Origin of the sequence: Parabacteroides sp. PH5-46 (assembly GCF_029892785.1) — a bacterium.
Classification (GTDB): domain Bacteria; phylum Bacteroidota; class Bacteroidia; order Bacteroidales; family Tannerellaceae; genus DFXE01.
In genome coordinates, this window is sequence record NZ_JARXXA010000010.1 from 57,672 (window position 1) to 171,863 (window position 114,192).

The window sequence follows — 114,192 nt, forward strand, 5'->3', positions numbered from 1 at the left end:
AAACTTCAGCAAATAGTTCACTGCATCCGTTAATAATATAAGGGTGACGTTCAAATTCGGAGGTACAGTTCACCATCCCTAAGACCTTGATTACCCTTTTTACCTTATTCAGGCTACCTAAATTTTCCTTGATTGTTGACAACATCGTCAAGCCCACCTGACGCGCAGCCAGCTTACCTTCCTCTGCAGCAATATCCCGCCCGATCCGGCCTATTATTAATGTTTTATCATCTTGTACCGGCCCATGTCCTGATAGGTATAAATACTTTCCATCTATCAAACAAGGTTTATATACCCCTTTGGGCTCCGGAGCCGGAGGCAAACTCAATCCCAACTTCTCAAATCGTTCATCTGCATTCAACTTATCCATAAAATTATCTATTTTGTTTATATAAAAACACTTAACAATAACACACCTATTAATCCGACAACAGAAACGATTGTTTCCATCACCGACCATGACCTGAACGTATCTTTCAGGCTCAAATTAAAGTATTCCTTAAAGAGCCAAAAGCCCGAATCGTTGACATGGGAGAAAAACAAACTTCCTGCACCTAATGAAAGAACCATCAAATTAGGATTTACACCCGTTTGTGCTACCAAAGGCATAATCACACCGGCAGCTGTAAGCGCAGCTACCGTAGCAGAGCCAATACAAACACGTATGATAGCTGTAATCAGCCATCCCAGGATAAGCGGATGTATCGGTAACTGCTTGAATACCTCAGCCAACTGCGTACTAACCCCGCTTTCTTCCATTACTTGTTTGAAAATACCCGAACCGGCTATAATCAGCAATATCATAGCTATATCCTTTACGGCATCTACATATACAGCCATTATGTCTTTCATGCTCCTACCCTGCTTAAGCCCTAAGGTATAAGTGGCAACAATCAAAGATATTAACATCACTATTGAAGGTGCGCCAACCAGCGAAAGCATAGCAGATGCCGATTTACCCAAATTGGTAAAAACGAGAGGAATAATTGTTACTATAATAAGTAAGAAAACCGGCAGTGTGGCACTTATCAAGCTATTAGCTTTCCCCGGCGAACCATAAGCCGTATTTTCTTCTTTCTGTTCAAATAAGGTAACAGGCCCCGACCTTACATTCTTCAATGTTTTGGCAAATAAAGGCCCGGCAATAATGATAGCAGGAATCGCAATACATAAGCCCAGTATCAACGTCATCCCCAGATTTGCATCAAACAAAGAAACCAATGCTACCGGCGAAGGGTGCGGCGGCAGGAAACCATGTGTTACCGACAAGGCAGCCAACATGGGGAGTCCGATATAAACAGCCGGTAATTTATATTGATTGACAACCGAAAAAATCAAGGGAACGAGTAATACAAAGCCTATACCATAAAACAGCGGAATACCTACTATAAAACCTGTAATCATCAACCCCCACTGGATATATTTTGTGCCGAATAAATCGACCATAACAGATGCTATTTTCTTAGCAGCCCCGCTTTCGGCCACTAATTTTCCCAGCATGGCGCCTAATACGATAATCAATGTCAGGCTACCTAGAATATTACCAATTCCTTCGTCTACCAATCCGGGCAAACGCTCCAAGGGTATGCCTAAAGCTATTCCGGCTCCTACAGAAACCAACAGAAAAGACAAAAAAGCATCAACCTTAAAATAAGAAATCAGCAATATTAATATTGCCAGGCTAACAATTACTATTATAAACGTCATTATCTTTTAGGTATTATATTGGGTTTATGATTGTTCTATCTTTGCAAAGAAAAAGATTTATTTTTACCCACCAACAATGTTATAACTAACAAAAATAAAAAAAGCCTTCAAAATCCCTTTTTACAGAATTGAAGACTTTCTATGTTGTGTTGCGGAGACAAGACTCGAACTTGTGACCTTTGGGTTATGAGCCCAACGAGCTACCACTGCTCCACTCCGCGATATAGCACAATCATTTCCCTGATTGCGAATGCAAAGGTAGAGTTTATTTTCTATTTATCCAAACAAATACAGCATTCTTTTACTTTTTATTCGTCCGCAAGGTGTTAAAAAATTGCAGCCATGCGTTTTACAAATTGTAGCCATGCGTTTTTGAAATCGCATGGCAGCGATTTTTCAAGTGCATGGCTGCAATAAAAAACTCAATTAGTTTTGTATATTTGTAAGATTATGAAAGAAGAGTTAATCCATTCAGGGAAAGAGAAAATCAAGGCTTACATAGAGACTTGGTTGCCCCTGCAGAAAGATGAAAAAATAACCCTTGGACTGAAAAGATTGCAAACAGCGTACCGGGAGTTTGACAGTAAGCAATTCATTGTACTGGTAGTAGGAGCCGTTAAGTCGGGAAAGTCTACATTGGTCAACCTGTTTGCGCATGAATACGTAAGTCCTACTCATTTTCTGGAATGTACGGTACGTCCTTCTATCATATCCAAAGATGCGGAAGAGAAAATCTACCAATACACCCTCAAACAGGGTAAAGATAAAGTCGAGGCATTTACCACCATCCTCGATTATATACGGGGACTACGTGAAAAAAGTGAAACGGAACTTCTGTCAGACTGTAAAGTCTATGAGCTGAACCGGCACAATCTAGACTTGTACGTTCGCCTCAACATGAACGAAGAGAACATTCGCCTCGACAATACCCTGATTACCAATATCACCACTCCGGGAGGAAACCTGATCAACGGAGAGACAATTATTATTGACATGCCTGGCCTGGATGGTGGCTATGCCAATTTCGACGATCCCATCTATAAGGAAATAGCCGAACATGCCGACTTTATCATTTTTGTACAGAGCTCTAACTCAGCTGTTAATAAGATATCCAAAGAGTTCCTTAATCTGCTTCTCGAGAAAAATAGAGAAGTGCCGGTTTCGTTGATCCATAACGTGTTTGATGCCTCTTATTGGGAGCCGGAAAAAGATAAGCAACAGCAAATAAATGAGCAAATTGACTTTGCTACTAATATCATTAAAGAGAAGAAATTTGAGATATTGAACTCTTTCTCTGTCAATCTGGGAAAAGTAAACGATGCAAAAAACTATCCTTATATAGATGACTTACAGGCTGAAAAGGAAAAGTTTGACAAGATGGAGGAGGAGTTATTTCTGACTATTAAAGAAAAGCGGAATCTGATACATGAAAAAAACTGCGTTTTCAAAGTAGAACATGCTATCGACAAACTACTTACCACCATAGCCGAACGGGAAAAGGACCTGACGATGGATAAAGACAAAATGGAATGGCTTAATAATAAGCTGGATGGGTTTATTCAACGCTTCAGGAATGTGGAAATAAGAAAAGATGAAATAGAAACGGCCATTAAGAACCTGTTTGAAAATAAGCGGGGGGACTGGGAACGGGAAATAGAGAGCCTGGCTGCTATACGGGCTAAAAACGTGATGAGCAATGGAGAACGTACTTCGGCTACCCGGAAGCAGATTGATGAATTTGCTGCTGATTCGACACAAGTGATAAAGAACTATCTTGAGTCGGAAGAGTTCAAGAATAATGTTGCCATGAAGTTTAACGACAAAATGAAGATGGCTTATAATGAGATCTATACCGAATTGATCAAATTTATGCAAGAAAACAAAATACCGATTTTCTTCCTTCCTTCAGTTACCATGGATGAAGTCTTTGATTTTCATTTTGATGGAGAAAGCGGCAAAATCAACCGGGTATTCCGCCCGGGCGGACGAAATAAAAAAGATGTTTGCGCCATCATAAACGGACGGAAAGCCATGTTTATAGGATATAGCGAGCAAGATATGAAACATCTCGGCAAGCTTCAACTGTCTATTATCCCGGAAATGAGCAAATTCTATATGGAAACGTTCAGCAAAAACCAGCAACTATTTATCGATAAACTGTGTGAGTTGATAAAAGAACGGAAAAAAGAAAAAGCGCCTCATTATGAGGAAACAGTAAACGAAATGAAGGACGAATTGTCTCAATTTCAAGAGATGGCAAAAAAACTAAGCGAAATCAAGGGCCTTTTTAACACGATTAACTCTAATTTTTATCAGTCATGAAAAAGAATCTGATCCTGGCACTTGTTGTTATCCTGGTACTTAGTGGCGTTTTATTACTGGGGAATATCATCATTATCGGCGAAAAAGTAGCAACCTTATTCCCTTATGCCGACTATGTTTTTTATGGGATTATCGTAGCTCTGATATTCTTTTTCCTGATCTTGCCTTTTCTGAAAGTATTCTTTGCCCCTCAAATGCCGGCCTTGAACGAAGAAGAGGTAAACCAACTATCGGAAAAAGAAATCTATAATCTAGGAATCACCTTAGCCAGAAATAATTACTACATAGCCAATCCGGAGAAAAGAAAAGAGCATACGAATGAGTTGAAGGATTTCTTCGATCGCCATTACGGAGAGAAAGATGCCTCTATCCAACAAGTTGCTAGCGAATTAGAAAAAAGATATCATTCGCTGAATGAGCAGATACACACAGAGGCTTTGACGGCTTTTGTCATTACAGGTTTGTCTCAAAATGGGAAGTTGGACTTTATCACACTTTTGATTATCAACTTCCGCTTGGTGAAAAAGGTAGTGTATGCCTCCGGCTTTCGTCCTACCCATAAGCAACTGATCTGGATATACTACAACGTGCTTGGATCGGCCTTACTGACAAGCTTATCGGATGATATGCTGGAAGACATCGACCTGACACCTCTAACGCAAAACATTAAAGTGCCGGGCTTTGTCATTACTTCCTTTTTTGACGGACTGATCTCTGCCCTCCTCACACTACGTATCGGATACATTACTAAGTATTACATCCTCAAAGGAAGCAAAGGTTACAATCGGACAACTGCCAGACGTTACGGTTTGAAAAATGCACGAAAAGAAATCCTTAGCATTGCCAAACAAGGCAAAGACATTCTAAAAGAAAAGATGACAGGTTTGATGGTCAACACAACTGAATAACAAGATAGTATAAAACAAAAAGGGGGATACCATATCAGGCATCCCCCTTTTTCATATAACACATTTCTTTACTTCGCGTAGCTTACAGCACGAGTCTCACGGATAACTGTGATTTTCACCTGTCCCGGATAAGTCATTTCGTCCTGGATCTTTTTAGCTATTTCGTTTGACAAGTTTTCGGTGTCTTTATCATCTATCTTGTCTGCTCCAACAATTACACGCAACTCACGTCCAGCCTGTATGGCATAAGTTTTCACAACTCCGGGATACCCCAAGGCCAGTTGTTCCAGATCGTTCAAACGTTTGATGTAGGCTTCTACTATTTCGCGACGTGCACCCGGACGTGCGCCCGAGATAGCATCACATACCTGTACAATCGGAGCCAGCAATGATTGCATTTCTACCTCATCATGGTGAGCTCCTACGGCATTGCAGATATCTGGTTTTTCTTTGTATTTCTCACATAACTTCATCCCCAAAATAGCGTGTGGCAATTCCGGTTCATCATCAGGAACTTTACCTATATCGTGTAACAATCCGGCTCTTTTTGCTTTCTTGGGATTCAATCCCAGCTCTGAAGCCATAACAGCGCAAAGATTAGCTGTTTCGCGAGCATGCTGCAACAAGTTTTGTCCATAGGAGGAACGATATTTCATCTTACCGATCAAACGTACCAGTTCAGGATGAAGTCCATGCACTCCCAAGTCGATAGTTGTACGTTTACCGGTTTCGATAACCTCTTCCTCTACCTGTTTACGCACTTTAGCCACAACTTCTTCAATACGTGCCGGGTGAATACGTCCGTCCTGCACCAACTGATGAAGAGCTAAACGTGCTACTTCTCTGCGCACAGGATCAAATCCTGAAAGCACAATCGCCTCCGGGGTGTCATCTACAATGATCTCAATCCCGGTAGCAGCTTCCAAAGCCCGGATATTTCGTCCTTCACGTCCGATAATACGTCCTTTTATTTCGTCTGACTCTATATGGAATACTGTAATAGAATTCTCTATGGCTGTTTCTGTAGCTACTCGCTGAATAGACTGAATAACAATCTTCTTAGCTTCTTTATTGGCCGTCATCTTAGCTTCTTCCACTATTTCATTAATATAAGAAGTAGCTTGCGATTTTGCTTCATCTTTCAGTGATTCGATCAAGCGTTCTTTTGCTTCATCAGCCGATAACCCCGAGAGGATTTCCAATTGTTCAACTTCTTTTTGATGGAGTTTATCCAATTCTTGTTTCTTTTTCTCCACCAAATCAAGTTGCGTATTCAAATTCTCTTTTATAGAGTCTATTTCTGCATTTCTGCGTTGAAGGTCTTCCTGACGTTGATTAACCGATAGCTCTTTCTGTTTTAAACGGGCTTCTACTGATTGTATTTTAGAGTTACGAGCCGAAACTTGCTTCTCCAGATCAGCTTTCAAATGAAGGAATTTTTCTTTGACCTCCAATAGCTTGTTCTTCTTTATTACTTCCGCTTCCTTTTCTGCTTCCCTAAGCATAGAGTCATGCTTGGATTTAAAAAGGAAACGCATAATGAACCAGACTAGCAAACCTCCTACTATGAAGGCTACTATTGATATGATTATTGTTATTTCCATTATTACAATTATTTAATAAACTATATTTTAGATATAAAAAAAGCACTCACATTACACGAAAATTCGTGTATGCCAGTGCGGAAACCATAGATTTATATCAATATATTACAAGCTGTCTTTCAAATATGACTCTAACTCATCCGTCAATTGCTGGATTTTATCCGCAAAAGGAGAGGTATCATTTTTTCTTTCCAGTCTTAAATTCTCTATTGAAAGCTGAAGAGTAACCATGGCCAACAAATCCTTTACATCCACTTCGGAAGTTGAAAAAACCCTTCGGTACTGAGTCATCTTACTCTCGATCTGTCTGGCCGCATGGCGAACCAACTGTTCGTCTTTACGTTCGATCCTCAACCCGTAAGGCTTTTCAGCTATTTTTACATGTATAAGAAATTTATTATCGTCCATTACGTCTATTCATTTAATAGTGCAATGCACCTATCTACTTCCCGCACCAACTTCGACAATCGTTCTTTTGCATGCTTCATTTCCGCTTTATCTTCAGAAATCTTTCGTGCAATTAACAAAAAGTCGTATTTAGCCTCTAGTTTCGAGATCTCTTGTTTTGCAAGCTGCAATTCTTTATTTTTTATTTCCAAATCATCATTGAGTCTTTCTATCTCACGTTCTTGCTCATTATATTTTGCCAGCAACTCGTGAAACTTATCCTCAAAACCAGCTAACAATTTTTCTTGATCATCGGTCATTTTAAGCCAAATTCTTGACAAAAATAATTGAATGATTTCAATTTAACAACTGTCTTTCTAATTATTTTAATTTATCAATGAATAGATACAAAAAAGGCTGTCCGGTTATTTAACGAACAGCCTTCTTAATTTCTTTCGTTTTTGACTCTCTTAAACAAGACTAACGAATACGTCCCCTTCTTTTTCCTCAAAAGCAAGCTTACCTTCTTTAGCCAACCAACCTAACGCAGCATACACATCTTTTTCTGCCTTAATTTTGGTTACTTTCTTCAAATCTTTTACACTTTGTTTGCCGCCTTCATGCAACGCATTCCAAACAAGGCCGGCATTTGTTCCAATTAATTCAATCATGTTTGATTATTTTTTTGTCAATCGAGACAAAAGTATGGATTTATCTATTAACCAAGAAATAATACATGTTTTTTAGCATGTTTTTAGTTGTTTTTTAACTATTAGAGACAATTAACAGTCTTATAACATTCTTTTTGCTTTTCCTTTTAACACTTAATTAAGCTTATTCCCAGATTTGCAGCTGTTACATATTTCTTTAACAAATCTTCTGCATACTCGCCTGTTTTCTGTAGACCATCCTCACCCGAGTATGCATTAACAATCATTAGCAAGCGAGTTGTTTGAAGGTCTATCTTCGTTCGCTCTTCATCACTTGTGGGTGTACCGATGCCTCCGGACTTATCTCGATACACCGGCAAGCCGCAGATGTTTAATTCGCCACGACCGATTCCGTGATACAGTTCTCCTTCTCTTCCGACGCCCAACACCAAGCTTTCGCCATCTATTTTGTCTACATCAAAGGCTCCTATGGAGTAACCGCTTTTAAGGGATACCAGGTTTACGATATCTACCAATGTATCTATTTTATATAATGGTAAATCACGTAAGATGCGGCGATAAAGGGCTTCGGCAGACGGGCGATAGCGGTTGGGGTCTTTCCCCAGCGTCTTATATGCTTGTCGCGTTGCTCTGATTGGCAGCCATTTGTTTACTTCTTCCAATTTAAAGGTATTCCGGATTTCCTCTTCTATCAGGGCGATCTCCCCCCATAGTTTGGGGTCCGAGGGCGTATTCTTTACATCACAAGAAAGCGCCAGGACATGCAGGTCCGGACAAGCTTTCCTAATCTCTTCCGATATTTGTATTTGTATCATCTTTAATGCTGAATGAAAATTCCTGTAAGCATGCGTCCACTGGCGATTCCCAAACGTCGAGCCGAAAAGAAATCCTCCTGGTTAGTATAGGTGCAAATGCCTGCTGTTTCTATATTTTCAGAAAGAACACCTGCTGTCTGCATTTGCCACTGATTAGCATGCCACAGGTCAATATGGGCTTTTCCGGTTTGAGTGTTTCTTTTCATAATAGAATGGAGGGGCAAACCTGATGCTGCGAAAGCTTCTACCACTTCTTCTCCCACTTCAAAGGCCTCAAGTCCAATAGAGGGTCCGATGCCAGCTTTCATATGAGCAATCTCACAACCGAATGTTTCTTTCATGTACTGAAGCGTTTTTGAGACGATCTGCAAAACGGTTCCGCGCCAGCCGGCATGAACAGCTGCCACGACCTTCTTATCGGGAGCATATAGCAGCACTGGCACACAATCTGCTGTAGATACAGCGACACATACATTTGCCTCAGCTGTTATCAACGCATCTACACCATGCAGCATCTCCCGTTGCTGTTCACAAGAAAGAGCAAGATAGGCCTTATCTAATACAGCTATTTTATCTCCATGTAGTTGATGAGCAGCAAACAGCCTGTCTTCTGACAGTCCTAATGCCGAGGATAATAAAGTACGATTTTCAGACACACATTCCGGATTGTCCCCACAATACTCCCCTAAGTTAAATGAAGCATAATTACCAGTACTTACACCACCCCGGCGAGTTGATATAAAATGAGAAATGTTGCATTCCTCAGCTAAATGAGTGAATTGCAACATTTCCAATTCTTTATTATTCAGGATCTTCATCCTCCCAGTCATACTCTTCATATTCGTCATCCCATTCTTCGTCGTCATCAACAGGAAAGACATAATCGTCGTCATCCTCGAAGGATAGTGTACTCAAGTCTAAGTTTTTATGAATAATCCGCTCGGCTTCGTGGAATGTTTCCTTGTTTAATTCCTTCCACAAAAGATCTTTCAACTCCATGATACCAAAGCCACTGACAGAAGATATAAAAACAGCCGGAACATCTTCCGGTAGCTCTTCCGACAAGGCTTCTATCAGTTCGTCATCCAGCATATCGCTTTTGGTAATCGCCAGCACCCTGCTTTTAGTCAGCAACTCGGGATTATACTTCACCAGTTCGTTATGCAGAATTTCATACTCTTTCTTTATATCATCCGAATCGGCAGGGATCATAAAAAGCAACAGGGAGTTACGCTCAATATGTCTGAGAAAGCGCAAGCCAAGTCCTTTCCCTTCACTCGCTCCTTCTATAATTCCCGGGATATCAGCCATTACAAAGGAACGATTGTCCCGATAACTAACGATTCCCAGATTAGGCTCCAGGGTAGTAAACGGATAATTGGCAATCTTTGGTTTAGCAGCCGAAACAACCGACAGCAAAGTGGATTTTCCTGCATTGGGGAAGCCTACCAAACCGACATCGGCAAGGAGTTTTAACTGAAGAATGATTTTACGTTCCTGTGCCGGTTCGCCAGGTTGAGCATAGCGTGGTGCCTGATTGGTAGACGTTTTAAAGTTCCAGTTGCCTAGTCCTCCGCGTCCTCCGCTTAGCAAGAGCACTTCCTGTCCGTCATCCGTAACGTCGCACAGGTATTCACCGGTATCGGCATCGTAGACTACTGTTCCGCAGGGTACTTCTATCACGCGGTCTTCACCATCTTTCCCAGAGCTTCGTTTTGCACTGCCGCCTTCACCATTTGTCGCAAAGATATGGCGCTCAAATTTCAGGTGAAGCAATGTCCAGTAATTTCGGTTTCCACGCAGATAAACACTGCCACCTTTCCCTCCGTTACCGCCATCCGGTCCGCCTTTGGGGATATACTTCTCCCGACGGAAATGGGTAGACCCTCTTCCGCCCTTACCCGAGCGACAATATATCTTCACATAATCTACAAAATTTGATTCTGCCATTTTCTTTTATTTAGGCAGAACGAAACAGGGAACACGCAGAACGGAGAATCTATTGAAAAAGCCGTGCTGCGTGCTGCGTGCTGCGTGCTGCTTATATCAATTCGTTTATTTTTTCTCTTATCAGGTCGAATATACCTTCGATCGTGCCAACACCTTTTACGGCATGGTGCTTACCTTCTTTTATGTAGTAATCGGCCAAAGGAGCTGTTTGCGTATGGTATACATCCAGGCGCGATTTGATTGTATCTATGTTATCGTCCGAACGGCCTGATTTCTTGCCACGTTCCAGCAGGCGATCTACTAACTCATCCTCGTCTACGTGCAAATTAATCATTACCGTAACGTCTGTGCCACGCTCATTGAGCATCTTTTTCAAAGCTTCAGCCTGTGGAATGGTACGGGGAAAGCCATCAAAGATAACTCCCTTTGATTCTTTCTTACTATCCAACACCTTGGCCAGTATATCGATAATAAGCTTGTCGGGAACCAGTTGCCCTTTCTCTATATACCCACTGGCAATCTTCCCAAGTTCCGTTTCATTCTTGATTTCCGCCCGCAAAACATCTCCGGTAGAGATATGATCCAGGCCAAATTCTTTGATAATCAATTCACTTTGCGTTCCTTTCCCTGATCCGGGAGCGCCGAAAATTACTACATTTAGCATATCTTGTATTATTTATGGTTATCTTCTTTGATCTTATAGATATCGCGATACGCGCGTCCCAGCTCATCATAATCAAGTCCATAGCCAACAATGAAATCATTCGAGATCTCCAGTCCCACATAATCCGGTTTAATATCATACTGCATGGCATCCGGTTTCCACAACATCGTTGCCAGCTTTATATCTGCAACACCTTCGTTTTTCAACTTCTGCATGACACATTTCATAGTAAACCCGCTATCGATAATATCTTCGAGTAAGATCAGAGAACGTCCTTTTATGTCCGACTTTATTGGCATAATTTCCTTCAGTTCGCCAGTAGAACCCGTTCCGTGATAAGACGCATACCGGGCAAAAGTTAGTTCGTACGGACCATTCAGATAGTACATTAAATCGGCTATGAACATAAAAGCTCCATTCAATATCCCCACAAACAACGGATTCGTGCCCGCTACATCTCTTTCTATTTCCCGGGCAACCCTTTCTATCGCTCCTTTGATCTCCCTCTCAGGGATATACAATTCAAATTCTTTATCTTTCAGCTGAATGCTGTTCATGCTCTTCTTTCCTAAATAATATAAATTAAGGTGCAAATTTAGCACTTTTTCAAGGAAGCACAAAGACCAGACTCTATTAAAGATAAATAATATATACCTTTGTCTGTTGATTTATTAAAACACATAGCCAGATGATTAAAATATTCACGACAGAAAAGGTAAAAGAACTGGATCAATATACAATACAGCATGAACCGATCCTCTCTATTGATTTAGTAGAACGCGCCGCAACGGCATTTGTACACGAATTTATCCGGCGATATTCTAGACAGAAACGTGTTGTGGTATTTGCAGGACAGGGGAATAATGGAGCCGATGCCCTGGCGATTGCCCGCTTACTGAAGGATGAATCATATAACGTTGTTACCTACCTCTTCAACCCTACGAATCAACTTTCTCCGGAATGTGAAGAGAACAGACAACAACTCCGAGAAATGATCAAGGACGACTCCTTTCATGATGTTACTACCCAATTCAAAGCCCCCGATCTGAGCCATCATGATGTAGTGATAGATGGTTTATTCGGCTCAGGTTTAAACCGTCCGCTCTCCGGAGGCTTTGCCGCTGTAGTTGATCATATAAATGATTCCGATGCTTCTGTGGTGGCTATAGATATTCCTTCGGGCTTGATGGGAGAAGATAATCGTGAAAACAATCCGGAAGCTATTATACGTGCGGAACTGACCTTGTCATTCGGTTTTCCTAAGCTGGCTTTCCTTTTTCCTGAGAATGCTCCTTATGTTGGCGAATGGAAGATACTGGACATCGGGATACATCCTGCTATTATAGAAAGGACTCCAAGTCCTTACCGGCTGATAACCGAAGAAGATATCAGCATGGTACTGGCTCTGCGTGATAAGTTTGCCCACAAAGGCATATTCGGTCATGCATTGATGATTGCCGGAAGCCGGGGGAAGATGGGAGCCTCTGTGCTGGCATCGAAAGCCTGTCTGCGAAGCGGTGCAGGATTAGTAACTGCTCATATCCCGCAATGTGGCGAACAGATCCTGCAAACATCCTTTCCGGAAGCCATGGTGAGTCTTGATACACATCACGAATATATTACATCTCTGCCGAACTTGACTGCCTATTCGGCTATTGGAGTTGGCCCCGGTTTAGGTAAACAGCCTGATACGGCAGAGGTATTGCAACAGCTATTTTCGGGAACAGACGCCCGGATGGTAATAGATGCCGACGCCATCAACCTGATTGCTATGGACGACAACCTGCTGAAGGCTATCCCCCGGCGCAGTATCCTTACACCCCACCCCAAAGAATTCGACCGCTTAGCAGGCGAAAGCAACTGCGGCTACGAACGCCTGATGAAAGCACAGGAATTTGCGAAAAAACACGAATTTTTCATCATTCTGAAAGGTGCTCACACTGCTATTTGTACGCCTAATGGAAATATCTATTTCAACAACAGCGGCAATCCGGGTATGGCAACAGCCGGAAGTGGCGACGTATTGACAGGCATCCTCACCGGTTTGCTGGCACAAGGATACAAGCCTGATACAGCTGCTGCCTTAGGAGTATTCATTCATAGTACAGCAGGCGATCTGGCCGTAACGACCAATCCTCACTGTTCTGAAGAAAGTCTGATAGCCGGAGACATCATAGAAATGCTTGGAAAAGCCTTTAAACAAGCTAAATAAACCAGATATTTCGTACTTTCATACCGATTTATTGATCGGTTCACAAAGGTGAGCGACATGGCTCACAAAGGTGAACCGGGCGGATCACGGGGGTGACCAGCTCGGCTCACCTTTGTGAGCCGCTGAAAAATATACTACTAAATCAGAAATCCGACTTCTTAAAATACTTATAATAAACGGATTTACAGAATTCTTTTCCCAGCAATCTTACAATCATCCATTTATTTGCATTTATAATTATCCGGAACAAAGACATTTGAGACAAATCGTTTTTTATCATCTTGAGGTATCGTACATGATCTACCATGGGTATTGGGGCGTAATCTATGCAGAAATCACCTTCCGGAGCTTTTATTTCCTCTTTTTTATCCTTGCGGACATACAACAGGATGTTTTGCCGGTGAAAATCCAACACATCCATCTTATCCCACAAATATTTCCTCAGGCAATCTACTGCTATAAAGCCATTTTCATTAAATAGCTTGTTCCAGTACGCAGGCCATTGCTCATTTACGTGATTGTCTCCTCCCTGAAACGGTATAGCAGCCGAAAACAAAATAATATCCGACGCATCCGTAAGTGCCTTAACAAATCCTTTTGCTGATTTTTCCAACAAATGTTCAGCCACTTCAATCGAAATAGCTAAATCATATTTCTTATCAAGTACTATTTCTTTATCAAAATCTGCTTCAACAAAACATTCGGGAGGAATAACTAACAGATCCTTTTTTACCCATGAGCCATCTAAGCCTTTAATCTCTTTCACGCCATATTTCTGTAAGGATGCAAGCCATGTTCCGGTAGCACAACCGAAATCAACGACCGAATTTATTTGGGGTAATACTTTAAAGGCTTCAGTTAAGACAATATCTACGCTATCAGTCTTTTTCTTACATCTGTTCCCTTCGTAAAAGAAGTTGTCGTACTGCTTTTTATTTGTTTCCATAATAGATTTTACACTGGTGTTAGTATGGAAAACGTTACGATAAGGGTATTTATTGTTTTTTTATAAGGATTGCGTATCTTTGTAGTGAAATTAATTCCGTGTGCTTGTACAACCACGTAAAAAACAAGAAAATATGCAAAAAACAGTAAGTATTCCTTTTATGCTGCTCGGCATTTTGTTTAATGTATGCCTCATAGCAGCCAATCTTTTAGAAACGAAAGTCATCCAGGTATTTGGCATCACCGTAGCTGCCGGATTGATTGTTTTTCCCATCTCGTATATTATAAACGATTGCATTGCAGAAGTGTATGGCTATAAGAAAGCCCGGTTGATCATCTGGAGCGGCTTTGCGTCCAACTTCCTCGTCGTTTTCTTTTCCCAACTGGCCATATTGCTTCCCGGAGCTCCCTTTTGGGAAGGAGAAGCAGGATTTAACTTTGTATTCGGACTGGCGCCCCGTATCGTGGCCGGAAGCTTTATCGCTTTCCTTACAGGCTCATTCCTCAATGCCTATATCATGAGCAAGATGAAGATCGCTTCCAAAGGGAAAAACTTCTCTTTACGCGCCATTGTCTCTACGGTTGTAGGCGAAAGTGCCGACTCGCTTATCTTCTTCCCTATTGCCTTCTGGGGGCTGATGCCCACGCGAGAGTTGATCGTCATGATCATTGCACAAACCGTTTTGAAATCCTTGTACGAAATTTTTGTATTACCTGTTACGATCCGGGTTGTAAAATATATCAAGAAAATAGAAGGTGCGGATGTATATGACACACATACCTCCTTTAACCCTTTAAAGATAAAAGATATTTGAAACATGCTAAACAGCTATGTTCTGTAACAGGCTGTCTTTAATTGCTTTTCTCATCCACATTCCATAATTTGCGAACTTTTGAAAAACAGGAATAATCCTTATTTATAAACACATTAAAAATCCTGATATCATGAAGGTTTATCAAGCAAATGAAATTAAGAACATCGCCATCTTGGGTAGTTCGGGCTCTGGGAAAACCACTCTCGCTGAAGCTATGCTTTACGAGGGTGGAGTTATAAAACGTCGCGGCACTGTTGACGGAGGAAATACGGTGAGCGACTATTTCCCGGTTGAGAAAGAGTATGGATACTCAGTGTTCTCAACCGTTTTTAGTGTGGAATGGCAGAATAGAAAATTGAATTTTATTGACTGTCCGGGATCCGACGACTTTATCGGCGGAGCTGTATCTGCACTGAATGTTACAGACACAGCCCTGATGGTAATCAATGCACAGTACGGAGTAGAGGTTGGAACGATCAACCAGTTCCGCTACACAGAGCAGTTCAACAAACCAGTTATTTTCATCATCAATCAGTTAGACCAGGATAAAGCAGATTATGACGGAACTATTACCCAGTTGAAAGAAAGCTATGGTAGCAAAGCGGTTCAGATTCAATATCCAATCAGCACAGGAGCAGGCTTTAATGCCGTAGTTGATGTATTGAAAATGAAGATGTATCGCTGGAAACCCGAAGGTGGCGTTCCTGAAGTACTGGACATCCCGGCTGAGGAAATAGATAAAGCAACCGAGCTACATGCCACATTGGTAGAAGCTGCTGCTGAGAATGATGACGCACTGATGGAAAAGTTCTTTGAAGAAGGAACCCTGAGTGAAGACGATATGCGTACCGGAATCAGTGCCGGATTGATACAACGTAGTATGTTTCCGGTATTCTGTGTGTGTGCAGAAAAGGATATGTGCGTACGCCGTACCTTGGAATTCCTTGGCAATGTAGTTCCTACTGTTGATAAAATGCCTCATGTAAAAACTATAGACGGACAAGATATTGCTCCGGATCCTAACGGACCAACCAGTCTGTTCTTCTTCAAAACGACGATTGAATCTCATATCGGACAGGTTTCCTATTTTAAAGTGATATCAGGAAAAGTAAAAGAAGGTGACGACTTGCTGAATGCAGACCGTGGTTCTAAAGAACGTATCGCTCAGCTATTTTCCGTTTCCGGACAGAATCGGAACCAGGTACCCGAAATGGTAGCCGGCGACATCGGTGCTACGGTAAAGCTGAAAGATTTACGCCGGGGTAATACCCTCAACGGCAAAGGAGCCGACTATAAGTTCGACTTTATCAAATACCCGAATCCTAAATACCGCCGGGCCATCAAACCGGTGAACGAGTCTGACGCTGAAAAGTTGGGAGAATTATTAAACCGCATGCGCGAAGAAGACCCAACCTGGCTTGTTGAACAATCAAAAGAACTGAAGCAAACCATCGTTTCAGGACAAGGAGAGTTTCACCTCCGCACCTTGAAATGGAGATTGGAGAATAACGAAAAGTTAGCAATCGAGTTCCTGGAGCCGAAGATACCTTATCGTGAAACCATCACCAAAGCTTCACGTGCCGACTATCGCCACAAGAAACAATCCGGAGGTGCCGGCCAGTTTGGTGAGGTACACATGATTGTAGAGCCCTATCACGAAGGCGTTCCTACCCCTGAAGTATATAAATTCGGTGGACAGGAATATAAGATATCTGTACGTGACACGCAGACCATTGACTTGGAATGGGGAGGTAAGTTGGTATTTATCAACTCTATCGTGGGAGGTTCTATCGACACCCGCTTCCTTCCGGCCATCTTGAAAGGTATCATGGCACGTATGGAGCAAGGTCCGTTGACCGGTTCATATGCCCGTGACGTACGCGTAATCGTATATGACGGTAAGATGCACCCGGTAGACAGTAATGAAATTTCCTTTATGCTTGCCGGACGTAATGCGTTCAGTACGGCATTTAAAGAAGCTGGTCCTAAGATTCTGGAACCAATCTACGATGTAGAAGTATCCGTTCCTGCCGACTATCTGGGAGATGTAATGAGTGATCTGCAAGGACGTCGCGCCGTTATCATGGGTATGAACAGTGAAAAGGGATATGAAAAACTATCGGCCAAAGTTCCTTTGAAAGAGATGTCTTCCTATTCTACTTCATTAAGTTCTATTACCGGAGGACGCGCTTCTTTCACCATGAAGTTTGCTGCTTACGAACTTGTGCCTACCGATGTACAGGACAAGCTGCTCAAAGCATACGCAGAAAGCCAGGAAGAAGATTAATCATATTACCTTCATACATTTTTATGATAGAGACAGGGCATTGCCTTGTCTCTATTTTTTTAACACAAATGTTCTCGAATTGTAAGATTATATTGATAGCTTTGTGTCATATCTGTGTATTATCATATAAATGCTTACATATGAAAATACTCTTTATCATCCAGGGAGAAGGGAGAGGACACCTGACTCAGGCCTTGTCTCTTCACCAGAAACTCACCAGTGATGGACATCAAGTTGTAGGTGCAATGGTAGGTAAGAGCCCTGCACGCAACCTTCCGGATTTCTTTACCGAAAAGATAAACATTCCGGTCTATACATTTGAAAGTCCTAATTTTCTCCCTACGGCTAAGAACAAACAGATTAACATATACAAATCCGTTGCCTATAACCTGGCGCTTGCCTATAAATACATAGGTAGCCTACACTATATCAACCGGATGATTAAAGAAACGGAAGCGGAAGTTGTAGTCAATTTTTACGAAATGCTTACCGGTCTGACCTACCTGCTTTTCCGTCCGAAAGCAGTTATGATTTGTGTAGCACACCAGTACCTGTTCCTTCACCCTGAATTTACGTTCCCGAAAGCCAACCCGGTATCCTTAGCCATGATGATGTTCTATACCCGGATCACCACTTGGGGATCCAGTAAAAAGCTGGCTTTATCGTTCCGGAAAATGGATGAAGTTCCTCAAAAGAAGATCGTAGTTGTACCTCCTTTGATCAGGCGAGAGGTGATAGATGCCGAAATTTCAACAGGAGACTACCTGCACGGCTACATGCTAAATAGCGGTTTTAGCGAAGAAGTAAAAGCCTGGCACAAAGAGCATCCGGATGTGAAGATGCACTTTTTTTGGGATAAAAAGGACGTGAATAAAGAAACAAAGATAAACGACAAGCTGACATTCCACTTGCTGGATGACAGTTTGTTCGTAAAGTATATGTCCGGAGCTAAAGCCTATGCTACAACGGCAGGTTTTGAATCGGTTTGCGAAGCCATGTATATGAACAAGCCTGTCCTAATGGTTCCTACCCATATAGAACAGGCTTGCAATGCGCATGATGCGTCTTTGTCGGGAGCCGGTATGGTGGCCGACTATTTCAATCTAGACAAATTACTGGAATTATCCGAGAAACATACACCAAACCTTCATTTCCGGCATTGGGTAAGCCAAGCCGACTGGCTGATTCTGCGTGAATTCCGTCAGGATTTGCTAACCGATGAGCCTCTGGTTTCCAGATCTTTTCGTCATTTATTCTCAAAAATCATCTATAAACTCTCTAAATTATCTCCCTGATAAAACGACATCTGTAATCCAGGCCCACAGGTTACCCATTAAATAGTCCTGATCTTTGCTCAAGTTTCCGGCACCCGTTAAATAATTCGCTCCGGTAGTGGTAAACAGGTTACAATCACCTATATAAACAATCCGTCTTTTCTTATTTACGCCTAATACCATTCCTCCGTCATACGAACTGGTAAGCAAAGGAATAACATACTCAGAATAGTTCAATGTTCGTCCCCAATAGGCATCCGTCCGTCCAAATACAGAGGAAGAAGATACGCCGCCGAAAGGACCTGTCTGGGTAAATATGCTGTTCGCTTCTGTTGGTTCTACAAATTTGAAGTTTCCTCCATCATCTTTATAGATCCAGTCCCAGGTATCCCCTAAGGCTGATAAGAGGTTGATATTGGTACCGGTCCAGTCTGCCGCAACGATCAACACTCTGTTTTTCTTGTTGTTTAACCATTGAAGCGTATTGACTATCGTTCCAGTACTCGGTTTGCTGTCATAGGTATAGAACATCACATCATAATCCGCCATAATATTAGCTGCTAATGTATTTGAGCCGCTAATCACAGTTTGAGCCATCTCATTGAAACTATATCCACCCATATCTATAAGGCTTGCAGGGTAAAAGTAATAATTCAAGATCTGTCGCATAGCCGCGCCACTTGCATTCAATGTACCATCCGAAGAATACCCGGTACCTAAATCACCTACATTGGTGAAAGACAATACCCTCACAACCTCTTCCAGAGTCGCAGCATAGCCAAGTTGTGCAATCTTGATTACAACTTTCCATTGCCCGGCCTGAATGGTAAAATAATCATTCCTCTCCCCATGATTGCCATTACGGGTTAGGGCCTCCACATGTATAAGTGTCTTATTTTCTCTTAGTTGAACAAGATAATTGGTATTCTGAATAGACGTCTCCGATGCAACTCCAAGTAAATTCCCATTCTCATCAGACCACTGTATGGTATAATCACTGACATCTGTGTTTACGGAGATTTCACTAGTTGAACCGGCCCATGACTTGAGTAACACCGTGCGTGCGGAAACCCCAATGTAGTGTTCCCCGTCAAAATACATGTCGGTAGAGTTCTCATCCCAGGTCTGAACTTCGGAAATGATACCTACAGAAGGTGCTTTGGCTGCTTCTTCAGGCGTTTTTTTACCCGGCATCCCCACCTTTAATATATTGAAAATATATTTATGATTCCTCAATATCTGTCCGAACGGATGTCCGGACATCCCTAAATTGAAATCTATCCGATAGTACGTAACCTCTCCGTTTGCATACTTTCCGCCAACAATAATACATGTTGCCTTTGAATCCTTCTCACTTTCATCCGGAGCGCTCGACTCCGGAACATAAAGCTGTGACTGAGAGACATTACCGCTTACCGATATTTCGGAAGTAATGATACTCCCACTGCTATTGCCTGGTATGGAGGGTGAGGTTACAGCCGCATCTGTCATGTTATTCGGAATAATTTGCATCTTATTATTCGCACGATAAAGCTGTACACTTACCATTTCAAAATTCGTGACATCATCCGCAACAAGAATATCCGCCCGGGCTACGGAGCGAAGCATCTTAATTCCGCTTATCTCGTTGTTATTGAATGTATCTAACGATGGCAATTCATATTCGCCAAACATGGGAAACGGAGAAGATATTCCGCTTACCGTAAAGGCATGTTGTATTTTGGCTTTTACCTCACTTTTGCTATCACCTGCTGCTATATTGGCGGCATCTATAGCCTGATTACTGTTTGCTAACAGAAAAAGTACAATAGGCGACGACGAGGTTTTCAACTCCGCATCAAAAGTGGTAGATGTTGCCGTGTGGTCTAGAATAGACCCCTCTGCCGAATAGATATAGGTATCGTTCCGAAACACCAAAATCCGGATTTCATTGATACTTGCTTCTTCGGCTGTTTGTGATTTGGTAGCCCCCTTAGGCAGAACCGTTGGAGGAGTATTGATTGTCAGCTTTAAGGACATATTTTCACCATCTCCTGCTACTACTGAAGGCGGATTAAGCATTTCTTCAGTCGAGCAGGATATGGCAAACACACACAATATAAACCAAAGGAATATATTGTGTGCTGAATATGTTTGGAAAATAGTCTTTTTTACCATTTTACGCCTTGTTCAGGAACTGTTTCCCAGTCCTGAGGTTCAATTGTTACTGTTAAGGTAGCCGGATCTACAAATTCTTCAGGGTGCGTAGCACCAGCTGCCGGTTTATTAATCACAACATTCACCTTATGGAAGGTGTTACGAACGATATACGTACCATCACCTGTATGGCTGTCATTGATTACAAAGGGGAAATACACGGTTTCACCATTATATGTTCCTTCTAATGTCATCAATGTAGCATCTGTTCCAGTCGCATCATTCGGAAATACGTAGAAATAAGCCGTATTATTATCACTAACTGAAGCACTTTTTGTAAGGTAATCCCGGTATATACTAACGATATTTTTTCCGTCTACAGAAGTAAGATTAACCCCTCCATAGAGGTCTCCGGAAGTTAAAATACTTGGTACACCTACTGTAGCTGTACTCTTTGCTTTCATTATATGAACAGACGTTAATGTAAACGTTCCGGTCTGACCTGTAACAGGAGCAACAGTTACACTTCCCAACTGGATTTTAGCAACTACCCGATAAACAGGAATGTTCAAAGTATTCGCACCGGTAGTCAGCGTATGCGTAGTTTCACCACTCATTAGAAGCCCGTTAGTACCTATAGTTGAGGTTGTTTGAGTATCTAAGTCAATTAATTCACCTTCCAAATCCGAATATTCCAATATAGGAGAAGTAGGGAAACCGGCAGGAGCATTCACTACTACCGCAATTTTCTTACCTCCGGTAGTCAGATCATCAACTGCTATTTCATTATTAGCAGGAATCGTTGATGTCGTCACCGAAGACTCAAGCAGTCCATTGCTGAAAAACACATAAACAGAGACATTCTTCACAGCATTTTCTTCAGGCAAAGCGGCTGTTGTAGCACGCGTACCTAAGTCTTGACCTTCCAGTTTAATAGAAATAGATGCTTTTTCTTCTGTTTGGATTATTTCATTCTCACTGCTACTGCATGAAACGGCAAATAGCAAAACATTTGCTAAAAGAGCAAAAAATAAAAAGTTTTTTCTCATTGATTTAATTAATTTGTAAATTAGCGTTTTGTACAATTCGTGTTTATATAAATTTATATTCGACGCAAAAATAGATACAAAATATGACATATTTCCACTTTTTGTGTATATTTTTTCATTTTTTAAATCATTATAGGCGATTCTATACAATATTTAAGGCGTTTATCGAAACAATTATGCAATATCTCAGGGAAACATTTGCTCTTTCCGGTCAAATAGAAAAAGGGTTTTATTTACCCTTTACAGCAATTTAATTACTTTTATCCTACATTTTTCACTAAAACCTTCAGTTTTTCCATATCATATTATTCTGTTGAGAAAAAAATTTCATGCCGATAAGAAAAAATTCTCATGCGGGTGAGAAAAAATTCTCAACGGCATGAGAATTTTTTCTCATCCAGATGAAACTTTTAGTTTCACTACAAAAAAAGAATAAAACTTTTGCGTGAAAAAGTATGCAAATAGCTTATTTACAGGGCTTGATCCAAATCGGCAAGAAGGTCGTCTACATGCTCAATTCCGACAGACAGGCGGATCAGGTCAGGAGCCACTCCTGCTTCTAATAACTGCTCGTCTGTTAGTTGCCGGTGTGTATGGCTGGCGGGATGCAGTACCGAAGAACGGGCGTCTGCAACATGCGTTACAATCGCTATCAGCTTGAGGTTATCCATAAAACGGATAGACTCTTCGCGTCCGCCTTTCAGCCCGAAGGATAATACACCGCAAGAGCCTTGGGGGAGATATTTCTTTGCCAAATCGTAGTACTTATTCCCTTCCAACTCGGGGTAATTAACCCAGGCTACTTTATCGTTCTTCTGCAACCATTGAGCTACAGTCAGTGCATTTTTGCAATGCTGCGGCATACGCAGATGTAGGGTTTCGAGCCCCAGATTGAGCAAGAAGGCATTTTGCGGAGACTGTATAGAGCCTAAGTCACGCATCAACTGGGCGGTTGCTTTTGTGATGAACGCTCCCTTGCCAAAGGCTTTTGTATAGGTTAATCCGTGATACGAGTCGTCTGGCTCGCAGAGTCCGGGATACTTGTCGGCATAGGCGTCCCAGTTGAAGTTTCCGCTATCAACGATACAACCACCTACGGCTGTGGCGTGCCCGTCCATGTATTTAGTAGTAGAATGTGTTACGATATCGGCTCCCCATTCAAAGGGGCGGCAATTAATCGGAGTAGCAAAGGTATTGTCTATAATCAGTGGAACCCCGTTTGCATGGGCTATTCGTGCAAATTTTTCCAGATCGAGAACCGTTACACCCGGATTGGAAATAGTTTCTCCGAACAATAGTTTGGTGTTCGGGTGGAAAGCCTTGCTGATTTCTTCTTCTGAGGCATCCTGGTCTACAAACGTACATTCGATCCCCAGCTTCTTCAGGGTAACGGAAAATAGGTTATAGGTTCCTCCGTAAATGCTGGTGGCGCTAACAAAATGATCTCCGGCTCCGCAAATATTGAAAATGGCAAAGAAGTTCGCTGCCTGTCCGGAAGACGTAAGCATACCGGCTACCCCACCCTCCAGGGCGGCAATCTTAGCTGCTACGGCATCGTTCGTTGGGTTCTGCAAGCGTGTGTAGAAGTATCCACTCTCTTCCAGGTCGAAAAGTTTCGCCATCTGCTCACTTGTTTCATACTTAAATGTAGTACTCTGGTAAATAGGAAGTACACGCGGCTCTCCTTTCTTTGGGTTCCATCCCCCCTGAACACAAAGGGTTTCAGGCTTCAATTGCTTGCTCATCTCTGATTGTATTTAATATCATTCGTTTACTGAAATGCAAAAGTAAAAAATATAATGAACAGAGAAACATGCGCATGATAACTTTTATACTGTTCCCACAGTAATAAACCATTCCAGGATTTTACCTGACTTTTCGGCAGGAAGCAGGCTGCGAAGCACAAAACAAGCGCTCTGGTCTTCATTCCGGCCGTCGTAGAGTAGTAGGTCTTGCTCGGTACTGCTCACCGTAATATGTCTTTTGGCATCATCGGGGGCGATGTCAAATTTCTTTCCGACAACGATAGGGCTTGGTTCTAACTCGTCTGTTTTCATAACGATCGTCTTATCGTCCGAATATTGTGAATAGAGTGTAGACGTAAATTCAATATTCAAACCTGCTACTCCCACCAGATCATCGGGAACGGGCTGGTCTGTCCATACGCTGACATAGATGCCGCCATCACCCAATCGTACTTGAATCTGGTAGATGAAATGCGGGGTGTCGTATTTTAGTTGTGCTATGATAAGGTTATTCTCCCGCTCCACTTTCCTTTCAATTAATGTGGAGTGCAAATCCCATTGCCCGGGTATCGGATTCAGTCGTACATCTCCATTCGTAACCGTACGCAGGCCATGATGCACAATTTCAATACCTACCATTTGGGAATCATCAGACATCGCATCATACGAATGGCTGAACACCATTACGTTTAGTCCGGGCGCTTCGAAATAAGAGGAATCATTCAACACAAGCTGTGCCGAACCTCCTTTTGTCATTTTACCTGAACAAGCGGACAGGAGCAGGCAAAACGCCACTCCCATCACGCTTGATACAATACGTTGTAATGACAGACATTTAATGGTCACGGAAGTTCCATTTGGAATTGTCACTGTTCATATCGAATTTACCGAGTGAAGGAGTGCTGTCTCCTGTGGATACCAGAACCAGTTCTTTATCTGTTCCAGGCACTTCTTTGGGCATAATCCGGTAGGTACCGTCCGTCAACTGATCGATTCTCCACAACTGCTCGGGCGCTCCCGTAAACGCAGGAACTGTCACCACTTCCGCATCCGTTGTGGCAGCTAATGCACGATTGGTTCCTTCAATCACAATCTTGTAATAATGTCCGCCCAGATATCCGCCGGCATTAGACACAGCAGTAATGGTCCACTTCTGATGGGGGCGGAACATGTAGTCACCGATTCTTACATTGATATCTCCCTGCGGCCAGGTTCCGATCACATCATCCAGTGTTTGCGACTTCAGAGGCACAAGAGGTTTGTCATCTTTCTCCCAGAAGCGATGCATGCTACCCTGCATGCGCACGAAGTCGACAGCCAGTTCGAGGGCATAGCCTCTGCGTTCAGACTCAATCTCGTACGTTCCTTCCTTAAAAGCTTCTCCAGCTACGGGCCATCCGTTTTTCCACACAAGCGGGCGTATGGCCAATACACTGCGTCCACCCTGATCGAAATCGGCTTCATAATGATAGGACATCTTCTCCACACCATCTTCTACAATGAAACGTCCGAAGTGTCCGGGACCGGTTTTGCGGTCTGATGCGGCAATCACCATCTTGCCGCCACCCTCCAGCATATCTCGTCCTACATTGTCAATGTATGGTCCCGTTACTTTACGCGAGCGGCCTACTACAATATTATAGGTAGAGTTCGGGCCGTCACAGCAAGTGCCGTGTGTACCCAGAAGATAGTACCATCCGTCGCGATAAGCCAAAGTGGTGGCTTCGCAATCAATGGCGATATCTATCGCTTCGTTGCCTTCCACGCGTTTGCCTGTCTTGGGATCAAGTTCCACCAGCCGGATAAAGCCGAAATAGGTACCATAAGAACACCACAGCCGACCATCCGTCGGATCAAGCAGCAGCCCGGCATCAATAGCATCACAGTCTTCATCATCAAGCGAATGCGCCACTTCGATAGGTTCGGTGTAGGCGAAATCGGGAGAATTAGGATCCAAGGTTTTGTTCCACATGGTAAGCACTTTGCCGGCATGTCCGCCGCCCAAGCCGCCGCCGGTGGAACTGTAAGCAATCAGGTAACGATCACCGATTTTTATGGCATCCGGTGCAGCACCTCCGCCGGGACGTACTCCTCCGCCGTGCCATTCCCAGCCGTCTTCGGAAATCAATCCGCCTCCGCCCGTTCCGAAAGTATAGTACTTACCCTCGCACTCCATGATGGTGGAGGGGTCGTGGATATAAGGAGTGCCAATTTGTGCAGACGCTTCTTCGGATGTCAAAACAGACATCAGGGCTACTGTGCCCAATAGTATAGCTTTTGTTTTCATACTCATTGATAACTGATTGTAATGTTCGTAACTGGCATTCCATTCTCATCCATAAAGCGGACGCAGAAGTCACTCATACCCGGGCCATTGATAATGGCTCCGCGCAAGATGTTCCGCCCCTTCTTCAGCGTCAGCCGACGCGACAGGCCGTCATCCACCACCATGCGACGGTCGCCCGAAAGCAGAAGGACTTCCTCGCCATTCAACCACCACATAGAGGCAGAGTTGGAACCAGCCGAGAAGCGGACGTTCTCCATATCTTCCGGGCAATCAATAACGGTAACAGCCCAGAATAATACGCCGTACACTTGCTTCTTCAGACCAGCCGCCAAACGATACAGCTTCACGTTATATAGTTTACTGTCCAGCGCATGCCAAGCCAACTTCTGCTTGCCTACTTTCACTTTGTCTCCATCTTTGGGTAAGATAGAGAACTGATTCTTGAAGTACAGCGTATCAAATGTCTGGCGCAAATAGCTGTCGGTAAAGACTGTGTTGGAGCGATTGGGCTTATCGATAGGCTCCAGCAGCAGCCAGCGGCGGATAAAACCGTTTTCATCCGGTGACACAACGCCCGGGGTTGCTTCCGTGAAATAGTCGGCAAGGTACGTGGGTGTTTGAATCTTGTACGCTTGTCTTGGAGGTGGAAAATCTCCCGCCGGCGGGTTCTGTGCAAAAGCGGGCAGAGCCAGTAGTGCCGCGAGACACATAGCCAATCCTGTTTTTCGATGGATAATGTTCATTGTCATAATATGTTTTTGTGAATTATACATTATTTCTTTTTAAACAACAGAGGTGCAAATTCTTTCAGACATCTGCGCCAGGTCAGGAACTCGTGGGCGGTACCCGGAGACTCGTAATAGATCGTATTAATTCCCGCTGCTCTCAAGCCATCGCTAAGGCTCTTTGTTCTTTCGGGATGCTCTTCCGAACCGATACCGAGGAAGAAGGCGTGTACCTTGTCGTTAAATGCCTTGCGGTCTTTGAACACACCGCCATATGCCTCATCAAGGTTCTCAAGATCGATTCTGCCCGCTCCGCTGAATCCGCCGATATAGGCGAATTTGTCGAGATTGTTCAGTGTAGTTTGGAAAGTGAGAAGCCCACCCCACGAAAGCCCTGCCATAGCACGGTTTTCTCTATCGGTCAGTGCACGGAAGTTTGATTCGATGTGGGGAATGATTTCATTCACCAGGATAGAAGGGAACTCGGCGCCGAACCTCTTTCTTGCCTCGTCAGGAGTTTCGCCCGGATTGGTCTTGAAAGACTCTATATTCCCGTTGTCCATCACCACGATCATCGGATGGGCGCTACCTTCGGCAATCAGGTTATCCATAATGAAATTCATCTTACCTTGGCTTGCCCAGCTGGTCTCGTTTTCACCCATGCCATGTTGCAAGTAAAGCACCGGATACTTCTTGCCGGGATTCTTATCGTATTCCGCCGGAGTATAAACCATACACCTGCGCCATTCCTTGCGAATATCGGAGTAGTACCAGCTTTGGCTGACCAATCCGTGAGGCACATTCTTTATAGAATAGTAATCCACGCCCTTTTCCGGGATTTCAATACCACTCACCCATTTGCCCATACCGAAGAACGGTTTGCCGTTGGGATCAGCCGCACTCACACCATCCACGATAATCTGATAGTAGTGGAAACCCACCACCTCGGGTTCTTTCGATACGAGCGACCAGTATCCATCGGCCTCCTGAGTCATTTCGCCTCGGAAACTGATTTCCACTTTTTTGGCATTAGGAGCATGTATCCGGAAATGCACGCGGTTGTCTTTGTCTATACGCGGATAATCTGCTCCATTAATGTTATGTTCGTTAGGAATACTTCCTGCAGGAAAATTTTGTTCTTGCCCATTCATTGTTAATGGTAGTACCAGCAAGAAAGAAAAAACTAATTTCAATGCATTTTTCATAAGTCAAATAATAAGAGTTAATAGTTATCATTTATTATCGACAAATGTAACGGCGAAAAACGATGACGTGATTTAAAAATAAATATTTGTTTTCCATTATTAGATACAAGGGCACATATATAGAGAAATGCTTCACTATATTCCAATATTAACAAAATGAGGAGTATAATAACAATCATTGAAAAATAGTATCTACAATTTGAAATAATACCCATTATTTTTATCTATTATTGTAGATTAATCTAGATTAATTCATGTTCCATTGAAGAAATATGAAGCAATATTTTTTATTTATCGTCTTTTTGCTTCTGTCGTTTGAGGATATTCGTGCGGATGACCTGAACTTCTATGATATTAATGATATTTATGGAGTGTCTATTCGTGAAACCACTTCAATATGTAAAGATACTGACGGATTCATCTGGATCGCCGCCCGGACGGGGATTATCAGGTTAACAAACAGTGATTGCCGGGTTTACAGTTTGCCTTATAAATCGGCAGCTGTGGTTTCTGTCGAAGTCACATGGCAGCAAGAACAGTTGTTTGCCTTTACCAATCAGGGCGAAATATTCCGATACAATCCGCGCAGCGACAAATTTGAACGGTATATAGACTTTCCCACTCAGGTAAATATTGCCAACTTATGGCTTTCCGATTTGGAGGTAGACCAAGACGGTGGTTTGTGGCTAGCCTCCTCCATAGGCCTGTATTACTTCAAAGACAATCAATGCTCAAAAATCGGACAAATAGCGGCCTCTGTCGGTGATATGACCCGCTATGACGATAATCATTTGATTGCCGCCAGCATTGAAGGAATTTACCTCATTGATACGGAACGAAAGCAAGTGGAGCTGTGGAGCGAGGACATAGGCGTCGCACCGGCATCGCTATTGCTCGACCCGGCTATGAACCGTCTGTGGATCGGTACGTTATCCAGCGGGCTTTATTACTTCGACTACGCCGCAAAAAAACTACATGTAGCACCTGTGGAGAACTTTCCGCAACAATGTGTCAAGACGATCAAGTTGGTATCAGACTCTACTATCTGGTGCGGTATCGACGGACGTGGTGTATGGGTTCTGTCGCGCGATGGCAGCCGGACGAGTCATATCTACCAGGAAGAACCAGACAATCCGTTGTCTATCGGGGGAAACGGGGTATATGATATATACTATGAAAGCCCCGGTCGTGTCTGGGTCTGCTCCATTACCGGCGGTGCATCAGTAGCCGAGCTTGGCTTACCGATGATTACACAGATTCAGCATCGCATCAATAACCCGAACTCTTTAGTCAGTAATTATATCCACGATCTGATTGAAGACAGTCGCGGACAACTGTGGGCAGGGACTAACAGGGGTCTGAGTTGTTGGAACCCGCATACCGACAAATGGACCCACTACTTTGAAAAAAAAGCCTCAGAAGCCTTCATCGTCCTGGCTCTTTGCGAGGATGACGACGGGAATATCTGGGTGGGTACGTATGCACACGGGGTATACGTCATTGACGGCAAGCGTCCGGCAATCCTCGCCCATCACACACGGCCAACGGGCATCCTCGCCAAAACAGGCTTCGTCTTTGATATCCTGAAGGACGCAAACGGGAATATGTGGATTGCAGGAATGAATGGGGAAATACTGATGTACGAACGCCGTACACGGGAGTTCAAAACCTATCCGGCAGAACCGGTGTATGCTATGGATGAATGGGGCGATCGCACATTGATTCTGGCTTGCAACTACGGACTGCTCACGCTCGACAAAGAGACGAAAGAACGAACGGTTTTGCTGACCGACAATATGATTCAGGATATAGCTGTTGTGCAGGACAAGATATGGGCAGGCAGTAATGGAGGAGGTCTCCTCAGCTACAACATCCGCACACACGAAACGGAAAAATACGATACGCGTCATGGTATCATATCCAATTACGTGAACAGTATTCTCTACGCCGACGGTTACCTCTGGCTGGGAACAGACAATGGCCTTTGCCGCTTCAATACAATTGACAAGACGATTACTGCTTATCCTTTCCCCATGATTATTTCCGGCGCGTCCTACACCTCGGACGCCTGCTTCTGGTTGCACAACGGCATGTCTGCATGGGGAACATCCAATGGTATCATTATGTTAGACCCTAAATCCCTGAGCCAGCAAAAGGCTACAGGCCGCATATATATCCAGGACCTACTCCTGTCCGGTCGGTCTATCCGTGAGTATCCGGACTTACTGCCCGACATTCCGTTGGATAGTATAAGCGATATTACGCTCAACCACTCACAAAACAACGTAACACTCAACATACTGCCATTGGGCAACTATTCTAGCACTGCTCGCTTTTCGTGGAAGATGCAAGGTTTTGATGATGATTGGAGCGATCCGACCGACCGGAGTGTCATTAACTATACCAATTTGAACCCAGGCGTTTATTTATTATCCATCCGCTTGTATAATCATGATCTCATTTCCGAACGCATATTGACTATTCGCATCACTCCTCCTTTTTGGGCTACTTGGTGGTTTAGACTGGGGTGTATTCTTTTCGCCGGCTGGTTGCTTTACTTCCTGCTCCGGTTCTATATCAATCGCCTCAACCAACAGCATGCCGAAGATAAACTGCGTTTCTTTACTACCACCGCACATGATTTGCGCACCGCACTCACGCTTATTAAGGCGCCTATTGAAGAGCTGAATCAGTCCGGCAGCATATCGGAACACGACCGGCAGCACCTCCATCTGGCGGTAAAGCAAATACAACAACTGACATCAGTAGCAACACAACTGATGAATTTCCAGAAAACGGATATGGGTAAGGAACAGTTTCGCCCGGTCATGTCTGATGTTGTCACACTTGTGGGTAATCGCGTCAGCATGTTCGAATCAATAGCGGCAAGCAAACATATTAATATTGCTTATGACTATGATGCAGATAGCTATCTCACGGCAATAGACATCGGTATGATGGAGCGGGTGATAGACAATTTGCTCTCTAATGCCGTCAAATATTCCCATGAGCAATCTGTTGTGGAAGTACATTTTAAGAGTAACGAAAACGAGTGGCGACTGAGTGTCATTGATTACGGCATTGGCATCAGCCATAAAGCGCAAGGCAAGCTGTTCCATGAGTTTTATCGTGGCGAGAATGCTATTAACGCAAAAATCGTAGGTTCCGGAATCGGATTAGCCATGAGCAAAATACTGATAAACCTGCATGGCGGCAAGATTAGTGTGAAAAGCGAAGAGAATATGGGGTCTACCTTTGAAATTATCGTACCTCGTCGTAAAAAACAAGTCCACAAAGATGCCGACAAACAAGCAAGTATATTGCAGGATGATCCGGCCGGTGATAATGGAACCGGGGAGATGCGTATTCTGATTGTTGAGGATAACAACGAGTTACGCAACTTTATGACGCGCTCATTAGGCAAACATTTCCGCGTAGCGACGGCTACCGATGGGGTTGAAGCCTGGGAATACATCCGGCAAGAAATCCCCGACCTGATCGTGTCGGATATCCTAATGCCACGCATGGACGGCTTAGAACTCTGCCGGCTGGTAAAGTCAACCTTCGACACATCACACATTCCCATCATCCTGCTTACCGCCCTTTCCGAAAAGACCGACGAACTGCACGGGCTAGGGCTGGGAGCTGATGACTATATGACCAAACCGTTCGACATGGAGACGCTGACACAGCGTATCATTTCCATCATACGTAACCGCCGTATCACTGGTAAAAGATTCATTTCTGCTGGTTCTTTCACTGAAGCGAAAGGCAAGGACGGGGAAGCTGTCAACGTGCTGAACGATGCTTTCGTGAAGCAGTCGCTGGAAGTGGTCATGCGTCATCTGGACGACACGAGCTTTGGTAAGGAGGAGTTTGCACGGGAAATGGGCATCAGTACATCACTACTCTTCAAAAAGATGAAAGCGCTGACAGGCATGTCTGTCGTTGATTTCATACGTAGCGTACGCATGGAGCATGCCATGAAACTTATCAATGAAAAAAGGTACAGCGTTAGTGAGATAGCCGACAGGTGCGGATTCTCCTCTATCGGCTACTTTAGCACCGTTTTCAAGAAGCATTTCGGCAAGTCGCCTACCGACTTCACCTCTTAACTTGAGTCATATATGTTGGAAAAGCCCGTTGTATCTAAAAATATAAATCAATTATCTATTCACAAAAGAGAATGGCGGTACGATGTCGTATCTTTGCCGTTGTAGGTAAAAGCCTTTATCCATAAACATAATAATAAAAGAAACAAACATGAAAAGAATTGCATTACTTGCGTTACTGATTATCGTAGCCATGACAAGCTGTACCCAGCAGTCGAAACTTCCAACATTCAAAAACACAGGGAATCCGCTCATTAAAGACAAATTTACCGCTGACCCAGCTCCATTGGTTCATAACGGTACGCTCTATCTCTATGTCGGACATGACGAATACTACGAGGGGCAAGATTCTGCCAGCGGAGGAAAAGAGTTTAACATCACGGAATGGCTGTGTTATTCCACCCAAGACATGCAGACGTGGACAGATCATGGCACCGTATTGAAACCGACGGATTTCAGCTGGGGTATAGGCGAGGCATGGGCAGCGCAGGTGGTAGAGAAAGATGGTAAATTCTACTACTACGTTACAGCCATGGCTAATGAGCCCTACAACAGTCGGGTGGTAGGAGTAGCTGTTGGCGACAATCCTACCGGACCGTTTACAGACCCTATTGGCAAACCCTTGGTAACAGATGATATGACCGACAACGGCGCGCGCGGATGGTGGAATGACATTGATCCCACGGCTTTGATTGACGATAATGGGCAGGCATGGCTCTGCTGGGGAAACGGAACATGTTTTCTCGCCAAACTGAAACCTAATATGGTAGAGTTGGATGGCGAAATACAGGTGGTCGACATACCTAACTTCGTGGAAGGCCCATGGTTGTCGAAACGAGACGGAATATATTATCTGACGTATGCTTCCTTTGGAGAAGGAAGAGAGACTATCTCATACGCGACAGCTTCTTCCGTAGGAGGCCCATGGACACCACACGGCGAGTTGACCGGTATGGCAGAAAACAGTTTCACCATTCATCCGGGAGTCATCGAGTTCAAAGACAAATGGTATTTGTTTTATCACAATGCTACTTTGACCCTTGACGGTCACAAAGGGGCAATCGGTCGTCGTAGCGTTTGTGTGGACGAGCTTCATTATAATCCTGATGGAACGATGCAGTATGTAGAACAAACGAAACAGGGCGTGTCTGCATCGCGATAATAAATCCTATACCATGAAACACTATTTGATTCTTCTTTCACTTTTACTCTTTTGGGGGCTGAAAACATCTGCTCAGGAAAGACTAAACCCCGTACCCTTCAATGAGGTTACACTAAACGACCCGTTCTGGCGGCCAAGGCTTGTAAAACAAAAGGAAGTACTGGTTCCCTTTGCCCTGGACAAAGCCAAACCGGCAGTTGAAAACCTGAGGAAAACGGCCAACTACCTGAAGGGAATCAAGGACGACCTACCTTTCCCCCACCGCTACATCTCTTCTGATTTATACAAGGTTATGGAGGGAGCCGCTTACCTGTTGAAGCTGGAGCGAGACCCCGCTCTGGAAAAACAGATGGACGACATCATAGATATCATCGCCGGTGCCCAACAAAAAGACGGATACAACTACGAATCACATATTACCGGCGTATCCGCTCAGCGGGTCGACGAGATGGGGCACACTCCTTACTCGTACGTGGTACATAGCCATGAATTATACAACATGGGGCACATGTACGAAGGTGCCATTGCCTATTACCAGGCTACGGGGAAAGATAAATGGCTGAAGCTTGCCGAAGCAAATGCCTGCCATATCAACCGGGTATTCTTTGAAGGCGATCCGGCTTACAATAACGGCAAACCGGTAAACCAGGCGCCCGGCCATCAGGAGATAGAGCTGGCATTGGTAAAGCTATACAAGGTAACAGGAGATACCCTGTATCTTAATATGGCCAAGCGCTTTATTGATATCCGTGGCGTTACCTACAGACCCGAAGGGAATGGCACCATGTCTCCCGAATACGCCCAACAGCATTTGCCTGTCCGCAAGCAGACCAAAGCCGTAGGGCATGCCGTACGTGCCGCTTACCTTTATTCCGGTATGGCAGACGTCAGCGCTTATACGAACGACTTGTCATTACGTCCTGCGCTGGACAGCATCTGGCATAATATAGTAGATACGCGGATGCACATCACCGGCGGATTAGGAGCTGTTCATGGCATAGAGGGATTCGGTCCCGAGTATGAGTTGCCGAACAAGGACACGTATGACGAAACCTGCGCTTCGGTAGGAAATGTGTTGTTTAATCACCGGATGTTCCTGATGGAGAAAGACGGAAAATACATGGACGTAGCGGAAGTTGCCTTGCTCAATAATGTGTTGGCAGGTGTGAACCTGGAAGGCAACCGTTTCTTCTATGTAAACCCGTTGGAGACAGATGGAATCAGAGCCTTTAATCATGGGCTGAAAGGACGTTCGCCTTGGTTTGAGACGGCTTGTTGCCCTTCCAACCTGGCACGCCTGATTCCCCAGGTGCCCGGCCTGATGTACGCAACAACGAAGAGTGAAATTTACTGCTCCTTTTATGCCGGCAGTCAAACGACCTTACAGTTAGACAACGGCTCCGTTGAGCTAAAGCAGCAGACCGAATATCCATTTGGCGAGAAGGTGGTGTATGAAGTATCGCCGGAAAAAGAAAACCAGGTGTTTAGCTTAATGCTCAGGATACCTACCTGGATTGGAAAGCAGTTTGTCCCCGGAGCATTATATAATTACACAGACGCTCAAGCTTCCGGATGGAGCGTTAAGCTAAACGGGAAGAAAATAAAGGCAGAAGTGATCAAAGGCTTTGCTACCGTTCATCGTGCCTGGAAAAAGGGAGACGTTGTAGAGCTATCCTTACCGATGCCTGTCCGCTTCTCTACTGCTATCGACCAGGTAAAAGCCGACAGGGGACGGGTATGCATCACCCGTGGCCCGCTCGTGTATTGCGCCGAAGGCATTGATAATGCAGAGATACTGGATAATGTCTTTATCCCCAGTTTATCGGTAAAGGTTCAGACCGGGTTACATACTGATTCTACTCTTAAGGGGATTCCGTGGATTAACCTTCCTGCCAAAGAAAAACAGATGAATGGTGATAAAGATCACACACTTACTCTCCTCCCCTACTTCGCATGGAATAACCGGGGAGATGGCAGCATGATGGTTTGGTTCCCCAGAGCCGGAAAAAATTACACCAATAACCGCTACCCTCTGATCACTAAAGCCTATACAGAGCTGCCTATCGGAACAATAAAACCTGCCGGATGGATGGAAGAGCAGATGAAGCGGATGGCATCGGGCATGACAGGTCACATGGATACCATTTACGAAAAAGTGATGGGTGCAAGGAACGGTTGGCTGGGTGGCGACGGCGATGTATGGGAACGCGGTCCTTACTGGATTGACGGGCTTCTTCCGTTGGCGTATATACTGAATGATAAAGCCTTGATTGAGAAGACACAGCCTTGGATTGAATGGGCTTTGGCATCACAAAAGACAAACGGCTATTTCGGACCCGACACGGATCGTCCGTATGAGCAAGGGCTTCAACGCGATAACGCGCAGGATTGGTGGCCAAAGATGGTAATGCTGAAGATCATGCAACAGTATTATTCTGCCACCGGAGACCAGCGGGTGATCTCCTTTCTGACCAATTATTTCAAGTATCAGCTGGAACAGCTTCCGCAGAACCCGCTGGGCAAATGGACGTTCTGGGGAGAACGCCGGGGTGGCGACAATCTGATGGTGGTTTACTGGCTATACAACATAACGGGAGATAAATTCTTGCTGGAACTGGGAGAACTGATTCATCGGCAAACGTTCAACTGGACAGACGTCTTCCTGAATCGCGATCACTTGTCAAGGCAGCACAGCCTGCATTGTGTGAATCTGGCACAAGGCTTCAAGGAACCTGTTATTTACTATCAGCAGAGCCATGATCGCCAACATATACAAGCTGTCAAGAAAGCAGTAAAAGATATGCGTAAGACCATTGCCTTTCCTATCGGGCTGTGGGCTGGTGACGAACTACTGCGCTTTGCCGACCCGATACAGGGCTCGGAACTCTGCACGGCTGTAGAAATGATGTTCTCACTCGAAAAAATGCTGGAGATTACCGGTGATGTACAATGGGCAGACCATCTGGAGCGAATTGCCTACAATGCCTTGCCTACGCAGATCAGCGACGATTTCTCCGGGCGTCAGTATTATCAGCAAATCAATCAGGTAGAGGTGTCCTGCAAGCATCGGAATTTCGTAACACCTCATGATGATACCGACAACCTGTTCGGCACTCTCACCGGATATCCCTGCTGTACCTCCAACTTGCACCAGGGATGGCCAAAGCTGGTGCAGCACCTTTGGTTTGCTTCTGCCGACAATGGATTGGCAGCTTTGGTTTATGCCCCGTCTGCGGTTACGGCTCAGGTAGCAGGAGGCACCTCTGTTACTATCGCGGAAGAAACGGCTTATCCGTTTGACGAGCAAATCCGTTTCCGCTTTACGTATGCCGACAAGAAAGTGAAAAGTGCTTTCTTCCCCTTCCATTTCCGTATCCCTTCTTGGTGCTCCCAGCCGGTAGTACGCCTCAACGGAACGCCGCTTGAGATAGATACTCATGCCGGAGGCATTGCACAGATCAGCCGGGAGTGGAAAAACAATGATGTCCTGACCTTGGAATTACCTATGGACGTAGCTGTCAGCTATTGGTACGACGGAGCCGCCGTAGTAGAGCGAGGCCCAATCGTCTATGCTCTGAAAATGAATGAAAAGTGGGAAAAGAAAACGGTCGAGGCAGAGAAGAAAAACCAATATGGCGAATGGTACTACGAGGTAACGTCTGATAGTCCGTGGAACTATGCCTTTAAGAGTGCTAATCTAAAGCCAGAGGTAATAGGAAACAACTTTGTTGTAGAAAAAGCAGCTTCGGTAGCCACCTATCCCTGGACCCTGCAAGATGCTCCCGTAACCATTAAAACAAAGGCCCGCAGAATGCCCCGCTGGCAACTGTACAGCGGCTCAGTAGGTACCATCCCATACTTTACCCAGCAAGGAGAAATACTGGGAGAAGAAGAAACCATCGAATTAATACCCTATGGCTGTACAACGCTCCGCCTAACGGAATTCCCTGTGAGAAACTAAATATTTGATGGCTGTTTCATAATAAATAGATGCTTAGTTTGCCCGGAATGTTACGTCATTTCGGGCATTTTTATTCCAGCAAATTGTTGGCTGACAGCTGTCGGCCAATTGACCGACAATTATCGACCAGTTGGCTGACGGCCGTCGGTCAACTGGTCGATAATTATCAGCCAACAAAAATATCGGCAATAAAATTCAATATCCATATGCTTTTTACTGCGTTTTTAGTCTATCTTTGCTGCATGATTTCCAATAACATAACACCTAAAGAACTTTGGTCAAGACAGCAGATTAGCAGTCTTGATATTGACTATGATTTGTGGAATAAGAAGCGGGAATCGATACGGAGTTTCTCTCAAATGACTCAAAGCTGCATCTTTACTGTTGATGTATTCAAAGCGAGATATGACTTTGCTTCTGACAATTTCTCTACTCTTTTTGGGTATAATCCTACATGGATAAGAACGATACGAAAGCATGGCGATGTCTTGGAAGACAGAATACATCCGGATGATCGCTCTCTGTTGTTGGAATACCAAATTGAGCATGGGAAGTTTATCTATTCGCTTCCACAGGAAGAAAGGAACGATTACCGGCAGATGTTTCAATACCGGATACGGAATGCTAAAGGGCAATATGTAAATGTGATCAGCCGTCAGCAGGTTCTTGAAAAGGATAGGAACGGCAAGGCATGGATTATTATGGGAATAATGGATATCTCTCCTGACCAGATAGTTACAGAAAAAATCAAACGGACGGTCATTAACAGTAAAACGGGCGAAATACTTGCACCGACATTCATTCCGGCAGAGAAACAACTAACCAAGCGGGAAAAAGAAATACTGTTATTAATTCGTCAGGGTTTTCTAAGTAAAGAGATTGCAAATAAATTGAATATCAGCATTTATACGGTAAGCAATCACCGAAAGAATATATTGACCAAACTGGAGGTTGACAATGTAATGGAGGCTATCAATACTGCCCGGGATTTGGGCATCACCTATTAAGGCAGCCAATCCAAACTATTTGTCAGCGGATTAGTTCTTCGCCATTGTTCCAGTTCTTCATAGCTTTTCACTCCACCTGTGAAAACAGCATGGTATATCTCTATACCAGGGATAAATATACCCTCCGGTACATTGTATTTAATTTGAAGGATTGTCTGCCGAAGTTCAGGGGTTAGCTGTTTGATGATAGCATCGGTCACTCGCTCTACTGTGCCATCATATTTCGATCCCCGCCGGATATGAATCATGTCAAGCTTCCATATATTCCGTTCCTTATCTTCGTACAGGCTATGCCATTCGATACACTCTTCTTCCGTATCAATTCCGTTGATATACTGAATTTCTTTCAAAGGTAGTCTTTCTGCTAACTCCTGCATAACAGAGAAGCTTTCGGCAATATCGAGTTTGTCTGTGTAAATATGCATATCTATATCCCGGATTTTCATTAGTAAGCCGGATTTGAGTGAGCCAACCAGATTGACGGTTGCCCCAATGCGTTCCCACGCCGGAATGAGACCGGTTTCTTCCAGCACATTCCATGCCGACTGCTGATTCTTTTCTGCGAGTTTTAGGATATCCATATTCTGCTATTGAATGTGTAAAGGTAGCTATAAATAGCTATTTCATGCGCCGTTGCTACATTGTAATTTTGCACTCTTATGATATTTAATAAAACAGAGGAACAGGAACATGAGTATTTGCAGCAGGTTATCAATTTGCTGAATAAAACCATCAGTAGTGCGGATGTATCGGTAAAAGAGCGAGTGAAAACCCTGAACGAGCAAAAGCAATATCTCTGGGACAACCGCGATATCGACCCTCACGAAATAACCCAAGTGAGGGGAAATATCCTGAATGTCTTTGCCCTTGGTGAAGAGGTTATCGCAAAACGCAAACGCCTGGGTAAGATATTAGACATTCCCTACTTCGGACGGATTGACTTTAAGGAGAGAAAGAAGGAGAAAGGAGTTCCTATATACATAGGTGTACATTCGTTCTATGAGCCGGAAAGCCTGAAGAATATTATTTATGACTGGCGTGCTCCCATCTCCAGCATGTTCTACGAGTATGAACTGGGAGAAGCGTCTTACCTCTCTCCCACAGGAAAGATCGAGGGAGATATTTTGCTCAAACGCCAATACCGCATCCGGAAAGGACATATGGAATTTATGATCGAAAGTTCCGTAACCGTTCACGATGACATTCTACAAAAAGAGCTCAGCTTCAATGCAGACGATAAGATGAAGAATATCGTTGCCACTATCCAACGGGAACAGAACCGGATTATCCGTAATGAAGATGCCCCAGCACTTATCATTCAGGGTGTGGCTGGCTCGGGCAAAACATCCATCGCTCTGCATCGTATCGCCTATCTGCTTTATACTTTCAAGGAAACCCTGTCCTCGAAAGACATTCTGATTATCTCGCCCAACAAGGTGTTTGCCGATTATATCTCGAACGTACTTCCTGAACTTGGTGAGGAAACCGTACCCGAAACCAGCATCGATCAAATCCTATCAGGTATATTAGGCAACAAATACAAATACCAGACTTTCTTTGAGCAGATCAACGAATTGCTCGGTAAGCCTGCCACAGGCTTCATCGAACGGATACAGTATAAGGCTTCTTTCGACTTTATTTCCCAACTAGACCGGTTTATCCTGCATATTGAGAATACTTATTTCAAGGCTACGGATGTAAAGCTGACTAAATTTGTTACCCTCCCAGGCGAATACATCGAAGAACAATTCCACCGCTTCAATCGCTACCCCATGCGCCAGCGCTTTGAAACGATGACGGATTATATTCTGGAAATGGCACAAATCCAATACCACATCACTGTTACCACCGTCCAACGGAACATGCTCAAGAAAGAGATTCGAAACATGTTTGCCGGGAATAACGATATGCAGGTTTATAAAGATTTCTTTGAATGGATAGGTAAACCGGAACTGTTTAAAATGCGCAAGAACCACACCCTCGAATATGCAGATCTTGCACCGCTGGCCTATCTACATACTGCTTTAGACGGGAATAATATGCAATCCTCAGTCAAGCACCTCTTAGTAGATGAGATGCAGGACTATTCTCCCATCCAATATAAAGTATTACAGAAGCTTTACCCCTGTAGGAAAACCATTCTGGGTGATGCCAACCAGTCAGTAAACCCCTACGGCTCATCTACTTCGGATATGATTCAAAAAGTATTTGCTTCGGGCAAAGTGATGAAGTTATGCAAAAGTTATCGTTCAACCTACGAGATTACCGAGTTTGCACAAAGGATTCGGGAAAATGAAGAACTGGAACCCGTTGCACGACATGGACAGAAACCGCAAATATTGGAATGCAAGAATGAGGAAGAAGAAATCGCTGCTATTGTAAAGCTGATAGTTACTTTCAAACAATCCGACTACAAATCGCTTGGGATTATCTGTAAAACAGAATCACAGGCGCAAGAGCTATCGGATAAACTGAATACCTATACCGATGACATTTATTTCCTTTCCAGCCAAAGCTCAGCCTTTGTGCAGGGTATTATCATTATTTCGGCACATATGGCAAAGGGGTTGGAGTTTGATGAGGTAATTATTCCGCAAGCTAATGAGAATAATTATCATTCGGAGATTGATCGCAGCATGCTGTATGTGGCAGTAACCAGAGCGATGCATAAATTAAGTTTGACCTATGTTGATTTGCTCATCAATTCTTTGAAGAAGTCGTCGCGGTAGGAATTCCCTATGGCTATTTCATATGCTTTGATAAACACATCGTTATTGTCAAAAGATTCAATATGATTCTTATTTACGATATAGGAACGATTGATTCGCAGGAATACTTTTTTAGGTAATAAATCGTGGATCGTTTTAACATTCATGCGTGTGATGATCCGCTGTCCGTCCATCTGTATTATGACGTAGTCCTTTAAGGCTTCTATGAACAGGATGTCTTTCAGGTTTACTTTGAAAAACCGTCTGTCTGATTTGACAAAAATAGATTCGCCTTCTATATTTTCCACACTCTTTTCTTCCTCTTCCAGCAAAAGAGAATGATACGTGATGGCTTTATTTACTGCCTTACGGAACTTCGTAGGATCAATCGGTTTCACCAGGTAATCAATAGCATCTACCTCGTAACTATCCAGCGCATATTCGGAATAAGCTGTTGTAAAGATGATCAACGTATGTTTTGGGATGATTCGTGCCAGTTCGATTCCGTTCATTCCTTGCATCTGAATATCCAGAAACAGGAGGTCTACCGACGATGTTTTCATATACTCCAAGGCCGGTTCCGCATTATTAAAACATTCCAGTAGTTCCAGTTGGGGTATTTCTTCTATCAGTTTTTTCATCCCTTTGCGGGCAATAGGCTCATCATCTACTATTATACATTTCATACGTTTATCTGTAATTTAACCGTGTAAATATTATCTGCTTTTGTTTGCTCCAAAGAGTAATTATTGCCGAATAGTAAATCCAGCCTTCTCTTGATATTTATTAATCCCAAACCACCTTTTTCTTTCTTTACCGATTCTACTGAAGGAATTGAATTTTGGCAAATAAAAGTAAGCCTTTCGCGGTATAGACTAAAAGAAATACGAACAAATGAATCACCTTCATTCGTAGCGTTGTGCTTAACGGCATTCTCTACAAAAGGGATAAATAATAAAGGAGCAACTGATACGTTTTCCAGCTCACCGTTTTTCGATATTTCATAATCGAATTTATCTCTTCTTGTTTTTTCCAGTTCAAGGTAATTTGCCAGGAAACGAATATCAGCCTGAAGATTAACTTTATCCTGTAAGCTATCGTTCAGTTGATATTGGAGTAGTTCTTTCAGCTTGATTAAAATACCGGAGGCCATATCCGGTTCTTCATCTATCAGAATATTGGCATTATTCAGCATATTGAACAGAAAATGAGGATTGATCTGGCTCTTCAGGAATTTCAGTTCCGATTCGGAAGTTGCAGCCTTCAGGTCATACACGCGTTGGTTGCTTTGTATCCATTGTTTGAACAACAAGAAAGCAGCTACTCCTCCGATAAAAAGAAACATTGATAACAACGAAGAAGCAATACTAAAAAAAATAGCTGCCGCCGACGGTTCCTGATGTATCACTGCTATATCATAGAAATATTCTTGCAAAATCATCATTCCAAACATCATAAAAACCGTAAAAATAATAACTGAAACGATATATAAAAGCATTTTGTTTTTTGCCAGAAAACGAGGATATAAAACGTAAACATTAAAATAAACAAGCACATTTAAGAACAGGTAATAACCTATCCAACCGTAAAAGCGGTTCCAGGTCAGATTGAGTTTATCGGGCGCATCAAAAAAATTACCGATTGTTATCATCAAAATGATCAGTTGTAATAAAAGATGCCTGTAAATACGAAACTTATCATCCAGCAAAAAAGAGGAGATTTTGTCTTTATCTGTCCTTATTTCCATTATACAGAGGTATCTATTCTTAGTTCAATAATTCCTGTTTCCAATAACAACGTATACTTATCCGGATAGATCAGATCCAGCCTTCTCTTTATCGTATAAGCCTCGTCTTCATCCATCTTTCTTTCATTATCTGATTCGTAACGAAAAAGAAGTGATTGATCTTCAAGTGAGAAAAACAGTTTTATTATTGAACTGTTTTCAATCATATTTTGAATCAGAGAGATAAAAAGCAAGGGTGAAATAAATGTGTTATTAATATCTCCTTTCGTTTCAACGGAATAGACTAATTCTTCTTTATTAATTTGCTCTATCCGTAGAAAGTTTTCCAAAAAGCTTATCTCTGATTTCAGCAACACCTTCTCCCTGTTACAATCATAAAGTTGATAGCGTAATAGTAGCCCCAGTTGCATAAGCATTTCAGTCGCTTTTCGGGGATTTGTTTTTACTAATAAGGAGGCATTTGTCAGCGTTTTCGACAGAAAAGCGGGAGTTACCTGCCCTTTCAGTTCATTAATTTCCGACAACAGATGCTCTTGTTCCATCCTGTTGAGATGCTCTTTACGCTCTATCCAGCTACGAAGTAAGGCAAGAGCCGACATACCGAAAAAACAGATAAGCACCAGCATACACAGAGCCAGATTGTCTACCAGAATCAATGGATTGGCGTAAGACGTAATCCGGTGAGGCAAATCCCATGTGTTACGCACCCAATATTCCTGTAAGACAGAAGCCATTGGTAATAGAAAGACTACAACTACCAGAAAAACCGAATACAGAATATATTTACCTTTTAAAAGGAAGCGGGGAATCAGGTAATAATAGTTGAATAACATAGCAACAGCATACAATAAAAAAGTAGATACAGCAATTAAATAGACCCTATTTCCCAACAGTTTACTACAATCCTGATAGGCCACAAATACCATATTGAATGTTATAATTAATCCGATTATAGCAATCAGTATTAAGCGCCAAATTCTATATTTGGGATCTATCAGGAAAGGAGAAAATATATAGTTTTTTCTTATTGTATTCATTGTTCTGCAAAAATAGATTAAAAATCAAGTCTGTACACAACATTCAATACAGAATTCTTTAGTCTCCTGGGTTCAATAATTCCTGTTTGCAGATTATATGCATGCCCGAAATATTCTTTATAGCCCGTAGCATTCATGCCTTTAATGGCAAATTCGTGAGATACACTCCGACGATTCATTCGGTAACTAATAGTATAATTAGCCAGAAAAACAGGAGACAGTTGCTTTGAGAAGGCCTCATTTTCATCATATTGTGTTTCTTTATCCGGGTGAGCCAATGTTGCTGTTTCATTTATGGGAGAATACCTGTCGCCACCCTGCAATGTCAGTTTAACGTTTATACCCAATACATTCCTGTCATTTTTCCCAAACATCCATTCTTTGCCGAATAATCCGTCTACAATATAATTCCGGTTATACTTTGTACTATGCCAAACGCCATCACCTCCGCAATATTCAGAATTAAAGACCGATGCTGTCACCATATAGTACATACCCTTTGCCATGTATTTTTCCAGTGTAATATCCAGGCCGTAATTCCGCCCTTTTCCTTCATTTACCAAAGCATCTTCTATATATACCGTATTACGGTTCAGAATTGAAAAAGAGCTGTCGGCTATTACCGGAACATTAAATAAATATTGGAAATAAGGTTCCACTTTCAGATTCATATTTTCGGATATTCTGTGATGATATGAAAGTGAAAAGTGATGGGTTTTCGTAAAATCCAATTCTTTATTTACCAAGCCTGTCGTGCTTTCTTTTGGTTTCACAAAATAAACATCCAATTTCTCCATACGGCTATGTAAACCATACGCCAAAGCAAAAGAACTCTTGCGGGATGGCTGCCATTTTATAGCTGCCCGGGGTTCAATTGTCCAGTTATTATTTAATGTCAAGATCTGTCCGTTTATACCGACTGTTGCAGATACCTTATCATTCAGGTTAAACAAAGAACTGGTATAAGCAGAGATCAGGTTGGTATTCCCTTCTCCTTTGGAAATGGTGTTTAATGGTTTTCCTACAAACGGAGCCAGTTTTATATCCGTATTGTAGCGCATATTTGTGATTGTAAAACCTGTTCTATTTGTATGCCTGCTACTGTATTTCTTATTAAAGTATGAGGTAAGTATCAAATGGGTATTTCTGTTCTTAAAGTGATTATCCGGTGTTGAGTTCATATTCACATCGTAACGATCTTCTTTGGCATCTACATCCGAATGAGTTACTGCCAGGGTGGTTTTAAGCAAACCATTATCAGCAAAGAAAAAGCGATGACTAAGACCTGCAGCTGCCGATGTCTGCTCCATAGCCGAAGCTTTGCTATCATCATAATATTCCCAATCTGCCGATTCGTCTACATCTGCCGGAACTTTATCTTTCAGGGCCGTACCCCAAACAGAGAAAATTCCGCTTCTTTGGGTTGGGAAATGCAGTTTAAAATTCAAGTCCTGGTAATCCAGCGTCTGTCCCATATCTGCGATTTTATTCAACAGTCCGGTCGTAGAATATCTGTAATTAAAAATGTAAGAAGAGTTATATTTCTTACTGAATGGGCCTTCCGAAGCTAAGTCTATACCTAAAATACCGGCTTGGAATGTGTGCTCGTAATTCCGGTTGTTTCCATTGCGCAGCTTCATATCAAATACACCCGATACAGCATTATTATACTCTGCCGGAAAGGCTCCGGTAAAGAAGTCTGAGTTTGCCAATACATGACTACTCAGCGAAGATAACAAACCACCGCCCAAGGTCGTAAGATCAGCAAAATGGTTGGGCGTTGGTATTTCTACATCCTCTAAACGCCATTGAAGCAAGTTGGGAGCATTTCCGTGTACTGAAATCCCATTGTTTCCTACGCCGGGAGAAACTCCGGCAAAAGAGCTGACCAGACGAGCCGGGTCGTCCATTCCTCCCGCATAGCGGGAAGCCTCTTCTACGCTAAGCATTCTGGCTCCCGATAAGGCCATATTATTTAAAGGTAGTTCCTTTTGTGTTTGTACGGTAACTACCACCTCTCCCAACTCTGTAAGATTCTCTGTCAGTTTAATTTCCAGAAAGACTTCTTTGCCAGAAGTCAGCAAAACTTCTTTTATAATCATGGTTTCATATCCCACAAAAGATGCTTGCAGATCGTGACGCCCAATCGGTACATTTTGTAAAATAAATTCTCCTTTTTCATTCGTTGTTGTACCTGTCAGCGGAATATCCTGAAGCATAATTGTTACATAAGGTAACGGAGCACCCGATGAACGGTCCGTTACAACTCCCTGAATAGTTTGTCCTAATTTTCCTTCTGCCAATACGTTTCCCGTTCCGGCAAAAACACTCGCAATAATCAATATTAATACAATAAGCTGTTTCATTACTTTTCTGTTTTTATTTTTATAAACACAAAAGTAGAGTTCAGCTTAAAACCCTTTTAAGTTATGAGACGAATGCAATCTTTTCAGCGACAAAACCCGTTAATTAATATACGAATTGAATCCCCGCCCGGCTTTTATTCTTTCCATTTTTGACTGTATCTTCGTTATATGATTATTATGATAAGACGTACAATGAGAATATGATAGCTTATGAAGTAGGTTTCAAGATCCTAAGTATTTCACCTGCTGCTTTAGCAAGTACTTTGAAATGACTCCCAGTAGCCTACAGGAAAAAAAGCAGACATAAAGGTAAGGTAGAAAGCTTTAAAAACATTACCTTTGCCAGTTGAGAAAGAGAAAGCAAGGAGATTATGAAAGAAAAAGACGATGTATTTGGGCGTTTTCGGGAGTCTTTTAGTAAAATGGATGGCCATTTTCACATACTGGAACAACGGGTACCTGTTGATTTGCAGATGGAATACTTCAAATATTCCGAAAAAATACGGCAGGATCAGCCGAATAATATGACAGAAGAAGAATACGAGTCTTACAAGCAAAGCCTTTCCGATAAAGAAATCGCAACCGATCAAAAGAAATATGCCCTCTCCTCTTTGGCCGTATCCAATGAGGTTAGAGCTTATAGAGTGTTAGAGCAATATGTGCAACATCCCGATCCGGATGTTATGAACTGGGCTTATATGGCTTTGATGGAAAGCCGCATTTCATTAGAGTCCGAATTGTCGGAAGAAAAGCAAATCTATATTTCTACCGGTTTAGGAGGAAAAGGTGAAAAATTACGCTTTTATGTATTGATTCTTGCTACCGAAAACACACCTTTCCAGGACTATCAACGACAAGTTATCGAACGGGAGTTTGCCTATTACCTACCTAAGGAGAATTGCGAAATAGAGCGACTTACAATCCATGATGTTTATGTGGAGCTGTTGTTTCTGATTCCAGTTCGTGTAGATATCCAATCAGCATTGAATAATGTAATATCGGAATGTAACCAATATGGCAACTTCTTGTCCATGGCATTTACGGTAACCAACGTAAAAGAACTCTCTGAAACAGAAATCGCCGAAATAATTAAAAAGAAATATGGGGACGATCAGGCAACTCTTTAAGTATGGAATTGTCGGCCTAAGTAATACACTGATCACGGCTATTGTTATCTGGGTAATGATGAAGGTATTCGACTGTTCGGATGTCTTGTCGAACATTGTAGGATATATTGCCGGGGTATTGAACAGTTTTGTATTGAATAAGCAATGGACCTTTAAAAGTTCCGACAGTTGGATGGGAAGCGCTATCCGCTTCGGGATTGTTTTTGGTATCTGTTACTCATTACAACTTGGTCTGTTACTTTGGCTGAATAAAACCTTGAGTATAGACGGGTATTATAATCAGTTAATTGCCATGGCCTTTTACACGGTGATCAATTTTCTGATGAATAAATTCTACACGTTTAAAGAGCAGAAAGGATGAAAACCGTTGCGATTATTGTCCCTTGCCACAATGAGGAGGCAGTTATTGCCGAGTCGTATCGCCGCATAAAGGATGTATTATCATCTTTAGCCTACCCTAGCGAGATTATTTATATCAACGATGGGAGTACCGATAAGACCCGGATATTGCTTGACAATATTGCATCTTCTGATCCACACATAAAAGTCATTCATTTCTCACGAAACTTCGGACACCAGCCTGCCGTAACGGCTGGAATCAATAATTGCACCGCCGACCTGGCCATTATTCTTGATGCCGACATGCAGGATCCTCCGGAATTAATTCCCGAATTGCTGGCCTTACAGGAGAAAGAACAGGCCAATGTGGTCTACTGTATCCGTAAATCACGTGTAGGAGAAGGATTCTTCAAACGTATCTCAGCCAAGATGTTCTACAAGATAATGAATTATATGAGCGAGGTACAATTCCCCTTAGACACCGGTGATTTCCGTTTGATAGACCGGAAGATCATGGATGAATTCAACCGCTTAAAAGAAAAAGGAAAATACATCCGGGGGCTGATCAGCTGGGTAGGATTCAAGCAAGTTCCATACTATTACCAACGTGAAGTACGCTTTGCCGGAAAAACAAAATATCCGATCAGGAAGATGCTGAAATTTGGCTCCAATGCTTTACTTTATTTTTCTAAAAAGCCATTGCGTATGGTTATGGGTCTGGGCTTTCTGGCTGTCCTGGTCGGAATTATTCTGGCTATCTGGTTTACACTGGGTAAGATATACGGATTCAGTAATGCCGAAACAGGGTGGACTTCCATTATATTTACGATCATCTTCTTCGGAGGTGTGCAACTGATTACCGTAGGTGTATTGGGACAATATATGGGGATACTGTTCGACGAAATCAAAGCGCGCCCGGAATACATTATCGAAGAAAAACGAAACTTTCAAGACTTGTCCGATCAATGATCGTTTACCTCTGACTACTTTACTGTCAATTCTATAACATCTTTTCTCAAAAATGATAGTTTTGGCTTAGCAAAGAATGATATTTTTGCTTGTTGTAATAAAATACCTATATCATGAAAAACACCTATAGTCTGCTATGCCTGCTATTGTTCTCTTTACTAGTGATGTTTCATCCTGCACAGGCTGCAACAGAAATCATAAACTTACAAGTAGAATATCAGACAAACCCTCTGGGTATTGATGTAGCCAAACCCCGCTTCAATTGGCAGATGGTATCCGAACGTTACGGTGCTGCTCAAACAGCTTACCAACTATGGGTAGCAGAGAGTGCCGAAGCTTTGGCATCCGGAAGCTATACATATGACTCCGGAAAGATATCTTCCGATGCCTCAGTTAGTATCCTTTATGAAGGGGATATACTACAAGCCTGTAGTCGTTATTACTGGAAGGTAAGAGTATGGGATGAATCCGGAAATGCTTTAAATTCAATGGAAACAGCCTGGTTTGAAACCGGTCTGTTGGGGTCCGGTTGGAGTCATGCTCAATGGATTGGCTCTTCTAAAGTACAACTACCCAAATATCGCTCTCATTACGTGATTGACTTTGATATGCAAATATCGGAAGGAAGTAATCGAGCGGTCTTTGTCTTTGGTGCACGTGACGACAAAAATTTCGTTTCTGCCGAAATCAACCTGAACGGGAAAGGAGATACCCAATTTATTCTGAGCCATACCACAGACGGAAAGGAAGTACAGGACGCTATAGAGAACATATCCGACATCATCCCTGCAGCAGATAAACATAAAAAACATCATCTGAAAATAGATGTTACTACAGCTCAGTACGCACTTAAGTACTTTGCCAACATTAGTATCAACGGTAAAGAATTGACCGACACTTCTCTTTCATCCGAAGAATTGAAACGTAAGCAAACACCCGGTTGGTGGGGAGATACGGAAGGTATGTTTACAGTCTATCCCTATCCAAACGGAGACTTGGTTTATCATTGTCGGCTGTATGCTATTGGATTCAAGCAACCTAAAGGAGAAAAGGCCAACTTTTCCGGTATTACAATCAGCGAAAAAGTATGGAATACGACTTTATATCATTCATCGGAAACCTATACTGAAAACGGCTCCGGAAAACTGAATGTATGGTTGCCGGGAGAGGATGTGTCCGCTCCAATGCTACGTAAAAGTATCCAGATTGACAAACCCATCAAAAAAGCACGTTTGTACGCTACGGCACGCGGCATCTATGAATTTTCCATCAATGGAAAAAAATTGGGTAATGATTACTTCAACCCCGGATGGACAGATTATCGCTTTCGCTTTATGTATAACACATATGATATTACATCATTATTTAAGTCTGGCGACAACGGTATAGGAGCCATGCTAGGTACAGGCTGGTGGAGCGAGCATAGCGGCTTTATGACAACTTGGCAAGACCAGTACGGAACCCGCCAGTCGCTTCTGGCAAAAATAACAATCGAATATACCGACGGAAGTACACAAACGATTGTGACAGACAAAAGCTGGAAGTGCTTCGACAATGGCCCCATCCTCCTGAACAGCTTACAGAATGGTGAGGAATATGATGCCCGCAAAGAGGTGAAAGGCTGGACAGATCCCAACTTTAACGATTCTTCCTGGGAGAATGCCCTGGTATATCAACAACCTCCTGCAAACGTAAAAATCCAGGCATACGTGGGTAATCCCGTTCAAAATAATATTACACTGACAGCTCAGTCGGTAGTAGAAGCCCTTCCAGGTGTTTATGTATATGATATGGGGCAGAATATGGTAGGGGTTCCCCGTCTTAGTATGAAAGGAAAGAATGGACAAGAAATCATGATCCGTTTCGGAGAGATGAACTATCCCGACATCATTCCAACCGATCCCGTTGCGCCTTATACCATCGAAATGTACAAACAGAAAAAGGGACAAGTATATACCGACAATTACCGTAGCGCCCTATCTGTTGATCGCTATATCATGAAGGGTGATCCTTCAGGCGAGACATACGAGCCTCGCTTTACCTTCCACGGATACCGGTATGTAGAGATACACGGACTTGACAAACCACTCCCACTGGAAGATGTAAAAGGTATCGTACTTGAATCAATTGGAGCACAAACCAGCAGCTATAAGACTTCTAATGAACAGGTAAACCGCCTGTATGAAAACATCCTTTGGGGGCAAAGAGGCAACTTTCTTGCTGTACCGACCGATTGTCCCCAACGCGACGAGCGTATGGGATGGACAGGTGACGCCCAGGTATTTGCCCGTACAGCTACCTACAATATGAATGTAAATCCGTTCTATACTCGCTGGCTCTACAGCGTACGCGACAATCAGGGAGAAGACGGACGGTATGCCAACTATATTCCGGTAGTGGGTACACCTCCACATGGAGCAGATATCGGCGGAGGCGCTATGGGATGGATGGAAGCCGGGATTATTGTTCCCTGGCAAATGTATCAACAGTACAATGATATCGGTATTCTGGAACAACATTATGCCTCTATGGTTGCCTACATGGACTATCTGGAGCGAACAGCTGTGAACTACGTACAACCTTTCGGGGGATTTGGCGACTGGCTGGCCATCGAAGGAACAAACTCCATGCTCACGAATACGGCATACTCAGCTTATGATGCACTTCTTATGGAGCAGATAGCCAAGCGACTGGGGAAAGAGGCCGACAGCAAACGTTTTCGTGCTTTTTACGAAAATGTAAAGGAATCTTTCAATAAGTATTTTGTCGATAACGAAGGCTACACCTACGCTCCAGCTCCCAATGAGATTTTCGGACAAGGACAGGGCGATATGTGGTCCGGTCCTTCCGGCAATGAGGGAAAGCGGGTAGATACACAAACCTCTTATGTTGTGCCTCTGCAGTTCGGTTTGTTTAACGACAAAAATAAACCTTTAGCCCTTAAACATCTGACCGAGAATATCAAAAAGCATAATTATACGTTGACTACCGGTTTCATCGGAACTCCGTACCTCAACCTTGTTTTGTCGGATAATGGCTACGATGATATCGCCTATAAATTGTTTGAACAAACCGCCTATCCCTCATGGCTATATCCGGTATTACAGGGAGCTACTACCATCTGGGAACGTTGGAATTCCTATACATTGGTGAATGGCTTCGGTCCGGTAGATATGAACTCCTTCAATCACTATTCATACGGAGCTATTGAAGAGTGGATGATTGCCTACTCTATCGGTATCCAACGCGACGAGCAAAACCCCGGTTACAAACACATCCTATTGCAGCCTCGTATAGGAGGAAACTTTTCCTTTATCAAAGGGCATTACGATTCTGTTTATGGCCGAATAGAGAGCGGCTGGCAAAAAAGCAGAAAAGGATATATCTACAATGCTTCAGTTCCGGCCAATACAAAGGCTACATTAACATTACAGGTAAAGAATCCATCTAATGTTAAACAAATAAAAGGGCGCGAAGGCATCCGTTTCATTAGCTTCTCCAACGGGAAGGCAACGTACGAACTACAAGCGGGCTCCTATCAGTTTAGTATAGAATAAATGCTGTAGCTCAGCCGCATATTAATTCACGGGACTTAAAAGCAAAGGGAAGCATAGATGCCAAAATGCTTTTCTCCGGCCATAGGGCTGATAGTCAAGTTATGCTTTTGAGCAAACGGGCGGGTAAACAGATAGGCACTCCCTACTCCTAAAACGGCTCCGGCAGTCACATCCCACCAGTCGTGCTTCTTAGCATATGTCCGAGCCCATCCGGTGTAAGCCGCTACAGCATAAGCGGGTATCCCCCACTTCCAACCATACCGGCGTTGTATAAAAGCAGCTCCGGTAAATGAAACACTTGTATGCAGGGAAGGAAACGAATGGTCGTCGCTCCTATCAGGACGATCCTTACTAATCAAATATTTCAAAGCATAACTGACGCCCATAGTCATTACACCTGCAAAAGCCCCTTGTTTCAAGCCTTCCCAGTCTTGCAAAGCCAACGTCGTAACAAGGCAGGCCACAGGCGTAATAGCCGCTGAAACATCACTCGACACCCGCACATTCTTCCGACTCTGACTCACCTCTATCGGCTGGGCCGATAGAAACATATTTCCTAAAAAAAACAAGATAAAAGCAATCCAACACTTCACTCCTCTCAACATAATGCTATTATTTTAGGTAAAAAGATAATCAAACCTACGATGGCGGCGGCTATGGCGGTGAAGAGGACGCCGCCTGACATCAGGTCTTTTACCTGTTTGATCATTTCGTTGTATTCGGGGGAAACGACATCTGAGAGTTTTTCTACGGCTGTATTGAAGGCTTCGGCGCTCAATACCATACCTATAACGATGATAACGGCAATCCATTCTGTGCTTGATATGTTCAATAGGAAGCCTGCTATCAGTACGCAGACGGTCGCGATCGTATGTATCCAGGCATTGTGTTCGTGCCTTAACAGCAACTTAATACCGTTGAAAGCGTATTTAAAACTGGCCAACCTTTTGCGCAGTGTAAATCCTTTATTGTCCATAAGCTCTTTTCGTTAATAAAGCATCCTGCAATAAATAAGGTACAAATATACATGATAAATCTAATTTTTATATCTTCGCAAATAATGGATTAAGTATAAATCCCCAAAAAGAGAAAACCATGAGTGAGAGTAAAAACAAAAACAGGCATAGTGATAAGGTGATCAAAATGCTAATATCAATCATATTTATAGTAGTTGGTTTACTCTTGGTTGCACTATTTGCTGATTCTACAGATAAAACTTGGCAACCTGTCGTTTTTAATTTTGGTACTGCTTTAAGTATCGCAGGGATTGTCGCGCTTTTTAATGAATCATTATTTGGTAAAAATGAAAGCCCTAAGCCTGAAGGCTTGAAAATAATAACGAAAGAAAGACAAAGTTTTTCCGGTTATTATAATTGGGTAACGGAAAAGAATGTCAAAACAATAAAATGTTCCGGGCATGCCGTATTAAAGTCCATGAAGGATGGTCTCAACAAAAAATATAATCTAACAGATACTTTTATTAATAAGATGAAGGAAGGCACCAATATATATGTGCTTTTTTTCGATCCGGAGTTGAAAATAATTGAAAAAGTTACTACAGATATAGCCGGAGAAAACAAGGAAATATTATACAATAGATTGGATGCTGCATTAGCAATAACAAAGGAATTACATGATAAAATAAATAATGAACTGAAAAATTCCGCAGACATTAAAGGAACACTAAATGTCAAATTAATTGATGCTGCTAATAATCAGTATGCTTATCATTATGTTGAATACCAAGATAAGAGTGAAGTGTTTTTAGGATTTTACACTGCAGGTATCCTGGGGAATCATTCTCCGGTATTTGGTGTTGAAGATAAAGAAATCTTGAGCTATTTCGACGGAAACTTCAATCACTTATGTCATACCTCCGCAAGTCTGTTGAGATTTGAAAGTGGGATTTTGACATTATCACCCAGGTTTAACATGATAACTGATTTTGTGAAGGGTAAACTGGCTAATGCCAAAATCCAAACATCCAACAACTAAACATTCGTAGTATATAGAAAAACAGCAGATTAGAACAAGATAAAAAACGCATGCATGCGTTTTGCAGATCGCATGCATGCGTTTTCAAAATTGCACCCATGCGTTTTATTAATCGCACGGGTGCAATTTTTACTTCATACAAAATCCTGTTATTTTACTCATACCGGAGAGATTCCGCAGGCTGGAGATTTACTACTTTGCGCGAGGGGAACCAAATACCAGTACTTATCATAAGAGTCATCAGTATGAAAGTTATGCCTTGGCAAAGAATGAAACGACCTATCGTAAAAGGCATTACTTCCACATCTACTATTTCTTTTAAACCCAGATTAAGCGCAATACAGGCAGCCGGCACAAAGGCAAAGAGTAGGATAACAAGGCCTTCACCTATCAATATGGAACGCAAATTTCGAGTGGTGGAACCAAGTGCGATGCGCAAGCCCATTTCGCCCAAGCGGTGCTGCGTGCGGAAAAAGAAGGTTCCAACAACACCCAGGAAAATGTTGATCAGCAAGAAGAAAACCCCAGCAAGATACATCTTGGCTTCATTAATATCGGTACGAATATAGCGGGTACGAATATCGTCGTACGAGCGGATATTGAGCAAATAAATATTATGGTAGCGCAACTGCTCTCTCATCTCCTTCAGGAAATTAGTAGCAAAGTCTTTACCTGTCGAAGGATTCGCACGCAAGGTGACATCTATCCTTCCGAAATAAAGTTCGTTCAGCTCTGTGGCAATGGCATTTTCGCTCAGTGAACGGATGAAGGTAGGGGTATATGTATCAAAATCGCCAAAACGTATCGGAGACATTACACCTCCTACATATATGGCAAGGCTATCATTGGCGTAGGAAAGGAATTTACCGGTAGCATTTCCTTCAGGAAACAAGGTTGCCGCTGCGTCGGAAGTGATAATCTGTTGATTGAAGCTGAGGTTGTCGGCCAATGCATCTGTATTGCCTTCTTCCGTGGCATAGCGGAACACACGTATATAGTCCGGCGTGCCATTGAAACGGCGCAAGCGTCCACAGTTCAGCGTATCTTCCGTTTCCAGATTGATCCGTTGCATATTTGAATAGTTCCTTGAATAAGAATAAGATAGTGAAGACTCGGATATACCTACAACTTCTACTCCGGGATAGGTACGCATACGGGAAACTACCGTCAGGAGGTCTTCACCCAGTGTCGTTCCATATTCGCTTTGCGGACGATATTGCTCGTTTTCATTGGTGAGCAAATGCAGGTCTACCACATACACATCGGAGATATCATATCCCATTGGCGAGAGGTACAACTTGGCACGTAGATACAGGTCGTCTACAATATACCACAAACAGATAGATACCAGCAGCATTTCCGCCCAAATCCAAGCGTTACTCGTACGTTGGTTCCAGATTATTTTGATGATTTGATTGAACATATCAGGTCGTCTTTTATCAAATTTCGTTTAAAGCATATACGATATTTTCACGGGAAGCACGCCAGGCCGGTATACCGGCACTGAGAAGGTTCAGCACCAGACAAAATAGGAAGGCATATATAAATACCTTTGGATTTACCAGCATTTCAACATTAATAGAGAGCGCTCCTTCGCGAAAGTTACTCATCTCGGTAGCCAGTAGCCAATCACTCATCAGTGTAACAGCCAGGTAACTGATAATAAGCCCAAGCAAACCGCCTATAATGGTAAGGATCAAGTTCTCATACAATATCTGCCACAACAGCTTGCCGGTAGTTGCTCCAAAGGCCTTGCGCACACCAATTTCGGGCATACGTTTCTTCATCCTCGATAGCGTCATACCCGACAGGTTGATAGTCGGTACCAGTAGAAGAATGAAAAGGATAATAGCATACCTGAGAATTACACGCTTACCGTCTGCTTGCATATTGCCTTGCCGGTACATACTGAGAAAAAGGTTTTCGGGTTGTCCATTGAGCCTGTATTCTCCTTTACTCAGGGTGGCATTTAACTGTATCAATAAGCGTTCAGCCTCTTCGCGGATAAGCGGAAAGTCTTTTGGGGAACGGGCCAGTATATAACAATTAAATGACCCTGTTGTATTCTCTGTCTCATGATTCCTGGGAAAAGTAGTAGTGGTATGTGGCACCCAGACTTCGGCATAGGCCGCCTCAGCAAGAGTAGATACCGCAGGCACAACCCCACAGATAGTGTACTCCGTATAACTAATAAGAATCGGCTTGCCAACTACATAGGTGGAACCATACAATCCACGGGCAATAGCCTCGTTAATAACAGCTTTCTTTATGCCGCTTTGTACATCGTCTTCCGTAAACGGTTTCCCGGCAAGGAAACGAAAGTCAAATACCTTCCAGAAGCGCTCATCCGTATAGCACACCTCGGCCTTATATTCATTTCTGCCGGCAGAGATAGATACAAGTCTTTCGTTTCCAAGAGAAACAGCCGTTACAGCCTCTGCCGTAGATATCGGATAAAATACCTCCTTTATTAAATGAAAGGAATTACTCGAAGAGCTATTATTGTTCTCACTCACATAATTACCCTTTGTTGCATACAGCATCCGGTCGCGATTCGTTTCCGGCCTGTAATTGGCTGTCCGTACCTCAAAGGCAATCACAAGAACCATAATCATGGCAATAGCCAATGCCGTCCCCACAATAGAAATGAAGCTAAGAAGCGGATTCTCCTTCAAAGTAGCCAACGCCTGTTTAAAATATTGCTTATACATCTTATGTTAAGTATTAATTATTCATAATGTAGTGCTTCTGCGGGTTGAATACTTGCTGAACGCCAAGCAGGATACCAGGTTGCAAGGATAATAACCAAACTGAGTGGCAGAATGGTGAACAGACTATTCAGTGCAAAGCGCTGCCAGGTTAAGCCTAGTGTATGAACCGGTAATGTTTCCACCAATATCAGGTTTCCCCATATTATAATAGCCGGAACCAGGGCGATGAGCAGTAAGCCCAGGCTCTCTGTCATCATTTGTCTCATTACCTGATGCCGTGAGGAGCCAACGGCAATGCACAAGCCTATTTCTTCCCTTCGTTTCTTTATACGCAACCAGAAAGTCCCAATCACCCCGAGAAATACATTGAGCAGAAAGAAGACCGTGAAGCCTGTTCGGTTTTGAACCGACTCATACACTCCATCCGCTTTTAAGGTTAATGTTCGCAATTCGCTTATAGGGATGATTCCGGTAATATAAAAGTTACCGATACTGAGTTGGGTATTCATCTCTGCCTTGAAAGAAGAGGCAAAATCTTTCTCATTCATACCGGAACGTGTACGGAAAGTAATACTGGTGTTGTCTTTAATATTCTCTTCATTCATTCCCATAAGTGTATGTTCCTGAAAAGGAAAATAAATATAATTATCCCGACGGCTAAACCGATGATTCTTTAAAGGAACGGATACGGCACTCACCCGATAGCTGCTTGTACTATCGTTTGTCAGTATCGTTTGTCCAGCAGCATGCGAGCCGGGGAAAAGGGCTTCTTCCATACCGGATGAGATAATCACCCCATGCTCCAAAGCCTCTCCCAGCAAAGAAGGCTCTCCACCTGCAGCAGGATGAACGCTGAACATCTCAAAGTAGGAAGGTGTTACATACAGAATCCGGGCATTTACCCGTAAAGAATCATGGCGATAACCCGCAGTCATATTCGAACTGCAATAGGGATAATGCCACTGTCCTATGCTTACGTCCATTATCTCGGAATGATTCCTTATACGATCTACGATGCGAAGAAAGTTCAGAGCAGGTTCTTCGCTGTCTTCTCCATAATCTATATAATTAGGATTATCAGATTGGTAATGAGCTATCTTTACTGCGTAGGTGTTCTCTATTTCAAAACCGAGCGGTATCCGGCTGGTAATAAGCATGACACTGAAGTAGTCTACAATATACCACATCAAGGCTGATACGATGAAAAGCTCAAGAATAATCCAGATGTTATTCTTCCACTGTGTCTTTATTAATTTGAAAACATGCTGTATCATACCTTTCTTATTTATCATGAATAGCTTCCACAATGTTTTTTCGCGATACATTCCATACTGGAATAAGAGAAGACAGCAGGTTGAGAACCACACATATCATAAAAGCATAGAAGAAAACCATGAAATTCATCAACATACCGGGAGACAAGGAAACTGCAGACGTTATTTCGCTGTATTTAGACATCAACAATGTGTTACTCAAAACCAAGACAATGCCGTATGATACCACCAGCCCGCAAAGCCCTCCCAGCAATGTAAGAAACAGGTTCTCGGTGAGTATCTGGTTGATCAAGGTTGTCCATCCGGCTCCAAAAGCCTTGCGAATGCCTATTTCCGGAATCCGTTCCTGCATTCGTGAAGCCATCAGTCCGGATAAATTTATTGCCGGAACCAATAAGAATACACAAATGATCAAGGAATAGCGAAGGATGATTTCATCAGAACTGCTGCTAAAGTCTATTTGCCTGATGGCTTCCTGCTTTTGGGAAAGAGGGGGTCTGCTTTCCAATGTAAATTCATAATCAATAAGCTGCGTATTATATTGTTTTCGTTTTTCTTCTATCTCTTTGCGAATCCTTTCAAAATCAGAAGGTTTATGAGCCAGAATATAAGCACGTATCGGCCCAACAATGTTCTCATATTCTTCCGTCCGAGTAAATACCGGCATAGATGTGAATGGGATCCATAGATCGGCATATGTGATTGTCATAGCAGGTGATATGTCTTTTACGATAGCTCCTACTACATACTCTATATCATTAATCAAAAAACTTTTACCGGAAATTTCCGACACACTTCCAAATAGCTTTCGTGCCATCCCCTCCGTGAGTACTGCCTTATGATAGCCGCTTTCAAACTCCTCCGTATTGTAAGGCTTGCCTTCAAGAAAAGAAAAACTAAAAACCTGCCAGTAGTCTGCATCTGTGCCACTTATATCGGCTGTATATTTATCTTTACTACCCGGAATAGAAAGATAGATATCTCCCAAAAGACGCTTTACCTGACCTACAGAAACAGAAGCCGCTACAAGCTCAGGACTCTTCAAGCTATAATAGCATTCCTTCAATGTTTGGTAGGAAAGTGAATAATTAATCGTTCTGCTACCATCCTTCTTCTTTGCAGTCCCGCTCTCATTCAGCAGCAAACGGCTCCTGTTTACCTCCGGTGCTATGTCTGCTGTCTTGATATGATAGACGATAGCTATCACCATCACCAAGGCTATGGCAAGCCCTGTTCCGGCAATATATATAGCGCTATAGAAGCGGTTCTGCTTCATCAGCTGCCAAGCCTGTTTGAAGTAAGTTTTATACATAATTATTCATCTTTGAGTGCTTCAACGGGTTTTATGCGACTGGCTGAGCGGGCAGGATACCAGATTGCCAATACAACTATAGCCGCTAATAATAACCAGGTGATAGCATTTGTAATCAGAAAGCGAACGATGGTATGATCGGGTAAATAATCGCCGTATGAACTATTACTTTGTCCCAATGTAGAGATCAGCCCGGCAGCGATAAACTGAGACTCTATGATCATGGCAGGTATGAGAATAAGGGTGAGCAATATGATTCCTTCCAGGACAAACAGTTTCTTTATTCCGGCTTCATTGGATCCCATAGCCCGGCGAATACCTACTTCTTCTTTCCGTACATTCACTCTGTACCAGAAGGTACCCAGCACACATAAGGTGATGTTGATGAGGAAAAACAGCATCAATCCGGACAGCGAACGTACCATGTTAGTCATTGCATTGTTGGTTTCCTTTTCCATTGCAACCAAAGATTTGACATTTTTCAGATAGTAATTCCCTACACGGAGGTTACTGCTCATTTGCTTTTTGAATGCCGGAATGAAGCGCGAAGCCGGGATATGCTCTTTGGAACGTATCGCTATATAAATGTAATTATAGTTTTGTTCGGAGATACGCTGCGGAAAGAATATAATCCCTTGCGGGCGATTATAGTTAAAACGTTTAAGATCATCAAGCACACCTACAACCAGGTGTTGGTCTCGTGGTGCGTCCGGACTTTTATAACTTGTTTCAATTGTTTTTCCAATGGCTGATTCTCCGGGAAAAAGACGTTCTGCCACCATCTGGGAGATCAAAACTGCTGATGGGTTTCCCCAGTCGAAATCAGTTAATGAGATGGCTTTTCCCTGATTCGATGTATGGCGGAAAGCACGGAAATAATCTTCTTCGGGGATAAATGTTATCCGCTGGATACCGGCTCTTTTAGTGCTGTCTGTAGCACTCCTGTATTCGCTCCCGTTGTAACTGCCTACTCCCGGTAAGGAAGAAAAGCTCTGACATAAAGCAACTGATTCGACATCAGGATATTCTTTAATTCGGTTTACGATGCGATACAGGTTGGCGATACCGGCCGATGGTTCGGCTTCAGCTTCTTTATATTCAGGCAGGGTTTTTGCCAAAGTTCCCAACTCTATATAATAGGTATTATTCAGATCCCGGTGAGAAGTCAGACTTTTGTTGTATTCCAACACAAAAAAGAAATCAACCATAAACCAGATCAGGCAAAAAACCAGCAACAGAGCAAGGAGTATCCATCCATTACTTTTTTTACGGTTCAGTATTTGTTTACATATACTCCACAACATAAGGCTCATTTTGCATTAAGTGAATAAATAATTTCTTTCCGGGAAGCTCTCCAAGCCGGCAGAACAGTTATAAGTAAATTCAACACGACACAAATACCCAAGGCAATAAAGAATATGTTGAAATTGATCATCATAGATGGTTTCATAATGCTATGCGTCCCTTCAGGAGGCATTCCTTCAAACATGACACTATCCATTCCTATTTGTAAGATCCAGTTTTGTGCCAGATAAACGATTAAAAAAGAAAGAATCAAGCCTAATAGCCCTCCAAGCAAAGTAAAAAAGAGGTTCTCTGCTACCAATTGGTTCATCAGCGTATATTTAGGAGCACCAAATGAGCGTCGGATGCCTATTTCTGCCAAGCGTTTCTCCATTTGTGAATCAGCCATTCCAGACAGACTTACAGCCGGAACAAGGAGTAAAATAAGAATAAGGACTCCATACTGAAGTAGTTCCTTGGTGAAATCGTCTCTCGTATTCCATTCGCGGATAGCGCTTTGCCATTGTTTGTCCGGCTGACCTTTAATGGAAAAAGTAGCTCCTTCCAGGGTAGAATCAAATTTACGTATATTCTCTTTTGCTTCTGCCTGCACCTGCTCTACATCTCCCTCCGACGAAGCTAATATATAAGCTGTAAATGCTCCCAGACAACCATTCGTATCAGTTTCTTCCAACTCAATATCTTCTATGGATGTATACGGTACCCATACTTGAGCGTAAGTGTTTACTGTTGCATATGATACATCCTTTACTACTCCACATATTTTGAACGGACGGAAGTCTAAACTGATCGTTCGCCCTACTACATCAACCGAACCGAATATCCGGCGTGCAAATGTCTCGGCGATAACAGCCGTTTGCATACCCGACTGCATGTCAGCTTCCGTAAAAGGATTGCCTCCTCTGAAGGAGAAATTAAAAACTTTCCAGAATCCGGTATCTACATACTTTATTTTGACAGGAATCTGCTCTGCACTCCCTTCCGGCTGGACGAATGATTCGTTGGATGCCTCATAAACAGCTGAAACGGCTTCTGCACCCTGTAGCGGGTAGAAACAAGTTTCAATCGTTTGTAGTGACAGGTAATAAGCATTCATACCACCATCATCTTTAACAACTTCTGCGTATTTGACACTAAGCAAACGGCTTCTGTTTGTTTCAGGGTAGATATTCGCAATCTTGATATAGTAAACAATCGCCAACACCATCACTACGGTTATAGAAAGTCCTGTCCCGATGATGTATATCGAGCTGAACAGTTTTTCCTGACGAATCAGGTTCCAGGCTTGTTTGAAGTAAAGCAACATATTTTTAACCGTTAATCGTTATAATTCATTCATCGCGTAAAGCATCTATCGGCTGTATGGAGGCTGCCCGGTTGGCAGGCCAGAAGGTACCGCTTATTACAATTACGCACATGATAAGCAGAGCCGATCCTAAGGCTATTAAGGTACGTCCGGCCGTAAAGGGCAGGCGCCAGGTATCCAGTATATCTGCATTAAGCATATTCAGGTAAACCAGAAAGGCGGGTATGATGATAAGCGACACTAAGCAAAGGCTTTCTACAAGAATAGAACGCCAGACGACTGTATTATTCGCTCCCATCGCCATACGGATACCGATCTCAGCCCGACGCTGCCGGGTACGTAACCAGAAAGCTCCGAATACACCCATAAATACAGTGATGAGCACAAATATCATAACATAGGTCATAGGCAACACGTCTTCGCGTATCATCTTACCTACTACATCATCCCGCAGTTTGTCGGATGAGACTATCGAAGCTACATACAGGTTATTCTCCCTCAAGCGATCACCCATTTCCGATATGAAATGCTCTTCAAAATGCCGGGCGCTTCCAGGGCGGATACGAAGACAGATATTCGTCCATGTGATATCATTGTTCTTTACCCACTCTTCATACTTAGAAGTAGAAAGCATCTCAAAATAAGCTCCTTCGTATGGATAGAAGTCCTGCCGTTTTAGTAGGTTGCAAACCTGTGCTATCTTATTTGGCTGAGGGATTTCGCCTTCAAAGCCTTCAAAAAACACTTCCTGTCCGATGGCCCGATCGGCCTCTCCGAAAAGTAGTTCACCTATATCTTCGGTCAGTACCAGTTGGCTATATCCGGTTTCCTGTACCTGAATAGGCTTACCATCAGGGGTTCGGATCTGAAACACATCAAAATAAGAAGGTGTTACCATCCGGTTTCGTACCGAAGGTGTTTGTATGCTGTCTGCCCGTAAGCCAATCCAGAATCCGCCCATCGAATACGGCTCTGAAAAGAGGGAAACGGAGGCTACTTCTACATCCGGGTGTAGCTTGATTCGCTCCACAATAGTAAATAAATCCTCAACAGATGTTTGGGTTATCTCTTCCGGGTTCACATAATGTTGCGCAATAGGCTCCAGCATTTTTAGCTTCATCATATAGGTGTTTTCTATGTTGAAGCCTTTAGGCTCCATATAGTTTTTCAGCTTAACCCACAAGAAGTCAGTCATCAATAGAAGGAAAAAGAATACAACAGCCAATTCAATCAACAACCAGGCATTCTGTTTACGTTCTACCCATATCTGTTTAAATAGTTGCTTTATCATTGGACGAATTGTTTAGATGTTTGTATTCAGAGAGTCAACCACTTCAGCCCGAGAGGTTCTCCAAGCCGGAAAAGTAGTAGACAAAAGATTGATGACCAAGCAAGTCAATAAGGCTGCAGCAAACAAAGCCGGTTTAAATATCATCGACAACTGGAGATTGACATCCGGTCGTTGAAGCAGGCTATCTTTTGTAATATAAAAGAATAGAAAAGATAGAAATAGCCCGATGATACTACCCAACAGTGTAATGATAAAGTTTTCGGCCAGTATTTGTCCTACAATATCCTTGGTCGTTGCCCCAAAGGCTTTCCGGAGGCCAAACTCAGGGTTTCGTTTCTGCATCTGCGAAAACATCATTGCCAACAGGTTGAATACCGGGAGAAACAGAAATAAAGCTGCCAAGGATAGCATACCGCTAAAGTTGCCGTGCATGCGGTCTTCCGGGGCATAGTAAAACATCTGTTGTGTGCTGCTAAGGGGTTGCTTCCATATATTGGCAAGAAACTCCTTCTGCCCGGTATTAAAGGTAGCTACCCGGTTTTGCGCCTCCTGGCGGATTGCGTCAAAATCAGCTGTAGACTTCGCTAACATACAAAGCTGTAACTGCCCTCCTATGCCCTCTACCATGCCGCCGCTCATAATATCCCGGTTCAAGGTATAAGGAATCCATATTTCGCCATATGCCTCACTGACAGCCTCGCTCACCGATGCTACAACGCCCTGTATCCGGTAGTCTACAAAGTCCAGCTGAATGCTTAATCCTGCTACCTGAGTGGTACCGAAAAACTCGCGAGCCACCCGCTCACTGACTACTGCTACAGGAATAGCTGAAGTAACCATCTCCGGCGTATAGGGGACTCCGTTGAGAAAGCGGAAGTCGAATACCTTCCAGAAAGCAGCATCTGTCTCACGCACATCACATTCACGCACGGTTTTACTTCCGGGAGCGCTTGTCTGTTTCTGCCGGACATGTGCCCCTACAGCTGTGATACTTTCAGGGGTAGTCATCGGGTAAAAACATTCATTTATAATACGGTATCCCAAAGCTCCTCCCCTAAACCCGGCATTCTTATCGTTAAGCCCCTCGATAGCACTAACATAAAGCATACGATGCCGCTCGGAAACAGGGGCAAAAGAGGCTGTCTTCACCTGGTAAACCAAGACCAGAACCATCATCATAGCTACAGCCAAAGCTGTCCCTAAAATGGTCAGAAAACTAACCAACGGATTTTCCCGGATAGTGGCTATTGCCTGTTTGAAATACTGCTTGTACATACTTATTGAATTTGTCGTCCGTCGAAGAAGCGGATGGTGCGGCTGGTTTGCTTGGCCTGGTGCTCGTTGTGCGTTACCATCACGATGGTACGTCCGTCTTCTTTGTTCAGCTTGTGCAGGATATCCATTACTTCGATACCCATTTTACTATCTAAGTTACCGGTCGGCTCATCCGCCAGTATGATGTTAGGAGCTCCTACAATAGCACGGGCGATGGCTACACGCTGACACTGTCCACCGGATAATTGGGTGGGGAAATGCTTCATACGATGGCTTAAGCCTACTTTCTCCAACACAGCCTGTGCAGCCTTCTTACGTTCTGAGGCTGATACCTTGCGATACAACAGGGGAAGTTCCACATTGTCCAGTACATTGAGGGAGTTGATCAGGTGAAAGCTCTGGAACACAAAGCCCAACTGATGGTTACGGAAAGCAGCCTGCTCTTTATCGTTCATGCTAACGGTATTAATTCCGTCTATCTCTACCACTCCGGTAGTAGGGGCATCCAGTAAGCCCATAATATTCAAAAGGGTTGACTTTCCGCAACCCGACGGTCCCATAATAGACAGGAACTCACCTTGTTTCACCTCTAGGTTTACGTTCTCTAATGCTACCGTTTCAATTTCTTTCGTGCGATAAATCTTCTGTAAATTCGTTAATTTGATCATGACTTTTTATTTTAATGATTATTATTCATATCGTAGTGCTTCAGCCGGGGGAAGGGAGGCTGCTTTTCGTGCCGGTAGCCAGATACCCAGGCAAATCATACCGCCCATCAGCAGATAAGAAGCTATCGTTACAGTTACTAAGCGCCAGAGAGATAACGACAAGCGATCGCTGGCTATCTGATCTGCCGAGATCATCCCGACCACAAAAAAGAGAAGAGGTAGCAAGGTGGTAATCAACAAGCAAACGCCTTCTATATTCATAAAACGGTAGATTCCTCCTTTACTGGAGCCTACTGCCACACGCAAACCAATCTCTCCTCTTCGGTACTGGGTACGCAGCCAGAACGTACCGATAATACCGAAGAATACGTTGATGAGCATGAAGGCCATTAGCGAAACTTTGATTTTACTCTTTCTTTCATACGTCTTTATCATATCATATCGCTGATCCTTAAACGATTTCGCCCCATATACATAGAGATTGTTTACCGTCAGGCGCTCGCTTATCGATTCCAGAAAGCGGTTCATGTCTTCCGGGCTCATCTCTTGTTTCAGCCTTACGCACAGTTCAGCCTTAGAAGCGCTAAAGTAATCCACATTCTCCCTTAGTCCGCTCCCTACCAGGACTGTATAAAGACATGGTTCACTTATTTCGTAATCAGAATTCCGTATAGGCTCACTTACAGCTACTACAGGTATCTCTTCTTCCGATCCGGGATATCGCAGCTTGCGTCCTTTGCCGCTTTGTGCTCCAAAAAACTTCTTCTCCAGATCTGCCGATATCACCATCGAACCCTCAGTTACACTCAACTGTGGAATAATGGAATTTCCCTGCTTATCATTAACACGGAAAACCGTAAAGTATTCCGGTGTAACCCGCCGTACATGAAACGAACCGGAAGAAAGCCCTGTCGTATCCCCATCTATCGGCTCAATGCTTGTCCACGAATTGCCGAATGAGTAAGGACAGGAGAAATAGGTAGCGCATACCTCTTCTACCTCCTCGCTCAGGCGGATCTGATCCATTAGTCTCAGTAAGTCATCTGTTTCTGAAGTGGTCTTCTCTTCCGGCAACACATAGCCTGGTGCCTGGCTATTCAGGTTTCCCAGTTTCAAACGCCAGGTGTTCTGTATATCGTATCCCAGCGGAAGGTTATAGGTATGGGTATCAACCAGTAATTGATCTGCCATAAACCAGAGTACACCCATCACGATCAGAAGTTCCGCAAAGATCCAGCTATTGGTGCGACGCTGTTTCCATATTATTTTGAATATCTGTTTCAACATGATATATCCTTATTTTCAGATTATTATTCTATTTCTTTTAACGAATCTACCACCGGCTGACGGGATATTCGGAAAGCCGGGAAAAAGGCACTTGATATATTCATCAACAGCACAAAGAGTAGTGCAATCAGTAATGTGGCAGGCTGTAGTAGCATATCCATTGTGAGCATCGGCTCGTTGGGAAGCAGGAAGCTGCGGCAAGCCAGTAAAAGCAGGAAAGAGAATGCAAAACCGATGATCCCACCAATACAGGTTATCACCAGATTTTCACACAGTATCTGAAACAGCAGTTTCCGGTTCGTTCCACCGAAAGCCTTTCTTACGCCCATCTCACTTCTCCTTCGCTGGACAGACGACTGAGCTACTCCGCTCAGGTTAAGCGCCGGAACCAGCAGCAAAAAGAGTAGCAAAGCACCCGTTTCAGTCAAGAATTCACTAGGCTTTACACGTTTAAAACCAGTACTTCCCATCGCTATATCCATACGGGTTAGAGTCCCTTCCAGAAAGCCAACTTCGTACTCTATTTTGTTGGCATTATATTGAGCTTTCCGTCGTTCCAATTCATTGCGAATTGCCTCAAAATCACCCTTTTTTTTCGCCAATATACAGACATTGAACTCACCGGGTATTCCCTCGCTGTGGCGCACCGGCAACAGGTTTTCGTCGGTAGTATAAGGAAGCCAGATGTCGGCATACGCGTCTGTAGCGGCATTACTCACTTCTTTCACCACTCCACAGATTGTATAATGCATAAAGTCCAGCGAAACAGTTTGTCCCACTACATCAGTTGTTTCAAACAATTCATATGCCAGCCGGTCATTGATTACAGCTGTCCGGATACCCGACTGAAAGTCTGCTTCGCTAAAGGCTCTGCCTTTCAGAAAGTGAAAGTCAAATACTTTCCAGAAGTAGTGATCTGTTGATTTAATGGAATATTCCTTGTATAAACGTTTGCCTGGCAAAGATATCGGGCGCTTGTCGGAAGCTATAGCCGTAACAGCTTCAGGCGTTTCCAACGCATAAAAACATTCTTTCACCACTTCAGTAGACATACTTCCCCTGTTCCGCATACCATTCGAGTCTTTCGCCTGGGATTGGGTAGCGTTGATATAAAGCATCCGTTCCCTCCTGATCTCGGGGGAATAAGCGGCCAGCTGTATCTGGTAAATCAAGATAACTACCATGATAGCAGCAATGGAAAGTGCTGTCCCCAGTATAGAAATTGTGCTCACCAAAGGGCTTTCCTTCAGCATTTGTAGAGCCTGTTTAAAGTATTGTTTAATCATCATTATTTAAGTTTCAGTTTGTTTTTCTCTTTGTAGTTATTCATGTCAGAAACTACTACTTCGTCTCCTTGCTGCAAACCTTCTACAACTTCCACATACTCAAAGTTACTGTCGCCTAAACGCACTTTTCGCTTGATTAACTGATTGTCGTTTACTACAAACAGTTCATACTCACCCTTGCCTATATAGTAAGAGCTATTGCTGATACGCAACACGTCGTCTTTGATGGCATTCATCACATATACATCAGTCTTTAAGCCGGATCGGAGCCTCCGGTGGTTGTCTTCTTCCAGTTGTACGGTGAAAGAAATCACACCATTCTTGGACAGAGGAGTTACATCACTTACTACACCATTCAACTTGTCGTTGCCTATCTTCACTACCGCTTTGCTTCCCGGGGCAATCCGGTCGCCATAGGTATCGGCTATTTCTCCTTCTATCTTAAAATGAGACAGATCGGAAACGATAGCCACCCGATTACCCTGTTGTACCTGGGCGCCTACTTCATTGTTTACATATGTAAGGATGGCTTTGCGCGGAGAGCGTATCTGCGCATCTTCCAGGGTGCGTTTCATTTCGGCCAACTCCTTGCGGAAGATGCTTAGTTCCAATTCTTTTACTTTCAGTTCGGCTTCAGACAAGGCCTGTTCGTTTGTATATTTCTGTTCGTCTTCATTCAGTTGGAGTTGTCCTACATTGTAGCTCAGTTCTACCTGTCGTACTTTATCGGTGGTTCCGGCACCCAGGCTGTCCAGGTACTGTTCGTTGCGTAGCTCTACCTCTTTGCGGTTCAGCTCCATACGGGATACTTTCAGTTTCATTTCCATTTCAGAGAGCTTGCCCCGGTTAGAGACCCGTAACTGCTCCAGTTGAAGACGCTTCATCTGCTCTTCGTCCAGCAATTTGTTATATTCTGTTTCCGCTGTCTGAAGGTCCAGCTTCAGGATAGGAGTTCCTACATCTACAGAATCTCCTCCCCTTTTGTATATTTCTACAATCCGTGAATTAATCGGGGAGTTAATAATCTCTTCGAAAGCCGGAATAACCTTCCCCGAGGCACTTACCGATACTTCTATCAGCCCTTTATCAACTATAGAAAACTGTAGGTCTTTCCGACTCAGGCTGGTTTGCAGTAACGAAATCAGCAAAGCTATGATTACAATACCTCCTCCCAGCCCGGCTACAATCTTAAAAATCTGCGTCCGTTGCTCTTTCCTGCGTACCTCTTTTGATATCTCTCTATCCATATAATGATTGTTTTTTTTGAATCACTCCTAAAAAGACAAATGCTATGCCAAAAACACAAACGCCTGATTATGTGCACACAGAGAGTCAAATCGAATGTTCAGAATCGAACACTGTGTTCGGTTTTGATTTTTTATGATATTTCTTCTTTATTTCTTAAACTTTTTATCTATAAGTTGTGTTTCTATATAAGAGTACGGCACTATAATGCAAAACCGAATAAGCCGTAGCATGATGATGAAATGATTTAACTATCGAATATATTAACGTTTTTCAATTTAAATTTGTATGAGAACCAAGAAAAATTTATTGTTTTTTACACTCCCTTGTTTTGTTTTACTATTGTTTAGCTGTACTATTGACAGCGATAACAAAAGCACTAACGAACCGGAGATTACATCACGAATTACCCCCAATGAAGAAGTCTTGAGAGCATTCGATACTAAGTATCCCTATGCTAAAGATATTGTATGGAGTAATAATGAAACCTATTATGTTGCAGATTTTACAGAATTATCTAAAACGATAAATGCCTGGTTTGAGCCAAGTGGAGAATGGGTGTTAAGTAAAGTTTCCGTAACAGCGGAGGAATTACACAAAGAAGTATCCATTGCACTAAAAGAGGACAGTTTTACCGAATATGAAATTGAAAGCAGAAGCCTTCTCAAACGCAAAGACTTTGAAGACATTTATGTACTAGAGGCTGAAAAGAATAATCGCTCATATAACCTCTATTTTTCTACCGGAGGCGATTTTATCAAGACAATCGCTCACGACTATAATTTCGTAGACTCACCAGTTAGTATTCCTGCCGCAATAACGGATTTTGTTACCTCATCATTTAACAATCCGGCATTCCTCGACTTATGGTACGACTCACTGGGTATGAAAGTAGGTATTTCAGAGTCCGGAACGTATAAAATTGTAGCATTCGATTCTACTTCCCTTTGGATATGTACCATCTGGAATGTAGAAGAAACCAATGTCCCTATAGTAGTAATGGATAGTTTCAAAAATTCAAAGTATGGATCAAAAAACGTTCAAAGTACTAAAATAAAAGAGAACAACGAAGAAGTTGCATATCTCTTCTATTTCAGCAATGAGGGGAAACAAAGCATTGCAACATTAACAGAAACAGGACGCTTCAAGAGTATTCTGTCCTATTAAAGACACAGTAGTGGGAAGCCCATGCAACGCCTTCCTGCTGCTACTTTTCATCAATCAACACAAAGCAAGGATGTCGGTTCGTAGTGAATACGCGCCGACATCACTATTATATACTCCTATTCACTGATCCATTCACCTCTTTTTCCGCCACAGCATTTCCGTCTTTATCATAAACAATTACCATTAATGTGCCCGGCTCGTAGCGGGTACCCATCCACATCAGGCGTAGCGTTTCTGACATGCCAGGCTTGTCAATGCTCCGTCTGAAGCACTGTTTCCCAGCTCTCCGCTCTACCGGAAATTTATACACCTCACGCAAGCTCACTGCAGAAGCCGTTTCCGCTCCTAAGATAATCTGCTGAGAGAACTTCTTATACGCCTTTGTTTCAGCTCAACAAACGTAAACAATTTCCTCTATTCATATCCAGAAATAATTTAGAGGTACGTCTAAATTCATTTAGAGGTAGGTGTAAATTATTTTAGAGGTACGTCTAATTTGATTTAGAGGTACGTCTAAATTATTTTGAAGGTACCTTTACAGTAAAAAAGGTATCAGCTTGCGAAAAAGTAAAGAACAGGGGTTTGGAGAATAATGCCAAGAAAACCAGTTTCGTATAAAAATAGTCGAATCAAATTTGAAAGATACGTTTATCTTTGCATGGGTTATTTTTTGAAAAAAGAGAGTGATATGAAAAATTACTTGGTTATTATTCTGCTTCTACTTATACCTCATTTATCTGATGCACAAAACGTTAAAGGGTATATATATGACGCTTCCAACGAAGAACCGCTGACGGGGGTTAATATTTACTATAAGGATAAGGGGACGACAAAGGGCTCTATCAGTGATATGGACGGGCGCTACGAATTGGATATTCCGGCTGGGAGCCTGACGCTTACGTTCAGTTATCTGGGGTATGAAACCGAATCCCGGCCACTGATTGTTAAACGCGGGCAGGACATTACCCTGAATATCCCCATGAAACTGCAATCCAACCTGATGGACGAAGTGGTGGTGAGCGTAGGGCGTTACGAGCAGAAAATCAGCGAAGTAATAGTCTCCATGGATGTGCTGAAAGCACCCGAAATTGCCCGGCAAAACCCTACAGACCTGAGCGCTGTACTGAATACCATGCCGGGGGTAGATGTGACCGACAAGCAACCTTCCATCCGTGGCGGAAGCGGCTGGACTTACGGTGTGGGTAGCCGCAGCCAGGTGTTGGTAGACGGGATGTCTATCCTGACTCCTGCCGTAGGAGAGATCAACTGGAATATGATACCGATGGAGAATATCGAACAGGTAGAGGTAATCAAAGGAGCCTCCTCTGTATTGTATGGTTCATCGGCGCTGAACGGGCTGATCAACGTGCGGACCGCCCGTCCCGGCTTAGATCCTAAAACCCGGGCGAATGCTTATATCGGGATATACGCCAATCCGAAAAACGAAGGGTATAAATGGTGGGGAGACGACTTCTGGAGCGACGGAAAATACGAGGTAGAACCCTTCCTGCGCCGGAATGTGCTTTCCGGCATCCGCAACCCGATCTACAACGGGCTGGACATTTCGCACTCACGAAGAATCAACAACTTTGATGTATCGGGCAGTCTGAATCTCTTTACAGATGAAGGATACCGCGAAGGAAACTATAACAAACGGCTTCGCCTGGGAGGGAATATCACCTACCACGATCCGAACGTTCACGGGCTGAATTACGGGCTGAACGGCAACTTCCTGTCGAACGATTATGCCAGCTTCTTTATCTGGCGGTCGGCGAAGGAAGCCTACACACAATCGCCACTGGCCAGTATGGGACGGCAGGGAAACAGCTTTTATATCGACCCCTTCGTCAATTATTCCAACATGAATAATAATACGACCCACCGGCTGAAAGGACGTATCTACCACAAGGCAGACAACATCAAGTCCAGGCGTACCGACAAGTCTATCGTCCAGATAGCCGACAAGATGGGTTTCAATTACGATGCCATTCCCGATCTGGTGGATATGATTCAAAACCCGACTACTACCCTATTGCCCAAATTTATACCGCATCTGGGCGACATCATGAACGGCTATTTTGGCGGAGCCGCCAAAGAGGTAGAGAAGCTGGGTAACTACTATTTTCCCAAGGCAGAACCGGCTGATTATGTAGACCTGATCTCCTGGATTATGGGAAATACACCGCTTCCTTCATTCTCCGACAATTCGGAACTGATTCCCTGGGCCTTAAATGCTGTAACAGGCAATGGAAAAGACAATAGCTCTCCGGCTGATAATACGACTTCGTATTTCCTGGATTACCAGTTCAGCAAGAAGTATGACAATGCGCAACTTACCACCGGAGCTACGTTTGAGCATATTTACAACGATTCACCCGTTAGCGGATTACACAAGAGCGACAATATAGGGCTGTTTGCCCAATACGACCGGAAGTTCTTCGACCGGCTGACCGCCTCGTTGGGGATGCGCTTGGAGTACTACCGGGTAGACGAGCAATACAAGGAAGCCGAGACAAAGGTATTCGGCGTGGAAGTGCCCTTCAAACCTATCTTGCGGGGAGGTTTGAACTATGAGTTGGCAGAGCACAGCTTTATCCGGGCATCCGTAGGACAGGGATACCGCTATCCCTCTATTATGGAGAAGTATGTTTACCGGGATATCGGGGGCGTAGCTGCCTATCCCAACGAACAACTGAAAGCTGAAAAAGGTTTTAATGCCGAGCTGGGTATCAAGCAGGGATACAAGATTGGCAACTTTATGGGCTACCTGGATGTGGCAGGCTTTTACAATTACTATAAAGACATGATTGAGTTTCAGTTTGGCTTGTTCAACAACAATACCTTCGAGTATGTAACCAACCTGATGGATGTAGTAACGATGATTACAAACGGGCAGATGCCGGGCATAGGAACCCGCTTTGAGAACATCTCCCGCGCCCGGATATACGGGGTGGACGCCTCGATCAATGGCCTATGGAACATCAGTCCCTCTGTGAAAATGACCTACAATATGGGATACGTATTCCTGCAACCGATAGACGTAGATGCCGACAAGATAAATGCCGCAGAAGAAGCCAATACCGACCTGCTGGCAATGAAGTCCAAATCAAATACCTCGAAATACCTGAAATACCGCCAAAAGCACTCCGTAAAAGGCGTGTTCGACCTGTACTGGAAGAGGTTCAGCCTTGGTACCAACATTACCTGGAAGAGCAAAACACTTGCCGTAGACTACTTTATGGTAGACGAACGTATAAAAGATCATCCTGACATTATGGACTACGCCCGGGGGATTATCTTCTCCGGACTGCATGATTACTGGACAGATAAAAACAAAGGATATTTTGCCATGGACCTGCGCCTGGGCTTTGAACTGAGCAAGAACATCTACCTGCAAGCCAGCGTAAATAATGTGTTCAATAAGGAGTACAGCCTGCGCCCGATGGACGTTTCAGCTCCACGTACTTTCGTCTTGCGGATGAATACTACTTTCTGATTCGCTGATCCATACGGCTAGTTGACCACCCGGCACATAGAAGGTGGCATAGCCTTCTTCGTCGATAACGACCTCTTGGGAGATATGGCCTGTTACTTCGCTCCAGCGCTCGCCTGCCCGGTGCTTACCGACGTACATGCGCTTCTCGCCGTCTGCTCCGTTTGAGATTAGCAAAGCTACTCCTGAAGCGGGATGCTCATCGTCTCCCAGACGCACAAAGCCTACGGTATTGGGATGGTCGAAGTAGTTTAGCTGATCGCCATACGCGTATAACCTTCTGACTTCGACAAGACGCTTGAGTATTGGGTGGTGAGGGGAGATCTTACCTCCTATGCTATAATAGTCGCCATAGAAAAGGCAGGGGTAGCCATCCTTCATCAAGAGGATCAGAGCATAAGCCGCCGGCTTGAACCAGGCTTCTATTTCCGATTCCAGGGAACTTCCCTTTTGCGAATCATGGTTGTCTACAAAGGTAACAGCTCGTTTGGGATGGCGGGAAACCAAGGTCCCCTCCAGCAGGTTAGCCAGATTATAGCTCCCTTTCAAACGGGAAGCATCAAAGAGGTTATAATGCAGCGGAACGTCAAATAAATCCAGGGAGAAAGAGAGTTTATCAAGATAGCTTTCAAGCGTTTCTACATCACGCTTCCAGTATTCGCCTACGGCATAAAACTGCTCTCCAAACTCTTCCCGCAAGGCTTTCAGAAACTCGTTTATGAAATGGCTATTGATGTGTTTAATGGCATCCAGGCGCATACCGTCGAGGTTTAGCTCACGGGTAACCCATATCCCCCATTTGATCATTTCGTCGGCCACTTTGGGGTGATTAAAATCCAGATTAGCAAACATCAGGAAGTCGTAATTCCCGTTTTCGTCGTCTACAGCTTCGCTCCATTGCTTGTCGTTTCCCGACACCAGGAAGATGCCTTTTTTTCCTGTCCGCTTGTCATAGTCTACTCCGGTAAAGTGCTCCCAGTTCCATTTGAAGGAGGAATGCCGGTACCTCCCGGGAAAGGTAAAACCGGTCATGCCTTCTATTTCTTCGATTTCGCCGATAAAGTCTTTCCGCTGAATGGGATTTACTTCCCGTACCTTAAAGGTTTCGGCAAAGTCGGCTCCGGCTTTGTGGTTCATAACGGCATCGAGATAAACGTTAATCTTGTATTTGTGGAGCTCTTCTATCATCTTTTTCAGCTCCTCTTTGTTGCCATATTTGGTTCGTATCGTGTCTTTCTGCCAGAACTCCCCCAGATCGTACAAGTCGTAAGCCGCATAGCCCGCATCGCCCTGTGAGATTGCTTTGTGAGCGGGAGGTATCCACACGGCTGTTATACCCAACGCGTGCAGACGAGAGGCTTCTTCCCTTAATATGCTCCAAAGTTTCCCGTGATTCGGCAGGTTCCATTCAAAGAACTGCATCATCACGCCGTTTTCAATCATACCATATTTATCTTTTCCTACCGTTCAGCTTGCCAACCATTTTTGAAGGATCTACCCACTCGTCGAACTCTTCGGCAGTAACAAATCCTGTTTCAATGGCCGCTTGCCTCAAGGTCTTATTCTCTTTATACGCCCGGCTGGCAATGGCTGCCGCCTTGTAATAACCGATCCGGGTATTAAGAGCCGTAACAAGCATCAGCGAATGATCCAGGTGCTTACGGATATTCTCCCTGACAGGCTCAATGCCTGACGCGCAATGCTCGTTAAAACTATTACATCCCTCTCCTAATAAACGGGCACTATGCAAAAAATTGTATATAATCATCGGTTTAAATACATTTAATTCAAAATGCCCGGTGGCTCCGCCTACCGATACAGCCACGTCATTACCCATTACCTGGGCGGCAATTATTGTAAGTGCCTCGCACTGCGTAGGGTTCACCTTTCCCGGCATAATGGAAGAGCCGGGCTCATTCTCCGGGATATGTATTTCGCCGATACCGGAGCGTGGGCCTGAGCTGAGCATCCGTATGTCGTTGGCTATCTTCATCAGGCTAACAGCAATACCCTTCAACGCCCCATGCGTAGATACAATAGCATCATGGCTTGCCAGAGCTTCAAACTTATTCGGAGCTGTTACAAAGGGTAAACCGCTAAGCTCTGCAATTCTTTTTGCCACCTGCTTATCGTAATTATCCGGGGTATTGATTCCTGTTCCTACAGCCGTACCTCCCAAGGCCAGCTCTGCCAGGTGCTGAAGCGTATCTTGCAGAGACCGTATGCCATGCTCCAGTTGCGATACATAGCCGCTGAACTCCTGCCCCAGCGTAAGCGGAGTAGCATCCATAAAGTGCGTACGCCCTATCTTCACGATATCCATAAAGGCCAGACTCTTCTGGGCAAAGGTATTACGCAGCCGGATAACAGCCGGAATCGTCACTTCCGTCAGCATCTTATAGGCCGCAATGTGCATAGCCGTAGGGAATGTATCGTTAGACGACTGAGACTTGTTTACGTCATCATTGGGCGACAATACCTTCTCTTTGTCAGTCAGCTTTCCTCCTTGCAATACATGTGCCCTGTTGGCTATTACTTCATTCACATTCATATTGCTCTGTGTGCCGCTACCGGTCTGCCAAACCACCAGAGGGAACTCATCATCCAGCTTACCTTCCAGTATCTCGTCGCAAACTTTTACAATCAATCCACACTTCTCAGCCGATAACACACCTGCATCCATATTTGCCATAGCCGCAGCTTTCTTCAGGATTGCAAATGCCTGAATAATCTCTTTCGGCATCCGGTTGATATCACGGGCGATGTTAAAGTTCTTGATACTCCGCTGGGTTTGCGGTCCGTAGTAAGCATTCATGGGAAGCTTTACTTCTCCCATTGTATCTTTTTCAAATCTGTATTCCATAATGGCTCGTTTAAATATTAGCACTTATCAGTTACCTTTGTTCGTAACCCTCTCTATTATTTAAACCATCAGACTTACTAAAATGTTTATTATATAAAGGCATGTAAAAGGCCTGTAATTAATCCGACGAAAGACAATGATATCTACCTATTTAAAGAAAATATACCCTCTGTTTTTATCCCCAAAAAGTAAAAAGCAATTTGAAAAAATCATATTCTTTACAGCTATTATCGCGTTTATTATTCATTTTACGTTGATAGTACTGGCAGATCTCAATTATATCCAAAGCAGTAGCTATTCTAATAATGGCAAGGGGTTGAATCCTATTTCGTCTATTTATACGCCATTTTCAATTATACTCCTTTACGAAATCTACCTGCTGATCTACTATCTGCCTACATCCATTACCATTTACCTGGGTAAGCAGTATGAGATTATAGCACTGATATTGGTTCGCAAAATATTTGACGATCTGGCTAATCTGCCAATAGGCTCAAGCTATTTTGATTATGAAACAGTAGAGAAATTGTTACTCACATTTGGAGGATTAATCGCCTTATTCCTGCTGATATTCCTGTTCTACAAACTAAGCGGCAATAAGCCTGAACGAACAGATGAATACGAATGTAAAGATGAAAAGAGCCGGAAATTCGTAATCGCTAAAAAGATCATGTCACTTATCCTGCTATTACTCTTTGGTATCCTCTTTATCAGAAGCTTCAGCGAAATAAAAGACGCCGGTTCTTTAAGTATGGACAACATCATCCATCTGACGTATAAAATGAATAATACGTTTTTTGATACCTTTTTTACAGCCTTGATTATTACGGAAGTTTTACTGCTTCTGTTTACCTTTGAGTTGTCCGATCACTTCAACAAAGTAATACGCAATTCGGGCTTTATTGTTTCTACTATTTTGCTTAAACTATCCTTTAAGGCCGAAGGGCTACTGAACGTAGGTATTATCCTGGTAGCCGTAGCCTTCGGTGTAGCCATCCTTTCTGTTCACAAATTGTATGAGACCAAACTATAATAGCCTTAAAAATTAAGGTTAATACCTACCATTACATTAAAGCCCTGTAGCGGATAGCCATACAGTTTCTCGTATTTCTGGAACAACAGATTGTTTAGCTTTACATATGCCCCGAATGTATCGTTGAAATTGTAGGAACCGGTGAAATTCAACTCGTTTATGTTCTTCAGTTTCTCATTCTTCAATCCGCTTACGTATGTTTCGCGTCCGGTTGCCAGGTAATAATCCAGGTTCAGGGACAGGTCGTCTATCGGGCGAACCATGATTCCGGCGGTAAACTCCATTTCCGGGCGTCCGTAGGCTTTGTACTCAACCGGTGCATTCTTCTTCTCTTCGATATCCCAGTTGTTGTAAACGCCTTTCAGCATAATCTCAAATGTATTCTGATAGGCATACTTCATTTCCAGTCCTCCCTGCAAACGTTTGGAATTTAAGGAAAGAGCATCACTCACGTTAGCAAATCCCTGGGGAGGGAAATTAGGAATAAAGAAGTAGTCTTTGTCGGTAATTTTGTAGCCTCCGAACAAGTTAAACCAGAAGCCGGGAGCAACTCCGCTCTTCAGTCCTACTTTGGCATCCAGCCAGGTACGCGAAGCCATTACCCTGTTTTCGGGATTGATATACCTGTTTTCGCGGGATAGTTGGTATGCGCTGTTTGAACCGATATCTCCGTCTGCTACCAGGTATAGAACCGTTTTAGTACCTACGAGTACCTCAGCCGCTATATCGGGAGAAACAAAGAACTTGCTGCTGTCTCCGGTAATGAGCATTGCTTTCACTCCGAGTTTTACCTTCCAGCTATCACCTTCTACTGTATAGTAAGGATTCAACGTACCCTCAAAATAATTCTCAAATACCGGATTATCATAGGGCAGGCTGTAATTGAAATAATTGAACTTGGCTCCGATACCGATCCGCTGATTACCGCCAAAACCGCCACTCAGCCCCAGTTTACCTCCGATGCTATGCTCTGTGATACCGTCTCTGTCTTCGCTCAGACCATACTTGTATGAGAAGTTGGTATAATCCAGGTCTACCACATAGCCTACGGCTGCATCTTCGTCCGATTCAACTCCTCCGTTTATTTTGATCAGTTGGTTTACCTGGCTGGTTTCATCCAGCAAGGGATATTCACTTGACGGGAATACGGCATACGTTTGTGGAGTAGGCCCGGGAACCCCGTAATAATTGTATGAAGAATAGCCATATTTGGCGCCCAGCTTCAGAGCTGCACGATCAAACTGGTGGCGGAAATTAATTCCTCCCAGATTATCATTCAGTTTAGCCTTTACTTTTACGCTATCCCAGCTATCTTGCACGTACTTAAGGTTGCCGCTTGTAGAACGGTGGGAGAAAAATATATTCAACTGGTCTTTGTCGGTACTTAGTATGTGGTATCCGGCATCTGCATTGACGTTCAGATATGTACCGACACCCAGGTTCAGGTAGCCCCTTCTGTTGTTATATTTCATGTCTGTCATAACACTTCCGGAAGGGAGGATATCCAACTCTCTCTGCGGCTCGCCGGCAATGGTAAATGTAGAGTAATCAATGGGTATCTTGCTGATGACAGGTTCCTTGACAGCCGGAAGCGTATTCACCTTGTTGGCATCTTGTACAGACGGGTCGTATTCACGTTCGAGCGTCATTTCGCGGCTTACGTTATTCTCTTGGGAAGCCACAGAAGCTGAAAGAGTCAACAGTACCAGTAAAGAAAATGCTTTTATATTATATATCGTTTTCATCGTCCTCTTTATTTCTTAAGTTTAGCCAATCTGTTTTCTATCATACCGGCAATGTCATCATTCGCCTTATAGTTGTTCTGCAAACTGGTAAGGTACTGACGTGCCTGGAAATCATCTCCCTGACGGATGTATACATCAGCCAGTACAATAAAACCACGAGCTAACCAATATTGGTGCGGAGTTCCGTTCTCTATGAAGTTCATCAACAGATCTTCCGCTTTTTTATCTTCGTTGGTATCGTAATACAACTGGGCCAGCAGGTATTTCGCCTCTGCCCCGTGCGCCGTGCGGGTATCTTTGCTTACTTCCAGCAAATCAGCCAAGGCTTTACTTTCCTGATTCAAGCTGATATAGGCTTTGGCACGCACATACTGGGCTTCCGCTTTCACTTCCGGAGATAGTTTGCTTTCTTTCAGCAAATCGTTTGCTCCGATCAGGGCATCCTGCCATTGGTTCGTATATTGTGCGCAACGCATCACTCCCAGCTTGGCGGCTTCCCGGTTTTCAGGCGATTCCGCAACAAGCTGCAAGCGCTTGAAGCTCTCTAAGGCTGCTGTATAATCTTTTTCCAGATATTCTATCTCTGCTTTACGCGCCCAGGCATCTTCCCTGAATTTCGTATCGCCGCTTTGTGTTACAGCTGTGAACAAGCGTTTGGCCTCTTTATAGTCTTTTTTATTGAAAGCGATACTTGCCAGATAGTAATTCGCGTTAGAGCTGAAAGCTCCCAGCGGGAAGTTTTGCAGATAGGTAGTCAGGCTGCGACGGGCACCATCATAATCGCCCCGCATGAATAGCCTTTCGGCTGCAATATAGGTGAGTGAATCCTGCTCGGATATCTCTATCTTTACGCTACCATCCAATGAATTGACATAGCGGGCATAGGTATTGATATCATTCAGGTCGATATATACAGACTTCAGGTCTTGCAAAGCCACACGCGCCTCTTCACTATTGGGATAAGCGCTGATTACTTTCTTATAGGCTTCGGCAGCTTTTTGCGGTTGGTTGTCATTGTAATATAACAAGCCCAATTGTACGCTGGCTTTGCGAGCCAGGCTGTTCTGCGGGAAACGCTGCATCAGTGATTCAAAAGCAGTAACAGCCGAACGACTATTTTCTAACAAGACGTAAGAGCGTCCCTTTTCAAAAAGTGCATCAGGAACATAGCGCGAATCCGGATAATCATTGATCAGCTTATCCATCGCGTTAATCTTGCCTGTGTAATTCTTTTGAAGGCCTAAGACATATCCTTTCTGGAAGACGGCATAATCACCGGCCGAGGGTAATACGGCGGCGGCCCGGTTGTAACTTTCTTCGGCCTGTGCAAACTGGCGATTATGGAACTGGCAATCGCCGATACGGTTGTAAGCATCTGCGTACGACTCGGAACGCTGGTTTGTTTCCTGACTTACATACTGCCGGAAATTCGTGAGTGCGTCATTGTACTGCTGCTGTTTAAAATAACTGTATCCCAAGTTATAATACGCCAATGCATACATATCTGTATTCCGCTGGCGGGTATTATTCAGGTAGGTGCGATAATCAGTGATTGCCTTGGTATAGGCTCCCTGCCGGTAGTAAGATTCACCTCTCCAGAAGTAAGCATTATTACGCGACTCGGTATTGTAGGCGCCCATATCAATGGAGCGGGTAAACAGGCTTACGGCCTCATCCAGCTTTACATTCGTGAAGGCTTGTGTGCCTAACTGGAAAAGAATATCCTGCTTTGCCTCCAGTATCTTGGTACTGGGACGTTTGATTTTTTCAATGGAAGTAAGCGCCGATTGGTAGTTCTTGGTGGTAAGATACACCTCTACCAGATAATCATTCACCTTGTCTGCATATTGTGAATCAGGGAACTCATTCAGGAAGTTCTCAAACACAGTAACCGATTCTCCAAAACCAGTAAAAGCTGTTTCGTGTACCAAAAGCGCATAGTTGTATGTAGCAGCCTCTTTCACCTGTTTGTCAAAAGAAGAAGTGGCAGCCGCTTCAAAAGCCATACGGGCATTATTTTTGTCGTTCCTTTTCAGATAACTTTGCCCCAGGTACAGGTAAGCATTCTGAGTCAACGCATCTTCTGTGGTAACTGTCTGCCCCAGGTACTTGATGGCATTCGGATAATTGCCCTCGTTATAGTAGCACACACCCAATATATACAAATCGCCGCGCAACGGCTTATCTGTCGAGGCAACATACTTGTCCAGTTGGGCAATAGCTTTCTTCTGATCGCCCAGACGATAATAAGAGTTACCTATCACACGGTACAATTCGGAATTGTTTTCGCTGTTCGGATAATTAGTCAGTAATTCTTCCCCCTCTTTAATGGCGCGGTCGTAGCGGCCTTGCACAAAATAAATTTGTGTAATAAAGTACTGAGATTGCTCCCGGTAAGCGGGAACTTCTTTCAGGCGGCTGAATTCTACCAATGCCTCATTATATTGTTTGGTGGCATAATCAATATACGCTACATAGTAAGAGGCTGGCTCCCGATAGGTGGTTCCTATTTGCTTGATACGCATAAAATAGCCCCGGGCTTTCTCCATATCCCCTGTCTGCAACAGCGAATATGCCAGGCGATAGCTGTAAGCTTCCTGTTGCTCGGAACTCAGCATATCTATATTGGCATCATTGAAAAAGAAGATTGCCTTTTCATATTCGCCCCGCCCGAAGTGAGCCGAGCCGATCAGGAAGTTTACCTCGTCGGTATGGCGTGAATCAGGATATGTATTCAGATATTCTTTTAATAATTCGGCTGAATTGGCACGTCCCTGCTCAAAAGCAGCATACGCCAATAAGAAATCGGTTTCCTGTATCAGGGTGGCGTCTGTAGCTACCTGCTGTTTATAGGCTTGTAGTTTGTCAATACATCCCGGATAGTTTTTTAGATAGAACAGTTCTTTCCCCTCTGTAAACAGACGACTGGATACATCAAACTGATACGACCGTTGCCCATGAGCACAAAATATAAAAATTGTCAGGCACAACGGGATTAGTACTTTTTTCATCATTCCTTCGCTTAATATAAGGTCTATAATTATTATAACGTATCTCAACTATTTATTGTTGCATGATTTAGAGCAAAACTCCTGCAAAGATATTGAAACGACGGAAACTACAGCTAAAGAAACAGGCAAAAAGACTTAATCGCCTTCACTTTCAATACGAATAGCTCGCCTGTAAATAAAAATAGCTAACGTCCCGGAAAAAATTCCTCGTTAGCTATATTTTTTTGCTCGTTAGCTAAAAAGCTTACTCTATTTCCGCTTCAAGACTGAATGGATCCTGACGACAATCGAAGAACGTTAATATTACAATCGCATCCTGATCATCATTTATACAGTAGACAATCCTGTAATGTCCTTCCGGGAAGGAACGAATAATATATCTTGATTGATAAAATAAATCTTCTTTGCGCCCCATGCATGGATTTGCTGCCAATAATAATAAGTCTTCTTTTATTATTTCTGCGAATCGATCCGTCACATTTCTTCCAAATTCCTGTAAGCAATAGTTAAGTATCTCGGTCAGTTTCAGTTTGGCATTGTTCGTAAATTTCACTATCATTTATATTGCTCAAGCAGGCTTTTTATTTCTTCATAGTTGATTAATTCCCCCCTCTCCATTTCTCCTATAGCTTCTATAATGTCTTTTTGAAGTTCTTCTTTTGATGAAAATACAGCCGGAGCAGAAAGCGGACCTGTTGCTTGATACTTTTTTCTATCCACAGTTAAGTTTGTCATAATATCTCTGTTTTGTTATACATTTTACAAATATATAAATTATTATTTACCCAAATATCTTTCGATGGCTTTTTTGATGGATTGTAGTCCGAAGTCTTCGGGATTGAGTTTGCTTGGGGGGAGGATAATGATGCTTGCGGCATCGTCATTGGCTTTGGCGTTGTCGAAACTGTCGGTATAGCATTCAAAGAAAAGGTCTAATGTATGAACATTAAAGCCCATGTATGGGTATACATTGGGGATGGAAAAGAGATATCGGCAGCTGCTTATGGTGAGTCCGGTTTCTTCTTGTATTTCCCGGCGGGCAACTTCTTCGGCCGACTCATACATATCGGCAAAGCCTCCGGGCAGGTCTAATGTGTCTTTAGCCGGATCCTTAGCACGCCGGACAAGCAATAATTCTCCTTTTGCATTCTTGATAAAACAGGCCACTGAGGCGGAAGGGTTAAAATAATAGGTAAAACCGCAAACAGTACACTGCTTAGCCTTCTCATTCCGCGCCTCAAAAGCCTTAGCTCCACAAGCCGGACAATAAACAAACTGATGCAAAGGATGGAGAGTCATACTTCGTATGAAATTGAAAATGAAAAATTGAAAATTGAAAATGGGTTCTTATTCATTTTCAACTTTCAATTTTCAACTGTCAATTATTTAAATTGTAGTGCTTGGTTCTTTTACTTCCCAACCTAATGCGCTGGCGCCTAATACGGCTGCGTCGCTTTCTTTTAGTTGTGAGAATAAAAGTTTTGTTTTTCCTTCAAACACTTTCAGCACATTTTGCTCTAATGATTCCTTGATCGGTTTCATGATCAGGTCGCCGGCTTTTGTCAGCCCTCCGAACAAGATAATGGCTTCCGGGCTGGAAAATGCGATAAAGTCAGCAAATGCTTCACCCAGCATGTTTCCGGTAAACTGGAAGATCTCGAGTGCGATTTTATCATTCTTCATCGCTGCATCATATACGTCTTTTGACGTAATTTCTGCAGGATCCAAATCGCGCAATACACTCTCGTCTTTGCGGCTTTCCAGGTATTCGCGCGCTGTGCGGGCTACTCCTGTTGCAGAAGTGTACGCTTCCAGACAGCCTTCGCGTCCGCATCCGCACATCCGTCCGTGGCGACGTGTGATAACGTGTCCAAGCTCTCCGGCAAATCCGTCGTGTCCGTATACTAAGTTTCCACCAATTACGATACCGCTACCAACACCTGTTCCCAGTGTGATAACAATAAAATCTTTCATACCACGAGCTGCTCCGTAAGTCATCTCACCGATAGCTGCGGCATTAGCGTCATTTGTTAAAGTAACAGGGATACCGTTTAGTCTCTCACTGATTAATTGTGCCAAAGGTATTTTACCTTTCCAGGGAAGATTCGGGGCAAATTCAATGCAACCGTTGAAATAGTTACCGTTAGGCGCACCTACACCGATACCTTTAATCTTATCGCTGCCGCCTGCCTGTTCTATTACAGTTCCCAGGGCTTTGCCCAATTCTTCTACATAATCGTTTATATCCGAATGTTTACCGGTTTTAATCGATCCACTATACAAGATTGACCCTCTTGCATCTACTACGCCGAATACGGTATTGGTACCACCTATATCAATACCTACTACATAAGGCTTCTCCATGATTCTATATTTAGGATTAATAATGAATTTTCAATCGGGAAGCAAATATAGCAGGAATCTGATAAGATGCAATGGAATGAAACATCTTTTTGGTACCAATTTGCGTTATTTATGTACTACGGGAAGTATCTCTATCCAGTAATCGTCCGGGTCGTTTATGAAGTAAAGCCCCATGGAGGTATTCTCGTAACAAACGCAATTCATCTCTTTATGAAACTTACGGACTTCCTCGTAATCACCTCCTACACGAAAGCAAAGGTGACTTTCATTCTCACCCAGTTCGTATGGCTCTTTGTGGTCTCTCAGCCAGGTTAGCTCCAGCAGAAAACCGGTCTGTTCGTCGGTCAGATACACCAGGATAAATGAACCGTCGGCTGCTTCTTTCCGATGATGCTCTTTCAAGCCCAAGGCTTTAGCATAGAAGGCAATACTCTTTTCCAGATCAAGTACATTAATATTGAAATGATCAAATCTTCCTTTAATCTCCATGTCTGTTATTTTAGTTATAATTCAAATGTTTGTCCTTTACTACTCAATGGCAAAAGGCGGCAATGCTGCGCTTCGGCATATGCCTTGAAAGCAGCCACTTTATCGTATGCTTCGGCAAAGTGCATGGGAGCAAATAACGAAGTCCGGATAGCCGATACAAATTGTTCGGCACCCCGCATATAGCCTCTCCCCAGGCGCGGATCAACAGGAAACATCGCCAGATTCAAAGCATTGGTTTCTTTTGCCAGTAGCCCCAGTTCGTATAAATACGCCTTTTCTGCTTCTTCAACTTCCGCATTGGTGGAGTAGTCCATCCAGTGCCAGTTATTCAGGTCGCCGGCATGGAAGATTTGCTTTCCCTCTGTCTGCAGCAAGAAAGATACACCCACATCCGTAGAGCCATAAGCCTTTACATGAATATTCCCGTCTTCGTAAACATCCCCTTTCTTGAGGTACAAAGCGTCTTTCATCTTCGCCTTACCCTCATGCAGGATATCCGAAGAAAAGATATATACAATATCCTCTTTCTCTTTCTTCCATTTCAGCACATCCGGGTTGAAATGATCCGGGTGCATATGCGATGCCAGTACATAAAGCCTTTGCTTCTTTTTGAGTAACTCGTCATGCACATACCCTTCCAGAGGCGATTTGCCTGAGTCTTTATAATAATCAAAAATGATGGCAAAAGCGTCTGTTTCCAACACGTAGCAACTATGATAGATATATGTCAGTTTCATATTTCTCTTATTTAATTGTCAGACGATAACAGCAGGGAACTATCTCCGTAGCTTAGAAAGCGAAATTCATGCGAGAGCGCATAATCGTAAATCAACTTCCACTTACCCTTTACAAAGGCCGAAACCAATAACAATAAGGTACTATTGGGCTGGTGGAAGTTGGTAATAATTCCTTTGACTATTTTAAATTCATATCCGGGAGCAATCATGATTTGCGTGGCAGTGATCAGCTTATCCAGCTTATGCTTATCCAGGTACATCAAGACGTTTTGCAGCGCCTCTTCTACAGGAAGGCGGTTGTTAGACTCCTCGTACGGCATCCATTGGTTCACCACCAGTTCTTCGGTAGTAGCTTCGGGATTGGCCGACAGCATTACACCTATATAATATAGGCTTTCCAGCGTACGAACAGAGGTAGTACCTACTGCTATAATACTACTTGCCTTTTTCTGTATATGTTCTATTGTAGAGCGGTTCACGGATATAAACTCTGTGTGCATCTCGTGTCCCTCGATGGTTTCGCTCTTAACGGGTTTAAAAGTTCCGGCTCCTACATGTAGGGTGAGTTCTTCCCGGCTGAAGCCGCGTGCATCCAACTCTGCCAACACTTCCGGCGTAAAATGCAAACCGGCTGTAGGAGCTGCTACCGAGCCTTTAATTTTAGAATAAACCGTCTGATAGGTTTGCAGGTCGCTCGCTTCCGTTTCCCTATGCAAATAAGGAGGAATGGGTAGGATACCGACCGCATCCAGTAAGTCGGCAAACAAAATATCCGGATGATCCCAGCTGAATTCTATCAAGTGGGTCTCGCCAAACGATTGTTTTTTCTCGGCTTTCAGGCGAACAGTAGTATCATTAAGCTGGATACTTCTGCACAAAGTTCCTTCTTTCCACTTTTTCAGATTGCCTACCATGCAGAGCCAGGTACACCGCTCCTTTTGCTGAAAAACCAACGCATAATCATGCGGTTCTACCGGTTCAAGGCAGAATATCTCTATACTTGCTCCGGTTTCCTTACGAAAAAGCAGGCGGGCCTGAATAACGCGGGTATTGTTGAACACAAGCAGGGAGTCTTTCGGAAGATACTCGCTAATATTCCTGAATATGCTTTCGCTTACTTCGCCGTTTCTGTATAGCAGCAGCTTGGATTCGTCTCTTTGGGGCAGGGGAAACTTCGCTATCCGTTCGTCAGGCAACGGATAATCGTACTCCTCCATTCGTATCTGTTGAGTTTTTGCAATCATTCCTTTAAAATCTGCTCAAAATTAGTGAACTTTGTCGGGATAACAACGTGTAAGAAGATATGAATATAAAAATAGGAGATAAAGTTCGCTTCCTGAACAGTGTGGGAGGCGGTGTTGTGCGCAGTTTTAAGGGTAAAGACCAGGTAATGGTGGAAGGGGATGACGGATTTGAAATCCCGGCACTCCTCAGAGAGTTGGTCGTTGTAGAACATCTGGACTCGCAGAAGCATACTGCCAAACCTAAAGAGCAGGCTCCGGTAGTTGCAGCCCCTCAGCCGAAAGCAGAAAAGGAAGAAGAATTCATACCCGAAGAGACAGCTGAAGGAGAACGACTGAATGTGTTTCTGGCCTATCTTCCGCTCGAACCCAAAGCCATGCAGCAAAGCGGCTATGAGAGTTATTTTGTAAACGAAAGCAACTACTATTTGTTCTTTAACTACATGAGCAGGCAGCATAACAGCTGGATAAGCCGCTATAACGGAGTAATTGAGCCGAACACCAAGATATTTATGGAAGAATTCGGGAAAGAAGACCTGAATAGCCTGGAGCGGGTCTGCGTGCAGCTTATTGCTTTCAAGAAAGACAAGCCTTACTCGTTAAAGAATGCCGTATCAGTAGAACTTCGTATTGACACAGTTAAGTTCTATAAGATCCATTGCTTTATGGAGAACGACTTCTTTGAAGAAGATGCCTTGATATTCCCGGTAGTCAGAGGTGACTTACCTGAAAGGGAGTTACTTGTTTCTGCTGCGGAACTTCAGGAGGCCATGCAAGAGAAAATCCGTATTGAGAGCCCGGCTCACAAACCCGCCAGGAAAAGAATAAATGCTCCTATACTGGAAGTAGATCTGCATATCAACCAACTGCTTGATAATACCAACGGGCTGAGCAATGCCGATATGCTGGAATATCAGCTAAACAAGTTTCATGAAGTATTAGCTCAGTATGCCAATAAAAAGGGGCAGAAAATCGTTTTTATTCATGGCAAAGGGGATGGTATTCTGCGTAGTTCTATCGAAAAGGAGCTGAAATCAAAGTACAAAAACTATTCATACCAGGATGCCTCTTTCAAGGAGTACGGATTCGGTGCCACAATGGTTACCATTAAATAAAAGAGAAAATGGCGATTGAAACAGAACGGAAATTTACTGTTATCGGCGATTTTTCCAAACAGGCAACAAGCGCGAAGCGGATTACACAGGGGTATATCTGTGCCGATCAGGGGCGTACCGTTCGGGTACGCATAAGCGGAGACGATGCCTTTCTGACCATCAAAGGCCCTTCGGATGAGAAATTCTGGAGCCGCTATGAGTTTGAACAGCAAATACCCTTGGCCGACGGAGAAGAACTGATGAAACTATGTGTTTCAGGCATCATCGACAAGGTACGTCACTATGTGCCGGTAGGAAATCACACATGGGAAGTAGATGTCTTTCATGGTGAAAACGAAGGGCTCGTGATCGCGGAAATCGAACTTACATCTGAGGATGAAACCTTTGAAATGCCGGACTGGGCAGGCAAAGAAGTATCCCTGGACAGACGCTATTACAACTCCATGCTTTCAAGAACGCCATACAGCCAATGGAAAGATCAGTTATGACACAAACAACAAAACAAATCTATATAAATAGCAATACCATGAAGAAATATGTTTTATGGGTAATGGCTACAATCTTGTCATTGCCACTTAGTGCCGACGAAGGGATGTGGATACTTCCCCTTCTCAAACAACAAAAGTTTGCCGACATGCAGGCCTTGGGTTTAAAACTACAGGATTATGACATTTACAATCCGGACGCAGCCTCTCTTAAAGATGCTGTGGTTATTTTCGGAGGAGGATGTACCGGAGAGATCGTATCTCCGGAAGGCCTGTTGCTGACCAACCATCATTGCGGATATGGTCAGATACAGCAGCACAGCTCCTTAGAGCATGATTACCTGACGGATGGCTTCTGGGCAATGTCGCGCGAGCAGGAACTTCCCAATCCGGGATTAAAGGTAACCTTTATCGACAAAATTGAAGATGTAACGGATTATGTGAAAGCCGAGTTGGCAAAAGAGGATGACCCGAACAGCATGAACTTCCTCTCCCCCAGGTTCCTGAATAACCTGGCTAAAGAGAAGGTGGGCGAATCTTTCCTGCAAAACAATCCGGGCACGGAAGTCGAAATCCGGGCCTTCTATGGCGGAAACCAATATTACATGTTCACTAAAAAAATCTATTCGGACGTACGTTTGGTAGGCGCTCCCCCCTCTTCTATCGGAAAGTTCGGAGCAGATACCGACAACTGGATGTGGCCGCGCCATACCGGAGACTTTTCTGTTTTCCGTGTATATGCAGATGCAAACGGTAATCCGGCAGAATATTCGGAGAGCAATGTACCACTTCGCCCCAAGCGCTGGTTCCCGATCTCTCTCAAGGGAGTAGCGGAAGATGACTTCGCCATGATGATAGGATTCCCCGGACGTACCAACAAATATTACACTTCCTGGGAAGTAGCTGAGCGACGGGACATAGACAATGCCGTGCGGATTAATGTCCGGAACTTACGTCAGGAGGTTATGCTGGAAGAAATGCTGAAAGACCCTGCCGTGCGTATACAGTACTCAAGCAAGTATGCCGGCTCTACCAACGCATACAAAAATGCTATCGGGACAAACTGGGCAATAAACAAACGCAACTTCGAGACAGTAAAGAAGAATGAGCAAGACAAACTACTCGAATGGGCTGCCAACAAGAACTTACCGGAATACAAAGAGGCCTTGCTCTTGCTGGAAAGTATCGTGGCAGATCGGAAAGACCTGCGCTTCCGCAACTGGATGCTGGACGAAGCCCTGGCTCGCGGCATTGAGTTTGCAAGGGTTCCTACGGATATCGAAGCCGTCATAGACGCTCTGGGAGGAAAAGACAAAGCAGAACAGCAGAACCAGATCCGTTTGCTGGAGTTGGCATACCATCGCTTTGCAAACAAAGATTATGCCCCCGAAGTGGACAAAAAGATCGCCAAGGTAATGCTGAAAGAATATCGCCGTCTGATCCCGGAGAAATCCCAACCTGCCGCCTTTGCTGTTATAGACAAGAAATTCAAAGGGGATGTAGACCGCTATGTAGATTACCTTTTCGAAAAATCCATTTATGGAAGCGATGCCAACTTCAGCAAGTTTGCACAACGTCCTTCCGTTAAAGCGCTGAAAGAAGACCCGATGATCCTTTTTGCCACATCTATTCAGGACGAAAAAAAGAACCTGACACAAGCTTTAATGGAGTTTGAAGCTGATTATTCCCTGGCGCACCGCGACTACGTGAAAGGTTTGCTGGCGATGTATGGCGACAAGGCCAATTTCCCCGACGCCAACTCAACCTTGCGTCTAACCTACGGACAAATCAAAGGATACAGTCCACGAGACGCTGATTATTATCAGTGCCAAACTACTCTGGAGGGTGTAATGGAAAAGGAAGATCCCGACAACTGGGAGTTCGTTGTCCCCGATAAATTAAAGGAATTATACAACACAAAAGACTTCGGACGATACCAAATGCCCAATGGTAAGATGCCTGTAGCTTTCGCCGCCAACACACACAGCACAGGTGGCAACTCCGGAAGCCCGGTATTAAACAATCAGGGAGAATTGATCGGGATAAACTTCGATCGTAACTGGGAAGGCGTAGGTGGAGATATCCAATATCTACCCGACTATCAGCGAAGCATTATTGTAGATATCCGCTATGTTTTATTTGTTATTGACAAATATGCCGGAGCCGGCTATTTGTTGAACGAGATGGAACTAAAAGAATAAAAAGAGAAAAAGCGTAAATAATACCTCATCAGTATTATTTACGCTGTTTTAAGTATTTGAGATAAAATGTAGAGTCAAATCATACGCCAAACTTTTCTAAATCTGCCGCTTTTACCCGGAAAATCTGTCCATTACGAGAGAAAACCAATTCTCCATTCTCTTTTTTCTTTTCAGAAACCAAGCGTTGGAAGGCAATGTTAGCACCTTTAACTACATTTTCCTCGAATTCTCTAATCTCTTGTTCATTCATATTGATACTGTTCAAGTTTATTATAAACACTGAGGTTAAATATTTCTTTTTTATCAGTTTTAAATCCTTTTGCTACCACTTCCATCGGCGACATCGAGTTATCTGTTATCATCCAGTAATCACTGGCTGGCAGGTAAAGCTCGAACAGATTCCGTATTCCCGAATCATATCTCCTGCGGATAGTGCTTTCTGCAATGTTGTGCCCGCCGGCAGCAACTCTCATCTTCACTCGTTCTACAGCCAAATCAGGCGTGTTAAGCCAGAAATAGAGTAATGTTACATAATAACCCTTTTCTTGTGCATCTTGCATTAATTTAACGACAGAACGTGTGGCGAGTGTGGTTTCCAAGGCGAAAGTCTCACCAGCTGCGATGAGCTCTTTCATTCGTCTATGCATAATCCGGCCTGCTTCCACGGCAACAGCAATGCTGTCCGAGTTAAAGGGCGATAGTCCTTTCGCAATTTCGTCAGAATTGACAAACTCCTTACACTTTAGCATTTCTGGCAATATTGTGTAGGATGCTGTTGTCTTTCCCGCACCATTGCAACCTGATATGATATACAAATATGGCACCTTCTCACATTAACGACGCAAATATAAATATAACTTTTAGATTACAAAGCTTTTTTTACCCAAATATCTCTAAAAGCACGCGAAGATATCCTTAAATCCAGGGGGGTTCGTCATTAAAAACCCCGGTTTTGTATAAAACTCATACGCATAAAAGGTCACTCATGATACCATCCGAAATGAATATCCCGGAAGGGGATAATAGCACTTTGTCACTCTTTCTTAAAAGTAACCCGTCATCAATATACGAAGCTGCTTGCTTTAAGAAATACATTTGGAATGTTTTGCCAAATTTTGTCAAAAGGTAGCCAAGACTGACTCCCCACATGGTTCTTAAGCTTGTTATAATATAATCGTTATACTTGTTGCAAATATTTAACTTTTCAATCTCAATATCCGGCTGACCGGCTTCTATACCTTTAATATAATGTATAAGGGAAGAAACATTCCATTGCCTGCTCTCCTGATTATACGAATGGGCAGACGGGCCGATTCCCAGATACGATTTCCCTGTCCAGTACGAAGTATTATGCCTTGAAAACATATTCGGACGCGCAAAATTAGATATCTCATAATGAAGATAACCAGCTGTCGCAAACTCTTCTATCAAGCGTGAAAACAGGGAGATACTTAACTCTTCGTCTACTTCCCTCACCTTTCCGGCCTCCTTTAGCTTGTACAGTTTGGTGCCTTCTTCATAGATAAGATGGTAGGCGGAGATATGGGGTACGTCCAGCCGAAGCGCTTCCGCCAGGTTCTCTTCCCATTCGGCCATTGTTTGCTCCGGAAGGCCATAGATCAGGTCGATGCTGATATTCTCAAAGCCATTTTCCTTGCACAAAGAGACGGCGCGGATCGCCTGTTCCCGGTTATGCCGCCGCTCCAGAAACTGAAGATCCCGCTCCTGAAAGCTTTGCACACCCATACTGATCCGGTTGACGGGTAAACTACGGAGTGATTGCACATACTCCGGACTCATGTCATCCGGATTGGCCTCCAGTGTAATCTCCGGATTATCTTCTATTGTAAACAGCCGGTAGATGGTTTCAAAGATGCTCTCCAGATCCTTTGCGGATAATTGGGAAGGCGTACCTCCCCCCAGATAGATGGTTTCAAGGGGCTCTCCGTTCAGATAGTCCTTCTGCAATTCCATTTCCTTCTGCACGGAAGACAGCCACGCCTCCTTATACTTCATTTCCGTATTGGAAAAGAAGTCACAGTACAGGCATCGCTTGGCACAGAAAGGAACATGAATGTATAAACCGGCCATCGCTTTACGAATTAAGCTGCAAAGATAGGTGATTTTTATTGACTTCTTTTATGTCCCACAATTGTTGAACATGTGTTCAACAGTTGTAGAATTCAAGTTCAACAGTTGTAGAACACATGTTCAACAACTGTGGGACATAGATCATAATTGCAAAAGCGAACACCCTGTTCGTTTTCGGACACAAAAGGAAGGGCTAAAAAGCAAGGTTATCAAATAGATACGTTTTTGGCATAGGTTTTGCCTTTATGCTGGGAAAAGATGTATGCTGAAAATGAAAAAGATAATTCTATTTATTTGCTTGTTACTGACAATCGCTGCCGTTGCTTATGCGGAGGAGGAAGAAAACATCATCAGGCTTGGCTTGAAAGAAGCTATCGGGATAGCCCAGTTACAGTCGGTAGATGCCGCTGTAGCCTTAAACGAGCTGAAGACGGCTTACTGGGAATATCGTACCCATCAGGCTGAACAGTTACCGGAGGTGAACTTCATCGGTACACTTCCTTCCTACAATAATAATTACGGAAGATACCAGGAGTCGGATGGTTCGTATAAATATGTACAGAACAACTGGCTGGGGATTAGCGGAGAGATATCTATCGACCAGAATGTGCCGCTGACGGGGGGTAAGCTATCCTTAAATACCTCGTTGGACTTTACACGGCAACTGGGAGGTACGGTGTACAACGAGTTTATGAGTATCCCGGTAGGAATAACCTTTACTCAGCCTATCTTTGGCGTAAACGATCAGAAATGGAAAAGACGTATCGAACCCTTGCGTTATAAAGAGGCCAAGGCGGCTTATATAGAAAGCGTTGAAGGGGTTACAATCTCCACCATTAGCTATTTCTTTAGTTTATTATATGCTAAAGAGAATCTGGCTATTGCCAATCAAAACCTGGAAAATGCGAATAAATTATATGAAATAGCAATCGCCAAGAGGGAGATCGGGCACATCTCGGAAAGTGAGTTAATGCAACTGAACCTTTCGGCTTTGCAGGCTAAGGGGCTTGTTACCGAAGCACAGTCTAATCTGAATGCCCGGATGTTTCAGCTTCGCGCCTTTCTGGGACTAAGCGAACAGGATGTAATAGAGCCTGTTTTGCCGGAATTGGCTCCTTCCCTGCGGATGCAATATCAAACGGTGCTTGAAAAGGCACAGGAAAACAACTCTTTCGCGAAAAATATCATGCGCCAGCAATTAGAAGCCGACTATGCCGTAGCTACCGCCAAAGGGAATCAGCGCAATATCAGCCTGTACGCCTCTGTGGGTTATACCGGGAAAGACCGGACGTTCAACAAGGCATACGACCATTTAAAGGGGAATCAGATCGTGGAAGTAGGTGTGCGAATCCCGCTCTTGGACTGGGGCAAAAGAAAGGGACAGGTAAAGGTAGCCGAATCAAACCGCGAAGTAATTCTTTCAAAAACCAGGCAGGAACAGATGAACTTCAACCAGGATATCTTCCTACTGGTGGAGCGATTCAACAACCAGGCGGCACAATTGGAGATAGCCGAACAGGCAGACGTAATCGCCGAAAAGCGCTATAAGACATCGATTGAAACCTTCCTGATCGGAAAAATAAATATCCTTGATCTGAATGACGCTCAGAAGTCGAAAGACGAAACCAAATTAAAGCACATAGACGAACTGCATAAGTACTGGAATTACTTTTACAATATCCGGAGTGTCACACTCTACGATTTCATAAGCGATACCACACTGGATGCAGAGTTTGAAGAGATAATCAGAGGCCGGAGATAAAAGCCCTTGTTTTTCTGCTTCTTTTCCATAACTTTGTTTTTAAGTGATAAATTGAAAAATATATGATCCTGATAGTCGATGATGATGCCGCCGTCCGTTCTTCACTAACCTTCCTGTTAAAGCATGCCGGTTATGAAACGGAAGCTGTTGCCGGGCCAAAAGAGGCTCTGGTCGTTGTACGTTCGGCTCCCCCCCGGCTGATATTGATGGATATGAACTTTACACTCACCACTACCGGCGAAGAGGGCATCCAGCTCCTGCGGCAGGTAAAGGTGCTCCTCCCGGACGTGCCGGTCATTCTGATAACAGCCTGGGGATCGATTTCCCTGGCCGTACAAGGGATGCAGGCGGGCGCTTTCGACTTTATCACCAAACCCTGGAACAACCTGATGCTATTAAACTCGATCCGTACAGCCCTGACACTGAGTGAACAGGACAAGGAACAGAAAGTACAGATCAACAGAAGTGAGGCCAACAATAAATTCCACTTCAACAAGATTATAGGGAAAAGTAACGCCTTGATGGAAGTGCTGAGCACTGTTTCACGCATTGCCTCAACCAACGCTTCCGTTCTGATTACGGGTGAAAGTGGTACTGGGAAAGAGTTGATTGCTGAAGCCATCCACGCCAACAGCCCCCGTGCGAAAGAGCCGTTCGTAAAGGTAAACCTGGGCGGTCTGCCTCAAAGCCTTTTTGAGAGCGAGATGTTCGGCCATAAAAAAGGAGCATTTACCGATGCCTACATGGATCGTACGGGCCGTTTTGAGATGGCCAACAAAGGTACCATCTTCCTAGACGAGATTGGCGATCTGGAGCTTTCTTGCCAGGTAAAACTCTTACGTGTATTACAAGACCACACATTTGAGGTATTGGGCGATAGCCGTCCGCGCAAGGTAGATGTGCGCGTAGTCAGCGCAACGAACTGCAACCTGCGGGAAATGGTAGACAACCGCTCATTCAGGGAAGACCTCTTTTACCGTATCAACCTGATAACCATTCACCTGCCTCCCCTTCGCGAACGAAGAGAAGACATTCCACTGTTGGCTCAATACTTTGCAGACAAACAATCGGAAATAAACAAGCTACCGAAAGTGAAGTTTACACCCGCTTCTCTCAGCTACTTACAGCAATTACCCTATCCGGGAAACATACGGGAACTGAAGAATCTGGTAGAACGAACGATGCTGGTTTCGGGGAAATCGACATTGGATATCGCAGACTTTTCCAATCAACATACAGATACGCAGAGCACTAAAGGAAATATCTCCTTCGATGGCCTCACACTGGATGAGCTGGAAAAACAATCCATCGTTCAGGCATTAGAGAAATATGCCGGCAACTTATCTCATGTAGCTTCGGCCCTGGGTATCAGTCGTGCTGCTTTGTACAGACGTTTGGAAAAATATAACATCATTATACCTTGAGACTAAAGGGTTTATTTTGGATATTAACGGTTTTATTATTGATAATCTTATCAATAACAACCTACTATGTCTTCTATAACTCTTCCTTTTTCATGTTTGCCTGCATAGAGGTGCTGGTTGTTGTTACGGCTATTTATCTGTTTATCTTCTATCGTAGCATCATTAAGCCCTTACAGGTGATAGGCGACGGGATGGATCTGCTGAAAGAACAGGATTTCAGTTCCCGCTTGCGACAGGTAGGACAGCCTGAAGCCGACCGTATAGTAGATGTGTTTAACAAAATGATGGAACAGCTTAAAAATGAGCGGTTACACTTACGGGAGCAAAACCACTTTCTGGACTTATTAATCCAAGCCTCTCCTATGGGAGTTATCATTCTGGATTTGGATCAGCAAGTATTATCCATCAATCCGGCAGCCTGTAAGATGTTCAACATCAAATCGGAAGAAGATATCAGCGGCAAGCACCTGGTGGAGATCGATTCCCTCCTGGCTACAGAGCTACTACTGATCGAGCAATATACCTCGCAAACCATCCGCTTAAGCGATGCCAACATCTATAAATGTACACATTCTTCGTTTATCAACCGGGGCTTTCATCAATCTTTCTACCTGATAGAATCGCTGACGGAAGAGGTATTCAAGGCTGAGAAAAAAGCTTATGAAAAGGTAATACGCATGATTGCCCATGAAGTTAATAACACGACAGCCGGCATTACGTCTACCCTCGACACATTGGATAATACATTCAAGCAGCTGGAGGGAACAGAGGATATCTGCGAAGTATTGCAGGTAGCCATCGAGCGATGTTACAGCATGAGCCGCTTTATCACAAACTTTGCTGATGTAGTACGCATTCCAGAACCTCAGCTACAGGAGCATGATCTAAACTCCCTGGTTATTGCCGGTAAACGATTTATGGAGAATGTCTGCCTGAACCGGAATATCAAAATCAACATGGAGCTCAGCGAAGTTTCCCCCATCATACAGGTAGACAGCCTTTTGTTCGAGCAGGTGTTGCTCAATATTATCAAGAACTCGGCTGAATCGATTGGACATAACGGACAGATCTACATCCGCACAACAGCCGATCCGGTAAGGCTGGAAATTGCAGACACCGGAAAAGGAATCGACAAAGAAACAGAAACCAAGTTGTTCAGCCCCTTCTTCTCTACCAAACCTAACGGACAGGGCTTAGGCCTTATCTTCATTCGCGAAGTATTATTAAAACACGGATACACCTTCTCTTTACGTACCTATAATGACGGATTAACCCGGTTTGTAATCATGCTATAATAGTCAAAGGCGTTGGAACTTATGAATTTAAGCCTCAACACCTTTGTTGTTTCTTTTCATTTATGCAATAAGAACCCTTTGATTTCGTTATATTTGCACGCGCAATATAGTTTTGAATGGAAAAATCTTGGGTTAATTATATCGTATTCTTTCTATCCGTTTTATTGCTTTTTTCCTGTAAATCGGTAAAGTTAAGTGATGCGGAAGAAAAGCAGCGGATTGGTGAATATTATGAGGCTGCAGCTATTTACCGGAAAGTGTATACAAAGACACCTCCCAAAGACAGGGATTTACGTGGATACATCGCTTTCCGCATGGCTGATTGCAACCGCCTGATCAATAATACAAACCGGGCCGTCAGCGCCTATACGAACGCCCTTCGCTACAACTACCCTGACAGTATCGTAAACCTACGACTGGGACAAATGCATCATAAGAACGGGCGCTACAATGACGCCATTAAATATTATAATGATTTCCTGCAGGTAAACCCTACAAGTGTATTGGCACTTAACGGTATTAAAGGGAGTGAACAGGCTCCTGTCTGGCGACAGAACCCAACCCGCTATGAGGTAAAACGCATGGACAAGTTCAACTCCAAACGTTCCGAATTCAGCCCGATGCTAAACGGGATGAACTATGACCAACTTTATTTTGCTTCTTCCCGGTCGAAAGATAAAGAGGCCAAGGTAAGCGCCATTACAGGTTTGAACAACAATAACCTTTTCGTAGTTAAACAAGACGAGAACGGAAACTGGCTGAACCCGGTGGAACTGGAAGATGCCGTAAATACCGAATTTGATGAAGGAACCCCCTCTTTCTCTCCCGACGGAAACACGATGTATTACACCTACTGTTCGGAAGATCCGGAAGGGTCGCGTACTTCGGAAATCTATATTTCTACCCGTAGCAATGCCGCATGGGGAAAAGGACAAAGAGCTGCAATCGTTAAAGATTCGGTCACGGCATTAGGACATCCTTCTGCTTCTCCGGATGGGAAATACCTGTATTTTGTGTCTGATGCAGTGGGCGGATATGGCGGAAAAGATATTTTCCGGGCTCGTATCTTTGGCAATGGCTTCGGTCCGATGGAAAACTTAGGACCACAGATCAATACACCTGGTGATGAGATGTTTCCTTATGTGCGGGATTCAACCACTTTGTATTTTTCGTCCAATGGTCACCCAGGCATGGGAGGATTAGACATCTTTAAAGCAACACAAGACAGTACGGGTAACTGGCATGTTGAAAACATGAAAGCGCCTATCAACTCAATGGGAGACGACTTTGGAATTACCTTTGCCAGTCGGAGAGAAAAAGGCTTTTTTAGTTCCAACCGGAATGATGCGCGTGGGAATGACCATCTGTATTCCTTTGAATTACCCGTTATTACTGTGTTTATAGAAGGGATAGTATTCGATGTAGACGAGTATCCGATAGAGAATGCTAGCATACAAATTGTCGGACGTGACGGCTTAAACAAAAAGGCAATCGCTAAAAAAGATGGAACATACCGCATCGAACTTGAACGCGATGTAAGCTATGTGATGATGGCCAGCGCACGGGGATATCTGAATCAGAACTTTGAGTTAAAAACCGGGCCGGAAGAAAAGAATGAAACATATATTGTAGACTTCTTCCTCTCCCCTATTTACCGTCCGGTTGTTGTCGAAAATATTTTCTATGACTTTGACAAAGCAACCCTACGCCCTGAATCCAAAGAGGGACTGGATGATATGATCAAAATGCTGAACGACAACCCGAACGTTACCATTGAACTGGGAGCTCACACCGACCGGAAAGGTACCGACGAATATAACGAAAGGTTGGCTCAGCGAAGGGCGCAGTCGGTTGTTGACTACCTAATTGCTGGAGGAATTGCTTCGGATCGTCTGGAAGCCAAGGGATATGGCGAAAGTGTACCAAAAGTGATCAACAAGAAGATGGCTGAAGAGTTCAATTTCTTAAAAGACGGAGATGTACTAACTGAAGAATTTATCTTAACTTTGCCCCCCGAACAACAGGAAATTGCCGACCAGATCAATCGTCGCACCGAATTTAAAGTTTTACGGACTAATTATAATTTATTCTAAATACAATTCAGGAGATAACTTTTTTCCTCTGTGAGAGACAATGAGAAGAATATATCTATTATTAACCATATTTTTTTTCCTTACAATAAGAGGTGGTTATGCTGACGTAATTTCCACTCCCGACAGTATATCCGTCAAAAAGAAAACACCCCGCTTCCTTGCATTAAACGGAATGGGAGGATTGGTTATTCCCAGCAATGATTATATACGCGATGGAAACGCTACTCCTTCCTATGGTTCCTTATCTTTTAAATATGGAATATACTCCAAAGGTGACAGTTGGAAAGATTTCGCCTATGGTATGCCCTACTACGGCGTTGGTATTTACACTGCCAGGTTTTTTAACAAGAAAGCCTTGGGAAACCCTATCTCTCTCTATCTTTTTCAGGGAGGAGACCTAAAGATATTCAACCCTCGTTTATCGCTGAAGTATGAGTTAAACCTCGGCATGTCGTTTAACTGGACTCCCTATGACGTATTCGATAATCCCGACAATATAGCATTGGGTTCTGCCACAAATATACACGTCGGAGCTAATGTTTACCTGAAAAACCGGCTCAATGATAAGTGGGATTTAAACTTTGGACTGGGGCTAACGCATTTTTCCAATGGGGCGCAACGACTGCCGAACAAAGGCGTTAATCTTTTTGCTCCTTTTGTCGAACTTGTATACAACCTGGATTATGAGCCTGTAAATCCTTCAAAGCGAAATACATTTACTCCTCCTACATTCGACAAACATATAGACTATGACATAATGGTCACCATCTCCTCCCGCCAGGCATGGGTAGATACAACCGGAACAGGTCTTCCTTCACGATTATTAGACAAAAATTTCAAAGTATTCGGTCTTAGCTATGCGACCATGTTTGCCAATAATTATAAATATAAATGGGGTCCCAGCATGGAGTTGGTATATGATGAAAGTGCAGGGATTAAAGTGTGGAGACAAATACATCCCGAAGACGGTCAATATTATGACAGGGTTAAATTAGGATCCGCCTATAAGAGATTTTCACTCGGTATATCAATGAAAGGCGAACTAACTTTCGATCGCATCTCTTTCTTTGCCAACTTAGGTTGTAATCTATTATATGGTTCCCGTTTTTATCAGATAATCGGAGTGAAAGCCTATCTGAAAGACAATATTTTTGGCACCTTTGGTATCCGGGCCAACAACTTCACCAAAGCGCAATTCCTATACTGGAGTATCGGCTACACCATCAAAGGCAGACCTCTACATAAAAAAGATAAATATGTAAAGCATATACTTCCGTGAACACTTTACACCTGTTTTAAAGATCCAACCTGATTAAACTACTTCTTCGTTATAAATTGTAAAATTATCTTCTGAACTGAATAGGGGTTTTTTGAACTTTCCTTGTCTTACTGATAAACAAATACATATAACTGCCTACAAAATAATAAGGAATGGAGAAAAAACGATTTATCGGATTGATGATTTTAGGAGTATTGCTACTACAATGTATTGGAAATAAGCTTTATGCACAGGAAGAAATAAGCGACTCCCCTATTACGCTCGACATGAAAGAAAGGCCATTGAAAGATGTACTGAAAGAGATTGAACAGCAGGCCGGGATCTATTTTTCATACGAATCGGCATTATTACAAGGATTGCCCAAAGTATCCCTTACGGTAAAACTGGAACCTTTGGAGAGCTGTCTGAAACAATTGTTTCTTCCGCTTCCGATACTTTATCAGGTAAATGGCCGGTACATTGTCCTGAAACGAAAGCCTAAGCAGGTAATTGTAAGCGGATTTGCAAGAGATAAAGCCTCATCGGAATCGCTAATTGGAGCTTCCGTATACGAAAAAGCGACCCGCAAGGGGACAGCTACAAACAATTATGGTTTTTTCAGCATAGCCCTGAATCCAGGAGATATAGACCTTACTGTATCTTATATCGGCTATAAAGGTAAGGTAATATCTTTCAAAGGCTTGGGAAATGACACCACCCTAACGGTTGACCTGGAATCTAGTATAGCTCTGAAGGAAGTAGTTGTAGTGGCTTCCGGCCTGGAAAGCCAACCAGTGCAAAGTCCGCATATGGGTAAATTGGAGATAAGCCAACAGACGATCCGGGCTACTCCGGTTATGTTTGGCGAAGCGGATATAATCAAGACATTACAACTGACTCCGGGTGTATCCGTAGGTACGGAAGGCTTTTCGGGAATGTACGTGAGAGGAGGAAGTGTTGATGAAAACCTGTTTCAGATAGATGGGAATCCTATTTACCAGGTAAGCCATGTCGGCGGTATATTTTCTGCTTTTAACTCAGAAGCTGTCCGTGGAATGGATTTTTATAAAGCCGGCTTTCCTGCCAGGTATGGAGGCCGGCTTTCTTCAGTTGTAGATATCCATACCAAGGAGGGGAACATGAAAGAATTTCATGGAAGTGCTACCGTCGGGCTTATTTCAGGAAGTGTAAGCCTGGAAGGGCCTATCGTTAAAGATCGTACTTCCTTTGCCGTAGCTCTGCGCCGTACGTGGCTCGATGTACTTACGGCTCCGGGCTTTGCCATTGCAAACAGCATAACCAAGAAAAACGGAGAAAAAAACAATGCCCGCTATGCGTTTCATGACTTGAACGTGAAATTGAATCACCATTTTAATGACCGGAGCCGAATGTTTGTCAGCCTTTACAATGGGAATGACATATTAAAGGGCGGAAATGAATGGTTTAATGTAGGAGATGAAGACGCTTTCAAAGAAAAAAACGATGCCTCCCTGCGCTGGGGTAATCTGATGGCTACTGCCGGATGGACGTATGTATTCAATAATAAACTGTTCGGCAAACTATCGGGTGTTTATACCCAGTATCGCTCGTCGATGAAGCAATCACAAAGAAATACGAACAATGAAAAGGGAACGGAGGATTACGAAGAGTATTTTAAGGAAACATCCAGTGTAACAGGTATCATGGATGCCGGGCTTCGTACATCCTTTGATTATTTCCCCTCATCATCACACCATATACGCTTTGGGGGTGATTTGATGATGCATCGTTTTCGTCCCGAGCATAGCCAGACACGTTCCGTTTTCAACGACAAATCAAACAATGATGAAATAGGTGCCGTATTTGCCAACGAACTATTATGGGCAAAGGAGCTTTCAGCTTTTGCAGAAGATGACTGGACTCTATCGAAAGCTTTTCGTGCCAATGGCGGGATACGATACAGTATCTTCAATATTGATAGCAAAACCTATATGGGGCTAGAGCCTCGTTTGTCGCTTTGCTGGCTTATCAACAACGACCTAAGCCTGAAAACCTCGTATGCGCGTATGTATCAATATGTACATTTGGTGGCCAATAGCTATATGAACCTGCCCACCGATGCCTGGATGCCGGTAACAAAGCACCTCAAACCACTGATAAGCGACCAGGTATCCCTCGGCGCTTATTACAACTGGAATAACTCATTGGGCAACTTCGATTTATCAATAGAAGGATACTACAAGAAAATGGACAATCTGTTGGAATATCGCGACGGCTACACTTTTCTGCCGAGTTTCAGCTCTTGGGAAGAAAAGATGGCTTCCGGAGAAGGAAGAGCCTACGGGGGTGAGTTTATGGTACAGAAGCAATCCGGCAAGTTGACAGGATGGGTAGGCTATACCCTTTCGTGGGCCGATCGCCAGTTTGACGACCTGAATGAGGGAAAACGCTTTCCGTCCAAGTACGACAATCGCCATAAGCTAAATATTGTGGCTATGTATAAAGTCTCCCCCAAAGTAGAGCTTTCGGCTGCCTGGTCGTACGCATCGGGTAATCGGGCGACATTGTCTCTGGAGAATTACCAAGGTATCGTTCCAACAAGCTACTATCAGGATTCCAGCAAGGAACGGTATTATAGTTATGAAGAATTAGACTATTACGGCGAAAGAAATAATTATCAACTACCTGCTTACCACAGGCTTGATTTGGGCATAAACATATACCGCCCCAAGAAAAGCGGAAGGATGGGAATCTGGAATATCAGTATATATAATGTCTACAGCCGGATGAATCCGTTTATGATTTACAAGTCTGACAAAAAAGTCCCGAACCCCAATTACACCGCCCCGTCAGAGCCGAATAGCGGGTATATAGATCCATACAAATACGTCCCTTGTTTTAAAACGATAGGTATCATGCCCATTATTCCCTCTGTATCTTACACCTACAAATTTTGATATAAAACAAAACGACCATGAAGTCAGATAAAATTATACTTTTCATTCTTTTTACTTTCCTATCTCTTTCTTGTACGAAAGAAATAGATTTGGAGCATCTACGGCCCGAAGCTAAACTAGTGCTCAATAGTGTTGTCTTTAGCGGAGATTCCGTAAAGGTGTACCTTTCCAGGACCTGGTTCTACACAGATAATTACCCCGATGTTGACATAACAGATGCCAACGTAAAACTATATGTTAATGGAGAATTTAAAGACCAATTGATATGGAAGGAACAAGTAAATGAAGACTGGTATTCCAATTATTACAAAACAAATACCGGATTTTACATATCGCATTACCAACCTGTAGCCGGTGATCATATCAGAATAACAGCTGAAGCGGAAGGATTTAAAGCAGTATCTACCGAAGACCGTATACTTGTAAATTCATACTTAAAAGACCTCAAAGCGATAAACACTAAACATGTAGAAAACTACGGAGTGTATAATACGGTGGAGTTGCAGGTAACAATCAAAGACGATCCGAATATGAAAAATTACTACCTTATCAATTTTGAAAAGAGATATCCTGTCTTTGAATATGATCCCGAAACATATGAAGCTATATTTACCGGTGAATACAAATGGGCGGATTTTAACAGTCTGGATTATTCAAAGGACCCTCTGTTTACAAGTCATATTTCGGCGCTGGAAGAGATGTTGGGATATGATTGGCTATCCGGTGAATACGGACGGGTATTTTCTGATGACCTTATAAACGGAAAAGAATACACTATCAAACTAAGTCCTCGATACTACTATGATCCTTACCCTAATTATCCGGATTCAATCTCCCCCGCTTTATATAAAGTAAACCTATATGCCATATCCGAAAATCTTTACCGTTATTTGAAAGCTATAATAGAGATAAAAGACGGAGGAGGGCTAGATGAACACCTGGCCGATGTAGGCTTGGCCGAACCTGTTCGCATATTCAGTAATATCGAAGGGGGAGTAGGAATTATGGGGACAGCGAATGGTGATTCTCTGATAGTAGAAGAGCCTACCCCGGAAGAGTAGGCTCTTTCAACTTTCAATTTTATAAATTTACTGCTGAACAGTAAATTTGTAGATGCACTGGCTCTTGTATTTTTCACCCGGACGGAGCACTGTGCTGGGAAAGTCCGGAGTGTTTGGGCTGTTGGGATAGTGTTGGGTTTCCAAACAGAAAGCACCTCTGTGGGGATAAACAACACCATGCTTGCCTTTATCGGCACCTGTCATAAAGTTACCTGTGTAGAACTGGATACCCGGTTCATTGGTATACACTTCCAGAGCAATGCCACTGGTTAACGATACGGCTTTTGCCGCCAAGGTATTGATATCACAGTTTGTATTCAACACCCAGTTATGGTCATACCCACGGCCTTTCTGCATTTGTTCAAACGAATCGTCTATCTGAGCGCCGATCGCTATTGGCATACGCAGATCCAGCGGTGTACCTTCTACCGGAGCAATACCTGTCGGAATCAACGAACCATCTACCGGGGTATAATTATCGGCATTAATTATAATCTGTTGATCCAGGATTTTAGAACCGGCTACACCAGAGAGGTTAAAGTAGCTGTGATTCGTCAGATTCACGATTGTAGGCTTATCTGTTGTAGCTTCATACAGGATATCAATCGCATTGTTGTCTGTCAGGGTATATGTAACCTTGATGTTCAAGTTACCGGGGAATCCGGCCTCACCATCCTGAGACAGATAAACCAATTCCAGCGTCTGATCGTTTGTTTGCTTAGCATCCCAGATACGGGTATGATAGCCTTTTGGCCCACCATGTAAGCAGTTTCTGCTATCATTTTTCGGAAGTGTGTACTCCACATCATCCAGCGTAAAGCTGGCATTTGCGATACGGTTGCCATAACGACCGATCAATGCACCATAATTCCCATCAATAGACAGATAGTCGGATATATTATCATACCCTAATACAACGTCTGTCAGTTTCCCGTTCTTATCGGGCACCATCATAGAAACCAGGCGGCCTCCATAATTGGTAATACAGGCTTCTACGCCATTCTTATTTTTCAACACATACAAGTCGGTCGTTTTCCCATCTGCAGTTGTTGAAACAAAATCTGCCTTTTTCAGGCCAGACACAGTAAGCTCTTCTGTTGCTTTTTTTTCGCCGCATGACAATAACATACACATTGCCAACGCTGCAAGGCTTAGTCTTTTCATATGATTTGCTTTTCTTGTAAATAAATTATCGGCAAATATACACTTTTATCAAAAAAGTATGATACAATAAGTCGTTTATTCCCTGACGATCAAAATCCAATCATTGCCCCTGCCGGAAGAAGGAGGTATTATTTTATGCTCCACACCACGGCTCAATCTGCCGGAGGAAGTTAGTTCCCCTGTGCGGGGATTCAACCATTCCTGCTGCAGTTCTTGCTTTTTTGACACTTCGTTTATGTCTATCGTGGCGTTTTCGCCATTGGGAAAATAAACCAATGCATAGCCATCTCCACGAAGGGCTACTATTTTGTGATCAAAAGATGTATTCTCCGAAACAATCATCTCATTGGCCGGTACTCTGTTTTCCCAGTCAAAACGCTCCATCAGGCGCCGGGCATGAATAAGGTCATAAGCTCCCGCTAAATCCAAAGACGATTCCCAATCTCCGCGTGCCAGTCCTACGGCTTCTCTTTCTGCTGTTTTAAATTGCCAGATATCATGGCATCCGTATGTATGCCCAAAGGCTCCCGACAAGAGGCTCCAGTACATAGCCTGACGCACATCTACATCATCAAACCAGCCCAATGAGTCTGGCTTCCAGCATACGGGATGATTCTCGTAACGGGGTTCGCCATCTATGCAAGGTTTTACCGGGAATCGGTTGTAATCTTTCACAAGTATCCGCTCATATACCTCGTAGTTTCGCTGGCAATGACCAGTCTGGCTCATATTAAAGTCCAGCCAGGTATTGTTATGAAACCACTGTCCGGAGGTATTCTCACCCAGCGGATGGAAGGTCATCAAGTGGTTTTTGTCTTTGCTTTTTATTCCTTTCGCCAAGGCATCCCATATAGGGTAATTGCCATCGCCTCCCCAGCGGTCACCTCCATTAATCCAGATTATATTCTTAAAATGTTTATAGCGATTACCCAACCAGGCTCCATAGGCTTGCGCATAGGCCGGATTGAATATTTCGGGACCAACGCCCCATTCCTTATCTACCTTATCCCCCCAGGTTGGCAGCAGGCCAATATACAAGCCCTTTGCTTCGGCCATTCTGATAACCTTATCTACCCACTTAAAGTAAAGTTCGTTAGGTACAACTTCGCGAATGTCTTTCAGCGGTGTATCTCCATATCTGTTCGGCACATTCAGGCCATCCAGTTCAGCCAATATCACGGCTTGTATCACGGTAAATCCCTTTGCTCGCCGGTTTTCCAGATACGCTTCCACTTCCTGCTCATTCAGGCGGTGGAACAATTCCCAGGCTGTATCGCCCAGATAGAAAAAGGGTGTGCCATCCTTATGCTGTAAATACCGACCGTTTTCCGACACTTGTAATTTTCCGTGAAGCATATCAACGGACAAACCTCTCCACTTGTCTTCTTGTGCCTGAAGGCTCAATAGACTCCACACAAACAGCAACAATACAGCGATGTAACGTTTCATAACATGATTGATTTATTTATTAAGTATAAGTGTAGACGGCATCCGCTGCAAGGCTTTCTTGCGATGTTCGGACACATCATTCCAGGTATGATAGCTAATTAACATAAAATTGTATCCGTCAAACAGTTCCGGACTCAGGTCTTTATCCGGCAAAATCCGGCTGTGCTTAACGGTTCCGGCAAATTCGTCGAAGGCTTCTTTTATCTTTTCAACGCCGGGCGTAGTAGAACTTGTTTTATTTACAAGGCTGATGTTGCTTAAGGCAGCCTGCTGCAAGGTTCTGGCATAATTCAGAAGGAATAGATCTTCTTCGGAAGCTACGATTAATAGTGTGTTCGTTGCCTTGGTAAAGTCGCGGTTAATAAAAACACCTACCGCACACTTGCTTTGCTCGATAAATATCTTTGTTTTGTCCTTCAGCAGAGCTCCGGGATAAAACCAGGACTCCGGCGCCTTAAACTTGCGCAGATACTTGTTATACACAAAAGCTCTGAAGCGGTTCACCGCTACGTCTGCCGGTAAATTGCTTAATGAGATCCCCGCCCCCACCAGCAGGAAGTCATATCCTCCTTCATTTACTATGTTTACAATGTCCTGTTCGGCATTGTAAGATACTTCATAACGGGTTTTTATCGGTATACCCAATTTCTGGGCTTCATAGAGAATGGGGCCAAAACTTACCTCTTCAAAATTATCGGTATGCAAGGGGTTCACATCCGATCCTACTGTCAGGTGCAGAGCGGTTATCTCTAGCTTGTCTTTCCCTTTGGAAAACATCTGATAGGCTGCATTCAGCATGGTTTGTCCGCTACTTGCCCGGCCAAAAGAGAGTAATACCTTGAAAACGCTCTCCTGCGATTGACGTATCTTTTCTTGTAAAAGCCTGTCGCGCTTACGGTAACAAAAGCGAATAAATGAGATCAAAGGTGTAGTCATAAAGGTAGTGACCAATGTCATCAACACAAGCATCACAAAGACGGGAGGAGTAAGTATCCCCATCTCGTAACCGATTGTCAGGACTACCAACTCCATCAATCCCCGCGTATTCATCAGGGCTCCGATATACAAGCTGTTCTTAACACTTTCGCCCACAAAACGGGCAGAGAAATAGGCTCCACCGAATTTACCGACAATAGCCACCAATGTTATGATCGCGCAGGTAAGCCACAACTCAGGCGTATTCAACAAACCGATCTCTGTCCGCAGACCGGTAGACACAAAGAAAAGGGGCAGAAATAGCGATAAAGAAACATCTTCCACCTTTTCTGTCATGATCTTTCTGAACTTCAGATTGCTGGGCATCACAACACCCGCGATAAAGGCGCCAAACAAGGAGTGAAGCCCCAGTATTTCCGTCAGATAAGACGAAAGAATCAGAATCAGAAACATTAATGCCACAAGGCCTTTATCAATCACCTCCTTGTTGTGATAAATATGTCCTACCATCCGGAGAAACGGACGGATCACAAAGAACATCAGCAAGATATACACCCCCGAGAAAAGGATGTTATAAAAAGCACTCAGCATGGTTCCGGCCTGGGCTATCGCAACAACAACAGCCAGCAAACACCAGGCCGTAATATCTCCATTCGCCGCACTGGCAACCGTAATTGTACCTAAATGGGTTTTGGTAAGTCCTTTTTCCTGTATAATACGTGCCAGTACCGGAAAGGCCGTAATACTCATGGCGATTCCGATAAACAAAGCAAACGAAATGAAAGGAGTTGTATTTTCGGCGTATTTATTGTAGATAAAGTAGGCGGTCAGCATACCAAAGAAAAACGGGACAATCGTACTGGTATGGCTAATCAGTATCGTTTCTTTCAGCTTTTTCCGCACCTCGGTAATATCCAACTCCATACCGATGGAGAACATAAAAAGGATCAACCCGAACTGACTCAGTATATTGATATTTGCTAATGATTCTATCGGAAAAAGGAAAGAGGACACATCGGGTGCCAGATGTCCCAGAATAGAAGGTCCCAAAACGATACCGGCCAATATTTCGCCGATAACCGTAGGCTGTCCCATCTTGAGAAATAACCAACCAAACAAACGGCAAGCAAGCAGGATGACAATAATCTGAAGTAAAAGAATGCCTATCGGTGAAGTAATATGCTCGACAAGTAGTTTCCAAAAAACCGCAAAGCCCTCCTCCAGATTGTCTGGAGCATCCCCTAATGTTGTGACACCTTCCAACTGTCGACTCTCGCCTTGTTTGACAATAAAATACATCAATGAACCAAACACAAGAATCATCATCAGGTAAAAAGCTATGCTTTTAGTTCCTTTACTCATCCGCAATGAGGTTTACGGCAAAGATAGCGACAACTAACGAAAAATACTCCATATTTTCAAACAAATTTACAAAAAAAGAGGTGTGTCTTTTTGATGTTAAATTACCTTATATTACTACATAATTTTACATATCAACACTTTCAGATAACACAGCTTTCAATCAAAAACGAAGAAAAATTCAAAAATAAAACTTACTTTAACAAATTGTCGGCATATTTTAACGGATTTTCAGAAAAATCACTGATTTTCCGAAATTCATTTGAATGTTTTCCTGCTTTCATTTGGATGATTGAACAAAGACATTCAAATGATTTCGGGAATTCATCCAAATGATTTTTTAACTATTTCGGCCAAATAAAAATCGAGTGGCAGAAATATGCAACCCAAAACACTTTTTAACGCAAAAACCACTCCAAAAAGCCATTCTTTTTGAGATAACAAAAAGACAGGTTTGGAATGAAGAATGTAGAATGATGAACAAAGAACACCAAAAGAGCGTACTGCGTGTTCCGTTCTGCGTACTGCAGCTTGCAAAACGACAAAGCCAAACTATTAAATAAACGCCCTCTTTACAAGCAAACCCTGCTTCAGCTTCAAATACGGCTTGCAAGCAGGGGGTAAATTAACATTTTGACAATTTGTGTTTTTTAGTGTTTTTTTTATACTTTTGCTGCCGTATTCAAAGACTAATCCTTTGTGGACTAATATTTTTTTAACCTTAAAAGAAAGATAAGATGATTTCTGTAAAGTTTATGTTGCGCGCCTCCAGTGTGGAAGGCCGTGCCTCTCGCCTTTTTGTACGTATTATCAGTAATCGTACCGCGTACAATGTTTCAACCCGTATCCAACTGTATCCCTGTGAGTGGAATTTAGACAGGCAGATGATTATCCCCCAGGCCGCTAGAGGGGAACGATCCGCACACCTGGCATGGGCTAAAGCAGAGCTGGAAAGCGATCGCTACTTTGTTGAATCCACCGCCTTACGGCTTGAAAGGGAAGGTACACCCGATGCTGCCAAAGTAGCTGCCGCCTACAGGCTGCATAAAGAAAAGATCTGCATGGCGGATTACACCGACAAATTAGTCGAAAGACTGCTGAAAAGGGGACAAATACGTACAGCCAGAGCCTACCAGACGGTACTGGCCAGGTTTATCAACTTCAGCAAGAAACCTCGGATGACCTTTGACGCCATGACTCCCTTGCTGATGAAAAACTTTGAGTCACAGCTCTCAGAAGAAGGGCTAGCACGCAACAGCATTTCATTCTACATGCGCAACCTGCGGGCTATCTACAACAAGGCTGCAGAAGAAGGCCTCTTTCAGGTGCACAGTATCCCGCTCTTCCGCGATGTATTCACCGGGAATGATACTACTAAAAAGCGTACCCTGAGCAAAAAAGAGATGAACCAGCTTGATCAGGTGGAAGCTAAACTACAGTCTTCAGAACCCACCGGACTTCCTTTCCACCTGCAACAGGCACTCCTGATGTTCCTCTTCAGCTTCCATGCCAGAGGTATGTCATACGTGGATATGGCCTTCCTGAAAAAAGAAGATCTCAAGAACGATGTGATATCATACAAGCGGATGAAGACCGGACAACGAATCGAACTGAAGGTGAACCGGAAACTTAAGGATATACTGGAGATCTTCAAGCCACTCACTGAAGAAAGCCCTTACCTTCTCCCCATCATCACCCGGAAAAATGTCTCTCCCCGCTTGCAGTATGAGAGCGGCTTACGGAGACAAAACCAGAAGTTGAGAGAAATCTCACAGTTTTTGGGGCTGAAGAACAAGCTCACCACCCATGTGGCACGCCATACCTGGGCATCCATCGCCAAGGAGGCAAACCTGCCATTGGCAGTTATCAGCGAAGCCCTCGGACATACTTCCGAGGCAACTACCCGTATCTATTTGGCCTCCTTCGACAGAAGTGTGCTCGATGAGGCCAATGAGACGGTAGCAAAAGCCGTTGCCCATGCCATGTAATCAATAAAATATTAAGTTAATTTATATTTTCCAGAAAAAAGATAAGGAGGAATGGCGAATTTTGCATATATTTGTAATACCTGTCTGGTTTTCAACACATCTGTCACTTAGTGAGTGACAGCAGATATACTTAATAAAAATGCAAACGCCTGTATTTGAAGCAATTGTAGAATTTGTTTGTATAGTTTCATAAAAAAGTGAAACATTTTTACAAACAGGGGATGCTGAAAAGTGCTGTAAAATCCGTCTCAAATTGTAATAAAAAAGCCCATTTGCAAGAGTAAAGGAATAAGCCTTATAAGAGTGAAAATTGCAAACATTTTACAAACAGTCTAGTAATCTGTTTGTTAGGTTGGTTTTTAGACAGTTATAGGTCTGTTTGGGGAAGAAGAAGCGTATTTATGTTGGAAACGCATTAGATTGATTTTGCTCACATAAAAGTTAAAGGTGGAAGCGTTGAATGGATTCGAATCCGGCTAAAGTCTGTTCTCCCACTATATTTTTCAGCCTTTGCCCTCTAGATGAGGCTTGTAAGGTGTGGAACTTTGATGTTGATAGGGCACAGCTTACCCGACCGGACAATTTTTGTTTGTTTGTCCGGCTTTCGGTGTATATTTTCCAGCCTATATTATATGTATATCCACAAAATCAACGGGTAATAATTGTGAATATATTGAAAAGAATTAAGTATTTCCGACGAATTTAAATGGTGGATATTTGCAGAAACTTACTGGTTTTTCTTCCTTTTCTGTCACTCACTAAGTGATAGGTAGTGTAAAAATAAAGGAAGAGGAAGCCTTAAAAAAAGAAGACTAACATTGATGAAAACAGAGAATTGTATAACCGTTGGATGGATAAAAAAGACTGTCGTGGCGTTTGCCATGCTGGCGTTTTTCTCACCTTTTACGAAATCACAGGATGTGGCCCTTAAGTCGAACCTGCTGTATGATGCGACAACAACGCTGAACCTCGGTCTCGAAATCGGCTTGGCTCCTAAGTGGACGCTGGAATTACCTGTAAACTACAACCCCTGGGAGTTCTCTAAGAACCGCAAACTCAAGCATTGGGCCATACAACCTGAAGCCCGCTACTGGTTTTGCCAGCGCTTTATGGGTCACTTCATGGGTTTACATGCACACGTAGCAGGCTACAATGTCGGAGGACTGAAGATGTTCGGTCTCAATGAACACCGCTACGAGGGTTACCTCTACGGCGCAGGGATCTCCTACGGCTACCAGTGGATACTGAATAAGCGTTGGAGCATAGAAGCAACTGTAGGGGTTGGATACGCCTACCTCGATCATGCCAAGTATCCTTGTGAGAAATGCGCTGAAAAAATCGGCGACTTTACCAAAAACTATTTTGGACCTACCAAAGCAGGGATCTCTCTAATTTACATCATCAAATAATTGGATATGAAAAAGATATTATATACACTGGCCGGACTTTATATAACATTATTGGCTACAACTGTCAACTGTCAGTTATCTACTGACATACTAAAGTTGCATTCGCTCCGACAAGTGGAGGATTCCGTACTGTTAATCATGGATATTGACCTGACGGATTTGCGGCTTAATACGGAGCGTTCTTTGGAACTGACTCCGGTATTGTCTTCTCCCAAAGGACGGGAAGTGAAGATGAAGAGTATATTGGTTAACGGACGCCACCGCCAGAAGGCTTTTGAAAGGGAGGTAGAACTCAATGGCTGGCAGAAGCAGATTGCTTCGGCACATTATGCGGTGATTCCACTCAAGGGTGAAAACCGTAAGGTGGTTCGCTACCGCCAGGCAGTGCCTTATGAAAACTGGATGCGTGAAGCACAGCTCGATGTACAGTGCGACCTCTGTGGATGTGGAGGTGAACCGGCAGAATGGGAAAGTCGTAAACTGGCCAACCGTATCATACTAGAAGGAGTAAAAGAATACAGCCCTTCTATCCATGTAGCTTATATCCGCCCCGAAGCGGAGCAGGTAAAAGCACGAAGCGAACAGAGCGATGTCTTTCTCGATTTCCCCGTCTCGCGTACAGAGATTAATCCGAGTTTCGGAAACAACCCACGTGAGCTGGCCAAGATCGAGCAGATCATTGCTGGCATACGTTCAGACAAGAATCTGACCGTAACCAGTGTACTCATCACTGGTTATGCCTCACCCGAAGGAAGCGTACAGGGGAATAACCAACTATCCAGAGGACGTGCAGAAGCCTTGCGTAATTATTTATCCATGCGTGCCGGTATTCCTTCACACCTCTACCAGGTAGGCTATGGTGGTGAAGACTGGCAAGGCTTGGCAAGACTCGTACAGCAATCTTTCATCGAGCCCAAAGGCACTATTCTGTCGATCATCAACTACTACAACCCGGAAGAACGGAAAAACCGCCTTAAGGCACTCAATGGTGGAAGACCTTACCAGCAGATGCTGCACCAGCTATACCCGCAACTACGTCGTGTAGTGGCAAGAATAGATTACAATGCCAGGAACTTCAATGTGGAAGAAGCCAAACAGGTGATCAAAACACAGCCACGACAACTGAGCCTCAACGAGATGTTCCTCGTGGCCAACACCTACCCGGAAGGAAGTCCGCAGTTTGCAGAAGTATTCGAAACAGCTGTAAGACTCTATCCCGAAGATCCGGTAGCCAACCTCAATGCAGCTGCCTCGGCTCTCAAAGCAGG

87 protein-coding genes, 1 tRNA gene and 2 pseudogenes (1 of these 90 cut by a window edge) are annotated in these 114,192 nt (G+C 43.5%); 33 read left to right on the forward strand and 57 right to left on the reverse strand.

What is annotated here, in order from left to right; all coding sequences use genetic code 11:
* From M2470_RS11560 to M2470_RS11570, 3 genes are all read right to left on the reverse strand, one after another.
* On the reverse strand, nucleotides 1–370 hold the 5' portion of the coding sequence (locus M2470_RS11560) for a RidA family protein (protein ID WP_280745188.1). The gene continues 101 nt to the left of window position 1, outside the view; the window shows 370 of its 471 coding nt (coding positions 1–370); the start codon lies at nucleotides 368–370; its stop codon lies off the left edge, out of view.
* Between the two features lie 17 nt (nucleotides 371–387).
* On the reverse strand, nucleotides 388–1,707 hold the full coding sequence (locus M2470_RS11565; protein ID WP_280745187.1) for a gluconate:H+ symporter: 1,320 nt from the start codon (nucleotides 1,705–1,707) through the stop codon (nucleotides 388–390).
* A gap of 149 nt (nucleotides 1,708–1,856) precedes the next feature.
* Nucleotides 1,857–1,928, reverse strand: a tRNA-Met gene (locus tag M2470_RS11570).
* Nucleotides 1,929–2,157: 229 nt separating this feature from the next.
* Here M2470_RS11570 and M2470_RS11575 point away from each other — a divergent pair.
* Together M2470_RS11575 and M2470_RS11580 are read left to right on the forward strand one after the other, a co-directional pair.
* Nucleotides 2,158–4,029 carry a dynamin family protein gene (locus tag M2470_RS11575; RefSeq protein ID WP_280745186.1) on the forward strand — a complete coding sequence of 624 codons (1,872 nt, stop codon included), beginning with the start codon at nucleotides 2,158–2,160 and terminating at the stop codon, nucleotides 4,027–4,029.
* On the forward strand, nucleotides 4,026–4,937 hold the full coding sequence (locus M2470_RS11580; protein WP_280745185.1) for a DUF697 domain-containing protein: 912 nt from the start codon (nucleotides 4,026–4,028) through the stop codon (nucleotides 4,935–4,937). The genes M2470_RS11575 and M2470_RS11580 overlap by 4 nt, the downstream gene beginning before the upstream one ends.
* Before the next feature lie 68 nt (nucleotides 4,938–5,005).
* Here M2470_RS11580 and rny read toward each other — a convergent pair whose 3' ends face one another.
* The 9 genes from rny to M2470_RS11625 all read right to left on the reverse strand — a co-directional run bounded on the left by rny (nucleotide 5,006) and on the right by M2470_RS11625 (nucleotide 11,585).
* Nucleotides 5,006–6,541 (reverse strand): ribonuclease Y, encoded by a 1,536-nt coding sequence (gene rny, locus M2470_RS11585; protein WP_280745184.1) that lies wholly within the window; start codon nucleotides 6,539–6,541, stop codon nucleotides 5,006–5,008.
* A 105-nt stretch (nucleotides 6,542–6,646) separates the two neighbouring features.
* Nucleotides 6,647–6,949 carry a cell division protein ZapA gene (locus M2470_RS11590; protein WP_280745183.1) on the reverse strand — a complete coding sequence of 101 codons (303 nt, stop codon included), beginning with the start codon at nucleotides 6,947–6,949 and terminating at the stop codon, nucleotides 6,647–6,649.
* A 5-nt stretch (nucleotides 6,950–6,954) separates the two neighbouring features.
* Complete coding sequence (locus tag M2470_RS11595) at nucleotides 6,955–7,248, reverse strand: hypothetical protein (RefSeq protein WP_280745182.1); 294 nt, start codon at nucleotides 7,246–7,248, stop codon at nucleotides 6,955–6,957.
* A gap of 150 nt (nucleotides 7,249–7,398) precedes the next feature.
* Nucleotides 7,399–7,599: a winged helix-turn-helix domain-containing protein gene (locus tag M2470_RS11600; protein WP_280745181.1), complete on the reverse strand. Its 201-nt coding sequence runs from the start codon at nucleotides 7,597–7,599 to the stop codon at nucleotides 7,399–7,401.
* 146 nt (nucleotides 7,600–7,745) lie between these two features.
* Complete coding sequence (locus M2470_RS11605) at nucleotides 7,746–8,414, reverse strand: phenylalanine--tRNA ligase beta subunit-related protein (protein WP_280745180.1); 669 nt, start codon at nucleotides 8,412–8,414, stop codon at nucleotides 7,746–7,748.
* 2 nt (nucleotides 8,415–8,416) lie between these two features.
* Nucleotides 8,417–9,244: a peptidoglycan editing factor PgeF gene (gene pgeF, locus M2470_RS11610; RefSeq protein WP_280745179.1), complete on the reverse strand. Its 828-nt coding sequence runs from the start codon at nucleotides 9,242–9,244 to the stop codon at nucleotides 8,417–8,419.
* On the reverse strand, nucleotides 9,216–10,364 hold the full coding sequence (gene obgE, locus M2470_RS11615) for a GTPase ObgE (RefSeq protein ID WP_280745178.1): 1,149 nt from the start codon (nucleotides 10,362–10,364) through the stop codon (nucleotides 9,216–9,218). Before obgE ends, pgeF begins: the two co-directional genes overlap by 29 nt.
* Nucleotides 10,365–10,455: 91 nt before the next feature.
* Nucleotides 10,456–11,028 carry an adenylate kinase gene (locus M2470_RS11620; RefSeq protein WP_280745177.1) on the reverse strand — a complete coding sequence of 191 codons (573 nt, stop codon included), beginning with the start codon at nucleotides 11,026–11,028 and terminating at the stop codon, nucleotides 10,456–10,458.
* Nucleotides 11,029–11,036: 8 nt separating this feature from the next.
* Entirely contained in the window at nucleotides 11,037–11,585 is a 549-nt protein-coding gene (locus M2470_RS11625) for a phosphoribosyltransferase family protein (RefSeq protein ID WP_280745176.1), read from the reverse strand.
* A gap of 131 nt (nucleotides 11,586–11,716) precedes the next feature.
* Between M2470_RS11625 and M2470_RS11630 the strand changes: the two genes are divergently transcribed.
* Complete coding sequence (locus M2470_RS11630) at nucleotides 11,717–13,240, forward strand: NAD(P)H-hydrate dehydratase (RefSeq protein WP_280745175.1); 1,524 nt, start codon at nucleotides 11,717–11,719, stop codon at nucleotides 13,238–13,240.
* 142 nt (nucleotides 13,241–13,382) lie between these two features.
* Here the strand turns inward: M2470_RS11630 and M2470_RS11635 are convergent, their stop codons facing one another.
* On the reverse strand, nucleotides 13,383–14,186 hold the full coding sequence (locus tag M2470_RS11635) for a methyltransferase domain-containing protein (protein ID WP_280745174.1): 804 nt from the start codon (nucleotides 14,184–14,186) through the stop codon (nucleotides 13,383–13,385).
* Between the two features lie 133 nt (nucleotides 14,187–14,319).
* On the opposite strand from M2470_RS11635, the gene M2470_RS11640 reads away from it, so the two are divergent.
* From M2470_RS11640 to M2470_RS11650, 3 genes are all read left to right on the forward strand, one after another.
* Entirely contained in the window at nucleotides 14,320–15,000 is a 681-nt protein-coding gene (locus M2470_RS11640; RefSeq protein WP_280745173.1) for a queuosine precursor transporter, read from the forward strand.
* 130 nt (nucleotides 15,001–15,130) lie between these two features.
* Nucleotides 15,131–17,287: an elongation factor G gene (locus tag M2470_RS11645; RefSeq protein WP_280745172.1), complete on the forward strand. Its 2,157-nt coding sequence runs from the start codon at nucleotides 15,131–15,133 to the stop codon at nucleotides 17,285–17,287.
* A 140-nt stretch (nucleotides 17,288–17,427) separates the two neighbouring features.
* Nucleotides 17,428–18,582 carry a glycosyltransferase family protein gene (locus M2470_RS11650; RefSeq protein WP_280745171.1) on the forward strand — a complete coding sequence of 385 codons (1,155 nt, stop codon included), beginning with the start codon at nucleotides 17,428–17,430 and terminating at the stop codon, nucleotides 18,580–18,582.
* Here M2470_RS11650 and M2470_RS11655 read toward each other — a convergent pair.
* The 7 genes from M2470_RS11655 to M2470_RS11685 all read right to left on the reverse strand — a co-directional run bounded on the left by M2470_RS11655 (nucleotide 18,571) and on the right by M2470_RS11685 (nucleotide 27,708).
* A complete protein-coding gene (locus tag M2470_RS11655) occupies nucleotides 18,571–20,718 on the reverse strand; it encodes a fimbrial protein (protein WP_280745170.1) in 2,148 nt (715 codons plus the stop codon). The genes M2470_RS11650 and M2470_RS11655 overlap by 12 nt on opposite strands.
* On the reverse strand, nucleotides 20,712–21,746 hold the full coding sequence (locus M2470_RS11660) for a fimbrial protein (protein ID WP_280745169.1): 1,035 nt from the start codon (nucleotides 21,744–21,746) through the stop codon (nucleotides 20,712–20,714). The genes M2470_RS11655 and M2470_RS11660 overlap by 7 nt, the downstream gene beginning before the upstream one ends.
* A 470-nt stretch (nucleotides 21,747–22,216) precedes the next feature.
* The gene (locus M2470_RS11665; RefSeq protein WP_280745168.1) at nucleotides 22,217–23,491 is read right to left on the reverse strand and encodes an O-acetylhomoserine aminocarboxypropyltransferase/cysteine synthase family protein; all 1,275 of its coding nucleotides are present in this window, start codon (nucleotides 23,489–23,491) and stop codon (nucleotides 22,217–22,219) included.
* 84 nt (nucleotides 23,492–23,575) lie between these two features.
* Nucleotides 23,576–24,337, reverse strand: a complete 762-nt coding sequence (locus M2470_RS11670; protein ID WP_280745167.1) for a hypothetical protein — start codon at nucleotides 24,335–24,337, stop codon at nucleotides 23,576–23,578.
* Nucleotides 24,327–25,778 (reverse strand): family 43 glycosylhydrolase, encoded by a 1,452-nt coding sequence (locus tag M2470_RS11675; protein ID WP_280745166.1) that lies wholly within the window; start codon nucleotides 25,776–25,778, stop codon nucleotides 24,327–24,329. Before M2470_RS11675 ends, M2470_RS11670 begins: the two co-directional genes overlap by 11 nt.
* Nucleotides 25,779–25,780: 2 nt before the next feature.
* A complete protein-coding gene (locus M2470_RS11680; protein ID WP_280745239.1) occupies nucleotides 25,781–26,521 on the reverse strand; it encodes an acetylxylan esterase in 741 nt (246 codons plus the stop codon).
* A gap of 29 nt (nucleotides 26,522–26,550) precedes the next feature.
* The gene (locus M2470_RS11685; RefSeq protein ID WP_280745165.1) at nucleotides 26,551–27,708 is read right to left on the reverse strand and encodes an alpha/beta hydrolase-fold protein; all 1,158 of its coding nucleotides are present in this window, start codon (nucleotides 27,706–27,708) and stop codon (nucleotides 26,551–26,553) included.
* 272 nt (nucleotides 27,709–27,980) lie between these two features.
* On the opposite strand from M2470_RS11685, the gene M2470_RS11690 reads away from it, so the two are divergent.
* The 5 genes and pseudogenes from M2470_RS11690 to M2470_RS11710 all read left to right on the forward strand — a co-directional run bounded on the left by M2470_RS11690 (nucleotide 27,981) and on the right by M2470_RS11710 (nucleotide 37,950).
* On the forward strand, nucleotides 27,981–31,823 hold the full coding sequence (locus M2470_RS11690; RefSeq protein ID WP_280745164.1) for a hybrid sensor histidine kinase/response regulator transcription factor: 3,843 nt from the start codon (nucleotides 27,981–27,983) through the stop codon (nucleotides 31,821–31,823).
* Nucleotides 31,824–31,971: 148 nt separating this feature from the next.
* Entirely contained in the window at nucleotides 31,972–32,982 is a 1,011-nt protein-coding gene (locus M2470_RS11695) for a glycoside hydrolase family 43 protein (RefSeq protein WP_280745163.1), read from the forward strand.
* Nucleotides 32,983–32,995: 13 nt separating this feature from the next.
* Nucleotides 32,996–34,966 (forward strand): annotated as a pseudogene (locus M2470_RS11700) (beta-L-arabinofuranosidase domain-containing protein); the annotation flags it as partial.
* Nucleotides 34,961–36,943: a beta-L-arabinofuranosidase domain-containing protein gene (locus M2470_RS11705; protein WP_280745238.1), complete on the forward strand. Its 1,983-nt coding sequence runs from the start codon at nucleotides 34,961–34,963 to the stop codon at nucleotides 36,941–36,943. The pseudogene M2470_RS11700 and the gene M2470_RS11705, both read left to right, overlap by 6 nt.
* Nucleotides 36,944–37,185: 242 nt before the next feature.
* Nucleotides 37,186–37,950: a LuxR C-terminal-related transcriptional regulator gene (locus M2470_RS11710; RefSeq protein ID WP_280745237.1), complete on the forward strand. Its 765-nt coding sequence runs from the start codon at nucleotides 37,186–37,188 to the stop codon at nucleotides 37,948–37,950.
* On the opposite strand, the gene M2470_RS11715 is transcribed toward M2470_RS11710, so the two are convergent.
* A complete protein-coding gene (locus M2470_RS11715) occupies nucleotides 37,947–38,531 on the reverse strand; it encodes a phosphoglycerate mutase family protein (protein ID WP_280745162.1) in 585 nt (194 codons plus the stop codon). The genes M2470_RS11710 and M2470_RS11715 overlap by 4 nt on opposite strands.
* Before the next feature lie 78 nt (nucleotides 38,532–38,609).
* On the opposite strand from M2470_RS11715, the gene M2470_RS11720 reads away from it, so the two are divergent.
* A complete protein-coding gene (locus M2470_RS11720) occupies nucleotides 38,610–40,679 on the forward strand; it encodes a UvrD-helicase domain-containing protein (protein ID WP_280745161.1) in 2,070 nt (689 codons plus the stop codon).
* Here M2470_RS11720 and M2470_RS11725 read toward each other — a convergent pair.
* The 4 genes from M2470_RS11725 to M2470_RS11740 are packed head-to-tail and all read right to left on the reverse strand — an operon-like array spanning nucleotide 40,634 to nucleotide 45,808.
* Nucleotides 40,634–41,344, reverse strand: a complete 711-nt coding sequence (locus tag M2470_RS11725) for a LytTR family DNA-binding domain-containing protein (RefSeq protein ID WP_280745160.1) — start codon at nucleotides 41,342–41,344, stop codon at nucleotides 40,634–40,636. The genes M2470_RS11720 and M2470_RS11725 overlap by 46 nt on opposite strands.
* Entirely contained in the window at nucleotides 41,341–42,405 is a 1,065-nt protein-coding gene (locus tag M2470_RS11730; RefSeq protein ID WP_280745159.1) for a histidine kinase, read from the reverse strand. Before M2470_RS11730 ends, M2470_RS11725 begins: the two co-directional genes overlap by 4 nt.
* Nucleotides 42,405–43,442 (reverse strand): sensor histidine kinase, encoded by a 1,038-nt coding sequence (locus tag M2470_RS11735; protein WP_280745158.1) that lies wholly within the window; start codon nucleotides 43,440–43,442, stop codon nucleotides 42,405–42,407. Before M2470_RS11735 ends, M2470_RS11730 begins: the two co-directional genes overlap by 1 nt.
* Before the next feature lie 17 nt (nucleotides 43,443–43,459).
* Nucleotides 43,460–45,808 carry a carboxypeptidase-like regulatory domain-containing protein gene (locus tag M2470_RS11740; protein ID WP_280745157.1) on the reverse strand — a complete coding sequence of 783 codons (2,349 nt, stop codon included), beginning with the start codon at nucleotides 45,806–45,808 and terminating at the stop codon, nucleotides 43,460–43,462.
* Nucleotides 45,809–46,179: 371 nt separating this feature from the next.
* Here M2470_RS11740 and M2470_RS11745 point away from each other — a divergent pair, with 371 nt between their 5' ends.
* The 4 genes from M2470_RS11745 (at nucleotide 46,180) to M2470_RS11760 (ending at nucleotide 51,800) form a co-directional block, all read left to right on the forward strand.
* Nucleotides 46,180–46,935 (forward strand): hypothetical protein, encoded by a 756-nt coding sequence (locus M2470_RS11745; protein ID WP_280745156.1) that lies wholly within the window; start codon nucleotides 46,180–46,182, stop codon nucleotides 46,933–46,935.
* A complete protein-coding gene (locus tag M2470_RS11750) occupies nucleotides 46,910–47,296 on the forward strand; it encodes a GtrA family protein (protein ID WP_280745155.1) in 387 nt (128 codons plus the stop codon). Before M2470_RS11745 ends, M2470_RS11750 begins: the two co-directional genes overlap by 26 nt.
* Nucleotides 47,293–48,243, forward strand: a complete 951-nt coding sequence (locus M2470_RS11755) for a glycosyltransferase family 2 protein (protein WP_280745154.1) — start codon at nucleotides 47,293–47,295, stop codon at nucleotides 48,241–48,243. Before M2470_RS11750 ends, M2470_RS11755 begins: the two co-directional genes overlap by 4 nt.
* A 113-nt stretch (nucleotides 48,244–48,356) precedes the next feature.
* The gene (locus M2470_RS11760) at nucleotides 48,357–51,800 is read left to right on the forward strand and encodes an alpha-L-rhamnosidase (RefSeq protein ID WP_280745153.1); all 3,444 of its coding nucleotides are present in this window, start codon (nucleotides 48,357–48,359) and stop codon (nucleotides 51,798–51,800) included.
* 35 nt (nucleotides 51,801–51,835) lie between these two features.
* Here the strand turns inward: M2470_RS11760 and M2470_RS11765 are convergent, their stop codons facing one another.
* Nucleotides 51,836–52,351 carry a phosphatase PAP2 family protein gene (locus M2470_RS11765; protein WP_280745236.1) on the reverse strand — a complete coding sequence of 172 codons (516 nt, stop codon included), beginning with the start codon at nucleotides 52,349–52,351 and terminating at the stop codon, nucleotides 51,836–51,838.
* A gap of 47 nt (nucleotides 52,352–52,398) precedes the next feature.
* Nucleotides 52,399–52,776, reverse strand: a complete 378-nt coding sequence (locus M2470_RS11770; protein ID WP_280745152.1) for a diacylglycerol kinase family protein — start codon at nucleotides 52,774–52,776, stop codon at nucleotides 52,399–52,401.
* Nucleotides 52,777–52,895: 119 nt separating this feature from the next.
* On the opposite strand from M2470_RS11770, the gene M2470_RS11775 reads away from it, so the two are divergent.
* On the forward strand, nucleotides 52,896–53,795 hold the full coding sequence (locus M2470_RS11775; protein ID WP_280745151.1) for a hypothetical protein: 900 nt from the start codon (nucleotides 52,896–52,898) through the stop codon (nucleotides 53,793–53,795).
* A 154-nt stretch (nucleotides 53,796–53,949) separates the two neighbouring features.
* On the opposite strand, the gene M2470_RS11780 is transcribed toward M2470_RS11775, so the two are convergent.
* From M2470_RS11780 to M2470_RS11835, 12 genes are read right to left on the reverse strand one after another with little or no spacing between them, the layout of a single operon-like run.
* The gene (locus M2470_RS11780; protein WP_280745150.1) at nucleotides 53,950–55,218 is read right to left on the reverse strand and encodes an ABC transporter permease; all 1,269 of its coding nucleotides are present in this window, start codon (nucleotides 55,216–55,218) and stop codon (nucleotides 53,950–53,952) included.
* A gap of 16 nt (nucleotides 55,219–55,234) precedes the next feature.
* The gene (locus M2470_RS11785) at nucleotides 55,235–56,506 is read right to left on the reverse strand and encodes an ABC transporter permease (RefSeq protein WP_280745149.1); all 1,272 of its coding nucleotides are present in this window, start codon (nucleotides 56,504–56,506) and stop codon (nucleotides 55,235–55,237) included.
* 17 nt (nucleotides 56,507–56,523) lie between these two features.
* Entirely contained in the window at nucleotides 56,524–57,780 is a 1,257-nt protein-coding gene (locus M2470_RS11790; protein WP_280745148.1) for an ABC transporter permease, read from the reverse strand.
* A 7-nt stretch (nucleotides 57,781–57,787) separates the two neighbouring features.
* Entirely contained in the window at nucleotides 57,788–59,092 is a 1,305-nt protein-coding gene (locus M2470_RS11795; protein WP_280745147.1) for an ABC transporter permease, read from the reverse strand.
* 2 nt (nucleotides 59,093–59,094) lie between these two features.
* On the reverse strand, nucleotides 59,095–60,396 hold the full coding sequence (locus M2470_RS11800; protein ID WP_280745146.1) for an ABC transporter permease: 1,302 nt from the start codon (nucleotides 60,394–60,396) through the stop codon (nucleotides 59,095–59,097).
* Nucleotides 60,397–60,401: 5 nt separating this feature from the next.
* Complete coding sequence (locus M2470_RS11805) at nucleotides 60,402–61,703, reverse strand: ABC transporter permease (protein ID WP_280745145.1); 1,302 nt, start codon at nucleotides 61,701–61,703, stop codon at nucleotides 60,402–60,404.
* Nucleotides 61,704–61,728: 25 nt separating this feature from the next.
* Nucleotides 61,729–62,994, reverse strand: coding sequence for an FtsX-like permease family protein (locus M2470_RS11810; protein WP_280745144.1), 1,266 nt, complete (start codon nucleotides 62,992–62,994; stop codon nucleotides 61,729–61,731).
* A gap of 12 nt (nucleotides 62,995–63,006) precedes the next feature.
* A complete protein-coding gene (locus M2470_RS11815; RefSeq protein WP_280745143.1) occupies nucleotides 63,007–64,269 on the reverse strand; it encodes an ABC transporter permease in 1,263 nt (420 codons plus the stop codon).
* A 2-nt stretch (nucleotides 64,270–64,271) separates the two neighbouring features.
* Complete coding sequence (locus M2470_RS11820) at nucleotides 64,272–64,937, reverse strand: ABC transporter ATP-binding protein (protein WP_280745142.1); 666 nt, start codon at nucleotides 64,935–64,937, stop codon at nucleotides 64,272–64,274.
* A gap of 21 nt (nucleotides 64,938–64,958) precedes the next feature.
* On the reverse strand, nucleotides 64,959–66,224 hold the full coding sequence (locus tag M2470_RS11825; RefSeq protein ID WP_280745141.1) for a multidrug ABC transporter substrate-binding protein: 1,266 nt from the start codon (nucleotides 66,222–66,224) through the stop codon (nucleotides 64,959–64,961).
* A 23-nt stretch (nucleotides 66,225–66,247) separates the two neighbouring features.
* On the reverse strand, nucleotides 66,248–67,513 hold the full coding sequence (locus tag M2470_RS11830) for an ABC transporter permease (RefSeq protein WP_348524219.1): 1,266 nt from the start codon (nucleotides 67,511–67,513) through the stop codon (nucleotides 66,248–66,250).
* Nucleotides 67,513–68,757 carry an HlyD family efflux transporter periplasmic adaptor subunit gene (locus M2470_RS11835; protein WP_280745140.1) on the reverse strand — a complete coding sequence of 415 codons (1,245 nt, stop codon included), beginning with the start codon at nucleotides 68,755–68,757 and terminating at the stop codon, nucleotides 67,513–67,515. The genes M2470_RS11830 and M2470_RS11835 overlap by 1 nt, the downstream gene beginning before the upstream one ends.
* Before the next feature lie 286 nt (nucleotides 68,758–69,043).
* Here M2470_RS11835 and M2470_RS11840 point away from each other — a divergent pair, with 286 nt between their 5' ends.
* Nucleotides 69,044–69,922: a PepSY-like domain-containing protein gene (locus M2470_RS11840; RefSeq protein ID WP_280745139.1), complete on the forward strand. Its 879-nt coding sequence runs from the start codon at nucleotides 69,044–69,046 to the stop codon at nucleotides 69,920–69,922.
* A gap of 130 nt (nucleotides 69,923–70,052) precedes the next feature.
* On the opposite strand, the pseudogene M2470_RS11845 reads toward M2470_RS11840, so the two are convergent.
* A pseudogene (locus tag M2470_RS11845) lies at nucleotides 70,053–70,247 on the reverse strand (DUF4982 domain-containing protein); the annotation flags it as partial.
* A gap of 363 nt (nucleotides 70,248–70,610) precedes the next feature.
* Between M2470_RS11845 and M2470_RS11850 the strand changes: the two are divergent.
* Nucleotides 70,611–73,418 carry a TonB-dependent receptor gene (locus tag M2470_RS11850; protein ID WP_280745138.1) on the forward strand — a complete coding sequence of 936 codons (2,808 nt, stop codon included), beginning with the start codon at nucleotides 70,611–70,613 and terminating at the stop codon, nucleotides 73,416–73,418.
* Here the strand turns inward: M2470_RS11850 and M2470_RS11855 are convergent.
* The gene (locus tag M2470_RS11855) at nucleotides 73,374–74,855 is read right to left on the reverse strand and encodes an alpha-amylase (RefSeq protein ID WP_280745234.1); all 1,482 of its coding nucleotides are present in this window, start codon (nucleotides 74,853–74,855) and stop codon (nucleotides 73,374–73,376) included. The genes M2470_RS11850 and M2470_RS11855 overlap by 45 nt on opposite strands.
* Before the next feature lie 10 nt (nucleotides 74,856–74,865).
* Nucleotides 74,866–76,278, reverse strand: a complete 1,413-nt coding sequence (gene fumC, locus M2470_RS11860; RefSeq protein WP_280745137.1) for a class II fumarate hydratase — start codon at nucleotides 76,276–76,278, stop codon at nucleotides 74,866–74,868.
* Between the two features lie 136 nt (nucleotides 76,279–76,414).
* Between fumC and M2470_RS11865 the strand changes: the two genes are divergently transcribed.
* The gene (locus M2470_RS11865; protein ID WP_280745136.1) at nucleotides 76,415–77,311 is read left to right on the forward strand and encodes a hypothetical protein; all 897 of its coding nucleotides are present in this window, start codon (nucleotides 76,415–76,417) and stop codon (nucleotides 77,309–77,311) included.
* A 5-nt stretch (nucleotides 77,312–77,316) separates the two neighbouring features.
* Here the strand turns inward: M2470_RS11865 and M2470_RS11870 are convergent, their stop codons facing one another.
* From M2470_RS11870 to M2470_RS11910, 9 genes are all read right to left on the reverse strand, one after another.
* Complete coding sequence (locus M2470_RS11870; protein WP_280745135.1) at nucleotides 77,317–79,056, reverse strand: TonB-dependent receptor; 1,740 nt, start codon at nucleotides 79,054–79,056, stop codon at nucleotides 77,317–77,319.
* A gap of 8 nt (nucleotides 79,057–79,064) precedes the next feature.
* Nucleotides 79,065–82,067 carry a tetratricopeptide repeat protein gene (locus M2470_RS11875; RefSeq protein WP_348524220.1) on the reverse strand — a complete coding sequence of 1,001 codons (3,003 nt, stop codon included), beginning with the start codon at nucleotides 82,065–82,067 and terminating at the stop codon, nucleotides 79,065–79,067.
* A gap of 244 nt (nucleotides 82,068–82,311) precedes the next feature.
* Nucleotides 82,312–82,626, reverse strand: coding sequence for a type II toxin-antitoxin system RelE/ParE family toxin (locus M2470_RS11880; RefSeq protein WP_280745133.1), 315 nt, complete (start codon nucleotides 82,624–82,626; stop codon nucleotides 82,312–82,314).
* A complete protein-coding gene (locus M2470_RS11885; RefSeq protein ID WP_280745132.1) occupies nucleotides 82,623–82,802 on the reverse strand; it encodes a hypothetical protein in 180 nt (59 codons plus the stop codon). The genes M2470_RS11880 and M2470_RS11885 overlap by 4 nt, the downstream gene beginning before the upstream one ends.
* Nucleotides 82,803–82,844: 42 nt before the next feature.
* Nucleotides 82,845–83,366: an NUDIX domain-containing protein gene (locus M2470_RS11890; RefSeq protein ID WP_280745131.1), complete on the reverse strand. Its 522-nt coding sequence runs from the start codon at nucleotides 83,364–83,366 to the stop codon at nucleotides 82,845–82,847.
* Nucleotides 83,367–83,453: 87 nt separating this feature from the next.
* Nucleotides 83,454–84,431: an ROK family protein gene (locus M2470_RS11895; protein WP_280745130.1), complete on the reverse strand. Its 978-nt coding sequence runs from the start codon at nucleotides 84,429–84,431 to the stop codon at nucleotides 83,454–83,456.
* 105 nt (nucleotides 84,432–84,536) lie between these two features.
* On the reverse strand, nucleotides 84,537–84,920 hold the full coding sequence (locus tag M2470_RS11900) for a VOC family protein (protein WP_280745129.1): 384 nt from the start codon (nucleotides 84,918–84,920) through the stop codon (nucleotides 84,537–84,539).
* A 14-nt stretch (nucleotides 84,921–84,934) separates the two neighbouring features.
* Nucleotides 84,935–85,657 (reverse strand): MBL fold metallo-hydrolase, encoded by a 723-nt coding sequence (locus tag M2470_RS11905; RefSeq protein WP_280745128.1) that lies wholly within the window; start codon nucleotides 85,655–85,657, stop codon nucleotides 84,935–84,937.
* A gap of 11 nt (nucleotides 85,658–85,668) precedes the next feature.
* Nucleotides 85,669–86,901 carry an S-adenosylmethionine:tRNA ribosyltransferase-isomerase gene (locus tag M2470_RS11910; protein WP_280745127.1) on the reverse strand — a complete coding sequence of 411 codons (1,233 nt, stop codon included), beginning with the start codon at nucleotides 86,899–86,901 and terminating at the stop codon, nucleotides 85,669–85,671.
* A 59-nt stretch (nucleotides 86,902–86,960) separates the two neighbouring features.
* Between M2470_RS11910 and M2470_RS11915 the strand changes: the two genes are divergently transcribed.
* Genes M2470_RS11915 through M2470_RS11925 form a run of 3 tightly spaced genes read left to right on the forward strand, consistent with a single transcriptional unit; the run spans nucleotide 86,961 to nucleotide 90,699 of the window.
* Nucleotides 86,961–88,013 (forward strand): DUF2027 domain-containing protein, encoded by a 1,053-nt coding sequence (locus tag M2470_RS11915; protein ID WP_280745126.1) that lies wholly within the window; start codon nucleotides 86,961–86,963, stop codon nucleotides 88,011–88,013.
* A gap of 8 nt (nucleotides 88,014–88,021) precedes the next feature.
* On the forward strand, nucleotides 88,022–88,501 hold the full coding sequence (locus tag M2470_RS11920) for a CYTH domain-containing protein (RefSeq protein ID WP_280745125.1): 480 nt from the start codon (nucleotides 88,022–88,024) through the stop codon (nucleotides 88,499–88,501).
* A 38-nt stretch (nucleotides 88,502–88,539) separates the two neighbouring features.
* Complete coding sequence (locus tag M2470_RS11925; protein WP_280745124.1) at nucleotides 88,540–90,699, forward strand: S46 family peptidase; 2,160 nt, start codon at nucleotides 88,540–88,542, stop codon at nucleotides 90,697–90,699.
* Nucleotides 90,700–90,778: 79 nt separating this feature from the next.
* Here the strand turns inward: M2470_RS11925 and M2470_RS11930 are convergent, their stop codons facing one another.
* From M2470_RS11930 to hemW, 3 genes are all read right to left on the reverse strand, one after another.
* On the reverse strand, nucleotides 90,779–90,949 hold the full coding sequence (locus M2470_RS11930; protein ID WP_280745123.1) for a hypothetical protein: 171 nt from the start codon (nucleotides 90,947–90,949) through the stop codon (nucleotides 90,779–90,781).
* Entirely contained in the window at nucleotides 90,942–91,523 is a 582-nt protein-coding gene (locus tag M2470_RS11935) for a zeta toxin family protein (protein ID WP_280745122.1), read from the reverse strand. The genes M2470_RS11930 and M2470_RS11935 overlap by 8 nt, the downstream gene beginning before the upstream one ends.
* A 139-nt stretch (nucleotides 91,524–91,662) precedes the next feature.
* On the reverse strand, nucleotides 91,663–92,790 hold the full coding sequence (hemW, locus tag M2470_RS11940) for a radical SAM family heme chaperone HemW (protein ID WP_280745121.1): 1,128 nt from the start codon (nucleotides 92,788–92,790) through the stop codon (nucleotides 91,663–91,665).
* 271 nt (nucleotides 92,791–93,061) lie between these two features.
* Between hemW and M2470_RS11945 the strand changes: the two genes are divergently transcribed.
* The 7 genes from M2470_RS11945 to M2470_RS11975 all read left to right on the forward strand — a co-directional run bounded on the left by M2470_RS11945 (nucleotide 93,062) and on the right by M2470_RS11975 (nucleotide 104,619).
* Nucleotides 93,062–94,552 carry a TolC family protein gene (locus M2470_RS11945; RefSeq protein ID WP_280745120.1) on the forward strand — a complete coding sequence of 497 codons (1,491 nt, stop codon included), beginning with the start codon at nucleotides 93,062–93,064 and terminating at the stop codon, nucleotides 94,550–94,552.
* Between the two features lie 62 nt (nucleotides 94,553–94,614).
* Complete coding sequence (locus M2470_RS11950; RefSeq protein WP_280745119.1) at nucleotides 94,615–95,976, forward strand: sigma-54 dependent transcriptional regulator; 1,362 nt, start codon at nucleotides 94,615–94,617, stop codon at nucleotides 95,974–95,976.
* Nucleotides 95,973–97,271 carry an ATP-binding protein gene (locus M2470_RS11955; RefSeq protein ID WP_280745118.1) on the forward strand — a complete coding sequence of 433 codons (1,299 nt, stop codon included), beginning with the start codon at nucleotides 95,973–95,975 and terminating at the stop codon, nucleotides 97,269–97,271. Before M2470_RS11950 ends, M2470_RS11955 begins: the two co-directional genes overlap by 4 nt.
* Nucleotides 97,272–97,387: 116 nt before the next feature.
* A complete protein-coding gene (locus M2470_RS11960; protein WP_280745117.1) occupies nucleotides 97,388–99,364 on the forward strand; it encodes an OmpA family protein in 1,977 nt (658 codons plus the stop codon).
* 40 nt (nucleotides 99,365–99,404) lie between these two features.
* Nucleotides 99,405–100,643 (forward strand): acyloxyacyl hydrolase, encoded by a 1,239-nt coding sequence (locus tag M2470_RS11965; protein ID WP_280745116.1) that lies wholly within the window; start codon nucleotides 99,405–99,407, stop codon nucleotides 100,641–100,643.
* Nucleotides 100,644–100,795: 152 nt separating this feature from the next.
* On the forward strand, nucleotides 100,796–103,558 hold the full coding sequence (locus tag M2470_RS11970; RefSeq protein ID WP_280745115.1) for a TonB-dependent receptor: 2,763 nt from the start codon (nucleotides 100,796–100,798) through the stop codon (nucleotides 103,556–103,558).
* Between the two features lie 17 nt (nucleotides 103,559–103,575).
* Complete coding sequence (locus M2470_RS11975; RefSeq protein WP_280745114.1) at nucleotides 103,576–104,619, forward strand: DUF4249 domain-containing protein; 1,044 nt, start codon at nucleotides 103,576–103,578, stop codon at nucleotides 104,617–104,619.
* A 27-nt stretch (nucleotides 104,620–104,646) separates the two neighbouring features.
* Here M2470_RS11975 and M2470_RS11980 read toward each other — a convergent pair whose 3' ends face one another.
* The 3 genes from M2470_RS11980 to M2470_RS11990 all read right to left on the reverse strand — a co-directional run bounded on the left by M2470_RS11980 (nucleotide 104,647) and on the right by M2470_RS11990 (nucleotide 109,530).
* The gene (locus tag M2470_RS11980) at nucleotides 104,647–105,783 is read right to left on the reverse strand and encodes an aldose epimerase family protein (RefSeq protein WP_280745113.1); all 1,137 of its coding nucleotides are present in this window, start codon (nucleotides 105,781–105,783) and stop codon (nucleotides 104,647–104,649) included.
* Nucleotides 105,784–105,858: 75 nt separating this feature from the next.
* Complete coding sequence (locus M2470_RS11985; RefSeq protein WP_280745112.1) at nucleotides 105,859–107,232, reverse strand: glycoside hydrolase family 140 protein; 1,374 nt, start codon at nucleotides 107,230–107,232, stop codon at nucleotides 105,859–105,861.
* Between the two features lie 12 nt (nucleotides 107,233–107,244).
* Nucleotides 107,245–109,530, reverse strand: a complete 2,286-nt coding sequence (locus tag M2470_RS11990; RefSeq protein ID WP_280745111.1) for a cation:proton antiporter — start codon at nucleotides 109,528–109,530, stop codon at nucleotides 107,245–107,247.
* A gap of 734 nt (nucleotides 109,531–110,264) precedes the next feature.
* On the opposite strand from M2470_RS11990, the gene M2470_RS11995 reads away from it, so the two are divergent.
* The 3 genes from M2470_RS11995 to M2470_RS12005 form a co-directional block, all read left to right on the forward strand.
* On the forward strand, nucleotides 110,265–111,515 hold the full coding sequence (locus M2470_RS11995; RefSeq protein ID WP_280745110.1) for a site-specific integrase: 1,251 nt from the start codon (nucleotides 110,265–110,267) through the stop codon (nucleotides 111,513–111,515).
* A gap of 881 nt (nucleotides 111,516–112,396) precedes the next feature.
* Nucleotides 112,397–112,924 (forward strand): DUF3575 domain-containing protein, encoded by a 528-nt coding sequence (locus tag M2470_RS12000; RefSeq protein ID WP_280745233.1) that lies wholly within the window; start codon nucleotides 112,397–112,399, stop codon nucleotides 112,922–112,924.
* 6 nt (nucleotides 112,925–112,930) lie between these two features.
* On the forward strand, nucleotides 112,931–114,192 hold a 1,262-nt coding region (locus tag M2470_RS12005; RefSeq protein WP_280745109.1), incomplete at its 3' end, for a DUF3868 domain-containing protein.

Bases quoted from the DNA above. Each gene is read 5' to 3' on its own strand.
- M2470_RS11600 (WP_280745181.1), bottom strand. From the start codon at position 7,599: ATGATTGAATTAATTGGAACAAATGCCGGCCTTGTTTGGAATGCGTTG.
- M2470_RS11930 (WP_280745123.1), bottom strand. From the start codon at position 90,949: ATGAATGAACAAGAGATTAGAGAATTCGAGGAAAATGTAGTTAAAGGT.
- M2470_RS11725 (WP_280745160.1), bottom strand. From the start codon at position 41,344: ATGAAATGTATAATAGTAGATGATGAGCCTATTGCCCGCAAAGGGATG.
- M2470_RS11945 (WP_280745120.1), top strand. From the start codon at position 93,062: ATGAAAAAGATAATTCTATTTATTTGCTTGTTACTGACAATCGCTGCC.
- M2470_RS11710 (WP_280745237.1), top strand. From the start codon at position 37,186: ATGATTTCCAATAACATAACACCTAAAGAACTTTGGTCAAGACAGCAG.
- M2470_RS11720 (WP_280745161.1), top strand. From the start codon at position 38,610: ATGATATTTAATAAAACAGAGGAACAGGAACATGAGTATTTGCAGCAG.
- M2470_RS11865 (WP_280745136.1), top strand. From the start codon at position 76,415: ATGATATCTACCTATTTAAAGAAAATATACCCTCTGTTTTTATCCCCA.
- M2470_RS11965 (WP_280745116.1), top strand. From the start codon at position 99,405: ATGAGAAGAATATATCTATTATTAACCATATTTTTTTTCCTTACAATA.
- M2470_RS11765 (WP_280745236.1), bottom strand. From the start codon at position 52,351: ATGTTTCTATCGGCCCAGCCGATAGAGGTGAGTCAGAGTCGGAAGAAT.
- M2470_RS11565 (WP_280745187.1), bottom strand. From the start codon at position 1,707: ATGACGTTTATAATAGTAATTGTTAGCCTGGCAATATTAATATTGCTG.
- M2470_RS11795 (WP_280745147.1), bottom strand. From the start codon at position 59,092: ATGTATAAAACTTACTTCAAACAGGCTTGGCAGCTGATGAAGCAGAAC.
- M2470_RS11685 (WP_280745165.1), bottom strand. From the start codon at position 27,708: ATGAAAAATGCATTGAAATTAGTTTTTTCTTTCTTGCTGGTACTACCA.
- M2470_RS11740 (WP_280745157.1), bottom strand. From the start codon at position 45,808: ATGAAACAGCTTATTGTATTAATATTGATTATTGCGAGTGTTTTTGCC.
- M2470_RS11590 (WP_280745183.1), bottom strand. From the start codon at position 6,949: ATGGACGATAATAAATTTCTTATACATGTAAAAATAGCTGAAAAGCCT.
- M2470_RS11730 (WP_280745159.1), bottom strand. From the start codon at position 42,405: ATGGAAATAAGGACAGATAAAGACAAAATCTCCTCTTTTTTGCTGGAT.
- M2470_RS11605 (WP_280745180.1), bottom strand. From the start codon at position 8,414: ATGATACAAATACAAATATCGGAAGAGATTAGGAAAGCTTGTCCGGAC.
- M2470_RS11815 (WP_280745143.1), bottom strand. From the start codon at position 64,269: ATGTACAAGCAGTATTTCAAACAGGCAATAGCCACTATCCGGGAAAAT.
- M2470_RS11890 (WP_280745131.1), bottom strand. From the start codon at position 83,366: ATGACTCTCCATCCTTTGCATCAGTTTGTTTATTGTCCGGCTTGTGGA.
- M2470_RS11655 (WP_280745170.1), bottom strand. From the start codon at position 20,718: ATGGTAAAAAAGACTATTTTCCAAACATATTCAGCACACAATATATTC.
- M2470_RS11975 (WP_280745114.1), top strand. From the start codon at position 103,576: ATGAAGTCAGATAAAATTATACTTTTCATTCTTTTTACTTTCCTATCT.
- M2470_RS11895 (WP_280745130.1), bottom strand. From the start codon at position 84,431: ATGGAGAAGCCTTATGTAGTAGGTATTGATATAGGTGGTACCAATACC.
- fumC (WP_280745137.1), bottom strand. From the start codon at position 76,278: ATGGAATACAGATTTGAAAAAGATACAATGGGAGAAGTAAAGCTTCCC.
- M2470_RS11780 (WP_280745150.1), bottom strand. From the start codon at position 55,218: ATGTTCAATCAAATCATCAAAATAATCTGGAACCAACGTACGAGTAAC.
- M2470_RS11990 (WP_280745111.1), bottom strand. From the start codon at position 109,530: ATGAGTAAAGGAACTAAAAGCATAGCTTTTTACCTGATGATGATTCTT.
- M2470_RS11950 (WP_280745119.1), top strand. From the start codon at position 94,615: ATGATCCTGATAGTCGATGATGATGCCGCCGTCCGTTCTTCACTAACC.
- M2470_RS11810 (WP_280745144.1), bottom strand. From the start codon at position 62,994: ATGATAAAGCAACTATTTAAACAGATATGGGTAGAACGTAAACAGAAT.
- M2470_RS11835 (WP_280745140.1), bottom strand. From the start codon at position 68,757: ATGGATAGAGAGATATCAAAAGAGGTACGCAGGAAAGAGCAACGGACG.
- M2470_RS11805 (WP_280745145.1), bottom strand. From the start codon at position 61,703: ATGTTGCTTTACTTCAAACAAGCCTGGAACCTGATTCGTCAGGAAAAA.
- M2470_RS12000 (WP_280745233.1), top strand. From the start codon at position 112,397: ATGCTGGCGTTTTTCTCACCTTTTACGAAATCACAGGATGTGGCCCTT.
- M2470_RS11790 (WP_280745148.1), bottom strand. From the start codon at position 57,780: ATGATACAGCATGTTTTCAAATTAATAAAGACACAGTGGAAGAATAAC.
- M2470_RS11885 (WP_280745132.1), bottom strand. From the start codon at position 82,802: ATGACAAACTTAACTGTGGATAGAAAAAAGTATCAAGCAACAGGTCCG.
- M2470_RS11680 (WP_280745239.1), bottom strand. From the start codon at position 26,521: ATGAACATTATCCATCGAAAAACAGGATTGGCTATGTGTCTCGCGGCA.
- M2470_RS11705 (WP_280745238.1), top strand. From the start codon at position 34,961: ATGATGGTTTGGTTCCCCAGAGCCGGAAAAAATTACACCAATAACCGC.
- M2470_RS11915 (WP_280745126.1), top strand. From the start codon at position 86,961: ATGAATATAAAAATAGGAGATAAAGTTCGCTTCCTGAACAGTGTGGGA.
- M2470_RS11800 (WP_280745146.1), bottom strand. From the start codon at position 60,396: ATGTTGTGGAGTATATGTAAACAAATACTGAACCGTAAAAAAAGTAAT.
- M2470_RS11575 (WP_280745186.1), top strand. From the start codon at position 2,158: ATGAAAGAAGAGTTAATCCATTCAGGGAAAGAGAAAATCAAGGCTTAC.
- M2470_RS11640 (WP_280745173.1), top strand. From the start codon at position 14,320: ATGCAAAAAACAGTAAGTATTCCTTTTATGCTGCTCGGCATTTTGTTT.
- M2470_RS11980 (WP_280745113.1), bottom strand. From the start codon at position 105,783: ATGAAAAGACTAAGCCTTGCAGCGTTGGCAATGTGTATGTTATTGTCA.
- M2470_RS11925 (WP_280745124.1), top strand. From the start codon at position 88,540: ATGAAGAAATATGTTTTATGGGTAATGGCTACAATCTTGTCATTGCCA.
- M2470_RS11840 (WP_280745139.1), top strand. From the start codon at position 69,044: ATGAGAACCAAGAAAAATTTATTGTTTTTTACACTCCCTTGTTTTGTT.
- M2470_RS11825 (WP_280745141.1), bottom strand. From the start codon at position 66,224: ATGTTGAAACAGATATTCAAAATAATATGGAAACAGCGTCGCACCAAT.
- M2470_RS11630 (WP_280745175.1), top strand. From the start codon at position 11,717: ATGATTAAAATATTCACGACAGAAAAGGTAAAAGAACTGGATCAATAT.
- M2470_RS11595 (WP_280745182.1), bottom strand. From the start codon at position 7,248: ATGACCGATGATCAAGAAAAATTGTTAGCTGGTTTTGAGGATAAGTTT.
- M2470_RS11920 (WP_280745125.1), top strand. From the start codon at position 88,022: ATGGCGATTGAAACAGAACGGAAATTTACTGTTATCGGCGATTTTTCC.
- rny (WP_280745184.1), bottom strand. From the start codon at position 6,541: ATGGAAATAACAATAATCATATCAATAGTAGCCTTCATAGTAGGAGGT.
- M2470_RS11635 (WP_280745174.1), bottom strand. From the start codon at position 14,186: ATGGAAACAAATAAAAAGCAGTACGACAACTTCTTTTACGAAGGGAAC.
- M2470_RS11870 (WP_280745135.1), bottom strand. From the start codon at position 79,056: ATGAAAACGATATATAATATAAAAGCATTTTCTTTACTGGTACTGTTG.
- M2470_RS11775 (WP_280745151.1), top strand. From the start codon at position 52,896: ATGAGTGAGAGTAAAAACAAAAACAGGCATAGTGATAAGGTGATCAAA.
- M2470_RS11660 (WP_280745169.1), bottom strand. From the start codon at position 21,746: ATGAGAAAAAACTTTTTATTTTTTGCTCTTTTAGCAAATGTTTTGCTA.
- M2470_RS11620 (WP_280745177.1), bottom strand. From the start codon at position 11,028: ATGCTAAATGTAGTAATTTTCGGCGCTCCCGGATCAGGGAAAGGAACG.
- M2470_RS11580 (WP_280745185.1), top strand. From the start codon at position 4,026: ATGAAAAAGAATCTGATCCTGGCACTTGTTGTTATCCTGGTACTTAGT.
- M2470_RS11985 (WP_280745112.1), bottom strand. From the start codon at position 107,232: ATGAAACGTTACATCGCTGTATTGTTGCTGTTTGTGTGGAGTCTATTG.
- M2470_RS11960 (WP_280745117.1), top strand. From the start codon at position 97,388: ATGGAAAAATCTTGGGTTAATTATATCGTATTCTTTCTATCCGTTTTA.
- M2470_RS11715 (WP_280745162.1), bottom strand. From the start codon at position 38,531: ATGGATATCCTAAAACTCGCAGAAAAGAATCAGCAGTCGGCATGGAAT.
- M2470_RS11735 (WP_280745158.1), bottom strand. From the start codon at position 43,442: ATGAATACAATAAGAAAAAACTATATATTTTCTCCTTTCCTGATAGAT.
- M2470_RS11900 (WP_280745129.1), bottom strand. From the start codon at position 84,920: ATGGAGATTAAAGGAAGATTTGATCATTTCAATATTAATGTACTTGAT.
- M2470_RS11770 (WP_280745152.1), bottom strand. From the start codon at position 52,776: ATGGACAATAAAGGATTTACACTGCGCAAAAGGTTGGCCAGTTTTAAA.
- M2470_RS11625 (WP_280745176.1), bottom strand. From the start codon at position 11,585: ATGAACAGCATTCAGCTGAAAGATAAAGAATTTGAATTGTATATCCCT.
- M2470_RS11750 (WP_280745155.1), top strand. From the start codon at position 46,910: ATGGGGACGATCAGGCAACTCTTTAAGTATGGAATTGTCGGCCTAAGT.
- pgeF (WP_280745179.1), bottom strand. From the start codon at position 9,244: ATGACTGGGAGGATGAAGATCCTGAATAATAAAGAATTGGAAATGTTG.
- M2470_RS11755 (WP_280745154.1), top strand. From the start codon at position 47,293: ATGAAAACCGTTGCGATTATTGTCCCTTGCCACAATGAGGAGGCAGTT.
- M2470_RS11830 (WP_348524219.1), bottom strand. From the start codon at position 67,513: ATGATGATTAAACAATACTTTAAACAGGCTCTACAAATGCTGAAGGAA.
- hemW (WP_280745121.1), bottom strand. From the start codon at position 92,790: ATGGCCGGTTTATACATTCATGTTCCTTTCTGTGCCAAGCGATGCCTG.
- obgE (WP_280745178.1), bottom strand. From the start codon at position 10,364: ATGGCAGAATCAAATTTTGTAGATTATGTGAAGATATATTGTCGCTCG.
- M2470_RS11665 (WP_280745168.1), bottom strand. From the start codon at position 23,491: ATGAGCAAGCAATTGAAGCCTGAAACCCTTTGTGTTCAGGGGGGATGG.
- M2470_RS11905 (WP_280745128.1), bottom strand. From the start codon at position 85,657: ATGAAACTGACATATATCTATCATAGTTGCTACGTGTTGGAAACAGAC.
- M2470_RS11650 (WP_280745171.1), top strand. From the start codon at position 17,428: ATGAAAATACTCTTTATCATCCAGGGAGAAGGGAGAGGACACCTGACT.
- M2470_RS11875 (WP_348524220.1), bottom strand. From the start codon at position 82,067: ATGAAAAAAGTACTAATCCCGTTGTGCCTGACAATTTTTATATTTTGT.
- M2470_RS11675 (WP_280745166.1), bottom strand. From the start codon at position 25,778: ATGAAAACAAAAGCTATACTATTGGGCACAGTAGCCCTGATGTCTGTT.
- M2470_RS11880 (WP_280745133.1), bottom strand. From the start codon at position 82,626: ATGATAGTGAAATTTACGAACAATGCCAAACTGAAACTGACCGAGATA.
- M2470_RS11995 (WP_280745110.1), top strand. From the start codon at position 110,265: ATGATTTCTGTAAAGTTTATGTTGCGCGCCTCCAGTGTGGAAGGCCGT.
- M2470_RS11690 (WP_280745164.1), top strand. From the start codon at position 27,981: ATGAAGCAATATTTTTTATTTATCGTCTTTTTGCTTCTGTCGTTTGAG.
- M2470_RS11910 (WP_280745127.1), bottom strand. From the start codon at position 86,901: ATGATTGCAAAAACTCAACAGATACGAATGGAGGAGTACGATTATCCG.
- M2470_RS11970 (WP_280745115.1), top strand. From the start codon at position 100,796: ATGGAGAAAAAACGATTTATCGGATTGATGATTTTAGGAGTATTGCTA.
- M2470_RS11760 (WP_280745153.1), top strand. From the start codon at position 48,357: ATGAAAAACACCTATAGTCTGCTATGCCTGCTATTGTTCTCTTTACTA.
- M2470_RS11850 (WP_280745138.1), top strand. From the start codon at position 70,611: ATGAAAAATTACTTGGTTATTATTCTGCTTCTACTTATACCTCATTTA.
- M2470_RS11645 (WP_280745172.1), top strand. From the start codon at position 15,131: ATGAAGGTTTATCAAGCAAATGAAATTAAGAACATCGCCATCTTGGGT.
- M2470_RS11745 (WP_280745156.1), top strand. From the start codon at position 46,180: ATGAAAGAAAAAGACGATGTATTTGGGCGTTTTCGGGAGTCTTTTAGT.
- M2470_RS11695 (WP_280745163.1), top strand. From the start codon at position 31,972: ATGAAAAGAATTGCATTACTTGCGTTACTGATTATCGTAGCCATGACA.
- M2470_RS11785 (WP_280745149.1), bottom strand. From the start codon at position 56,506: ATGTATAAGCAATATTTTAAACAGGCGTTGGCTACTTTGAAGGAGAAT.
- M2470_RS11820 (WP_280745142.1), bottom strand. From the start codon at position 64,937: ATGATCAAATTAACGAATTTACAGAAGATTTATCGCACGAAAGAAATT.